Source organism: Mycobacterium sp. MOTT36Y, from assembly GCF_000262165.1.
Classification (GTDB): Bacteria; Actinomycetota; Actinomycetes; order Mycobacteriales; family Mycobacteriaceae; genus Mycobacterium; species Mycobacterium intracellulare.
On the sequence record NC_017904.1, the window covers coordinates 2,977,784 to 3,093,126 of the forward strand.

The 115,343-nt window shown below is 68.9% G+C and carries 83 protein-coding genes and 1 pseudogene (2 of these 84 running past the window's edge); 46 read left to right on the forward strand and 38 right to left on the reverse strand.

All coding sequences use genetic code 11. The annotated features are described in order from the left end of the window. Nucleotides 1-1,273: the 5' portion of an acyl-CoA desaturase gene (locus tag W7S_RS13695; RefSeq protein WP_014711737.1), read on the reverse strand. The gene continues 131 nt to the left of window position 1, outside the view; only the first 1,273 of its 1,404 coding nucleotides appear in the window; it begins with the start codon at nt 1,271-1,273; its stop codon lies beyond the left edge, outside the window. 16 nt (nt 1,274-1,289) lie between these two features. After that, nucleotides 1,290-2,387 (reverse strand): ferredoxin reductase, encoded by a 1,098-nt coding sequence (locus tag W7S_RS13700; RefSeq protein ID WP_014711738.1) that lies wholly within the window; start codon nt 2,385-2,387, stop codon nt 1,290-1,292. 149 nt (nt 2,388-2,536) lie between these two features. Here W7S_RS13700 and W7S_RS13705 point away from each other — a divergent pair, with 149 nt between their 5' ends. Beyond that, nucleotides 2,537-3,424: a DMT family transporter gene (locus tag W7S_RS13705; RefSeq protein WP_014711739.1), complete on the forward strand. Its 888-nt coding sequence runs from the start codon at nt 2,537-2,539 to the stop codon at nt 3,422-3,424. Between the two features lies 1 nt (nt 3,425). Here W7S_RS13705 and fadD1 read toward each other — a convergent pair whose 3' ends face one another. From fadD1 to W7S_RS13745, 8 genes are read right to left on the reverse strand one after another with little or no spacing between them, the layout of a single operon-like run. Then, complete coding sequence (fadD1, locus tag W7S_RS13710; RefSeq protein WP_014711740.1) at nt 3,426-5,045, reverse strand: fatty-acid--CoA ligase FadD1; 1,620 nt, start codon at nt 5,043-5,045, stop codon at nt 3,426-3,428. 21 nt (nt 5,046-5,066) lie between these two features. Continuing rightward, nucleotides 5,067-6,662 carry an NAD(P)/FAD-dependent oxidoreductase gene (locus W7S_RS13715; protein ID WP_014711741.1) on the reverse strand — a complete coding sequence of 532 codons (1,596 nt, stop codon included), beginning with the start codon at nt 6,660-6,662 and terminating at the stop codon, nt 5,067-5,069. Next, the gene (locus tag W7S_RS13720; RefSeq protein ID WP_014711742.1) at nt 6,659-7,069 is read right to left on the reverse strand and encodes a Zn-ribbon domain-containing OB-fold protein; all 411 of its coding nucleotides are present in this window, start codon (nt 7,067-7,069) and stop codon (nt 6,659-6,661) included. The genes W7S_RS13715 and W7S_RS13720 overlap by 4 nt, the downstream gene beginning before the upstream one ends. A gap of 2 nt (nt 7,070-7,071) precedes the next feature. Beyond that, nucleotides 7,072-8,274, reverse strand: coding sequence for a thiolase family protein (locus tag W7S_RS13725; protein WP_014711743.1), 1,203 nt, complete (start codon nt 8,272-8,274; stop codon nt 7,072-7,074). Beyond that, nucleotides 8,271-8,726, reverse strand: coding sequence for a MaoC/PaaZ C-terminal domain-containing protein (locus tag W7S_RS13730; protein ID WP_014711744.1), 456 nt, complete (start codon nt 8,724-8,726; stop codon nt 8,271-8,273). Before W7S_RS13730 ends, W7S_RS13725 begins: the two co-directional genes overlap by 4 nt. A 7-nt stretch (nt 8,727-8,733) precedes the next feature. Further along, on the reverse strand, nt 8,734-9,234 hold the full coding sequence (locus tag W7S_RS13735) for a MaoC family dehydratase N-terminal domain-containing protein (protein ID WP_014711745.1): 501 nt from the start codon (nt 9,232-9,234) through the stop codon (nt 8,734-8,736). After that, a complete protein-coding gene (locus W7S_RS13740; protein WP_014711746.1) occupies nt 9,227-10,360 on the reverse strand; it encodes an acyl-CoA dehydrogenase family protein in 1,134 nt (377 codons plus the stop codon). The genes W7S_RS13735 and W7S_RS13740 overlap by 8 nt, the downstream gene beginning before the upstream one ends. Before the next feature lie 21 nt (nt 10,361-10,381). Further along, nucleotides 10,382-11,560: an acyl-CoA dehydrogenase family protein gene (locus W7S_RS13745; protein WP_014711747.1), complete on the reverse strand. Its 1,179-nt coding sequence runs from the start codon at nt 11,558-11,560 to the stop codon at nt 10,382-10,384. Between the two features lie 253 nt (nt 11,561-11,813). Between W7S_RS13745 and W7S_RS27175 the strand changes: the two genes are divergently transcribed. Next, nucleotides 11,814-11,978 (forward strand): hypothetical protein, encoded by a 165-nt coding sequence (locus W7S_RS27175; RefSeq protein ID WP_008257199.1) that lies wholly within the window; start codon nt 11,814-11,816, stop codon nt 11,976-11,978. Nucleotides 11,979-11,989: 11 nt separating this feature from the next. Here the strand turns inward: W7S_RS27175 and W7S_RS13750 are convergent, their stop codons facing one another. Together W7S_RS13750 and W7S_RS13755 are read right to left on the reverse strand one after the other, a co-directional pair. Beyond that, complete coding sequence (locus W7S_RS13750) at nt 11,990-14,689, reverse strand: FHA domain-containing protein (RefSeq protein WP_168160322.1); 2,700 nt, start codon at nt 14,687-14,689, stop codon at nt 11,990-11,992. A gap of 103 nt (nt 14,690-14,792) precedes the next feature. Next, the gene (locus W7S_RS13755; protein ID WP_176476840.1) at nt 14,793-15,791 is read right to left on the reverse strand and encodes an alpha/beta hydrolase; all 999 of its coding nucleotides are present in this window, start codon (nt 15,789-15,791) and stop codon (nt 14,793-14,795) included. A 251-nt stretch (nt 15,792-16,042) separates the two neighbouring features. Here W7S_RS13755 and W7S_RS13760 point away from each other — a divergent pair, with 251 nt between their 5' ends. After that, nucleotides 16,043-16,888 (forward strand): SDR family NAD(P)-dependent oxidoreductase, encoded by an 846-nt coding sequence (locus tag W7S_RS13760; protein WP_014711750.1) that lies wholly within the window; start codon nt 16,043-16,045, stop codon nt 16,886-16,888. A gap of 26 nt (nt 16,889-16,914) precedes the next feature. On the opposite strand, the gene W7S_RS13765 is transcribed toward W7S_RS13760, so the two are convergent. Together W7S_RS13765 and W7S_RS13770 are read right to left on the reverse strand one after the other, a co-directional pair. Then, nucleotides 16,915-19,161: a molybdopterin-dependent oxidoreductase gene (locus tag W7S_RS13765; protein WP_041297858.1), complete on the reverse strand. Its 2,247-nt coding sequence runs from the start codon at nt 19,159-19,161 to the stop codon at nt 16,915-16,917. A gap of 91 nt (nt 19,162-19,252) precedes the next feature. Beyond that, a complete protein-coding gene (locus W7S_RS13770; protein ID WP_008257209.1) occupies nt 19,253-19,486 on the reverse strand; it encodes a CsbD family protein in 234 nt (77 codons plus the stop codon). Between the two features lie 271 nt (nt 19,487-19,757). Between W7S_RS13770 and W7S_RS13775 the strand changes: the two genes are divergently transcribed. The 3 genes from W7S_RS13775 (at nt 19,758) to W7S_RS13785 (ending at nt 22,748) form a co-directional block, all read left to right on the forward strand. Then, complete coding sequence (locus W7S_RS13775; protein WP_014711752.1) at nt 19,758-20,216, forward strand: nuclear transport factor 2 family protein; 459 nt, start codon at nt 19,758-19,760, stop codon at nt 20,214-20,216. 184 nt (nt 20,217-20,400) lie between these two features. Beyond that, a complete protein-coding gene (locus W7S_RS13780; protein ID WP_014711753.1) occupies nt 20,401-21,798 on the forward strand; it encodes a wax ester/triacylglycerol synthase family O-acyltransferase in 1,398 nt (465 codons plus the stop codon). Between the two features lie 53 nt (nt 21,799-21,851). Next, nucleotides 21,852-22,748 carry an alpha/beta fold hydrolase gene (locus W7S_RS13785; RefSeq protein WP_369751687.1) on the forward strand — a complete coding sequence of 299 codons (897 nt, stop codon included), beginning with the start codon at nt 21,852-21,854 and terminating at the stop codon, nt 22,746-22,748. A gap of 13 nt (nt 22,749-22,761) precedes the next feature. Here W7S_RS13785 and W7S_RS13790 read toward each other — a convergent pair whose 3' ends face one another. The 5 genes from W7S_RS13790 to W7S_RS13810 are packed head-to-tail and all read right to left on the reverse strand — an operon-like array spanning nt 22,762 to nt 27,354. Next, complete coding sequence (locus W7S_RS13790) at nt 22,762-23,271, reverse strand: nuclear transport factor 2 family protein (RefSeq protein WP_014711755.1); 510 nt, start codon at nt 23,269-23,271, stop codon at nt 22,762-22,764. 30 nt (nt 23,272-23,301) lie between these two features. Further along, nucleotides 23,302-24,093: an SDR family oxidoreductase gene (locus W7S_RS13795; RefSeq protein WP_014711756.1), complete on the reverse strand. Its 792-nt coding sequence runs from the start codon at nt 24,091-24,093 to the stop codon at nt 23,302-23,304. Between the two features lie 8 nt (nt 24,094-24,101). Beyond that, complete coding sequence (locus W7S_RS13800) at nt 24,102-24,947, reverse strand: mycofactocin-coupled SDR family oxidoreductase (RefSeq protein ID WP_014711757.1); 846 nt, start codon at nt 24,945-24,947, stop codon at nt 24,102-24,104. Beyond that, on the reverse strand, nt 24,944-25,747 hold the full coding sequence (locus tag W7S_RS13805) for a mycofactocin-coupled SDR family oxidoreductase (protein ID WP_014711758.1): 804 nt from the start codon (nt 25,745-25,747) through the stop codon (nt 24,944-24,946). Before W7S_RS13805 ends, W7S_RS13800 begins: the two co-directional genes overlap by 4 nt. Next, nucleotides 25,744-27,354 (reverse strand): NAD(P)/FAD-dependent oxidoreductase, encoded by a 1,611-nt coding sequence (locus tag W7S_RS13810; RefSeq protein WP_014711759.1) that lies wholly within the window; start codon nt 27,352-27,354, stop codon nt 25,744-25,746. The genes W7S_RS13805 and W7S_RS13810 overlap by 4 nt, the downstream gene beginning before the upstream one ends. Nucleotides 27,355-27,484: 130 nt before the next feature. Between W7S_RS13810 and W7S_RS13815 the strand changes: the two genes are divergently transcribed. The 6 genes from W7S_RS13815 (at nt 27,485) to W7S_RS13840 (ending at nt 33,360) form a co-directional block, all read left to right on the forward strand. Further along, nucleotides 27,485-27,763: a 2Fe-2S iron-sulfur cluster binding domain-containing protein gene (locus W7S_RS13815; RefSeq protein ID WP_008257233.1), complete on the forward strand. Its 279-nt coding sequence runs from the start codon at nt 27,485-27,487 to the stop codon at nt 27,761-27,763. Between the two features lie 90 nt (nt 27,764-27,853). Further along, nucleotides 27,854-29,038: an acyl-CoA dehydrogenase family protein gene (locus W7S_RS13820; RefSeq protein WP_014384844.1), complete on the forward strand. Its 1,185-nt coding sequence runs from the start codon at nt 27,854-27,856 to the stop codon at nt 29,036-29,038. Nucleotides 29,039-29,048: 10 nt separating this feature from the next. Next, entirely contained in the window at nt 29,049-29,966 is a 918-nt protein-coding gene (gene bphC / locus W7S_RS13825) for a biphenyl-2,3-diol 1,2-dioxygenase (protein WP_014711760.1), read from the forward strand. After that, nucleotides 29,930-31,429, forward strand: coding sequence for an FAD-dependent oxidoreductase (locus tag W7S_RS13830; RefSeq protein WP_050989386.1), 1,500 nt, complete (start codon nt 29,930-29,932; stop codon nt 31,427-31,429). Before bphC ends, W7S_RS13830 begins: the two co-directional genes overlap by 37 nt. Before the next feature lie 165 nt (nt 31,430-31,594). Then, a complete protein-coding gene (locus W7S_RS13835; protein WP_008257242.1) occupies nt 31,595-32,440 on the forward strand; it encodes an IclR family transcriptional regulator in 846 nt (281 codons plus the stop codon). Continuing rightward, on the forward strand, nt 32,437-33,360 hold the full coding sequence (locus W7S_RS13840; protein WP_014711762.1) for an alpha/beta hydrolase: 924 nt from the start codon (nt 32,437-32,439) through the stop codon (nt 33,358-33,360). Before W7S_RS13835 ends, W7S_RS13840 begins: the two co-directional genes overlap by 4 nt. Here the strand turns inward: W7S_RS13840 and W7S_RS13845 are convergent. Beyond that, complete coding sequence (locus W7S_RS13845) at nt 33,337-34,575, reverse strand: NADH:flavin oxidoreductase (RefSeq protein ID WP_014711763.1); 1,239 nt, start codon at nt 34,573-34,575, stop codon at nt 33,337-33,339. The genes W7S_RS13840 and W7S_RS13845 overlap by 24 nt on opposite strands. 99 nt (nt 34,576-34,674) lie before the next feature. Between W7S_RS13845 and W7S_RS13850 the strand changes: the two genes are divergently transcribed. Next, a complete protein-coding gene (locus W7S_RS13850; protein ID WP_041298236.1) occupies nt 34,675-35,022 on the forward strand; it encodes a hypothetical protein in 348 nt (115 codons plus the stop codon). Next, entirely contained in the window at nt 35,015-35,641 is a 627-nt protein-coding gene (locus W7S_RS13855) for a Dabb family protein (protein WP_014711765.1), read from the forward strand. The genes W7S_RS13850 and W7S_RS13855 overlap by 8 nt, the downstream gene beginning before the upstream one ends. Here the strand turns inward: W7S_RS13855 and W7S_RS13860 are convergent. Both W7S_RS13860 and W7S_RS13865 read right to left on the reverse strand, forming a co-directional pair. After that, entirely contained in the window at nt 35,638-36,528 is an 891-nt protein-coding gene (locus W7S_RS13860) for an SDR family oxidoreductase (protein WP_014711766.1), read from the reverse strand. The two genes, W7S_RS13855 and W7S_RS13860, sit on opposite strands and share 4 nt — an antisense overlap. After that, nucleotides 36,525-38,462 (reverse strand): NAD(P)/FAD-dependent oxidoreductase, encoded by a 1,938-nt coding sequence (locus W7S_RS13865; protein WP_014711767.1) that lies wholly within the window; start codon nt 38,460-38,462, stop codon nt 36,525-36,527. Before W7S_RS13865 ends, W7S_RS13860 begins: the two co-directional genes overlap by 4 nt. A gap of 93 nt (nt 38,463-38,555) precedes the next feature. On the opposite strand from W7S_RS13865, the gene W7S_RS13870 reads away from it, so the two are divergent. From W7S_RS13870 to W7S_RS13910, 9 genes are all read left to right on the forward strand, one after another. Further along, nucleotides 38,556-40,154 (forward strand): acyl-CoA synthetase, encoded by a 1,599-nt coding sequence (locus W7S_RS13870; protein ID WP_014711768.1) that lies wholly within the window; start codon nt 38,556-38,558, stop codon nt 40,152-40,154. Between the two features lie 98 nt (nt 40,155-40,252). Continuing rightward, nucleotides 40,253-41,398, forward strand: coding sequence for an acyl-CoA dehydrogenase family protein (locus tag W7S_RS13875; protein ID WP_036428924.1), 1,146 nt, complete (start codon nt 40,253-40,255; stop codon nt 41,396-41,398). Then, complete coding sequence (locus W7S_RS13880; protein ID WP_014711769.1) at nt 41,395-42,420, forward strand: acyl-CoA dehydrogenase family protein; 1,026 nt, start codon at nt 41,395-41,397, stop codon at nt 42,418-42,420. Before W7S_RS13875 ends, W7S_RS13880 begins: the two co-directional genes overlap by 4 nt. A gap of 70 nt (nt 42,421-42,490) precedes the next feature. After that, nucleotides 42,491-42,970 carry a nuclear transport factor 2 family protein gene (locus W7S_RS13885; protein WP_008257259.1) on the forward strand — a complete coding sequence of 160 codons (480 nt, stop codon included), beginning with the start codon at nt 42,491-42,493 and terminating at the stop codon, nt 42,968-42,970. A 2-nt stretch (nt 42,971-42,972) separates the two neighbouring features. Continuing rightward, nucleotides 42,973-43,839 carry an SDR family oxidoreductase gene (locus tag W7S_RS13890; RefSeq protein WP_008257262.1) on the forward strand — a complete coding sequence of 289 codons (867 nt, stop codon included), beginning with the start codon at nt 42,973-42,975 and terminating at the stop codon, nt 43,837-43,839. Nucleotides 43,840-43,851: 12 nt separating this feature from the next. Next, a complete protein-coding gene (locus tag W7S_RS13895) occupies nt 43,852-44,835 on the forward strand; it encodes an alpha/beta hydrolase (RefSeq protein ID WP_014711770.1) in 984 nt (327 codons plus the stop codon). A gap of 46 nt (nt 44,836-44,881) precedes the next feature. Then, complete coding sequence (locus W7S_RS13900) at nt 44,882-45,958, forward strand: hypothetical protein (protein ID WP_014711771.1); 1,077 nt, start codon at nt 44,882-44,884, stop codon at nt 45,956-45,958. A gap of 17 nt (nt 45,959-45,975) precedes the next feature. Next, entirely contained in the window at nt 45,976-46,758 is a 783-nt protein-coding gene (locus W7S_RS13905; RefSeq protein ID WP_014711772.1) for an SDR family NAD(P)-dependent oxidoreductase, read from the forward strand. 16 nt (nt 46,759-46,774) lie between these two features. After that, nucleotides 46,775-47,203: a nuclear transport factor 2 family protein gene (locus W7S_RS13910; RefSeq protein WP_014711773.1), complete on the forward strand. Its 429-nt coding sequence runs from the start codon at nt 46,775-46,777 to the stop codon at nt 47,201-47,203. Nucleotides 47,204-47,209: 6 nt separating this feature from the next. Here the strand turns inward: W7S_RS13910 and W7S_RS13915 are convergent, their stop codons facing one another. From W7S_RS13915 to W7S_RS13925, 3 genes are read right to left on the reverse strand one after another with little or no spacing between them, the layout of a single operon-like run. Next, a complete protein-coding gene (locus W7S_RS13915) occupies nt 47,210-47,998 on the reverse strand; it encodes an SDR family NAD(P)-dependent oxidoreductase (protein WP_014711774.1) in 789 nt (262 codons plus the stop codon). 33 nt (nt 47,999-48,031) lie between these two features. Beyond that, entirely contained in the window at nt 48,032-48,316 is a 285-nt protein-coding gene (locus W7S_RS13920) for a ferredoxin (RefSeq protein WP_085976501.1), read from the reverse strand. A 2-nt stretch (nt 48,317-48,318) separates the two neighbouring features. After that, nucleotides 48,319-49,440, reverse strand: a complete 1,122-nt coding sequence (locus tag W7S_RS13925; protein ID WP_014711776.1) for a Rieske 2Fe-2S domain-containing protein — start codon at nt 49,438-49,440, stop codon at nt 48,319-48,321. A 101-nt stretch (nt 49,441-49,541) separates the two neighbouring features. Between W7S_RS13925 and W7S_RS13930 the strand changes: the two genes are divergently transcribed. Beyond that, nucleotides 49,542-51,284: a 3-ketosteroid-delta-1-dehydrogenase gene (locus W7S_RS13930; protein ID WP_081490107.1), complete on the forward strand. Its 1,743-nt coding sequence runs from the start codon at nt 49,542-49,544 to the stop codon at nt 51,282-51,284. A 72-nt stretch (nt 51,285-51,356) separates the two neighbouring features. Here W7S_RS13930 and W7S_RS13935 read toward each other — a convergent pair whose 3' ends face one another. Next, nucleotides 51,357-52,742, reverse strand: coding sequence for an HNH endonuclease signature motif containing protein (locus tag W7S_RS13935; RefSeq protein WP_036428927.1), 1,386 nt, complete (start codon nt 52,740-52,742; stop codon nt 51,357-51,359). A gap of 176 nt (nt 52,743-52,918) precedes the next feature. Then, nucleotides 52,919-53,608: a PadR family transcriptional regulator gene (locus tag W7S_RS13940; RefSeq protein ID WP_008257282.1), complete on the reverse strand. Its 690-nt coding sequence runs from the start codon at nt 53,606-53,608 to the stop codon at nt 52,919-52,921. A gap of 61 nt (nt 53,609-53,669) precedes the next feature. Here W7S_RS13940 and W7S_RS13945 point away from each other — a divergent pair, with 61 nt between their 5' ends. Continuing rightward, complete coding sequence (locus tag W7S_RS13945) at nt 53,670-54,590, forward strand: TIGR03619 family F420-dependent LLM class oxidoreductase (RefSeq protein ID WP_008257284.1); 921 nt, start codon at nt 53,670-53,672, stop codon at nt 54,588-54,590. On the opposite strand, the gene W7S_RS13950 is transcribed toward W7S_RS13945, so the two are convergent. Then, on the reverse strand, nt 54,583-55,380 hold the full coding sequence (locus W7S_RS13950) for a hypothetical protein (protein ID WP_008257285.1): 798 nt from the start codon (nt 55,378-55,380) through the stop codon (nt 54,583-54,585). The genes W7S_RS13945 and W7S_RS13950 overlap by 8 nt on opposite strands. Nucleotides 55,381-55,473: 93 nt before the next feature. Here W7S_RS13950 and W7S_RS13955 point away from each other — a divergent pair, with 93 nt between their 5' ends. From W7S_RS13955 to W7S_RS13985, 8 genes and pseudogenes are all read left to right on the forward strand, one after another. Next, nucleotides 55,474-56,598, forward strand: a complete 1,125-nt coding sequence (locus W7S_RS13955; RefSeq protein WP_008257288.1) for an FAD-dependent oxidoreductase — start codon at nt 55,474-55,476, stop codon at nt 56,596-56,598. After that, nucleotides 56,595-57,875 carry an APC family permease gene (locus W7S_RS13960; RefSeq protein ID WP_008257290.1) on the forward strand — a complete coding sequence of 427 codons (1,281 nt, stop codon included), beginning with the start codon at nt 56,595-56,597 and terminating at the stop codon, nt 57,873-57,875. Before W7S_RS13955 ends, W7S_RS13960 begins: the two co-directional genes overlap by 4 nt. 461 nt (nt 57,876-58,336) lie before the next feature. Then, nucleotides 58,337-58,477, forward strand: a pseudogene (locus W7S_RS27570) (IS607 family transposase); the annotation flags it as partial. After that, nucleotides 58,477-59,856 (forward strand): IS607 family element RNA-guided endonuclease TnpB, encoded by a 1,380-nt coding sequence (gene tnpB / locus W7S_RS13965; protein ID WP_008257291.1) that lies wholly within the window; start codon nt 58,477-58,479, stop codon nt 59,854-59,856. The pseudogene W7S_RS27570 and the gene tnpB, both read left to right, overlap by 1 nt. 39 nt (nt 59,857-59,895) lie before the next feature. Then, nucleotides 59,896-60,393 (forward strand): flavin reductase family protein, encoded by a 498-nt coding sequence (locus tag W7S_RS13970; protein ID WP_014384863.1) that lies wholly within the window; start codon nt 59,896-59,898, stop codon nt 60,391-60,393. A 2-nt stretch (nt 60,394-60,395) separates the two neighbouring features. Continuing rightward, complete coding sequence (locus W7S_RS13975; RefSeq protein WP_014711779.1) at nt 60,396-61,121, forward strand: pyrimidine reductase family protein; 726 nt, start codon at nt 60,396-60,398, stop codon at nt 61,119-61,121. Nucleotides 61,122-61,230: 109 nt separating this feature from the next. Continuing rightward, a complete protein-coding gene (locus tag W7S_RS13980; RefSeq protein WP_008257297.1) occupies nt 61,231-61,572 on the forward strand; it encodes a hypothetical protein in 342 nt (113 codons plus the stop codon). Between the two features lie 177 nt (nt 61,573-61,749). Continuing rightward, nucleotides 61,750-63,531: a serine/threonine protein kinase PknE gene (locus W7S_RS13985; protein ID WP_014711780.1), complete on the forward strand. Its 1,782-nt coding sequence runs from the start codon at nt 61,750-61,752 to the stop codon at nt 63,529-63,531. Between the two features lie 33 nt (nt 63,532-63,564). On the opposite strand, the gene W7S_RS13990 is transcribed toward W7S_RS13985, so the two are convergent. From W7S_RS13990 to W7S_RS26270, 5 genes are all read right to left on the reverse strand, one after another. Beyond that, complete coding sequence (locus W7S_RS13990; protein ID WP_008257301.1) at nt 63,565-65,058, reverse strand: MFS transporter; 1,494 nt, start codon at nt 65,056-65,058, stop codon at nt 63,565-63,567. Between the two features lie 29 nt (nt 65,059-65,087). Then, complete coding sequence (gene ngg / locus W7S_RS13995; protein WP_014711781.1) at nt 65,088-66,878, reverse strand: N-acetylglutaminylglutamine synthetase; 1,791 nt, start codon at nt 66,876-66,878, stop codon at nt 65,088-65,090. Next, nucleotides 66,875-68,680: an N-acetylglutaminylglutamine amidotransferase gene (locus tag W7S_RS14000; RefSeq protein ID WP_014711782.1), complete on the reverse strand. Its 1,806-nt coding sequence runs from the start codon at nt 68,678-68,680 to the stop codon at nt 66,875-66,877. Before W7S_RS14000 ends, ngg begins: the two co-directional genes overlap by 4 nt. Nucleotides 68,681-68,775: 95 nt before the next feature. Then, nucleotides 68,776-100,038 carry a non-ribosomal peptide synthase/polyketide synthase gene (locus tag W7S_RS14005; protein ID WP_041297868.1) on the reverse strand — a complete coding sequence of 10,421 codons (31,263 nt, stop codon included), beginning with the start codon at nt 100,036-100,038 and terminating at the stop codon, nt 68,776-68,778. A 50-nt stretch (nt 100,039-100,088) separates the two neighbouring features. After that, nucleotides 100,089-100,310 carry an MbtH family protein gene (locus W7S_RS26270; RefSeq protein WP_008257310.1) on the reverse strand — a complete coding sequence of 74 codons (222 nt, stop codon included), beginning with the start codon at nt 100,308-100,310 and terminating at the stop codon, nt 100,089-100,091. 679 nt (nt 100,311-100,989) lie between these two features. Between W7S_RS26270 and W7S_RS26945 the strand changes: the two genes are divergently transcribed. Further along, nucleotides 100,990-101,175 carry a hypothetical protein gene (locus W7S_RS26945; RefSeq protein ID WP_136244581.1) on the forward strand — a complete coding sequence of 62 codons (186 nt, stop codon included), beginning with the start codon at nt 100,990-100,992 and terminating at the stop codon, nt 101,173-101,175. A 179-nt stretch (nt 101,176-101,354) separates the two neighbouring features. Continuing rightward, the gene (locus W7S_RS14010; RefSeq protein WP_014711784.1) at nt 101,355-102,146 is read left to right on the forward strand and encodes a GAP family protein; all 792 of its coding nucleotides are present in this window, start codon (nt 101,355-101,357) and stop codon (nt 102,144-102,146) included. 32 nt (nt 102,147-102,178) lie between these two features. Here W7S_RS14010 and W7S_RS14015 read toward each other — a convergent pair whose 3' ends face one another. Then, a complete protein-coding gene (locus tag W7S_RS14015; protein WP_036428932.1) occupies nt 102,179-102,925 on the reverse strand; it encodes an ANTAR domain-containing protein in 747 nt (248 codons plus the stop codon). 107 nt (nt 102,926-103,032) lie between these two features. Here W7S_RS14015 and W7S_RS14020 point away from each other — a divergent pair, with 107 nt between their 5' ends. The 4 genes from W7S_RS14020 (at nt 103,033) to W7S_RS14030 (ending at nt 105,274) form a co-directional block, all read left to right on the forward strand. Next, nucleotides 103,033-103,824 (forward strand): transglutaminase family protein, encoded by a 792-nt coding sequence (locus W7S_RS14020; protein WP_008257316.1) that lies wholly within the window; start codon nt 103,033-103,035, stop codon nt 103,822-103,824. Between the two features lie 250 nt (nt 103,825-104,074). Continuing rightward, nucleotides 104,075-104,542 carry a DUF5994 family protein gene (locus tag W7S_RS27575; protein WP_008257318.1) on the forward strand — a complete coding sequence of 156 codons (468 nt, stop codon included), beginning with the start codon at nt 104,075-104,077 and terminating at the stop codon, nt 104,540-104,542. A 232-nt stretch (nt 104,543-104,774) separates the two neighbouring features. Further along, nucleotides 104,775-104,909, forward strand: coding sequence for a hypothetical protein (locus W7S_RS27715; RefSeq protein WP_255348940.1), 135 nt, complete (start codon nt 104,775-104,777; stop codon nt 104,907-104,909). A 161-nt stretch (nt 104,910-105,070) separates the two neighbouring features. Then, the gene (locus W7S_RS14030) at nt 105,071-105,274 is read left to right on the forward strand and encodes a cold-shock protein (RefSeq protein ID WP_008257323.1); all 204 of its coding nucleotides are present in this window, start codon (nt 105,071-105,073) and stop codon (nt 105,272-105,274) included. A 149-nt stretch (nt 105,275-105,423) separates the two neighbouring features. Here W7S_RS14030 and W7S_RS14035 read toward each other — a convergent pair whose 3' ends face one another. Further along, the gene (locus tag W7S_RS14035) at nt 105,424-106,662 is read right to left on the reverse strand and encodes an acyl-CoA desaturase (protein WP_008257326.1); all 1,239 of its coding nucleotides are present in this window, start codon (nt 106,660-106,662) and stop codon (nt 105,424-105,426) included. A 426-nt stretch (nt 106,663-107,088) separates the two neighbouring features. Between W7S_RS14035 and W7S_RS14040 the strand changes: the two genes are divergently transcribed. From W7S_RS14040 to W7S_RS27720, 3 genes are all read left to right on the forward strand, one after another. Next, nucleotides 107,089-108,645 (forward strand): succinic semialdehyde dehydrogenase, encoded by a 1,557-nt coding sequence (locus W7S_RS14040; RefSeq protein ID WP_008257328.1) that lies wholly within the window; start codon nt 107,089-107,091, stop codon nt 108,643-108,645. An 86-nt stretch (nt 108,646-108,731) separates the two neighbouring features. After that, a complete protein-coding gene (locus W7S_RS14045; RefSeq protein ID WP_008257329.1) occupies nt 108,732-109,166 on the forward strand; it encodes a DUF4383 domain-containing protein in 435 nt (144 codons plus the stop codon). Between the two features lie 55 nt (nt 109,167-109,221). Continuing rightward, nucleotides 109,222-109,356, forward strand: a complete 135-nt coding sequence (locus tag W7S_RS27720) for a hypothetical protein (protein WP_008257331.1) — start codon at nt 109,222-109,224, stop codon at nt 109,354-109,356. Nucleotides 109,357-109,367: 11 nt separating this feature from the next. Here the strand turns inward: W7S_RS27720 and W7S_RS14050 are convergent, their stop codons facing one another. Next, on the reverse strand, nt 109,368-109,763 hold the full coding sequence (locus W7S_RS14050) for a hypothetical protein (protein ID WP_009954006.1): 396 nt from the start codon (nt 109,761-109,763) through the stop codon (nt 109,368-109,370). A gap of 282 nt (nt 109,764-110,045) precedes the next feature. On the opposite strand from W7S_RS14050, the gene W7S_RS14055 reads away from it, so the two are divergent. Then, the gene (locus W7S_RS14055; RefSeq protein WP_014711787.1) at nt 110,046-110,315 is read left to right on the forward strand and encodes a DUF1778 domain-containing protein; all 270 of its coding nucleotides are present in this window, start codon (nt 110,046-110,048) and stop codon (nt 110,313-110,315) included. Nucleotides 110,316-110,318: 3 nt separating this feature from the next. After that, on the forward strand, nt 110,319-110,831 hold the full coding sequence (locus tag W7S_RS14060; protein ID WP_014711788.1) for a GNAT family N-acetyltransferase: 513 nt from the start codon (nt 110,319-110,321) through the stop codon (nt 110,829-110,831). A 610-nt stretch (nt 110,832-111,441) separates the two neighbouring features. Here W7S_RS14060 and W7S_RS14065 read toward each other — a convergent pair. Both W7S_RS14065 and W7S_RS14070 read right to left on the reverse strand, forming a co-directional pair. Further along, the gene (locus tag W7S_RS14065; RefSeq protein ID WP_014711789.1) at nt 111,442-112,407 is read right to left on the reverse strand and encodes a DUF732 domain-containing protein; all 966 of its coding nucleotides are present in this window, start codon (nt 112,405-112,407) and stop codon (nt 111,442-111,444) included. Between the two features lie 351 nt (nt 112,408-112,758). Continuing rightward, nucleotides 112,759-113,592: a M56 family metallopeptidase gene (locus tag W7S_RS14070; protein ID WP_236590201.1), complete on the reverse strand. Its 834-nt coding sequence runs from the start codon at nt 113,590-113,592 to the stop codon at nt 112,759-112,761. Nucleotides 113,593-114,274: 682 nt separating this feature from the next. On the opposite strand from W7S_RS14070, the gene W7S_RS27865 reads away from it, so the two are divergent. Together W7S_RS27865 and W7S_RS14080 are read left to right on the forward strand one after the other, a co-directional pair. Then, a complete protein-coding gene (locus W7S_RS27865; protein WP_014711792.1) occupies nt 114,275-114,715 on the forward strand; it encodes a transposase in 441 nt (146 codons plus the stop codon). A gap of 279 nt (nt 114,716-114,994) precedes the next feature. After that, on the forward strand, nt 114,995-115,343 hold the 5' portion of the coding sequence (locus W7S_RS14080; protein ID WP_014711793.1) for a DUF5134 domain-containing protein. Its footprint extends 290 nt past the window's final position; 349 of the gene's 639 nt are visible here — the first part of the coding sequence; the start codon lies at nt 114,995-114,997; the stop codon falls past the right edge of the window.

A 115,343-nucleotide genomic window follows, 5' to 3' on the forward strand; every position in this document is an offset into this window, starting at 1 on the left:
GGTCGGCCGCGCTTCGGTACGGTCCGGGTTTGCGCCGCGGCTTCCCGCCGGGGAAGGCCAATCGAAAGATGGTGCGGTGCACCATCAACCACTGCTTCGAGAAGCGGCCGGAGTTGTACGGCAGTTCGTAGCGTTCGCAGATGTCTTTGACCTTCGGCGCGATCTCCGAGTAGCGGCTGCTCGGCATGTCGGGATAGAGGTGGTGTTCCACCTGGTAGCCGAGGTTGCCGCTGATGACATGGAACAGCGGGCTGCCTTCGATGTTGGCGGCGCCGACCAGTTGGCGCACATACCACCCGCCGCGCGTCTCGTTCTCGACCTCTTCGGGGGTGAAAGTGTAGGTCTGGTCGGGAAAATGGCCGCAGAAGATGATGGCGTGCGCCCACACATTGCGGATGACGTTGGCCAGCGCGTCGGCGCCCAGGGTCCGCAGATAGGTGCTTTCCACCCCCGGCAAGAGCTTGTCCAGCAGACCCGCCGCCGGGCCCAGGCGTCCGCCACCGGCCCTGCGCAGCGCCCTGCCCACGCGCGACCGCGGGGGCTGATCGAGCCTGCCGCGTGCGGCCAGCTGAACGAGCGCGAAGGCGCCGGCGCTGATCAACGGCCAGCCGAGGTAGTCCTTGATGACCTGCGCGCGCGCCTTTCCGCTGATGCCGCGCAGGTCCTTGCGCACCTCCGACCAGGGCTTCTCGCGGCGCCGAATGGCCTCGATGTCCATGTCGTGGATCGCCACGCCCCACTCGAACAGCAGCGTCAGCAACAGGTTGGAGATCGGCTGGAACAGGTACCGCGGGGCCCACTTCTGCGCGGGATCGATGCGCAGGAGTTCGTAGCCGAGGTCTTTGTCTTTGCCGAGGATGTTGGTGTAGGTGTGGTGGATGTAGTTGTGGGAATGCTTCCACGCCTCGGCGGTCGAGGCGGTGTCCCAATCCCACACGGAGGAATGGATATCGGGATCGTTCATCCAATCCCATTGGCCGTGCATCACATTGTGGCCGATCTCCATGTTCTCGAGGATCTTGGCCATTCCCAGGCAGGCGGTTCCCAGGATCCATGCGGTTTTCGAACGCGATCCCAGCAGCAGGATGCGGCCGGCCACCACGATCTGTCGCTGTACCGAAATGACCGTCTTGATGTAGCGCCGATCCCGCTCGCCCAGATCGGCGAACACCTCGTCATGGATCGCATCGAGTTCCTTGGCGAGTTTTTCGAGCTCTTGTTCGCTCAGGCGCTCAAGGGGGCTTTTCATGGTCTTTTCCGCGACGGAGGTCACCGGCCGCTCCTTTCGATCACAGTGCGAGTGTCACGTCGCCTTCGGCGGTGTTGATGCAGATTCGGACGTCCTGTTCGGTGGGCTCGATGACGTCACCCGAGCGCAGGTCACGCAGCTTGCCCGACTTCAGGGTCCCGACGCAGGTGTGGCAGATGCCGATTCGGCAGCCGTGGGCCAGGTTGAGGCCGGCCTTCTCCCCCGCCTCCAAAATCGAGGTGCCGCCGTCACATTCGACGGACTTCTCGCTGTCGAGAAAGCACACCGTGCCGCCCTCTCCGGCGTTGGCGTCGCCACCGATCTTGGGCTGGAACCGTTCGAAGTGCAGTCGTTCGCGGTCGGCGTTGCCTTCCCAGTGCTCGATCAGCGCGTCGAGCATGTCGCCGGGACCCGAGCTGAACGTCTCGCGTTCGCGCCAGTCCGGGCAGGCGTCATCCAGGTCGTCCGGCTTGAGCCTGCCGCGCTCGGAGGTCAGGCGCAGATCCAGCCGCATGCCGGGATGCCGGCGGTCGAGGTCTTCGAGGACGGACAGGAACATCACCTGCTCGCGGGTTCGCGCGGAGTGGATGACCACGACGTCACCGAACGCGTCGCGATGGTCGAGGCTGCGCAGCATGCTGATCACCGGGGTGATGCCGCTCCCGGCGCTGATGAACAGCAGCTTGGGCGGCAGCGGTTCGGGCAGGGTGAAGACGCCTTCGATCTCGCCGAGCCGGACCAAATCCCCGGGCTGGATCCGTTGCACCAGATACGGCGACACCACACCCCCGTCCACCTTCTTGGGCGTCACGCTGATCAGCCCGTCTTCGGGCACCGGATCCGACGTCAGCGAATACGCGCGCCAGTGGTAGACCCCGTCGATGACGACGCCGAGCCGCACGTACTGCCCGGGCCGGTGACCAGGCCATTCATAACCCGGCTTGATCAGGACGCTGGCAGCTTCCGAGCCCTGCGGCTCGACGCGCTCGACCTTTCCGCGCAGCTCCTTGGTGGTCCACAGCGGATTGATCATCTCCAGGTAGTCGTCGGGCTGTAGCGGGCTGAACAATCGCCGCACCGCGCGCAGGAACAGCCGACGCCCGCGTGGGACGTGGGGCCGGGCACCGCGTTCAGCCATAACAACGGAGTACACACTTGTACACCGACTCAAACCGCCAATCTGAAACTGCTTGGGACACAGGGTTACACATATGCAAAATGCGCATATCGACATCGCATATCCGTTCACCATTTCGTGTTGGGCGGGGTCGGCGCCCCGCGCGGCTAGTGTCGGTGGGTGTGTTGATCGGCTTTCTCCTCGCGTTGGGCTGCTCGCTCTGTTACGGCACCGCGACCGTGTTGCAAGCGGCGGGGACGCGATCGGTGGAAGCGGGCAGCGGCTCGGGCGTCGACGCCGTGCTGCTGCTGCGGGCCGTCCGGCAGTGGCGTTACCTGGTCGGGATCGGCCTCGACGTCGTCGGGTTTCTCCTTCAGGTGGCCGCGCTGCGGCTGGTTCCGATCTACGTCGTCGCCGCGGCGCTGGCCGCCTCGATCGCCGTCACCGGGGTCGTCGCCGCGTGGGTGTTGTCGGCCCGGCTGTCGCGGGTCGAGTGGTGCGCCGTCGGCGTGGTCTGCGCCAGCCTCGTCGCCCTCGCTGTGGCCGCCGGGCCAGGGCACTTTCGACACGCCCCGGCCGGGCTTGGCTGGGCGCTCCTGGGCGTGGTGGCCGCGGTACTGATCGCCGGTTTCGCCGCCGGGCGTCTGCCCGACCGCGCGCGAGCGCTCGCGTTGGGGCTGGGTGCCGGGACGGGCTTCGGCGTCGTCGAGGTCGGTGTGCGCCTGATCGACGTGATCGATCCGACCACGCGGTCGTTCTACACCAACCCCGCCCTGTACGCGGCGGCCGCGGGTGGCGCCGCCGGATTTCTGTTGCTCACCTCGGCTCTGCATCGCGGATCCGTGACCACGGCGGTCGCGGGCATGGTCGTCGGGGAAACCCTCGCCCCGGCGTTCGTGGGGGTGGCGTGGTTGGGTGACACGGCGCGCGACGGGCTCGGTGGGCTGGTGATCGCGGGATTCGCCGTCGCGGTGGCGGCGACGCTGGTGCTGGCGCGGATCGGGGAAGCGCCGGCGCCCAGCGAGGCCGGTGGGGCCGACGCTGTCTCGGGCCGCTGATTCAGGCGCCGGCGATGGTGGATGCCGAACGGCCGTCGGCGTTTTCGTCGGCCGCAGCGTAGGTGGTGCCGCGGGCGGGCCGCGTCCACAACACACCGCCCTGCGCGCTGGGGCCCGCGGCGATGAGCGCGCGTTTGAGGATCTTGTTGGTCGCGGTCGCGGGCAGCTGGTCGTTGATGCGCACGTAGCGCGGCCACGCCTTGGGCGACAGATCGGGTTGCGACGCCAGGAATCTCTCGAAATCGTCCGGCGTCAGTTCCGCCCCGGCGCGCGGCACGATCGCGGCCATCACCTGGTCGCCGACTTGGTCGTCGGGCACGGCGTAGACGGCGACCTGGCTGATGCCGGGCATCCGCGCCAGGATCCGCTCGATCGGTGCGGCGGCCAAGTTCTCGCCGTCCACCCGCATCCAATCGGAGGTCCGGCCGGCCAGGTAGATCCAACCGTCGGCGTCCCGGTAGGCCAGATCGCCCGACCAGTACATGCCGTGGCGCATGCGCTCGGCCGTGGCGCCCGGATCGTTGTAGTAGCCGGCGAACGGTCCCGCGCCCTGGGTGTTGACGAGTTCGCCGACGGCCTCATCGAAGTTGGTCAGCGCCCCGTGCGCGTCGAACGTCGCGACGTCACATTCGGTCAGTGTCGTCGAGTTGTAGATGCTCACCCCGGGGTAAGGCTTGCCGATGGAACCGGGCGGGGTTCCATCGTCTCGGACCACGATCACCGCGAACTCGCTGGATCCGAAGCTGTCCACCACCCGGCAACCGAAACGCCTTGCGAATTCGGCGATATCGCGATCGGTCGCCTCGTTGCCGAAGGCCACCCGCAGGGTGTTCTCGGCGTCGTCGGGACGCTCCGGGGTGGACAGGATCAACGCCAGGGGCTTGCCGACGTAGTTCAGGTAGGTCACGCGGTAGCGGCGCACGTCCTCGAGGAACCGCGACGGCGAAAACTTGGCCGGGACCATGGTGGCGCCGCAGCCGATGGCCACCGCCCACCCCGCGGCGACGCCGTTGGAATGAAACAGCGGCATCGCCAGGTAACACACGTCGGCGGCGGTGACGTCGTACTGGAAGATCAGGCTGGCGCCGCACATGATGGCCATCCCGTGCGCGAACCGGACCACCTTGGGGTCACCGCTCGTCCCCGAGGTGAAGATCATCATGAACGTGTCCGCGGCGGCGACCTCGCGGTGCGGGGTCAGCGGTGGCGCCGCGGTCACCGCCTCGGCGTAACTCGTCCCGTCCACGTCGAAAACCTGAATTCCGTTGAGATCCAGGCCCTCCAGCAGGGGCAGGTGATCGCGGTCGACCAGCAGGATCTGGCAGTCCGAGCGCCGGATGTCGGCGAGCAGCGCGGGTCCGCGGCGGGTCGTGTTGAGGCCGCACAGCACGTAGCCGCCCAGCGCGGCCGCGGCCATCGCCCGCAGCATGGCCGGTGAATTGCCCAGTGCGGCACCGACATGCAGCGGCCGGGTGGGGTCGGCGCGCGAGATCAGGGCAGCCGCTTCGGCCTCGGCTTCGGCGAGGTGCTCGCGCCAGGTCCACGTCTTCTCGCCGTGGGCGATCGCGGGGGTGTCCTCGTGCCTGCGCTGCCGCAACAGCTGCTGAACCGTCTCCGGCACCGTCTCACTTCCTCCGTGCTGTCATCGGGTCGTCATCACCAACCCGGCATAGTCGCGGGCCGCCACGTCGTCGCAGTGCCGACGGTAGGTACCGAACCCGCCGATGTAGGGCATGAAGACTCGCTTCTTGCCCTCGATGTTGGCGCCCAGGTACCACGACGATGCCGCCCGGGGAAACAGCGTCTGCTCGGCCGCTTCGGCCACCTGCTCGGTCCAGGCGACGGCGGCGTCACGGCTCGGTTCGACCTCGCTGACGCCGCGCCGCAGCGCGGCCCGCACCAGCTCGATGACCCAGTCGACCTGAACCTCGGCGTGCAGCACCATGTTCGCCAGCACCGACGGGCTGCCCGGCCCGCTGATCGTGAACAGGTTCGGCAGGCCCGGCACCATCAGGCCGAGGAAGGTGAGGGGGCCGTCGGACCAGATGTCGCGCAGCCACTCCCCCCGGGGCCCGCGCGGGTTGATCCGCGTCAACGCCCCGGTCATGGCGTCGAACCCGGTCGCGAACACCAGCACATCGCAGGGGTACGTCGCCGCGGGGGTCCGCACGGCGTCGGCGGTGATCGCCTCGATGGGCTCGCGGCGCAGGTTCACCAGCCGCACGTTGTCGCGGTTGAAGGTGGCGTAGTAGCCGTCGTCGGTGCAGATCCGTTTGGTTCCGATCGGGTGGTCGACCGGGATCAGGTCGGTTGCGACCGCGGGATCGGTGACGATTTCCCGGATCCGCTCCTCGGCGAACTTCCTGGCGACCTCGTTGGCCGACGCGTTGCGGGTCTGGTCGGGGAAGGTCTTCGCGAAAAGAACCCCGCCCTCGCGCCAGCGCTCCCACAGCGCCGCCGTCCGCTCCTCGGGGTCGGTGTCGACGGCGTTCTTGTGGTAGCTGCCGTGCGGCGTGCCCGCCGACGCGTAGGCCGAGGCGCGGCGCCGCTCGGGGTACTGCTCCTGGATCTGCCGCTGTTCGTCGGCCGACCAGGGCCGGTTGGGCATCGGGATGGTGTAGTTCGCGGATCGCTGGAATACGACCAGGTTTTCGGCCTGCGAAGCGATGATCGGCGCGACCTGGATCCCCGACGAGCCCGTGCCGATGAGCCCCACCCGCTTGCCGCGCAGCTCGGGATCCTCGCGCGGCCACGCGGCGGTGAAATACACCTCTCCCGAAAAGTCTTGCACGCCCGGGATATCGGGCCGGTTGACCGCCGACAGGCACCCGGTGGCGCACAGGAGGAACTGCGCCGCATGGCTTTGTCCTGTCGCGGTGTCGACCTGCCAACGCCCACCCTCGAAGGCCGCGCCGACGACGTCGACGCCGAACCGGTAGTGGCGGCGCAGGTCGAAGCGGTCGGCGACGTGCCGAAGGTAGGCCAGGATCTCCGGTTGGGCGGCGAAGCGTTCGCTCCACTGCCAGTCGCGCTGCAGCTCCTCGTCGAAAGAGTAGGAGTAGTCCACACTTTCGACGTCACAACGTGCGCCCGGATAGCGGTTCCAGTACCAGGTGCCGCCCACGTCGGGCGCCGCCTCGAGGGCCGTCACCGACAGCCCCGCCGAGGCGGCTCGGTGCACGGCGTACAGCCCGGCGAAGCCGGCACCGATGACGATGGCGTCGCTCATTTCGGTCATGCGGGCCGATACCTCAGCAACGTGATCCCGTCTTCGAGATCGCAGAACACCGGCTCCACCCGCATCCCGATCCGGATGTCGCCCGGATCTACGTCGACCAGCTCGGTGCTGAATTTCGGCCCGGCGTCCCACTGCATCACCGCGAGCAGCTGCGGCAGCGCGTCGGCCCACGGCGGACCGGTCGGCCGGCGGGCGATCGTGAAGGTGTACAGCGTTGCGGCGCCGTCGATCTCACGCCATTCCAGGTCGTCGGCCAGGGTCCCCGGGGCCAGCGTGCGCGGGTAGAACACGTGCCGCCGAAGAGACGGCGAGTACTGCACCAGGATCCGGTGCTGGGCCAGGCCGTCCCAGAACGGCCGGGAGACCGGCGTGGGCTCGGGGACGAGCGCATCGTCGCGGCGGGCCATCGCTAATCCCCCCGCAGGAGCAGCGCGACCTGCTCGCTCATGATGCCGCCGTTACCGGTCACGAACGCGGTGTGACAGTCGGTCACCTGCGCGTCGCCGGCGCGTCCCATGACCTGCCGCGCGCCGTCGACCACGTGGTGCATGCCGCCGGCCATTCCCGCCTGACCGAAGGACAGTTGGCCGCCGGCGGTGTTCAGCGGGAACTCCCCGCGATGGGTCAGATCGTGTTCGTTGATCCACGACATGCCTGTGCCTTTCGCGCAGAATCCGGCGTCTTCCAGGCTCATCAGCACCGTGATGGTGTAGCAATCGTAGATCGACGCGACGTCGACGTCGGACCGGGACAGCCCGGCCATCGCGAACGCCCGTTCGGCGGCGCGGGCGATGGGTGTGGACAGCAGGTCCTCGGCGTAGGTGGGGGTCTTGAAGGCGATGTGTTCGCCGAAGCCGGTGATCCATACCGGACGGTGACGGGCGCGGCGCGCGATGTCGGCGTTGGCGATCAACACCGCCGCTCCCCCGTGCACGCGCATCACCGTTTCCAGCATGTGGATGGGGTCGGCGATCATCGGGCTGTCCAGCACGTCGTTCACCGTGATGGGGGTGCCGTGGAAGACGGCGCCGGGGTGGGCGCACGCGTTGGTGCGTTGGTCGACGGCGATCTTGGCGACCGCGGCGGGGTCGTAACCGTATTCGGCCGCGTACCGCTGGGCGATCTGCGCGTAGGGCGCGTTTTGGCCCACGTTGCCGTAGGGGATCTCGAATTCGGCCTGCGGCGAGCCGTAGTTGTTCGAGGACGCCCCATACCAATTCGGCGCTGGAGCGGGCCGCCGCTCGGACCGGGGCACGGCCGCAGACCCGGGTACCACGGCCAGGGCGGCCTCGCAGACGCCGAGTTCGACGGCCGCCGCGGCCCGCCACACCATGCCGGCCGAGGTCGCCCCGCCCAAGTCGACCCGCTCACCGAAATCCAGTGCCAGGCCCAGGTATTCGCACAGGGTGGCCGGGGCGAACATGGCCGACTCGGCGATGCCGTGGGTCAGCAGGCCGTTGACACGACCCGGATCGACACCGGCGTCCTCGATCACCATCTTCGCCAGCCGGGCGTACTGGTCGAGGGTGAACATCGCGGGGCGGGTGGGGCGCCGTTCGGCCGGCAACTCGGCGATGCCGACGATCGCGGCCTCTCCCCGCAGCCCGCTCATGCCCGGGTCTCCCGCAGCGGCAGCGCGACGGTGGCGGTGCCCGGCATCAGCACCGTGTCGCCGCGCCGACCGGCGATATCCAGATCCACCAGTCCGTAGCCCCCAAACCCATTGTTGCCCAGGCGTTTGCCGGTGACCTCGCCACCGAAACTGAGCGCCTCACCGGGATAGGCGATCGCCCGGTTCTGCACCGAGAACGTCACCAGCCTGCCCCGCCCGCCGACCCAGTCCCCGAGGGCGCGGGCCAGCAGCGCCGCCTGCAGCGGACCGTGCACCAGCACGTTGTCGTATCCCTCGGTGTCGCGGGCCCACTCCTTGTCGTAGTGGATGCGGTGGCCGTTGTACGTGGCGGCCGAAAAGAAGAACATCTGGGTCTCGTCGACGGTCACCGTCAGCGTGGGGATGCGATCGCCCACGGCGATGTCGTCATAGAAGACTTGCTGGTCGGTCACGATGCTCCTAGGGGCGGGCGATCATCGACGTCGACGCTTCGGCCAGCAGGTCGCGATCCTGGTTGCGGTACACCGTGTGCCAGGTGACGAGGACGAATCTGCCGGAGCGGCCCCGCTTTTCGACGATCGAGGAGATGGTGCGGACCATGTCGATTTCGTCGCGGTGGTAGGCCGGCAGGTGAAAGGTGAAGCTCTCCCCGCCGGCCATCCGCTTGGGGGCGCGGGGAAACGCGAGGCTGCCGGAGACCGCGCCGGAGGATCCGTCGGGGCGCAGCGACTCCAGCCGCGACACCCCGAGGACCGCGTACTGCAGGTACAGCGGCGGGCAGATGATGTCGCGAAAGCCGTTGGCGCGGGCGTAGTCCGGATCGAAATACAACGGGTTGTCCTCGCCGACGGCGGCCGCCCACCGTTGCCAATCGCGCCGGTTCACCTCGCCGGTCGCCGAGGCGGCGACCGTGCCCACCCGCGACGCCGACTCGGCGTCGATCAAGCTGTCCTCACTCACCGGCGCTCCCTTCTCCCATGGTCTCCCGAAGCCACGACGCCGCGACGTCGGCGCCGCCGCCGAGCGTCGCACCGAGGCGGGCCCGCTCGCTCCACAGATGCAGGTCCGTCTCGGTGACATAGCCCATCCCGCCGTGCAGCTGATGGGCGTCGAGCGTGATCAGCCGGGCCGCGGTTGCCGCGTGCATGCGGGCGATGGCGGTCTCCCTGCTCGCGGTGCGGCCGCGCCCCAGCCAGAACACCGCCGCGTGCGCCGCCAATCGCGCGGCCGCCAGGGCGATGTGCATGTCGGCGATCAGATGCTGGGCCGCCTGAAACGAGGCGATGGGCCGGCCGAACTGGTGACGCAGCTTGGTGTAGTCGACGGTGCGGTCCAGCACGGCCTGGCCGACCCCGACCAGGTCGAGTGATCCCAGCGCCACCGCGGTGTTGGCCAGCCGGCGCAATCCCGGCACGGTGACGCCGTCGAGCACGGCGTCACCGGCCACGACCGCGTCGTCGAAGCGCACGGTGAACGCCCGGTGCCCGCCGACCATGTCGAGCGGCTCGACGGTCACACCGCCGCCGTGCGCGTCGACGAGGAAGACCAGCGGGCGTTCGGCTCCGCCCCGCGACGAGGCGGCCGATACCACGATGAGATCGGCGACATCGGCGTCGGCGACGTAATCCGCGGTTCCGTTGAGCCGCCACCGATTCGGATCGGGATCGGCGCGCAGCGCAGGGGCGACGAGCGCGGCGTCGCGGGCGTTCCAGAGGGCGGTGGTGGCGCGGACGCTGCCGCACGCGAGCGGGGGCAGCCAAGCGGCCTTGGCCTCCGGGGAGCCGAGCTGGTCGACGGCGAGGGCGGCGTGCACGGTGCTGTGCACGGTCGTCGGGCACAGGGCGCGGCCGGCTTCGGTGTAGAACACGGCCAGGTCGCCGAGTGAGCCACCGGCACCGCCGTACTCCGCGGCGACGGCCAGCCCGAAGACCCCCGCGTCGGCCACCGCCTTCCACAGCGCCGGCGTGCGCCGGTCCGCGCCGGGCTCGTCGAGGGCGCGCACCTGGCTGACCGGGTTCTCGGCGGCCAGCAGGGCGCGTAGCGCCGCGGCGAACTCACGCTGCTCGGCGGACGGGATCGTCTTCATCGGTGGTGTGCGAGGCTTCGGTCAGCGTCCATAGGAGGGCATCCCGTGCCCGCGCTGGGCGATGATGTCGCGAAGCACCTCATTGGTGCCCCCGCCGAAGCGCATCAGCGGGGCGGCCCGGTAGAGCCGCTCGAATTTGCCGGCCAGCGGGGCCTGTTCGCTGCGGTGGGCCAACAAGCCGTCCGGGCCGAGGAGATCGAGCGCCAGGGCGGCGATGCGCTGGCGCAGCTCGCTGGTGAACACCTTCTCGACGCTCACCTCGACGGTCGGAATGACGCCGCTGTCGAGGATCGAGGCCGCCTCGTAGCCCATCAGCGTGGCCACCGTGACGTCGGCTTCGGCCTGCGCCAGCCGGCGGCGAAGCGACGGGTCGTCGGCGGGCACCGTCCCGTCGCGGCGCGGACTGCGCGAAAGTTCGTGCAATTCCTCGACGGCGCGGCGCAGGTCTCCGGCGTTGGTCAGCGCGCCGCGCTCGAGGTCGAGCGCGCCGGTGATGTAGGTCCAGCCGCGGTTGACCTCGCCGACGAGGTTGGTGGCCGGCACCCGCACGTCGCGGAATGCCACCTCGTTGGTGCGGTAGCCCGACCACGCGTAGAGCGGGCGGATCTCGACGCCGGGGCTGTCGATCGGCACGATGATGACCGAGATGCCGCGGTGGCGCGCGGTCGTCGGATCGGTACGGACGCAGAGCCATTCGTGCGTGGCCCGCTGCGCGCCGCTGTTCCAGATCTTGGTCCCGTTGATCACCCATTCCTCCCCGTCGCGGGTCGCCGTGGTCCGCAGGCTCGCCAGGTCGGTCCCGGCCTCGGGCTCGGAATAGCCGACCGCGCAGATCATTTCGCCCCGGGCGATCGGGGGCAGCCACTCGCTCTTGTTCCGCTCGGTGCCGTGACGCATGATCATCGGCGCCACCGACGTGACGGTCAGGTCGGGTCCGGGCACGCCCCAGTACTCGAATTCGCTCATCAACAGGTGCAGGTGAATGGCGCCCAGGCCCAACCCCCCGTACTCGCGCGGCCAGTTCAGCCCGAACCAGCCCTTGGCGCCGATCTTGCGGCGGAACCGCGCCACCTCGCCGTCGAGAATCTCCAAGTCGTGCGCGGCCAGCTCGGCGCGCAATGCGGGGGTGACGTTCTCGTGCAGAAATTCGCGGACCTCGGCCAGCCAGGCGCGCTGCCCGGCGTCGAGTTCGAAATCCATTCCGGCGCCTATGCCTTTCTCGGAGCGTCGATGCCGTTACACCGAGCAGCGCCAGCGTAACGCCGCCGCAAGTTCGCGCGTGGCATTCTGCCGCGCATCGGTCGCGAACGGCCGGGGTCGCACTGTAAAACCGCTGTCAAACTCCCGTTAAAACCCGTCGACGCTCTGGCGGATTCGGCCGCGGGCTGCGAAGATTTTCGGATCGGTTGGTCGACGCGGACCAGGCCCTCTGCCCCAGCCCGAGGGAGAAATCATGCCCACTGTTGAGACGCGCCTCCGCGAGGACTTGCGCAACTACGCCGTCGAATTGAGACAACTGGCGTACACCCTTCCCCTGGGCGTAGGCGAGCACAATCTTCTGCAGCTGTCCGATCGGATGCGCGCCGCGGCCGACCAAGTGGTCCGCAAGGGCGCCTGACGCGCGAGCGATCAGCCGCCCTTGAGGCGGATCTTCCAGCGCACGAAACCCAGATAGACGGCGCTGATGAGCGCCAGCATGCCGACGTCGAACCACCACCTGGCCGGCGTGTGCTGCCAGTGCGAGTCCTTCGGGGTCAGCGGCCCGGGCACCAGCTTGGTCAGGTCGGCGGTGGACGCCGACGCCGCGAATCCCCACCGGGCGGGCGTTGCCCAGGCCATCTGATCCAGCCCTACCCGGCCGGTCACCGGGATCATCCCGCCGGAGAACACCAACTGTGACATCACGGCCACCACCAGCAGGGGCATGATCTGCTCGTTGGACTTGGCGACGGCCGACAGCGCGAGCCCCAGCATGGCGGAGGCCACGCACGTCAGCGCGACGTCGACGAACAACTCGAGGCCGGGCTTGCCCAACGCCACCGCGCCCTGGGTCGGCGCGCCCTTGCCGAGCACCGCGATGATGGTCACGATCGCCGACTGGACGATCGCGAAGACCGTGTACACGCACACCTTCGCCAACAGGTACGCCGACGTCGACAGGCCAACCGCCTGCTCGCGCAGGAAGATCGCGCGTTCCCCGATGAGGTCGCGGATGGTCAGCGCGGTACCCATGAACACCGCGCCGACGTTCAGCAGCACCAGGATCTGACCCGGCTCGTTGGGCGCGGCGCCCATCGGGTTCGGGATGCCGAAGCCGACATCGCCGGGCACCGACATCGACAGCGAACCCATGATGAACGGCAGCAGCGCCAGGAACACGAAATAGCCGCGATCCGAGACGATCAGCCGCATCTGGCGCCGGGCGATGGTGGAGAACTGCCGGAACAGGCTGGTGTGTGAGGGGTCGCCCAGTTCGGCGGGTTTCTCCGCCGGCGGCGGCGCCGGGGGCGGGCCCGTCCGCGCCAGGTAGCGCTCCCGGGAGCCGTCGGGATCGTTGGCGACGGTGCTGAAGATGTCGGCCCAGTTGGTGGTGCCCATGGCGGGACCGATCTGGCCGGGCGGCCCGCAGAACGCCGTCTTGCCGCCGGGGGCGAGCAGCAAAACCTGATCGCAGACGTCGAGGTAGGTCAGCGAGTGGGTGACGACGAGCACCACCCGGCCGGCGTCGGCCAGCTGCCGCAGCATGGTCATCACCTGCCGGTCCAGCGCCGGATCCAGGCCCGACGTCGGCTCGTCGAGGATCAGCAGCGACGGCCCGGTGAGCAACTCCAGCGCCACCGACGCGCGCTTGCGCTGGCCGCCGGAGAGCTTGTCGACCCGCGTGTGCAGGTGCTGGGTCATCTCGAGTTCCTCGAGTACCCGGGCCACCACCTGGGCGCGGTCGTCCTTGGTGGTGTCCGGCGGCAGGCGCAGCTCGGCGGCGTACATCAATGCCTGCTGCACGGTCAGCTGGCCGTGCACCACGTCGTCCTGCGGCACCATCCCGATGCGGCTGCGCAACGAGGCGTACTCGGCGTGGACGTTGTGGCCCTCGAACGCCACCGTGCCGGTGCTCGGGTGCGTGTACCCGGCGACCAGCCGGGCGAACGTCGATTTGCCGGCGCCGGACGGCCCGATGATCGCGGTCAGCGTCCCGGGCAGGGCGGTCAGCGAGATGTTGTCCAGCAGCGTCTTGTTGTTCTCGATCGTCCAGGTCACCCCGCGCACGTCGAGGCCGCCGGTGCGCGTCGCGGTGGCGGTCTGGTCGCGTCGGGCCAGGGTGCCGCCGGCGAAGACCAGGTCGATGTTGCCGATCGTGACGACGTCACCGTCGTGCAGCACGGCCGAATCGACGCGGGCGCCATTGACGAAGGTGCCGTTGATGCTGCGGTTGTCGTGGATCTCGGTGCCGCCCGGCGCCGGGATCAGCGTGGCGTGGTGGCGTGACGCCAGGACCTCGGGGATGACGATGTCGTTGTCGTTGGCGCGGCCGATCGTGATCGCGCCCGGCGTGGACTCCAGCCCGGCCCTGCCCGGCCGCAGGATCTTCATCATCGACGTGGCGATGTTCGACGAGTCGCCGCCGATGCGGCCCGTCTGGGACGCCGCCGGCTGCGCGGTGGTGGGCGGGGCCGCGTGCACCGCCGACGGCGCCCGGTAGATCTGCGGCGCGGGCTGGGGCGCGCTGGGCGGCGCGGCCAGGGGGCCGCTGGTCGGGAAGCGGGTCTGCGGCCCCGACGGATGGCTCGGGGTCGGGCCGCTGGGCGGCTGGCTCGCGAGGGGTCCGCTCGGTGAGTGGCTGGGCTGCGTGGCGGTGGGCGGATGCGCCGGGTGGCGGAACGAGGCAGACGCCGGCTGCTGAGGCTGGGCGGAAGGTTGCGTGCCGCTCGGGGGGTTCTGCGGCGCTCCCACGAGGGGCGCGCCGGGCGTGCTGACGATGGGTATCGACGTCGTCAGCGGCGGTCGCCCGGCCGAACCCTGGTGGCGGCCGACCTCGAAGGTCAGCACCGGGCCGTCGGGATTGCCGACGTTGACGCGCATGCCGTCCTGGATGTCGATGACCGGGACGCGGCGGTTGTTCGCGTACAGACCGTTGAGGCTGCCGTTGTCGACCGCGACCCATCGGCCCTGGTCGTACCGCACGATCAGATGGGTGCGGGAGATCAGGGGGTGGGCGACGCGGACGTCCGCGCGAAGGTCACGCCCGATCACGACGTCGTTGCCTGCCGCGAAGGTGCGCTCGGCTCCCTCGTACCGCACGGTCAGCGCAGGCGGGGCTGGTGGGCTCATCAGGACCAACTGTAACGGCAGCGCCGCGAGTTGGGCACCCGGCGCAACGGAATACGGCCGCCGGCCGTCGAATCAGCCTGCGGCACAATTACTTTCGTCGGCTTCAACCGGCCGCGGCGGCGCTGCGCAGGCGGCGCACGTTCCGGACCTTACTCCGGACCGCGTCCCCGGCGGGGGTGACGTCCTTGACGAAATCGCCGAGGTATTTGATGGCGCGCCTGCCCTCCGGCAAGATGTCGGCGGCCAACGGGAAGTCGTGGATCTGCCCGTCCCACAGGTGCAAATCGCATCGGACCCCGCTGGCTTCCAGGCGCTTCGCCATCAGTTCCGCATCGGCGAGCAACAATTCGTCCGAGCTCGCGTGAATGGTCACCGGCGGCAATGACGACAGGTCGGCATCCACGGGCGAGGCGACCGTGGACTCGCCCCGGCCCTCCACCGCCCGGGCGTCGCCGAGGTACTTAGCGAACCGCGAGAACGCGCTGCGGGTGAACATCGAGCACTTGCGGGCGTTGCGGTGCTTGAGTTTTCGTGCCGGGTCCGTGTCCGTGAACGGCGAGATGGTCGCGACCCCGGCCGGCTCCATGATGTCCTCGCCAATCGCCGACAGCGTGGTCATGAACGCCAGGTATCCGCCGGCCGAGTCGCCGGCCACGACGATCCGGTCGCCGTCGTAGCCGCGGTCCTGCAGCCATCGCAGGCCGCTGATGCCATCGTCGATGGCGTCGGTGATCTGATGTGCGGGCAACTTCCGGTAGGCGACGGCGAGCACGGCGGCGTCGGCCTCCTTGGACAGGCGGGTCACCATTGAGCGGTGCGTGTTGAGGCCGCAGGTGAGGAACGCGCCGCCGTGCAGGTACAGGATCGCCCGGTCCCCCGAGGCGCCGGGAGCGCGAACCCACTCCGCGGCGCAGTGCTCGAGACGCACCGGTTCGGTGTTCGCCGCGGAGCCCAGACGGGGAAACATCCCGGCAAAACTGTCGACGTACTCCAGCGGCCAGTGCAGGTTGGGCGTCATGGCCCAGGCGCGGACCGCGTTCTTCACGATGAGCCGGCTGGCGAGCGAGACGGCGACCGACTGGGGGCTATGCCGATGGTGCATGCGCCGCGTCGTCGCCACGCTCGGCAGTATGCGGGCCGGATCGATTGTGCTCACTGTGTCATCAACTCCTAAGTGGACACCGGGTACCCGGCATACCGGTCGATCCAGCGCTCAGCAAACGTCGCGTAGGTCACTGTTTGCCACCGGCAGAGATGGGTACCACCCGTTGATCGTCGATCGCCGCCGTCGCGCGCCCAGAATGGGTCCGGACCGGCTGTGGCCGGGGCGTCGCGTGGCCCAAGATATGAGCGATGACACACGCAGAGCATTCGGGCCCGTTGCTGGCCGACCGGGTCGCGGTCGTGACCGGCGGCGGGGGCGGCATCGGCGCGGCCACCGCACGGCTTTTCGCCCGCCACGGCGCGCACGTCGTGATCGCCGATATCGACGGCGAGCTGGGCGGCGTGACCGCCGACGCGATCACGGCGGCCGGCGGATCCGCCCGTGCGGTCGTCACCGATGTCCGGGCGCCGGACCAGGTCACCGGCCTGGCCCGGACGGTGCTCGACGAGCACGGGCGGGTCGACGTGCTGGTCAACAACGTGGGCCACTGGCTGCGCCACCCCGGAAACTTCGTCGACACCGACCCGCGGCTCTGGGATGAGCTCTACCGGATCAACCTCCACCACGTCTTCCTGCTCACCCGGGCGTTCCTGCCCGCCATGGTGGACCGGCACGCCGGTGCGATCGTGAACGTCTCGTCGGTCGAGGGGCTGCGCGGCTACCCGGAGGATCCGGTGTATGCCGCGTTCAAGGCGGGGCTGATCGCCTTCACCCGCAGCCTCGCCGTGCAGGTGGGCAACCACGGCGTGCGGGTCAACGCGATCGCCCCCGACGTCACCGAGTCCCTTCAAGTGCCCTACTCGCAATGGCTGTCGCCCGAGGAGCACACCCAATGGCCGCGGTGGGTGCCGGTCGGGCGGATGGGCCAGCCCGAGGATCAGGCCCGCGTGATCCTGTTTCTGGCCTCGGGCCTGTCGTCGTTCGTTACGGGCCACACCATCGCGACCGATGGCGGAACGGGCGCGGCCGGCGGATGGTTCCGCTCCTCACGCCGGCCGGGCCGCGAGTGGACGAATCGGCCGGTCGACCCCTGAGACTCCTTGGCAAACCGCCGGCTTCCTCAAAGCGCTTGCGCGGGACGGAATCTGGCTTGATCGTCGATGATCGTCACCGGGATGCCGTTGAGCACCCCGTTGCCGGACGGCTGGTCGACGAACGTCGGCGGGGACAGCACGTTGGTGTTCGCGCCCGGTGAGCCGTTGGCCACCGTCATGCGGGTGCCCGGCTTGCCGTGTCCCCAGCCGTGTGGCATCGAGACCACGCCCGGCTTGATGGCGTCGGTGATCTCCACGGGAACCCTGATCTCGCCGGCCTCCGATTTCACCGTCACGATGTCGTTGTCGGCGACGCCGCACCGGGCCGCATCGTCGGGGTGGATCAGCAACGTGCACCGGTCCTTTCCCTTCATCAGCGCGGGCACGTTGTGCAGCCAGGTGTTGTTCGAGCGCAGGTGCCGGCGGCTCACCAGGACCAGCGGTTCGGCGGGGCGCTCCATGCGCGCGGCCAGCCGGGGCAGGTCGTCGAGCAGGTACTGCGGTGCGAGCCGGATCTTCTTGTCGGCGGTGCCGAGGATGTCGGGCAGCTGGGGGACCATGGGCCCGAAGTCGATTCCGTTCGGGTTGGCCTTGAGCGTGTCCAGCGTGAGCCCGCCCGGATTCTTGCCGTACTGGTCGCCGAAGGGCCCGGTGCGCAGGGTGAGGTCGAGCATCCGCTCCGGCCCGCCGTGCTCGTAGAGCTTGCGGATCTCCGCGCCGTCGAGCCCGCGGGTGAAGGCCAGGTAATCGAAGAAGCCGTCGTCGATCGCCGCAACGTCGACGTCCTCGGCGGGCGTGCCGGTGCACAGTCCGGTCAGCCGGATCAGGATCTCCCATTCGTGCGGGCGATCGCCCGGATCGAACACGGGCGCCGAGTAATTCGCGATGCTGTGAATCGCGAAGAGCAGGATCAGATCGTCGTGATGCGGCTGCTCCAGCGGCGACAGTCCGGGCAGGATCACATCAGCGTGCCGTGTGGTCTCGTTGAGCCAAAGGTCAACGGAGATCATCGCCTCCAGGATCGGCAGCACTTCGTCGAGCTTGTCGCCGCCGGGGGTGGACAGCACCGGGTTGCCCGCGACCGTGATGAGCGCCTTGAGTTGGCCGTCGCCCGGGGTGGCGATCTCTTCGGCCATGCACGACACCGGCGCCTGGCCGAGAACTTCCTTGGCGCCGCGCACGCGGGTGTGCCAGCGGCCGAATTCCGGTGCGCCGCCCTCCAATCCGGGCAGGGGCTGCGTGGTGATCGACCAGGCGGCCGGCCTGGGGAACATGGCGCCGCCGGGGGTGTCGAAATGACCGGTCAGGATGTTGACCACGTCGACGAGCCAGCTGGCGAGGCTGCCGAATTCCTGGTTGCACAACCCGATTCGTCCGTAGACCACCGATTTGTCGGTGCCGGCGAGTTCGCGGGCCAGCCGGCGGATCCGGTCTTCGCCGATGCCGGTGACGGCGCCGACGCGCTCCGGTGGCCAGTCCGCGACGGCCCGCCGAAGGGTGTCCAGCCCATCGAGGTGGCCGGCGAGGTCCGGACCGGGACGGGCGAGGCCTTCGGCGAAGAGGGTGTGCGCGACCGCCAGCAACAGCGCCGCGTCGGTCCCGGGCACGATGGGAAGCCACTCGTCGGCGCGCGCGGCGGTCGGGGTGCGCACCGGGTCGATCACGATGACCTTGCCGCGCTTGCGGATCGCGTCGATCAGGCCCATCACGTTGGGCGCTGCCAGCAGTGAGCCCTGCGATGCGGCAGGATTGGCGCCCATGATGACCAGCAGGTCCGTGCGTTCGATGTCGGGCACCGGGAAGTTCCACCAGAGTCCGTACATCAGGTGCGAGGACAGGTTCTTCGGCCATTGGTCGACCGTGCCCGGCGAGTAGGTGATCGGCAGCCCGGACATGCCCATCAACACGCCCGCGTAGCGGGCGAGCGAGAACGAGTGCGCCAGCGGGTTACCGGTGTAGGCGGTCACCGCGCCGATTCCGTATTTGTCGATCACCGGCGTCAGCAACTCGGTGCAGCGCCGGAACGCCGCGTCCCAGCTGACCTCCTGCCACCGACCGTCGACCTTGATCATCGGCTCGCGGATGCGGTCCGGGTCGTCGTGCAGGGCGGCCAGCGATGTGCCCTTGGGGCACAGGTGCCCGCGGCTCCAGACGTCGTCGCGGTTGCCCCTGATGCCGGTGACACGGCCGTCATCGACCTGAATTTCCAAGCCGCACATAGCTTCACACAACGGGCAGGTGCGCAGGTGCCTACCGTCTTCGCCGGGTTTCATCCACCCACTGTATTGCGCTACCGCCCGTAGCGGAAGTGGTGACAGCGGCGGTGGCCCGGACACCACGTGACCGGGCCACCGCCGGCTGTCACTACTGTTCGGCCTTCTGGCGAGCTTCGTTGATATCGGCGGCCTTTCGGGCGCTTTCGGCCTCGGCCTCCTTCTGGGCGGCCTCGCGCTGCGCATCGGCCTTGTCCTGTTGGGCCTGGCCTTCGCGCATCAGGTCGTCGCGTCCGGCGACCGCCCCGGCGACTTCCTTCACCTTGCCCTTGACGCCCTCGACGACGCCTTCGATGGCTTCCTCGGGACCGCTCTTGTCCGACATACGTACTCCCCTCCTTGTCGTGCGTCTTGCTCAGCGTTTATTGCCCAGCCGATCGGTTCCCAAAACCTTCGACGGGAGTCGCCTTCGCCATAGCGCCGACGCGTCGGGGGGGTCGCCGCGCAAGGACCGCCGGCCGTTGTATCCAATTCCCTTGCGGTTCAGGGTGTTTGACAATACCCCGCCGACACGACGCCGGAATGTCCCGGCCGCATCGGTTACGCTGAGGCCCGATATCGCTGCACCCCGGTCAGCGGCGGGAGGAACCATAACAGTGGAAACGTGGGAACTGGTGGCCCGTGAGCAGATCCGCGACACCTTGGCGCGCTACAACTGGTCCGGCGACGCGGGCGCGCTCGACGGCCTCGCGGAGACGTTCTGTCCGGACGGCGTGCTCGAGATCCGCGGGTTCGACCCGCTGCGCGGGCGATCGGCGATCGCGGAATTCCTGGGCGGCGTCACCGGAAAGGTCGCCGTCGATGCCGATGTCACTGCCGACGTCACTGGCGGCGTCAAACCGATTGTGCGCCATAACGTCGCGAACGTGTTGTTCACCGAAGTGACACCGGACGAGGCGCGCGTCAAGTCGTACTTCACCGTCGTCACCCACATCGGGCTCGACCATTGCGGCCGCTACCGGGACGTCCTGGTGCCCGAGGGTGGCGCCTGGCTGATCAAGCACCGGCGGGTGTCCACCGACTGGGCAGCGCCCGACTCGGCGATGGCCCGCTAGCCCTCGCAGAACGCGGTCCCGATCCGCGTCCGGCGCAATGTTTGCCGGAAGCCCCGCAGTGGCTATAGAAAGACCGTCACGCAACAAATCGCGGTCGCCCCGATCGTGGATCCCCCACGAGCGTTGGGATGACCGCTGGTCATGTGACCAGCGGTCCAGAGCCGCACACAGGAGACGAGCGGGTATGCAGCGACTCAGTGGGCTAGACGCGTTCTTTCTGTACCTCGAATCACCGACACAGCCGCTGAACGTTTGCTGCGTCCTGGAGCTCGACCCCGCGACCATGCCCGGCGGCTACGATTTCGCGCGCTTTCGTGAGGCGCTCGCGGAGCGGGTGGACGCCGTCCCGGAATTCCGCCTCAAGCTGGCCGACAACCAACTGAACTTCGACCATCCGGTCTGGGTGGACGACGACCGGTTCGATCTGGGACGCCACCTGCACCGTGTCGCGCTACCCTCGCCGGGCGGGCGCGAAGAACTTGCGGAAATCTGCGGCCACGTCGCCGGCCTGGCGCTCGATCGCGATCGTCCGCTGTGGGAAATGTGGGTGATCGAAGGGCTGCGTGGCGGGGACGCGCTGTCCGTCGTCCTCAAGGCCCACCACGCGGTGGTCGACGGTGTGGGCGGAGCCAACCTGCTCGCGCAACTGTGCGGCCCCACCCCCGACGGCCCGCCGCCGCCGGAACCGGGCGCCCGCGCCGGCGCGGCGAACCCGCTGCAGATCGCAGCCGGCGGTCTGATCGGGGCGGCGTTGCGGCCGTGGCGCCTGGCCAGGGTGGTGCCTGCCACGGCACTGACGCTGGCACAAACGGTCCTGCGCGCCCGCGGCGGCGGCCACACGATGGCGGCCCCGTTCGCGGCGCCGCCCACGGCGTTCAACGGCCGCTTCACCCGACGCCGCAACATTGCCCTGGCGAGCGTGGACCTCGAGGACGTCAAAACCGTGAAACAGCGGTTCGGGGTGACCGTCAACGACGTGGTGACGACGATGTGCGCGGGGGCGCTGCGGCAGTACCTTCTGGACCGCGACGCCCTGCCGGATATTCCGATGGTCGCCAGCGTGCCGATGTCCGTCCGCGGCAAGTCATCTCGACCGGCCCGCAATCAGATGACCTGGATGCTGTGCCGGCTGGAAACCCACATCGCCGACCCCGCCGAACGCCTCACCCGCATCGCCGGCGGGAACGCCGCGGCCAAGGACCACGCCGCCGCGATGGGACCGACCCTGCTGCAGGACTGGACTCAGGTGGCCGGGCAGACCATGTTCGGCGCCGCGATGAAGCTGCTGCCCCGCATACCGCTGCCCGAGAAGCCGCCGCACAACCTGGTGATGTCGAACGTGGCCGGGCCGCGAGACCAGCTCTACTTCTTGGGTTGCCGGCTCGACGCGATGTACCCGCTCGGTCCGATCATCGCCGGCGCCGGGCTCAACATCACCGTGATGTCGCTGGGCCGCCGTCTCGGCGTCGGCATCATTTCCTGCCCCGACCTCGTGGCCGACCTCTGGGACCTGGCCGACGCATTCCCCGTCGCCCTCAAAGAGCTGATGAATGCGAGCGCGCCGGTCCGCGGCCGAACCTGACCGCCGCCCGTTCAGCGGAACCCCATCTCCCCTCGGCGCCGCGGCATGGCAGGGTGACACCCGTGGCAGACACTTCTCGACAGCCTCTCGCAGAGCAAGACCTGCGTGAAATCGGCACGGAAAAGGGCGCTTTGCGCTACTACGACACTGGGGACAGCGGGGCCCCCGATTCCGCACCGGTGCTGCTGTTCCTGCACGGGTCCGGGCCCGGGGTCACCGGGTGGCGCAACTTCCGCGGGGTGCTGCCGGCCTTCGCCGAGCGATTCCGCTGCCTGATCCTCGAATTCCCCGGGTTCGGGGTCAGCGACGACTTCGGCGGACACCCGATGGTCACCGCGTTCGGCACCGTCGCGCCCTTGCTGGACGCGCTCGGCGTCGCCAAGGTGCACATCGTGGGCAACTCGATGGGCGGCGGTGTGGGCATCAACTTCGCCACCCACAATCCCGAGCGCGTCGGTCGGCTGGTGACCATCGGCGGGATCGGCACCAACATCTTCAGCCCCAGCCCCAGCGAGGGCATCCGGCTGCTGCAGGAATTCGTCGAGGACCCGACGCGCCAGCGCCTGGTCGACTGGCTCAAGTCGATGGTCTACGACCAGGGGCTGGTCACCGAGCAGCTGATCGAGGAGCGCTGGCAGCTGGCCACCGACCCCGACACCCTGGCCGCGGCGCGGCGCATGTACGGCAAGGCGGCGTTCGCCGGGATGAACGCCGCGCTGGCCGCCTCCGACCGGCCGCTGCCGTGGGCGACCATGCACAAGCTCACCGCGCCCACCCTGCTGACCTGGGGACGCGACGACCGGGTGAGCCCGCCCGACATGGCCCTGATCCCGATGCGCACCATTCCCAACGCGGAGCTGCACATCTTCCCGAACTCGGGGCATTGGGCGATGATCGAGGCCAAGGAGGCCTTCGAAAGCACTGTGCTGGCGTTCCTTTCGCGCGGCTAGCGCGGGACCGTCCTCAATCCACGTCTCCCCCGGCGCCCAATGTCGGTGCCGGTGCACCCGCCAGGCCCGCGGTGAGCAAGGCGTGGGCCCCGGGATTGCCATCGAGGACGCGGCTCGTACGCTTGGTGATCCGCCAACGGTTCTCGATGCGCCGCAACTCGAAATGGTTTGCCGTGCAGCGCCATACGCGATAACTCTCGCCGTCACGCACGAGAACCAGCGATTCGCTGACCGCCACCGCCGAATCCCCCGCGACCGTCACGACCGCCGGTCCGACGAAGTGGCAGCAACCACCACCCACCAGCTTCTGATGGGAGGCCGAGCTGACCATGTCGCGCACGTCGGCCCGGCTGTGCATCTGCCAACCCTCGACGTCGTAGCCGCCATCGGTCGCCCAGAGCCGCGCCGCGGCGTCGGCGTCCCCCGCGTCCACCGCCGGACCGTAGGACGCGATCAATCGGGCGATATCGCGTTCGTCCTCGAGTCGGCACAGCCGCGTCAACAGTTCGTCGGCGTCGATCACCGCTGATCTCCTTCCAGTTCACCGAGCGCATCATTTCCGGCCCAGGAGTTCCTGCACGGCTCTGTGCGCGCCCAACACGATCGCGGCGCGGTCCGGCCCGCTACCCCGGTGCACCGCGGCCGCGTTGCCGCCCGCGATGAACACCGGGCCGTTGGCCAGGTTCTCCAACCCCTCGCGGGCCACGTCGGCCGGTTCGGACACCGACAGCCCCGGCACGTCGAAGTTCAGGCCGACCCGGGCCATCGCCGGCGTGCGGGTCACGCCCAGCACCAGTTCCAGCACGTCGACGCCGTGCTCGCGCAGCTCCAGCCACAGGCTCTCGGCGAAGAGGCGGCTGAAGGCCTTCACGCCGGTGTAGACCGATTGGCGCATCGAACCGTGGGTCGCCGCCATCGAGCCGACCACCAAAATGCCGCCCCGGCCGCGGGACCGCATCGGCCGCGCAAAGTGCTGCACGAGTTGCAGCATCCGCGTCACGTTGAGGTCGATCACCCGGCCGAAGTCGCTGAGCTCGGCGTCCAAAAACGGCTCGCTGCAGGTGTTGGCGCCGGCGTTGTAAATCAACAGGCCGACCTCGATGTCCGCGGTCTGCGCGGTGATTCGCGCGACCGCGTCGGGGTCCAGCAGGTCTATGGCCAACGTGCGCACCTGTGCGCCGATCTCGCGGCACTGCCGCGCCGTGTCCTCCAGCGGTCCCGGCTTGCGAGCGATCAGCACCAGATCGAACCCGTCACCGGCCAATTGCTGTGCGAACTCGGCGCCCACCCCTTCCGAGCCGCCGGCGATCACCGCCCACGGCCCGTACTTCGCGATGTCGGTCACGGATCCTCCTATCTCTGGGTGGCGCCCGCGTCGACGGGCAAGGTGATCGCGGTGATGTAGCGCGCCTCATCGGAGGCGAGGAACAGCGCGGCGTTGGCGACGTCGACGGGGTCGATCCACGGCACCGCGAGCATGTTCATCGAACGCGCGGCGTCGGCGAATTCGGCACGCGTGGGCGGGCGGTCCAGGTCCGGGCGAAAGGCGCTGCTGACGACGTCGTTCTGGATCATTGGTGTGTCGACGTTGGTCGGGTTGACGCAGTTGACCCGGACATGGTGCGGCGCAAGCTCGTTCGCCAACGAGCGCATCAAGCCGACCACGCCGTGTTTGGCGGCCGTGTAGTGCGCGACCCCGACCAGGCCGCGCAGCCCGGCGATCGAGCTCGTCAGGATCACCGACCCGGCGCCGCGCGCGATGAGGTGGGGCGCGCCGGCGCTGCAGGTGTGCCAGACCCCGGTGAGGTTGACGTCCAGCATGGTGCGCCACGCGTTTTCGTCCAGCTCGACCGCCATGCCGCGCGACGTGATTCCCGCGGTCGCGCACACCACGTCCAATCCGCCGAACCGTGCGGCGCCGCGGTCGGTGGCGGCCTGCATGCCGGCGAGGTCGCGCACGTCGACGATCTCGGTGTGCACCCGGCCGCCGGCCTCGCGGACCAGCGATGCGGTGGTGTCGAGGTCGTCTGGCGTGCTGTGCGGCACGAGCACCGTGTCGATCGGGCCGCACACGTCCAACGCCACGACGTCGGCGCCCTCCTGGGCGAAGCGCACCGCCTGCGCGCGACCGATCCCCCGCGCGGCGCCGGTGATCAGGGCGACCTTGCCTTCGAGTCGCCCGCCGCGCGCCGCCCTCATGTCGTCTTCTGGGTCAGACCGGCGTCGACGACGAGCTGGGTGCCGGTGATGTAGCGGGCCTCATCCGAGGCCAGGAACAGCACGGCGTTGGCGATGTCGACGGGCTCGACCCACGGCACCGGAAGCAGGTTGCGGGCCCGCAGCACCTCGGCGGCGTCGGCCTCCGTCGGGTTTTCCAGGTCCGGTCGCAGCCGCCGAAAAGTGGCCTCGTTGAGCACCATTGGGGTCGCGACGGGGCCTGGGTGCACGGTGTTGACCCGAATGCCGCGGGGCCCGAGCTCGTTGGCCAGCGTGCGGGCCAACCCCACCACCGCGTGCTTGCTGGCCGTGTAGTGGGCGGTGTTGGGCAGACCGCGAAGGCCGCTGGTGGAGCTGATGATGACGACGGAGCCGCCGTCACTACCGATATGCGGCACCCCGGCCCTGACGGTGTGCCAGACGCCGGTGAGGTTGATGTCCAGTGTGCGCTGCCACACCAGCGGATCCAGTTCCCACGACGGCGCGCCCGGCAGGTGGACGCCGGCGTTGGCGACGATGGTGTCGAGGCGGCCCAGCTCGGCGATGCCGGCATCGATGGCGGCGGTGACGGCCCCGAGGTCGGTGACGTCGGCCAGCCCGGTCACGCAGCGCCGACCGCGATCCGCGACTTTCTCTGCGGTTTCGGCCAACTCGTCCGCCACGGCCGGGGCGTCGAGCGCGATCACGTCGGCGCCCTCGTCGGCGAACCGCTGGCAATGCACCCGGCCGGTTCCCTTGGCGGCGCCGGTGACGACGACGACCGTGTCCCGTAGACCCGTCATCGTTCGATGAGATCGAAGCCGCGGTAGCCGGCGTCGGCGACCTCGGCGCAGATGTCGTTATAGGTCGCGAAGCCCCCGACGAACAGCATGAAACCCCGGGGCTTTCCCGGCACGTTCGCGCCCATGTACCACGAGTTCGCCTTGGTGAACAGCGTCGTCTCGGCCCGACGGGCGCATTCGGCGCCCCAGCCGTCCACGCTGTCGACGCCTGCTTCGATCGCGGCGTAGCCGTGCTCGTCGAGGAACGCGATGGCGTCGGCGATCCAGTTCACCTGGGCTTCGGCGTGCAGCACCATGTTCGCCAGCACGGCGGGCGCTCCTGGGCCCGAGATCAGGAACAGGTTGGGGAAGCCGTCGACGCCCAGCCCCAAGTAGGTGCGGGGTCCGTGCGCCCAGTCGTCGCGCAGGGCGGTGCCGCGGCGCCCGACGATATCGATCCGGCCCAGCGCCCCGGTCATCGCGTCGAAACCCGTTGCCAGCACGATCATGTCGACGTCGTAGTGGGTCCCGGTCGTGTTGATGCCGGTGGTGTCGACGGATTCGATGGGCGTGGCGCGGACGCTGATCAGCGACACGTTCGGGCGGTTGAAGGTCTGAAAATAATTGCTGTCGGTGCAGATTCGCTTGGTGCCGATGGGATGGTCGTTGGGGATCAGGAGGTCGGCGACGGCCGGATCGTCGATGACGGCCCGGACCTTCTCCTCGTAGAATCGGCGGGCCTCTTCGTTGGCCTCCAGATCGGTCATCTGGTCCGGGAAGGTCTTCGAGAACAGCACACCGCCGAGCTGCCAACGCTTTTCGAAGGCCGCTCGGCGCTCCTCGGGCGTGAACTGCATCGTGGGCTTCGGCGCGGTGATGTGGGGTGAGCCGCCGCCGCTGCGCCACGACAGCGCGCGTCGCTGGGCATATTCCGCCTTGATTTCGTCGAGCTCTTCGGCCGACAGCGGCCTGTTGCCCGCCGGCACGCTGTAGTTGGGTGTGCGCTGAAAGACGTAGAGGTGTGCGGCCCGCTCGGCGATGATCGGAATCGATTGAATGCCGGAGGATCCGGTGCCGATCACGGCCACCCGCTTGGCCGTGAAGTCGACGGGGTCCTGCGGCCATTGCGCGGTGTGGTAGATCTCGCCGGCGAAGGTGTCCAGGCCGTCGAAGTCCGGGGTCAGCGCGGCCGACAACGGACCGGTAGCCATGAGACAGAACCGCGCCGAGATCGTCTGGCCGGCATCGGTGGTGATCGTCCAGCGCAGCGTCGTCTCGTCGAGCGTCGCGGAGACCACGCGGGTGCGCAGCGCGATGTCGCGGCGCAGGTCGAGTTTGTCGGCGACCCAGTTCAGGTACGCCAGGATCTCGGCCTGTGTGGCGTAGCGTTCGGTCCAGTTCCATTCCTGCTGCAGTTCGTCGGAGAACGAGTAGCAGTAGTCGACGCTCTCGACGTCGCAGCGCGCGCCGGGATACCGGTTGTAGTACCAGGTCCCGCCGATCTCGGGCGCGGCTTCCAGGACTCGCACCGAAAGCCCCTGGCCGCGCAGCTTGTGCAGGGCGTACAGGCCGGCGAACCCCGCGCCGACCACGACCACATCGAGAGCCTGTTCGCCGGGATCGTTCACAACCAGTCACGGTAAGGCCTGCGGGATCGCGCACCGCTCCCCCTCCCGGTCACCGGACGCCGGGGGCGCATCTTCCCGGCCACCGGGCAGCTGGGTTCGCCCTGCCGTCTGGATCGCTCACGATCGGCGGATGCCGCAAGTCGCGCGCGTCGACGTCGAGCTGGACGGTCGACGCCATCATTTGTGCTGGCCCCACGGGCAGACGCTGGTCGAGACATTGCTCGAGGCGGGCATCGCCGTGCCCCACTCGTGCCGGGAGGGCCGCTGCGGCTCGTGCGTGGCGACCGTGGTCGCGGGCGAGGTCGACATGGTTCCGTGCGACGTGTTGGACGCCGACGATCTCGAGGAGGGCCTGATTCTGGCCTGCCAGGCGCGGCCCGCGGGCACCGATGTTCATGTCGAATTTTGACCGCGTTGTGTCCGCTCATCGGGATTTACTTTGGGACGGGTCGGGACTGCGGTAGACCATTACTAAGCACCCACACGTAAGGACAACGATATGAGCGACCGGGTACTGGACCGGGTAGTGGCCATGGCCGATCAGCTGCGCGAACAGGCCGCGGAGGCCGAGCAACTCGGCCGGCTCACCGACGACACCGTCAAGCTGATGAAGGGCGCCGGGCTGATCCGGCTGCTGCAGACCAAGCAGTATCAGGGCTTCGAGGTCCACCCCCGCGAGTTCGCCGAGACGACGATGGCCACCGCGGCGCTCGATCCCGCGGCGGGCTGGATCGTCGGCGTGGTGGGCGTGCACCCCTACCAGCTCGCCTACGCCGACCCGAAGGTGGCCGCCGAGATCTGGGCCGACGACGTCGACACCTGGATGGCGTCGCCCTACGCGCCGCAGGGCGTGGCCAAACCGGTCGACGGCGGCTACCTGTTCAACGGGCGCTGGCAGTTCAGTTCGGGCACCGACCATTGCGACTGGATCATCCTGGGCGCCATGCTCGGCGACGAGAAGGGCATCCCGTTGATGCCGCCGCAAATGCTGCACATGATCCTGCCGCGCAAGGACTACGAGATCGTCGAGGACTCGTGGAATGTGGTGGGGCTGCGCGGAACCGGCTCCAAGGACGTCATCGTCAAAGACGCGTTCGTCCCGACCTACCGGACCATGGACGCGGCGAAGGTGATGGACGGCACCGCCCAGCGCGAGGCCGGCATGACCGAGCCGCTGTACCTGATGCCGTGGTCGACGATGTTCCCGCTCGGCATTTCGGCGGCCACCATCGGCATCGCCGAGGGGGCGCTGGCCGCGCACCTCGATTACCAGCGCGGCCGGGTGGGCGCCACCGGGACCGCGATCAAGGACGACCCCTACGTGATGCACGCGATCGGCGAGGCTGCCGCCGACATCAACGCCGCCCGCCAGGAGCTGCTGGCCAACGCCGACCGCATCTACGACATGGTCGCCGCGGGCAAGGAGGTGTCGTTCGCCGACCGCGCGGCCGGGCGCCGCACGCAGGTTCGCGCGGTGTGGCGCGCGGTCTCCGCCGTCGACGAGATCTTCGCCCGCTCCGGCGGCAACGCGGCCCGGATGGACAAACCGCTGCAACGGTATTGGCGTGACGTGCACGTCGGCCAGATGCACGCCATCCATGTGCCGGGCACCACGTACCACGCGGCGGCGCTGAGTTCGATCGGCATCGACCCGCCCGAAGGCCCGCTGCGGGCCTTGATCTGAGGGGTTTTCAATGTCTGACCTGAAAAGCCTTGGCTACATCACGGTTTCGACCTCAGACATCGAGCGTTGGCGCCATTTCGCGTTCGGTGTGCTGGGATTCGCCGAAGGGAAAGGACCCCAAAACGGCGATGCGTCCGCGCTGTACTTGCGGATGGACGAACGCGCGGCCCGGATCATCGTCGTCCCCGGCGAGGTTGACCGGGTGATCACGGTCGGCTGGGAAGTGCGTGACCACCAGGCGCTGCAACGGGTCAAGGCCGCCCTGGACGGCGCCGGTGTCGGTTTCAAGGAACTGTCCGTCCAGGAGGCCGACGCCCGCCGCGTCGAAGAGGTGATCACCTTCGAGGATCCGGCCGGCACCACGCTGGAGGTGTTCCACAGCGCGGTGCTCGACCACAGCCCGGTGATCACCCCGTTCGGCGCGAAGTTCGTGACGGGCGACCAGGGTCTGGGCCACGTCGTCGTGCCGGCGACCGATTTCAACGGCGTCGTCGACTTCTACACCGAGGTGCTCGGTTTCCGGTCTCGTGGCGCGTTCCGGGTGCCGCTGCCCGCCGAGTTCGGACCGATCCGGGTGCGGTTCCTCGGCATCAACGCGCGCCATCACAGCCTGGCGATCTGCCCCGCCGCCCAGCAGCGCGACCCCGGGCTGGTGCACGTCATGGTGGAGGTGGACACCCTCGACGCCGTCGGCCAGGCGCTCGACCGCGTCAACGCCGATGGCTTCACCGTCGCGTCCACGCTGGGCCGGCACACCAACGACAAGATGGTGTCCTTCTACGTCCGCGCGCCCGGCGACTGGGACATCGAATTCGGCACCGACGGGATGCGGGTCGACGAAACGTATTACACCGCAGAGGAAATCACCGCCGACAGCTATTGGGGCCACGAGTGGATTCCGGAACCACCCGCGGCCATGCGCATGTGATCGCCGAATCTGACGTGACGCCGGTGGCGGCGTCGTCGATCACGTCGTGGGACGCCGAGGCCGACGTCGTCATCGCCGGCTATGGGATCGCGGGCGCCGCGGCGGCGGTGGAAGCCGCCCGATCCGGCGCCGACGTCCTGGTGCTCGAGCGCACCGGATCCTGGGGCGGCGCGGCATCGATGGCGGGCGGATTCATCTACCTCGGGGGCGGCACGCCGCTGCAAAAGGCTTGCGGCTTCAGCGATTCGGTCGACAACATGGCGGCGTTCCTCAACGTCGCGATGGGCCCCGGCGCCGACGAGGCCAGGATCGCCGACTATTGCGCCGGCAGCGTCGCCCACTTCGACTGGCTGGTGGGCTGCGGCGTCCCGTTCAAGGCGGAGTTCTTCTCCGAGCCGGGCTGGGAGCCCATGGGCGACCAGGGGTTGATGTACAGCGGCGGCGAAAACTCCTATCCGTTCAACACGATCGCCTCCCCCGCCCCGCGCGGGCACGTCCCGCAGATGCAGAACAAGAAGCAGGGCGAAGCGAGTGCGGGCTACATGCTGATGAAGCCCCTCGTCGAAACGGCCACCGCCGCCGGGGCGCGGGCCCTCTACGACGTGCGGGTGCAGCGGCTGATCACCGAATCCGACGGCCGGGTGGTGGGCATCTGCGCCCGCCAGTACGGCAACGACATGACGATCCGGGCGCGCCGCGGGGTCGTGCTGGCCACCGGCAGTTTCGCCTACAACGACGCGATGGTGGCGCGCTACGCGCCGCGCATCGCGGGGCGGCCGGCCGCGTCGATCGAGCAGCACGACGGGCAGGCGATCCGGATGGCGCAGGCGCTGGGCGCCGACCTGGCGCACATGGACGCCACCGAGGTCGCGATCTTCGTCGACCCCCAGCAGCTGGTGCGCGGCATCCTGGTCAACGGGCGCGGTCAGCGCTACGTCGCCGAGGACACCTATCCGGGCCGGATCGGCCAGCTCACGCTGTACCAGCAGGACAACGTCGCGTACCTGATCATCGACGGTGACGCACAGGAGGAGGCGGAGGCCTCGTGGTCGCCGAAGCTGATGCTTCGCCCGGCGACCTGGGTGGCCGACACCGTCGCGGACCTCGAGCGCGACATGGGCCTGCCGCCCGGTTCGCTGCAGGCCACCGTGGCGGCCTACAACGCGGGCGCCGCGCGCGGCGAGGATCCGCTGCTGCACAAGAAATCCGAGTGGATCAAGCCGATCGGATCGCCGGTCGGCGCGATCGACCTGCGGGAAAGCACCGGCGGCTTCACCCTGGGCGGGCTGGCGACCACGCTGGCCGCCGAGGTGCTGCACGTCAGCGGCGCGCCCATACCCGGGCTGTTCGCCGCCGGCCGGTGCACCGCCGGCCTGGCCGCGTGGGGCTACGCCAGCGGCGTCTCGCTCGGTGACGGCAGTTTCTACGGCCGCCGCGCCGGGCGCTCGGCCGCCAAGGCCTGAATTACTCCCGCGAGCAGACACAAAAGCACCCGCACGCCCGGCGTGTCGGGGGCTTTTGCGTCTGTTCGGCGAGATTCGCGACACGTGCCCTGAGCGTTGTGACAGCGACCACAAGGGTATGGTAGAACTATATTCCTAATAGGAATATGCCAGCCAGGAGGACATATGGCCGCGCCCGTCGAAACCCCCACCGCGGTGATCGACCGCATCTCGCTGGTCCTCGATGCGTTCGACGGCCCGGGGCGGCTGACGCTGGCGCAGATTGTGCGGCGCACCGGCTTGCCGCGCTCGTCGGCGCACCGGATGCTCGAGCGATTGGTTCAGCTCCGGTGGCTGCGCCGCAGCGGCCGTGACTACGAGCTCGGCATGCGGCTCGTTGAGCTCGGCTCGCTGGCCGTGCACCAGGATCGTCTGGTGCGCGCGGCAACCCCGCTGTTGGCGGAATTGCACCGGGCCACCGGGCTCGTCGTTCACCTGGCGGTGCTGGACGGCTCCGACGTCGTCTACCTCGACAAGGTCGGCGACCGCATGATCGGCGCAATCCCCACCCGGGTCGGAGGCCGTCAACCGGCCCACTGCACCGCCGTCGGCAAGGCGATCTTGGCCTATCGCGACGAGCAGACCGACATCGATCTGGGGACTCGCCTGACTCGATACTCGATTTCCCGCCCTTCGCAACTGGCAGCGGAACTGGCCAAGGTCAGGGCGCACGGCGTCGCCTTCGAACGCGAGGAATCCCTGCTCGGGTTCGGTTGTGTCGCAGCCCCTATCGGCGGACCCGGTGAGGCCCAGGACGTCATGGCCGCCGTGTCGGTGTGCGGTCCGTTGAATCGCGTGACGCTCGACCAGCGGCTTGCCGCTCCGGTGCGAATGACCGCGATGGGCATCTGGCGCAACGTGGAGGGCGGCCCGCAGCGGGTTGCTCCGACGCTGCAACCACTGCGGCCGTTGCTGCCCATGCGGCCGCAGCATCCGGTGCCCACGCAGCGACCCGCCCTGCAATACGCGTGAGTCTCGACCCCCAGATCGCTGCGATCATCGAGCAATTGGATAGTGGGTTTCCACCCGTTCACGAGATGAGCGGCGCCGAGGCCCGAGCGCTCATCCGGTCCAGGGTGGTGCCGGCGGCGCAACCCGAACCCGTCGCCGAGGTCGCCGATCGCCTCATCGAGGGTCAGGGCGGCCCGATCCCCGTCCGGGTCTACCGGCCCGAAGCGGACGGACCACTCCCCCTCGTCGTGTATGCCCACGGCGGCGGGTTCGTGTTCTGCGACCTGGACAGTCACGACGGCCTGTGCCGCAGTCTCGCCAACCTTGTTCCCGCCGTTGTTGTTTCGGTCGACTATCGGTTGGCGCCGGAGAACTCCTGGCCGGCGGCCGCCGAAGACGTGTACACCGCGACGTGCTGGGCCCACGACAATGCCGCCTCGCTCGGGGCCGACCCCGGACGCCTGGTCGTGGGCGGCGACAGCGCCGGCGGCAATCTGGCCGCGGTGACCGCGATCATGTCTCGCGACCGTGGCGGCCCGGCTCCGGCAGCGCAGCTGCTGCTGTACCCGGTGATCGCGGCTGATTTCGGCGCGGAGTCCTACCGGCTGTTCGGCCGGGGCTACTACAACCCCGAGCCGGCGCTGCGGTGGTACTGGGACTGTTATGTGCCATCGTGCGACGACCGTGCGCACCCTTATGCCACGCCGCTGAACGCCGACCTGCGTGGGCTGCCGCCCGCCGTGGTGGTGATTGCCGGCCACGATCCGCTGCGCGACGAGGGATTGGCCTTCGCCGCCGCGCTCGAAACGGCCGGCGTGCCCACGGTGGGATTGCGTTACGAGGGCGGGATCCATGGGTTTATGACGATGCCGATGCTCGACATCGCGCACCGGGCGCGCACCGAGGCGACCGCCGCCCTAACCGATCTGTTGCGCCGGTAGTTCGTTGGCGGGCAACGCCTCCGCCGCACCGTAGCGTTGCCGCGGATCGAGCACGCAATGGGTCCGCCCGAACACGGTGACCATGCACTTGTTGTTGTGAGTGCACCGGCTGCGTGTGGCCGGATCGGCGATCATGGCGGAGACCAGGCCGGGTTCGCGGAGCAGCGCCCGCCCCATCGCCACGAAATCGAAGCCTTCGCGCATCCCGGTCTCGACGTGCTCGCGATTGGTGATGCCCCCCAGCAGGATCAGCTTGGTGTTGCGCATGACCGGGACGAACTGGCGGGCATTCTCCAGCATGTAGAGGTCGCGGTAGGGGTAGTCGCCCATCGCCCATTTTCCGATGAAGCGGATCCCGGTGCGCATCGGCTGCGGCATGACCCGGGCGAATTCCCTGACCGGGACGTCGCCGCGAAATAGGTACATGGGCTTGAAAACCGAAGAGCCCTGGGTCAATTCGATCGCATCCAGCACGGCGTCGGCATCGAGCAGCGCCGCGGTGCGCAACGCTTCGTCGACCCAGATGCTGCCGGGTACGCCGTCGTCCATGTCAAGCTTGGCCGTCACGGCGATGCGGTCACCGATCTCGTCGCGCACCCGCCGGGCGATCTGGCGGCAGAACCGTGACCGGTTGTCGATGTCGCCGCCGTATTCATCCTTGCGCCGGTTGATCAACGGACTCAAAAACGAGCTCGGCAGGTACAGATGGCCGAAATGCAGTTCCACGGCGTCGAAACCCGCGTCGGCCGCCACCCGGGCGGCGGCGCCGAACTGGTCGATCACCCGCGCGATTTCCGCGCGGGTGATCTCGCGGCAATAACCCATCGACGCGGGGTTGATGAACCTGCTCGGCGCCATGGGCGTGACGCCGGTCAGCTTCTTCTGCGCCACCACACCGGCATGACCCAGCTGGGCCGAGATCGCGGCCCCGTCGTGGTGGACCGCGTCGGTCAGCTTCCGCAGACCCGGGAGGGCAGCCGCGCTCATCACGATCTGTCCGGGTGCGCTGGCACCCTCGGGGGCCACACAGCAATACGCGGCGGTCGTCATGCCGACGCCGCCGCGCGCGAAGGCGCGGTGGAAGTCGATCAGATCATCGGTAACCAGGCCCCGCGGCGATCGGCCTTCGGACGTCGCAGCCTTGATCACCCTGTTGCGCAGCGTCACCGGCCCGAGGACGGCGGGGGCGAAGGGGTCGGGCTGCGCGGCGTTCATCCGGCCACCCTTACCTCGCACCCGGAGACGGTCAACGGGAGCTTCCCGGTGGTCGGGAGCCCGCCACGCCGCCGCGCGCCGATGCCCTACGGTCGGCTGATGGCCGACGGTGAAGTCTTCGTGATCGACCGCGTGGTGACCCGGCCCGGATGTGCGCGGCAATTCATCGACACCTACCTGAACGAATACGCGCCCGGTGCGCGCGAACGGGGCATGACGTTGCGCGACATCCTGGTGAGCCCACCCATCTGGCTCGCCGACGACGCCAACGTCATCACCGCGACCTGGACGCTACCCAGCGCGCGGGCGTGGTGGGAAATGACCTGGAAAGGCCGACCGGATCCGACGCTGGGCGAATGGTGGTCGCGGATCGGCGAATTGGTGTCGGAGCGGTCCCGGTCCTTCGCCGCGACCGCCGACGACGTCGACGGGCTCTGCGATGTATAGCGTCACCCGGCTGATCGATGTCGCCGAGCCCGACCGCGACCGGATTCTCGACGAGTTGCGCGGGGCTATCGGTGCCGAGGCGCCACTGCGCTCGGTCGTGCAACCGACGCTGCCCGGATCGCGCAACGGGGGCGACGTCCTGGTGCATCTGAGGTTCGCCACCCAGGACCAATGTGACCGCGCGACAAATGATCTCGCCGCCATACTGGCTGACCCCTCGGTCGGCCGGGTCAACGGCGCCGGCTACGCGGGCACGCCCGTTCGCTGCGGCGAGAAGCCCGGCACGGTCTACCGGACGCTGCTGCTGCGCGTGCAGCCGGACACACCCGAAGCCACCATCGCCCGGTTCGAGCGCGAACTGTCGTCGATGCCGCGGTATCTACCGACGATCCGTGCCTGGCAGCTCAGCCGGGTGACCGCGGCGGTCGGAACCTCCTCGTGGACACACGTATTCGAGCAGGAGTTCGCCGATGTCGAGGCGCTGATGGGGCCCTACCTGATGCACCCGATCCACTGGGCGGTGGTGGACCGCTGGTTCGACCCGGAGACCACCGACGTGATCATCCGTGATCGCGTCTGCCACAGCTTTTGCGCCATCGCCGACCCGGTTCTGATCTAGACACCCGCGGGCAGAATATTCGGGTTGGCGGTCGTCGGCGGCTCTAACGGGGGCAGCACTTCGGTGCCGTCCAGGCTGTGCACCGGCAGTTGCTGCGACCACGGGTAATGCAGGCTGAATGCGACCAGCCCCGTGCGCTCCGCGGCGGGCAAATGACACATGGCCAGCACGGTCTCGGCCAAATACTCCACCGGTTCGGTCGGGAAGGAATCCGGAATCAGTTGCGCGGCACCGGGTGTGCGGACCGCCGTCGACGGGCCGACGCAATTCACGGCGATGTTGGCGTCGAGCAGCTCGGCGGCCACGCCCTGGGTGAACCGGTGCAGAGCGGCTTTCAGGGATGCGTAGATCACGTCGCCGGAGGTCTTGTTGTATTCCCGGTACGGCCGGACCGGGGCCAGGCCCGTGACGGAGCCGATGTTGACGATCCAGCCGGACCCCTGGTGACGCATGTGCGGCACAGCCGCTTTCGTCAGCACGAACGGAACGCGAAGGTAGTGTTCCACCGTACGGTCGAACGTTTCCACACTCATGTCCTCGACCAACGCGTAGTCGGCGAAACCGGCATTGTTGACCAGGATGTCGATGCGGCCCGTGCGGTCGAGGACGGCCTCGACCAAACCGTCGCGCTGCGCGGCGTCCTCCAGCTCGCACGCGACGCCGAACGCCGAGCCGCCGGCGGCCTCGATCGCCTTCACCGTCTCCCCGATGGTGCCGGGCAGGGCGGTGGTCGTTCCGGCTCGCGTCGACACCGAAGACGTGTGCGATCGCGCGGTCACCACCACGGTGGCGCCCTCGGCGGCCAGTCGCTGCGCGATGGCACGGCCGATGCCGCGGCTGCTACCGGTGACCAAAGCCGTTTTGCCGGAAAGCAGACCGTCGCTCATCGAAGCTCGAGGTCCTCTTCGACCGGCGCGCGGTGATCGCGCCAGAAGTCGACGAGGCGGTACGGGAAGGCGATCACAATGCGGCCCCCCGAGCGGTAGTAGGTGTGGGCCGACGGTGTGTGCCGCCACACGGTGCCGGCCATGGTCGCATCGATGCGGTCGACGTATTCTTCATACGCGCGCTGCGTCACCTCCAGGGAGGAGGCGTCGCGCAGCGCCATCAGCTGCAGGCATTCCATCACGTAGTGCACCATCACCTCGACACCGAAGTTGTGCCCGGCGCCGTGTCCCGGGCTGTAGTTGGGGGCCGAGGAAATGAACAGGTTCGGGAATCCCGGCACCATCCCGCCACGGTAGGCCCGGGGCGCGTCGCCCCACTCGTCGGTCAGCTTTTTGCCGTCACGGCCCCGAATATCCACCGTGGAAAGGAAATCCAGGTAGTAGCCGGTTGCGTAGACGATGACGTCGAGGTCGATTTGCCTGCCGTCGGCAGTCACGATTCCCGCCTCGTTGACCCGCGCCGGCTCACTGGCCTCGACGTCGACGTGCTCGCGGGCCAGCGCCGCGTAGTAGCCGCCGGGATCGCGGATGATCCGCTTGCCGTAGGGGGCGAAGTCGGGCGTGACCTTGCGGGCGAGCTCGCTGCCCGCACCGAATACGCGGTCGATGTAATCGAGGCACATCTGCAACAACACGTCGTTGGCCGGCGAGATCGACAGATGCTCGGCCGCCCACTCCTCGTCGTGCAGGATCACCGGATAGTTGTTGTCCGATGTCCCCCAATACGATTTGAGCCGAATCCAGTTGGCGTAGTACGGCAGTCGAGTGCCCAGCCACCGCCGGTAGGCGGGAACATCGTCGGATGCTCGCCGTCGCGGCGCGACCCAGTGCGGCTGGCGTTGGAATACCGTCATGTGTGCGACCTGGTCGACACAGGCGTCGACGATCTGGACCGCGGTGCAGCCGGCGCCGATGATCGCGACCCTCTTTCCCGTGAGATCCAGCTCGGGGTCCCATTGGGCGGAGTGGATGGAGATTCCCGAGAACGTTTCGCGGCCAGGCAGATCCGGCCACCGCGGCCGGTTGAGATACCCGGCGGCCGGGATCACCACATTCGCGTAACTGACGTCGCGGGTTCCATCCGGGCCGACCGAATGGATCTGCCACTGCTGGCGCCGCTCCTCCCACCACAACGCTTCGACCGTCGTACCGAACCGGGTGCGCGTGCGGAGGTCGTTCTTGTTGGCCACCGACACCAGGTAGGCCTGATATTCGGCACCCTGCGGGTAGTAGCTCGACCAGTCGCCGTTGATGTCGCGCGACAGCGAGTAGTACGCCGAGGGCGTGTCTACCCCGATTCCGGGATAGGTGGTGGTGTACCAGGTGCCGCCGACCTCGTCGTTGCGCTCGATGATCTGATAATCGATACCGGCGTCCGCGCACGCGAGAGCGGCGGTGATGCCGGCGATGCCCGCGCCGATGATGACAACCCGGAAGCCCGCGGGAAGCTTTGCGGTGCGCGGCAGCACCGGTTGTGACGGCTGAAACCCGCCCTGCTCGAGGAGCAGCCCGAGGTACTCGGGGGCGATCTCTGCCCCGAGAGCGATGGGGGCGATGCGGGCGAAGAGGTCGAGGTCGTCCGCGGGGAGCGCGTCCGCGCGGCGCGGCTCCCGCAGTGCCGTGACGATCTCGTCGATGAGCGCGGCGGCCGTCTCCGGGTCGGTGACGCCGGCCTGCTCGGGCGGGTCGGGCACATGGGTGATTTTCGGTGCGAATCGTTCGGCGACGGTGGGATCCCCGGTCAGCTGCGCCAGCACGGCGACGAGGACCCCGGGATCCGCCTGACGCAGGTTGGCCCGCAGTTCGTCGACGTCGTCGGGACCCGGGCCCGCCCACCCGGCGCTTTCGGTCGTGAAAGGGACACCAGTGCTCATGCCGATGAGTATCGGCGTGGTCCACTGCGCTTGGCGGACCCCTGCCTACTCAGCGGGACACGGACGGCCCGCCCGCGGGCGTCGGCGCTTACCGTGACCGGCATGCAGTCCGATGACCTCGACGCCATGATCGAACGGGCACGTAGCCATGGACTCGGCGACATCCCCCGGCGTTCGGCCCGCCGGCACCCACACAAGGTCGCGATCATCGACGGTGACGTCGTACTGACATTTGCCGAATTCGACCACCTGGTGGACCGGACCGCGGCAGCCTTGCACGACAGCGGGTTTGGGCCCGGCAGCCGATTAGGGCTCTTGTCACGCAACTGCTGGCAGTACGCCGTGCTGGCATTCGCGACGGCGCGTGCGGGAGTGGTCCTGGTCCCGATCAACTTCATGCTGACCGCCGAGGAGATCGCCTACATCCTCGGCCACAGTCAGGTCGGTGGCCTGGTCGTCGAAGCGGATCTGACACCGACCGCCGAGGAGGCGATTCGGCTCGGTGGGGCGGTCAGGGCCAAGGTCGCCCTGGTGCCGAGGGGACACCAGGGCGTGCCCGGTTGGGCGGATTTCAGCCGGTGGCTGGCCACCGAGACAGCGGCCCCGAGCCCGCACATCGACGACGACCAACCCGTGCGGCTGATGTACACCAGCGGAACCGAATCCCGGCCCAAGGCCGCCATTCACACCAGCCGCAGCCTGATGTGGCAGTACGTCAGCACGATCGTCGCGGGCGAGATGTCGCACGACGACGTCGAGATCCACTCGCTGCCGCTGTACCACTGCGCGCAGCTGGACAACTTTTTGGCCACCGACGTCTACCTCGGCGCCACCAGCATCATCCTGCCGCGGCCCGAGCCCGACGCGGTGTTGCGCACCATCGAGCGCTACCGCGTCACCAACTATTTCGCTCCCCCGACGGTGTGGATCTCGCTGCTGCGCTCACCGGTGTTCGACGAGGTCGACCTGTCCAGCCTGCGCAAGGGCTATTACGGGGCCTCGGCCATGCCGGCGGAAATCCTGCGCGAGATCCGCGAGCGGCTGCCCAACCTACGACTGTGGAACTTCTACGGCCAGACCGAGATGGCGCCGCTGGCCTGCGCCCTGGGACCCGACGAGCAGGACGCGCACGCCGGCTCGGCCGGCCGGCCGGTGCTCAACGTGGACACCGCCATCCTCGGCGACGACGACAACCCGGTCGCCGCCGGCGTGGTCGGCGAGATCGCCCACCGCAGCCCACATTTGACTCCCGGCTACCTCAACGACCCGGAACGCACCGCGGCGGCATTCAAGGGCGGCTGGTTCCACTCCGGCGACCTCGGCTACTTCGACGAACACGGACTGCTGCACGTCGTCGACCGCAAGAAGGACATGATCAAGACCGGTGGCGAAAACGTGGCCAGCCGGGAGGTCGAGGAAATCCTCTACCGGCACCACGGTGTTCAAGAAGTCGCCGTGTTCGGCCTGCCCCACCCGGTGTGGGTGGAGGCGGTGGTGGCCGCCATCGTCCCCCGCGACGGCGCCGTTCTCACCGAGGAAGACCTGTTCTCTCACTGCCGGACGCACCTGGCCGGGTTCAAGACGCCCAAACGGGTCTTCTTTGTGGACGCGCTGCCGAAGAACCCCAGCGGAAAAGTGCTCAAACGCGTGCTGCGCGACCGCTTCAGCCTCGAGCAGCTCGCCCTCAGTTGATCGCGAATCGCCCTCTGCCCGAACAGTGTTCGGCACCGCGAACGCGGCCGCGCCGGTGCCGTCGAGTCGCTGCCGGCCGAGTCACTACAGTTGCCCACATGAGCTCACCTCCGCCCCGTTTGGTGCCGCCCGCCACGGTCGACGCCGCGGCGACCGAGGAGTTGCGCAACGAGGTCCGCGATTTCCTCGCCGACGAACTGGCCGCGGGCGCGTTCACCCCGTCGGTCGACGCCTGGCTGACGGGCTGGGACGAAACTTTCACCGCCGCCCTCGCGGCCCGCGGGTGGCTGGGCATGACCGTGCCGACCGAATACGGCGGGCACGGGCGCTCATTCCTGGAACGGTTCGTCGTCACCGAGGAACTCCTGGCCGCCGGCGCACCCGTGGCCGCGCACTGGATCGCCGATCGCCAGATCGTGCCCTCGCTACTCAAATACGGTACAGAGCACCAGAAGTCGGAGTTCCTGCCCCGGATCGTGCGCGGCGAATGCTTTTTCGGCATCGGGATGAGCGAGCCGGACTCCGGTTCCGATCTGGCCAGCGTGCACACCCGCGCCGCCCGCGTCGACGGCGGCTGGTCGCTCACCGGCACCAAAGTGTGGACGTCGGGCGCCCACCTCGCGCACGCGTTCATCGCGCTCGCACGCACCGCACCGGTGGACCCGGCGAACCGGCACGCCGGGCTGAGCCAGTTCATCGTCGACCTGCGGGGCCCCGGCGTCGAGATCCGGCCGATCGTGTCGATGAACGGCGCCCACCATTTCAACGAGGTGATCCTGGAATCGGCCTTCGTCCCCGACACCATGGTCTTCGGTGAGATCGGCAACGGCTGGCAACAGGTGACCTCCGAGCTCGCCTTCGAACGCAGCGGGCCCGAGCGGTTCCTGTCGACGTTCGTGTTGTTGGAGTCCTGCGCCGACCGCATGGCGTCAAACGCCATCCCGCGCGACCCCGATCTGGGGCGCCTGGTGGCGCGCATCGCCGGCCTACATCAGATGTCCACCGCGGTGGCGGGCGCACTGGAACGGCACGAACCCGCGGACCTGCCCGCCGCGGTCGTCAAGCTGCTGGGCACCACCACCGAAGGCGACATCGCGGAATTCGCCGATCTGCAGGAGGCCCCCGACTCGGCCTTCTCGGACCTGGTGCGCGCGGCCGTCGATCAGCGGCCCGGCTTCACACTGCGCGGCGGCACCAACGAGGTGTTGCGCGGTGTGCTCGCGCGCGGGTTGGGCATCCGATGAGCGCCGGGCCCCCCGTTGACGGCGCCCTCGTCGAGATGATGGACGCGGTGTTCTCCGATTACCGCGACAAGCACCCGCCCGCGGCGACGGTCGAGCGCGACCCCGCCCTGTGGCGGCACCTCGACGAGCTCGGTCTGGTGCGCTTGACGGGTCCGGAAGAGCGCGGCGGCAGCGGGGCAAGCTGGTATGAAGCGGCCGAACTCCTGGCCGGAGCGGCTCGTCACGGGGTCCGAATCCCGTTGGCCGAACACGATTTATTGGCGTGCTGGCTCCTGGAAACGAGCGAAATGCCCTCGGACGACGCGGTTCGGACCGTGTGCGTGCTCGACAAACAGGGAACCGCAACGGCGGTGCCCTGGGCCACTTCCGCCGACCGGATCGTGGTCGTGTGGCGCGCCGAGGGCGGACACCGGATCGCCGACGTCGCCGCCGAGCAGCTCACGATCACCCCGGGCGCCAACCTGATCGGCGAGCCACGCGACACGGTGACCGTCGAGCCGGCGGGCGTGCAGGGCGTCCCGGTCACCGCGGCTCTGCTCACCCAGCTGCGACTGAAAGCCGCACTGGTGCGATCCATCCAAGTCAGCGCCGCCCTGGATCGGATCCTGCGGTTGTGCGTCGACCACGCGGCCGCGCGGGTCCAGTTCGGTCGCCCCCTGGCCAAGTTCCAGGCCGTACAGAACCTGATCGCCGATATCGCCGCCGAGGCCGCGCTCGCCCGCGCGGCGACCGAGGCCGCGCTGCACGCCGGGGTCATCGGTCAATGGTCGGCGCCTGATCTGGAATTCCTTGTGGCCGTAGCGCGTTCGTGCTCCGGGCACGCCGCCTCAGTGGTGGTGCGCAACGCCCACCAGGTGCACGGTGCCATCGGCACGACCCGCGAGCACCGGTTGCACGAGTTCACCCGCGCGGCGCTCGCGTGGCGCTCGGAGTTCGGCTCGGTGCGGTATTGGGACGAGCGGGTCACCGACGCGGCGATGCACGCGAGCGCTGGAGCCCTGTGGGAGCTGATCACCGGCTGAATTCCAGGCCGTGTTCCACTGACCGGGCATCGTCGGTGTCGCCCGGGCCACCGCGGGGTTGACTGGCGCCATGAGCGACGACATCACGCTGCCGGAACTGCAGGAGTTCATCGGCTCCTTCTGGTACCACTACGACGAGGCCCATTACGACGAGCTGGCCGCCAGCTACGCCGAGGACGTGCGCTACCTGACCCGAAGCGATTCGGGCGCAAGCCCTTTCGAAGAGTTGATGTCACCGGACCTCCACAGCCGCGACGCGGTGATGGAATGGCTGTCCGAGCATCGCAAGCAAAGTCCGTACCCGTTGCGCCACCACGCCACCAACGTGCACCGCACCGGTGTAGACGGGGACGTCACCCGCGCCCGCTTCTACATCTTCGTCAACCAGATCGCCAACTTCGTACCGTTCGCGGTGTCCAGCGGGGTGGTCAACGTCGGCGTCCGGCGCGGCACCAACGGGCTGGAATTCACCGAGATGGACGTGATCCTCGATGCCACCAACTCGGTTCTGCTCTCGGAACTGCACGCCGAAAGTGGCGCCGGCGCATAGTCATGGACGCTCGGGAAGCCTTCGGGGGCGGAGTCGCGGTCATCACCGGCGCCGGGTCCGGTATCGGCGCCGGGCTGGCCCGGCATGCCAGCCGGTTGGGCATGACGGTCGTGCTGGCCGACGTGAACGGGGGCGCCGTGGCGGCGCTGCGCGACAAGCTGTCGGCGGCCGGCGGCGTGGCACACGATGTCGTCTGCGACGTGCGAGACCCCGATGACGTGCAGGACCTCGCCGACCGTGCCTACCGCGACGTCGGGCCGGTGCGCCTGCTGCTGAACAACGCCGGCATCGAACAGTTCGGGTACCTGTGGGACACACCGGTGGCCAACTGGCAACGCATCATGGACATCAACGTCAGCGGCGTTTTCTACGGCGTGCGGGCTTTTCTGCCGAAAATGATGGCCACCGATGCGCAGGCATGGGTGTGGAACATCGCATCGGTGGGCGCGGTGGTGGCGATGCCGTTGCAGGCGCCCTACATCGTGAGCAAGCACGCGGTGCTGTCGCTGACCGAATGTCTGCACCTCGAAGTGCAGGCCACCGGGCACGACGATCACATTCACGTCCAGGCCGTGCTGCCCGGGCCGGTGCGCTCCAACATCTTCGAGACTGCGGGCGGTGTGGACGCGTCCGGCGACGCCGCCGCCGCCGAAACCCACCGCTCGACCATGCTCGGCATCAAGGCAGCGTCCATGGATCCGCTGGAAGCCGCCGAGATGATCTTCCGGCAGTGCGCCGAGGGGCACTTCTACCTGCACACCCATCCCGAGAGCGTCGGCGCGGCGATGACCGAGCGGGCCAATGTGCTTGCCGCGCAACAGCCCCCACGGCTGCGAACCGAGACCCGGTTCGAATCCGCACCGCACTGAGGTGACGCCGACATGACCTCGCACGCACTGGACCCCGACGCGGCCGCCCGGATCGCCTCATTCGGTGAGGTCGCACCGATGCGGCAACGGGGCTTGGCGGCGGTGCGCGCGGGACTCGAATCCGCACCGCTGCCGCCGGACATGCCCGAGATGGCCAGCATCACCGAAGCGCTCGTTCCCGGTGCCGCCGGCGACGTGCCGGTCCGGATTTATTGTCCGATAACGGCTTCCGACGGCCCGGTGTTGGTCTATTTTCACGGCGGCGGACTGGTGATGGGCTCCAACCGCTCGTTCGAGCCACTGGCGCGTGAGCTCGCCGCGGCATCGGCGGCCGCCGTCGTGGCCGTGGACTATCGGCTGGCGCCGGAGTCACCGCCGCCCGCGCAGTTCGACGACGCCTATGCCGCCACTGAATGGGTGTATCGAAACGCCGCCGAGCTCGGCGTCGACGCCGAGCGCCTCGCGGTCATCGGCGACAGTGCCGGTGGCTCGCTCGCGGCGGCGGTCGCGCTGGCCGCGCGCGACCGCCGCGGACCGGCTATCTGCGCCCAGGTGCTGCTGTATCCGGGCTTGGACCGCGACATGTCCGTTCCCTCCATCGCGACGATGCCCGACGCACCGCTGCTCGCCCGCGACGACATCGAGTACATGCACGCGCTGGCCGACGGCGACGCCGGGGCGCCCACGGACCCCTATCTGGTCCCGGCGTACGCGACCGACCTGTCGGGCCTACCGCCGGCGATCGTGGTCACCGGGGGTTGCGACCCGATCCGCGACTGGGGTGAGCGCTACGCGGCCCGGCTGCGCGACGCCGACGTGCAGACCACGGTCACCCGCTATCCCGGGATGTACCACGGCTTTCTGATGCGCTCCGACGCCACCGCGCGGGGCCGGCTGGCCCTCGCGGAGGTCGGGGCGCTGCTGCGGGCCAAGTTCGCCCATCCGCTTCGGTTTGACGTCCCGATCACCGGACAGCCGTCGACCGCATCGCGGTGATGCTGCGCACAATCAACCAACCTTGAACCGACAAAGGAGACCGCTGATGCTCACCGACGAGCGCCGGATGGAGCTTTCCGACGTGTTGCGGCCGGCCGCGCCGCCCCGCGAGATCGACAACGTCTACACCGACGACCAGCGCGAGCGCCTTCTCGACGTGGTGCGCACGGAAGGGCCGTGGAAGCTGATCATCGCGCAGCACTTCGCGTCCGCCGACGAGTTGATGGCGACGATGAGCGGCATGTTCCCCGAGGGGTTCAGTCCGTCGCTGGATTTGTTTTTGACCCCGACGTTCCGCGGCTACCTCGCCAACTACGGCGCCGTGCTCTACCCGCAACTACACGACTGTTTCTATAACGAGCGCTTCCTGCAGATGGCCAAGGAATACTGGAACGCCGAATACGCCAAGCCCCAGTTGATGCTGTTCAACATCAACGGACCCTGCGCCAATCGCGACCCCGGCCACTTGGATTCGCCGAGCTTCCGCGGTGTGCGGCACGAAAACGCCCCGACCTGGTTGACCAGCGTCATGGGCAAATCCGGCCTGTTCCGCGACTATCTGATCAAGATGGCGCAGGTCATCACCTGGTTCTCACTGGATGCCGGCAGCGGCTTCACCTACTGGCCGCACGGACCGCTCAAGGCGCCCCAACGCATCCTGCCCCCGATCAACAACCGCGGCGTGGTGGTGCAAAACGAGATGATGGTGCACCGCGGTGAGGCGAATGGCCCACTGGATCAACAGATTCCGCCTGGACTGGCATTCGACACCGTGTTCGCCGGCGACCCGACGAGCCGCGAGCATTGGCTGCTGAAAAACGGCGAGGACGTGATAGCCCGCCACCACACCGACGAGCTGCGGTTTCTGGTGCACTGGTCGGCCGAAGTGTTCTCCGACTTCGACGAGCTGAAAAAGAACATGGACGGCTCCGACGACCTGACCGTCGACAAGGCCATCGACATCATGGTCGACGACCTCAAGGGCAAGGGCATCGACCTCGACATCCCGGCCGAACCGCTGCACGACCCGGCGTTCATCAGCGCGCTCAACGCCGCCTATGACCTGGGCGGCCCGGCCACCTATCCGGAGGAAGCCCCGATCAGCGCCTTCCAACTGACGTGACCGAAAGGCCTTGCAACATGGATCGTTTCGCCGATCGGCGGGTTATCGTCACCGGTGCCGGCTCCGGCATCGGACAGGCCACCGTGGCCCGCCTGCTCGACGAGGGGGCCACCGTCGTGGCCTACGACGTCTCGGCGGACGGGTTGGCGCGCACGGCGACCGCCGCCGACGAGGCCGGCACCGCCAAGCGACTGACCACCGCGGTGCTCGATATCTCCGTCGAGGACGAGGTCATTGCCGCCGTCGATGCCGCGGTGGCCGACCTGGGCGGCCTCGAGGTGCTCGTCAATGTCGCTGCCGTGCAGACCTGTTCGCACACTCACGAGACCACGCTGGCCGATTGGAACCGGACGCTGGCGGTCAATCTGACCGGCACCTTCCTGATGACGCGCCAGGCGCTGCCGGCGCTGCTCGAATCCGGCCGCGGTGTCGTCGTCAACTTCACCTCGACCGCCGCGTCGTTCGCCCACCCCTACATGGCCGCGTATGCCGCCAGCAAGGGCGGCATCTTGAGTTTCACCCATTCGCTGGCGCTGGAGTACTCCAAGCAGGGGCTGCGCGCGGTGAACATCCAGCCCGGCGGGATCTCAACGGCGCTGGCCAACAGCACGCTCGAGAAGATGCCCGATGGCTATGACCTGGGTCTGTGGGCCAAGCAAACTCCGCTGCTGCACGGTGCGGACAGCGAAATCCTCGGCGACGCAAGCGCGGTCGCCGCGGTGATCGCCATGGTCGCTTCAGACGACGGCGCGTTCGTCACGGGAACGGAGATTCGCGTCGACGGCGGCGCGCACGCCTGACATGGTTACTGATCGATTGCAGGAGCTGTGCGACGAGCGTGACGTGCAACGCGCGCTGAACCTGTTCGCCCGCGCCATGGACGAGCGCGATTGGGCGGCGATGGCCGAGATCCTCGACGAGGACGCGGAGGGCGATCTGGGGACGGGGCGGCGGCAGGGAAGGACGGCGATCATCGACGTGATTCGCGAGTTCCTCGACAAATGCGGTCCCACCCAACACTTCTTGGGCAACGTCATCATCGACGTCACCGGAGATACCGCAGTGAGCCGCGCCTACATCCGTGATGTCCACCTGAACGCAACGGCCGACCCGTCGACCCGGTTCTACACCATCGGCGACTATCACGACACGTGGCGGCGCCGCCGCGACGGATCCTGGTGCTTGACGGAGCGGGTCAAGGCCAACCGCGCGTACGTCGGAGCACTCGATGTCTTCGGTGCGTGACGATCGCTAGCGCACCACCACGGTGCTCGGCATCCGGGGCGAGCCGAGCATGTCCCGGTGCGACGGTGGGCGGCGGCCGCCCTCGTCGGTGATGCCGTAGCCCTGCGCGAGTTCCGCCCCGATCAGCGCCTGCCCGCTCAGCTCCGCCAGTCGCGGATCACCGAACAGCGCATCGAGCACATACCCGGTGAACTCCGGGGTTTCGGCATGCTCGGCCATCGCGGCGAGCCCGGCCGGATCCGAATTGAATGCGGCGCGCATCTTCTCGGTCAGCAGGATGCCCATCCAGATCGACACAGTGGCAACCCCGGTGCCCTGGAAATCCACCGCCATGTCCGCGACCATCTTGTCGACCCCGGCCTTCTGCGCGCCGTAGGCGGGGCCGTGCATGTAGCAAACCGACCCGGGTGACGACGTGAAGGCGATCAGGCCGCGCCCGGCCGCGACCAGCAGTGGCGCGGCGCACCATGACGCCACGTACGACGATCGCAACCCCACATCGAGCACATCGGCCAGGCCGAGCGGCTTCTCCCAGAAGGGTTTTGCGCCGACCAGATCATCGGAGATCGTCGCGGCGTTGTTGACCAGGAGGTCCAGCCGCCCGCTCTCGCGTCGGACGCGGTCGAACAAGCCCTTGACGGCGTCGTCGTCTCCATGATCGATACGGACGGCCACGACACCGGGCGGAGCGTCGCCGATGCTGCGGCTTGTCGCATAGACGCACCAGCCGCGGTTGGCCAGTGCGGCCGCGATGCCGCGACCGGCGCCGCGGCTGGCGCCGGTCACCACCGCCACCCGTCCTTCACCACTCACGGTGGTCAGACTACGTCAGATTAGGCTGTCGACGATCGCCAATTCTCCTGTCGCGACGGCGCGCTGGATCGAGTCCCGCAGTGCGCTACACGCCAGGAACGGCCCGCGGTGATGGCCGGCCAGGCGTTCGGCCTCGCCGCGCTCGATGCAGCGCTTGGCGGCATTGGCGTTCCACTGCACACTCGTCTGGTTCCAGCTGCTCTTGCGCGCCAGCACCCGGGCACCGCATTCGCGGCACGTGATCGGGGCCATCGGCATCTCGTCGAGCCGATTATCCTCGCGCACAGACGCTTTCATCATCATCAGGCATTGGCCGCCAAGTTGGCCTCGACCTCTATCATCCACGCCTCGTAGGGCCGGGTGGTGTCGAGCTCGAATTCGAAGCGGTCCACCATGTCCGGTTGCACGTCGGCGGCGTCGACGTAGAACTGCTGATACCAGCGGCGCAGCTGATAGACCGGCCCGTCCTCCTCGACCAGGAGCGGGTTGTCGATGCGCGCCTTGTGCCGCCAGATCTCGACGTCCTGCTCGAAACCGAGCTTGACGTAGTCGCCGAGGGTGATCGCGGTCTCCATCGCCTGGTCGTCGGGCATCACCTCCGACTTTTTCACGATGATGCCGTATTGCAGCACAAAGGAATTCGCGTCGATCGGATAGTGGCAATTGATGAGGATCGTGTTGGCGTCGCCGTGCTCGTAGTGATACGTCAGGTCGTCGATCATGAACGAGGGGCCGTAGTAGGACGCCACCGACGTGGTCCCGAGCATCTGCGACCCGGTGCCACCCATGTCCGGCCGGCTGCCGCCGTTCATGTACTGCGTGGCGACATGCCCCTCGAAGATGTTCTTGAAGTACGTGGGCAACGAGCCGTGAATGTAGAAGAAGTGCGCCATATCCACGACGTTGTCGATGATTTCGCGGCAGTTGCTTCCCACGACCGTGGTGTACCAATGCCAGTCGGTCCACTGGTCGCTGGTCGCGCCTTCGATGCGCGGGATCGTCACGTCCGGTGGCGGCGGTTTGCGCTCGGGGTCGTTCCAGACGAACAGCATGCCGTCCTGCTGCAGCGTCGTCCAGGCTTGTGTGCGGGCCAGTTTGGGGGTGCGGCGGCTGTAGGGCACCTGCTTGCAGCGGCCGTCGCCGCCCCAGCGCCAGTCGTGGAACGGGCAGGCGATCTCGTCGCCCTTCACCTCGCCCTGGGACAGGTCGCCGCCCATGTGTCGGCAATAGCTGTCGAGGACGTTGATGTTGCCGTCACCGCTGCGGAACACGACGAGCTTCTGTCCGAAGGCGTTGATCGCGTGGGGTTTGCCGTCGGCGAAGTCCCGGATCAGTCCCAGGCAGTGCCAGCCGCGGGCGAACCGCGTCGGCGCCGCCTGGGCTTCTATCAACCGAACCTCGTCGGCCTCAGTCTGCGACGTCATGGGCGCGATTCAACTCTCCCCGGCCGGCGTGTGGGCCGCGTTGTTCCACTCATCAGGACGGCTCTTCCGGTATCGCGCCGGCGCGGCCTACCGTTTCGGGCGTGACGACGCGCAGCACGACGATCCCCGCCGGGCTTCCCGTGGCCGACACCGCCGTCGATCTGCTCGTCGTCGGCTCCGGCACCGGCATGGCCGCGGCGTTGGCCGCCCACGAAGCCGGGTTGTCGGCGTTGATCGTGGAGAAATCGTCGTACGTGGGCGGCTCGACCGCCCGGTCCGGCGGCGCGCTGTGGCTGCCGGCCAGCCCGGTGCTGGCCGAGGCCGGCGCCGGTGACACCGCCGAAAGCGCCGGCGCCTACCTGGACTCGGTGGTCGCCGGGTCGGCGCCCGCGCAGCGATCGGCCGGGTTCCTCGCGCACGTGTCGGCGACGGTGGACATGCTGCGCCGCACGACGCCGCTGCGGCTGTTCTGGGCCCGCGACTATTCCGACTACCACCCCGAGGCGCCCGGCGGCAGCGCGGCCGGCCGCACCTGCGAATGCCTCCCGTTCGACACCTCGCTGCTCGGCGAGTACCGCACCCGGCTGGAGCCCGGCCTGATGGAGGTCAGTGTTCCGATGCCGACGACGGGCGCCGACTACCGCTGGATGAATCTGGTCGCCCGGATGCCGCGCAAGGGCATTCCCACGTACGGCAAGCGATTGGCGCAGGGCGTGGCGGGCCGCATGCTGGGCCGCCGCTACGCGGCGGGCGGTCAGGGCCTGGCGGCCGGGCTGTTCACCGGTGTGCTGCGCGCCGGGATCCCCGTGTGGACCGACACCGCGCTGGTGCGCCTCGTCCGCGACGGTGAACGCGTGACGGGCGCCGTCGTCGAACACCGCGGTCGCGAAGTGACGATCACCGCACGGCGCGGCGTGGTGCTGGCGACCGGCGGTTTCGACCACAACATGGACATGCGGTGGAAGTTTCAATCGGAGTCGTTGGGCGCCGATCTCAGCCTCGGTGCCGCGGCCAACACCGGCGACGGCATCCGGGCGGGCCAGGAACTCGGCGCCGGCATCGACCTGATGGATCAGGCGTGGTGGTTCCCCGCCATCGCGCCGTTGCCCGGCAAGGCGCCCGCGGTGATGTTGGCCGAGCGGTCGCTTCCGGGCTGCCTCATCGTGGACCAGCACGGGCGCCGGTTCGCCAACGAGGCGACCGATTACATGTCGTTCGGGCAGCGGGTGCTCGAGCTGGAGCGATCCGGCAGCCCGGTCGAGGCGATGTGGATCATCTTCGACCAGCAGTACCGCAACAGTTATGTCTTTGGCGCCGAACTGTTCCCGCGCATGCGCGTCCCGCAGGCCTGGTACGACGCCGGCATCGCGGCCCGGGCCGATAATCTCACCGATCTGGGCGCGCGAATCGGCGTGCCGGTGTCGGCGTTCTTCGAGACGATGACGCGGTTCAACCAGAACGCCGCCGCAGGCGAGGATCCCGACTTCGGCCGCGGCCGCAGCGCGTACGACCGCTATTACGGCGACCCGACGGTCAAGCCGAACCCGAATCTGCGTCCGTTGGTCAAAGGCCCCTTCTACGCCGTGAAGGTGGTGCTGTCCGATCTGGGCACCTGCGGTGGGCTCAGGACCGACGAGCGGGCGCGGGTGCTGCGTGAGGATGGCGGGGTGATCGCCGGGTTGTACGCGATCGGCAACACCGCCGCGAACGCGTTCGGCACGACGTATCCGGGTGCGGGCGCGACGATCGCGCAGGGCCTGGTGTACGGCTACATCGCGGCCCAGGACGCGGCGATCGCGAGCGCGGCGCAGCCGGGCGAAGCGGGTCGGCGCCATCGGATCTAGCGGCGATCGCGAGCGCGGCGCAGCCGGGCGAAGCGGGTCGGCGCCATCGGACCTAGCGGCGATCGCGAAGTGTTATGCCGCCCCCGGATTGTCGGCTTCTTCATCCTCGTCGCCGTCGCGGAGCAGTTTTTCGGGGCGGTGGTAGGTGTTGGTGCGGGGTTGTCCACGGTCGAAGTGTGGTGGTGGTATCCATTCGGTGTCGCCCTTGGCGTCCTTGCGGGTCAGCCAGCCGCCGGGTTGGAGCATGCGGTGGTGTGGGCCGCAGGCGAAGGTGAGGTCGTTGATGTCGGTGGTGTGGCAGGTGGCGTAGTCGGTGACGTGATGCACCTCGCAGTAGTAGCCCGAGACGGTGCAGCCCGGGGCGGTGCAGCCGCGGTCCTTGGCGTACAACACGATTCGTTGCCCTGGGGAGGCCAGCCGCTTGGTGTGATACAACGCCAGCGCTTTGCCCTTATCGAAGATGGCCAGGTAGTGATGCGCGTGGCGGGCCAGGCGGATCACCTCACTCATGGGCAGGATGGTGCCCCCGCCGGTCAGGGCGCGCCCGGCGGCGGCCTCCAACTCTTGCAGTGTGGTGGTGACGATGATGGAGGCCGGTAGCCCGTTGTGCTGACCCAACTCCCCGGAAGCCAACAGCCCGCGCAGCGCGGCCAGCAGGGCGTCGTGGGTGCGTTGGGCGGCCGAGCGCGAGTCCGCGTCGATGGCGGCTTGGCTGGGCGCACCGTCCACACACGACGTCTCGTCGAGTGGGTTGCACATGCCCGGCGCGCCGAGTTTGGCTTCCACGGCTTCGAGGGTGGCGCGCAGCTCGGGGGTGATCAGTCCCGTCAGCGCTGACATGCCATCGGCTTGTTGGTTGCCCAGGGTGACCCCGCGTTTGCGGGCGCGGTCGTCGTCGGTGAAGGTGCCATCGGGGTTGAGCGCGTTGGTCATCGTGCGGGCCAACTCGCGCAGGTGCTCAGGAGGAAATTGGGTGCCCAGTTCGGCCAGGCGGGCCTCGGCCTGCTCGCGAGTGGCACCATCGACCCATCCGGGCAGTTGGTGGTAGAAGCTGCGGATCACCGCCACCTGACCGGCCCCCAGCCTGCCGTCGCGTTGGGCGGCCGCGGTCGCGGCCAGCACAGGGGGGATCGGTTCACCGGTCAGCCCGTGGCGCGGTCCCAGGTCATGGGCTTCTTTGATGCGCCGGGAGGCTTCGGCGTGGCGGATCAGCAGGCGGTCAGACAATGCCCGGGGCAGCGCGGCACCGAGTTCTTGGGTAGGGGCCTGGCGGAACAGCGAATTGATCACCGGATGCTCGATCACCGGCAGCCGCCGGCGCAACCGTTCGCAGCGCTCCAACACCGCCAGCTGCTGCTGAATGCTCAACGCCTCCAACGACAACGCGCAGGCACGGTCCAAATCGGCATCGAGCGCGGCGAACACCGCGTCGACCTCAGCCTGACTACTTGGACTCACACCGCCAAACTATCGGGCACCACCGACAAGAATCCCCGCTTTGAGACCCCTGAAACCACAGTGACACAAGGGATTTCAATATACGTTTCCGTTATCCGAAAAGCATTTGCGGGAGGCGGGAGGGCCGGCCGTACCGGCGAAACCGGTGACTGCCGACGGAAATGGTCTCCGAACGACTAGTCGGCGTCGCGCTTCGCCTGGACCTGCTTCTCGATTTCGCGCCAATACCCCGGCGTGGGGCGCGGCTTGCCGAACCCGCCCTTCTCGGCCTTCTTCAGGACGGCGTCGGCCTCGTCGATGTCCTTCATGAGCTCGAGCGCGAACTCACGCTCGGCGGCGTAATACTTGGCCGCCCAGCGCAACGCGATCACCGAATACGCCCATGCGGGTTCGCCCTCGGCGCCGTCGGCATCCTCCACCGCCTTGCGGTGGCGGGCGTCGGCGAACGCCACGTGTTCTTGGAGCAGTTCCTTGAGCCGGGCCGGATTGGTGAGGTGACCGAACGTAACCCGAAGCAGCACACTGTGTTTGAGCACCGGCGGGTCCACCGGCGCGTCGTTGACCCACTCGATTGCGGCCGCCATGCCGGCTTCGGTGATCTTGTAGAGCCGGCGGGTGCGGGTGCCCTCGTCCCGCTCGACGCGCGACGTGACCAGCCCCAAGCCCTCCAGCTTCTTCAGCTCCGTATAGATCTGGCTGTAGGACGGGCTCCAGTAGTACAGATCGACGCTCCAGTCGATCCACTTCTTGAGGTCGTAGCCGGAGATCTCCTCCTCGTAGGACATCATGCACAGCAACGCGCGACTGGTCGCGGCCAATGCCGCGTTCGTCGGCTTTTTGCTGGCAGGGTCCGTTTCGGAGTCCACGTGGCCAGGTTAACAACACGCACCCTAGATTGGGGGACATGGACCGCTGGCTGGGACGCCCGTGAAATTCTCCTTCCCCGTTCCGCACATGCTGCGCCTCAAGGCGATTTCGCAACCCTGGGAAGCGACCGTCACGGGCCCCGAACAGCGGCGCATGATGCGCTGCGCCGACCAGTGGGGCTACGACATGATCGCGGTGCCCGAACATCTCATCATCCCCACCGACCACGTCGAGTTGTCCGGGCCGCACTACCTGCATTCGACGGTGGCCCAGGCCTTCATCGCCGGCGCCACCGAACGGGTCGCCGTCAATTCCTGCATCACCATCCTGCCGCTGCAGCATCCGATCGTGCTGGCCAAAGCGCTTGCCACCGCCGACTGGATGAGCGGCGGCCGGATGATGGTCACGTTCGGCGTCGGATGGCTGGCACGGGAGTTCGAGCTCGTGGGCGTGCCGTTCGCGGAACGCGGGCGGATCGCCGACGAGTACCTGGCGGCCATCGTCGAACTGTGGACCAGTGACGCGCCGACATTCGAAGGACGCTACGTGTCGTTCGCCGACATCGCCTTCGAGCCGAAACCCGTTCAAAAACCTCATCTCCCGATCTGGATCGGCGGCGACGCCGACGCCGCGTTGCGCAGGGCCGCCACCTTTGGTTCGGGCTGGTGGCCGTTCCTAACCAAGCCCGAGCAGATCGCCGAAAAGCTGGACTACATCAAGTCCCAACCCTCCTATGACGGGCGGCCTTTCGAGGTGATGCACGGGCTGGGCACCAACCGGGTCGGCGAAGGACACGTCGCGCGCCGCGACGCAAGCGATCGGCCGGGCATGAGCGCGGCGCAGATCGTCGACCGGTTGGGCTGGCTCGCCGAGCAGGGCGTGACGATGACCGCGGTCCCCGTTCCGGCCGTCGGCGGCGTCGACGAATACCTCGACTACGCGCAGTGGGTCATCGAAGAGATCAAGCCGCAGCTCACCTGACCTGCAGCCCGCGCCGGCGCACCCATCCGAGCGCGGCGACGCTGCACGCGACCCACACGGTGACCGCGATGGCAACGTGGACAAGGCTCTTGGTGTCGCGCCCGAACACCGGCCAGATCAGGGCGGGCACCTGCTGCCACAGCACCCGGTGCTCCACACCGTTCATCGGGTCGGCCACGTAGTACAGCGCGTACGGCAGCGCGAGCGCCAGCAGCCAGCTGCGCGTGCGGCGCAGATCGCCGCGCTGGCGCCAGCGCCGGACCAGCGGCTCGACGCTGACCGGGTGCAGCACCGAGATGAGGTTTCCCACGCCCAGCCACGACACGATGGGAACCGCCACGGTGGGGATCGTAATGCCCAGGCGCGCAGGCGTTTCGAGCCACAGCGTCAACACCGTCGCGGCGGCCAGGGTGGGCAACCCGACGATCGCGAGCAGGGCGAGGTTCTTGATCAACAGGATTCGCCCGAACGGCACCCCCGCGGACAGGCCCCGAACGATGCGGTAATGATCCGCGCCCAGGAAGTTGGTGGTGGTCACGTCGGCGAGGACCCACGACGAGAAGTAGGTGCCCACCAGGATCACCCAATCGTGGTGACGTCCCACCGGGGTCAGCGGCTGCACCAGCAGCCAGGCGGCGGCGACGATCACGTTGGCCACCACCCCCATCAGCCAGGTGCGCGGCGGCGTGAACGCCCACCGGATCTCGGCGACAACCGCCGGGAACAAACCCTTCTCGAAGTCCTTGGCGGCGCGCTGTGCCGCGGCGGGACGAGGCGCCGAGGCCCGCACGAGGGCGCGCAGAAGAGCGTCCAACTGATGTGGCCTCCCCCGCTATCGGCTCGTCGGCGTTCGTCCACACCGCACGCAGGGCAGGATAGCGCCATGAACCGAAAGCGCGTCGTCGTCGCGGGACTCGGGGACGCGGGCGTCCTCGCGGCGATCCGGCTGTCGCGGCACGCCGACGTCGTCGGGATCTCGACCAAACCCGCGCTGGTCAGCGGCCAGGAACTCGGCGTCCGGCTGTCCCGCCCGCACGATTGGGCCCGCGATTACTGGATCCCGTTCGACCGGTTTCGCCGCCTGGATCGCGTCCGCACGGTGCAGGCGACGCTGACCGGGGTGGACCTGCGCGCCCGCATCGTCTTCGGCCGGGGCCAAGACGGCGCGACGATCGCCGAACCCTACGACGCGCTGGTCATCTCGACCGGGGTCAGCAACGGGTTCTGGCGCCAGCCGACGTTGCAGTCCGCCGCCGAGATCGGCGCGGGGCTGCGCGCCGCGCACGACCGGCTGGCCGCCGCCGAGTCGGTGATCGTGGTGGGCGGCGGCGCGGCGGCCGTCAGCAGCGCCCTCAACATGGCGACCACCTGGCCGGACAAGCGAATCGACCTGTACTTCCCCCGCGAGTCCGCCCTTCAGGAGTATCACCCGCGGACTTGGCAGCGGATCCGCGCCCGGCTGAGCGAGCTGGGCGTCGGCGTGCACCCCGGCCACCGCGCGGTGATCGGCGAAGGCTTCGCCGGCGACGAACTCACCGACGAACCGGTGCGCTGGAGCACCGGACAACCCCCGGCGGACGCCGACGCCGTGCTCTGGGCGGTCGGGCGGGTGCGGCCCAACACCGGTTGGCTGCCACCGGAATTGCTCGACGAGCGCGGGTTTGTGTGCGTCACGCCGGACCTGCGGGTGCCCGGTCAGCGGGGCGTCTTCGCGCTCGGCGACGTCGCCGCCACCGACCCCCTGCGCAGCTCCGCCCGCAATCGCGGCGACGCCCTGGTGGCGCGAAACGTCCTCGCCCAGTTCGCGGGCCGCCCGCTGCGCACCTATCGCGCGCCGACGCGGCGCTGGGGCTCGTTGGTCGGCATCCAGCCCAACGGCCTGGAGGTCTTCCTGCCCACCGGGCACGCCTTCCGCTTCCCGTCCTGGTCGGTCGAACGCGTGGTGATGCCGTGGTTCGTGCGCTGGGGCATGTATCGCGGAGTGCGCCAGAACAACCCACTCGGATGAGCGCGCCATCCGGCGGGGGCGAGCTTCGCCGAAGCCTGGGAGTCTTCGACGCGGTGGTGATCGGGCTGGGTTCGATGATCGGCGCGGGGATTTTCGCCGCGCTGGGCCCGGCGGCCCGCGCCGCCGGTTCGGGACTGCTGCTGGGCCTGGCGCTCGCGGCGGTGGTGGCCTACTGCAACGCCACGTCCTCCGCGCGGCTGGCCGCGCGCTATCCCGCCTCGGGCGGCACCTACGTCTACGGCCAACAGCGGCTGGGCGAGTTCTGGGGCTACCTGGCGGGGTGGGGCTTCGTCGTCGGCAAGACCGCCTCGTGCGCGGCGATGGCCCTGACCGTCGGCGCCTACGTCTGGCCCGCGCAGGCACACGCGGTGGCCGTGGCGGTGGTGGTCGCGCTGACCGCGGTGAACTATGCGGGAGTGCAGAAGTCGGCCTGGCTGACCCGCATCATCGTCGCGCTGGTGCTGGCCGTGCTGGCCGCGGTGATCGTCGCCGCGCTCGGATCGGGACGGCCCGGCTTCGATCCGTTCCGCCTGCAGGGCGCGACCGCCGGCGGTGTGGTGCAGGCCGCCGGACTGTTGTTTTTCGCCTTCGCCGGATACGCGCGCATCGCGACCCTGGGCGAGGAGGTGCGCGACCCGGCCCGCACCATTCCGCGGGCGATACCGCTGGCACTGACCATCGCCCTGGCCGTCTATGCCCTGGTGGCGATCGCGGCCCTGTCCGTGCTGGGGCCGACCCGGCTGGCCCGGAGCGCCGCGCCGCTGGCCGAAACGGCCGGCGCGGCGGGCGCGGGCCCGCTGGTTCCCCTGGTTCAGGCGGCCGCGGCGGTCGCGGCGGTGGGCTCGCTGCTGGCATTGATTCTCGGCGTCTCGCGCACCACCTTGGCCATGGCGCGCGACCGCCATCTGCCCCACCCGCTGGCCGCCGTGCACCCGCGAACCCGGGTGCCCCACCGCGCCGAACTGCTGATCGGCGTCGTGGTCGCGGTCCTGGCCGCCACCACCGACCTGCGCGACGCCATCGGGTTTTCCTCGTTCGCCGTGCTGATCTACTACGCCGTCGCCAATGCCTCGGCGTTCACCCTCGGGCGCGACGAGGGCCGACCGCCCCGGGTCGTCCCGGTGGTCGGATTGCTCGGATGCGTGGTGCTGGCTTTCGCGATGCCGCGGTGGTCGGTGCTGTCCGGGGTGGCGGTGCTGGGCGTCGGCGTCGCCGCCTACGCGATCCGGCGGCTCACTAGTCGAATTGCCTTGCGGCGCAACAGCGATTCCTCATGAACCGGTCTCGGAGCGCCATGGCCGCGCGGGCCCGCTCGTCGTCCAAATCGCAGGAACACGATTCCCCGGCGCTCCGACGGGGACATGCTCCGTTATGCGGTTGATTCACAGCATGTTTCGACGAACTGCGACCGTTGCGAGCGTTCCCCGGTGACCGCCCCGGGGAGAACGACGGGCGGCGCCAAGCAAACCCCGCCGGCGCACAAAGCGCGTAGCGCGATTCCGCCGGTTATGTGACGGGGCTAGTAGCTGATTGCGGTGTCAGTGGCCGGTAGTTGTCGGTGGTGTGTTGTAGGAACAGAGGTATGAGTCTCGCGGCGTGGGCTGAGCGCAACCGTGTTGTCTCGGTGACCGTGTATCGCTGCTTTCGCCCCTGCCTGCCCCTGCCTGCGCGGTGGGGTGGGTGGGCTGATCTCGTCGACGGCACACGGGGGTGTTGGCCTGCGCTGTCGTACCGCTGTGTATGCGCGGACTCAGCCGAGTCTGGTGACGATCTGGTGGCCGATATGACGGAGATCCTGACGTCGATGTGTGCTCGCTCGTATGGCGAGCGGGCGGCTAAGCGGGCAATTGCCGCTGCCGATGACCGTGAGGCGGCGTGATGGCAAAATTCGAGGTTCCTCACGGTTGGACAGTGCAGGGATTCCGGTTCACCCTGGACCCTAGCGGGGATCAAGCCAGGTCGTTGAACAGGCACTTCGGTGCCCGCCGTAAGGCTTACAACTGGACGGTCGCGGCCCTGAAAGCTGATATCGAAGCCTGGCACGCGTGCGGCATCGAGACGGAGAAACCTTCGCTGCGAGTGCTGCGGAAACGCTGGAACACCGTCAAGGACGAGGTCTGCATCAACGCCGAAACCGGGGCGGTGTGGTGGCCGGAATGCTCGAAGGAAGCCTACGCCGACGGAATCCGCGGTGCGGTCGATGCGTACTGGAATTGGCAGATCTCCCGCGCTGGTAACCGCGCCGGGAAACGAGTCGGGTTCCCGCACTTTAAGAAGAAGGGCCGCGACGCTGACCGGGTGTGCTTCACCACCGGCGCGATGCGCGTCGAACCCGACCGACGGCACCTCACCCTGCCGGTGATCGGCACGGTTCGCACCCATGAGAACACCCGCCGGATTGAACGGCTGATTCGCGCCGGCCGAGCGCGGGTGTTGGCGATCTCAGTGCGCCGCAACGGCACCCGGCTGGACGCCACGGTGCGGGTGCTGGTGCAACGCCCCCAACAGCCCGGCGTTGCGCTACCCGATTCGCGGGTGGGTGTCGATGTCGGGGTCCGGCGCCTAGCAACGGTCGCCACCGGTGACGGCACGGTGATCGAACAGGTGCAAAACCCGCGCCCGCTCGATGCTGCACTGAAACGGTTGCGGCAGGTCTGTCGGGCACGGTCGCGTTGCGCGAAAGGCTCGCGGCAATACCGTAAGCGCACCACCGAGATCTCCCGGCTGCATCGCCGGGTCAACGATGTTCGCACGCATCACCTGCACGTCTTCACCACAAGACTGGCCCAAACCCACGGCCAGATCGTTATTGAAGGTTTGGACGTGGCGGGAATGTTGCGGCAGAAGGGCCTTTCGGGCGCCCGCGCCAGACGGCGTGGACTGTCGGACGCGGCCCTGGGCGCCGCGCGTCGCCTCCTGTCTTACAAGAGCGGCTGGTACGGGTCGCAGCTGGCGGTCGCTGACCGCTGGTTTCCGTCGTCGAAAACCTGCCATGCCTGTGGGCATGTGCAAGACATCGGCTGGGATGAATACTGGACATGTGATGCCTGTTCGCTCACGCACCAACGTGATGACAACGCAGCGATCAACCTCGCACGCTACGAGGACACCATTAGCGTCGTCGGCCCAGTTGGGGCCGCCGTCAAGCGTGGAGCCGACCGTAAGACCTGGCCTGGGCGGGCTGGTGGCCGTGAAGCGCGGAAGGGAACCGGCCACCAGGCCGGGGAACAACCCCGAGACGGGGTGCAAGTCGCGTGACCACTGAATGTCACTCACTTGCAACGGAAGACTGACCGGATGGCCGACCCCGAAACCGAAGCATTCGACAAGCTGGTAGCGGTGCTGAACTATCCGATGTTCGTCGTCACCACGCACGCCAACGGCACCCCGGCCGGCTGCCTGGTGGGTTTCGCCAGCCAGGCCAGCATTCACCCGCCCCGATTCCTGGTCGGCCTGTCGCAGCGCAACCACACGTTCCGCACGGCCCGCGACGCCACCCACCTGGCGGTGCACGTGTTCGACCACGACCACCTCGACGTCGTGGAGCTCTTCGGCGGCCAGACCAGCGACAAGATCGACAAGTTCGCCCGCTGTTCCTGGCATTCGGGCCCCGACGGGATGCCCATCCTCGACGACGCGGCCGCCTGGTTCGTCGGCGAGATCCTCGAGCGCTTCCCGCTGGGCGACCACGTCGGGCACCTGCTGGCCCCGGTCGGCGGCAGCCCGCCACGGGAGCTGGAAAGCTGGGTGTCGTTCGGCGACGTCCGCCAACTCGAACCCGGCCACGAGGCGTGAGGGTGGACCAGTCTCCCCGGGTCAGCACCGTCCCCAGCATCGTCGAACTCGCGCCGTTCTATGCCGATCCCCCGGATAGCCTGCGCGCCAACATGATCTTCAGCGCCGACGGCGCCGCCGCGTTCGGCGGGCGCGCCGGGCCCCTGTCGTGTCCCACCGATCAGCGGCTGTTGCGGATCCTGCGCGGGCTGGCCGACGTCGTCCTGGTCGGGGCGGGCACCGCCCGCGCCGAAAATTACGGCCCGGTGAAGCTCAGCGACGCGGCGCGGGCCAGGCGGCACCACGAGGGGCGATTCGCGCCCCCGCCGATCGCGGTCGTCAGCCGCAGCGGCGACCTGCCCGCGCGGCTGTTCAGCGATCCCGAACAACCACCGATCCTGGTGACCTGCGCGCGAACCGCGGCGCGCCTCGACAGTGACGACCGGCCGGACAACCGGCTGCGCCTCCTGATCGCCGGCGAGGACACCGTGGACGTGGCCCTGGCCGTCGCGATGCTGCGCGAGCAGGGCATGCGCCGCATCCTGTGCGAGGGCGGGCCGACCCTGCTCGACGAGCTGGTCGAGGCCGACGCCGTCACCGAACTGTGCGTCACCCTCGCCCCCAGGCTCGCCGCGAGCCAGCCGGTGGGTTACCGCGTGCACCCGGCACGGCTGACCGCGCCGGTCACGATGCGCCTGGCGCACGCGCTGGTCTGCGACGACTACCTGTTTCTGAAGTACAGCCGCTGACACCGGTGCGCAGAAGCGCTCGACATGCAGCAAGCGGCCACCCTTCCTATGATGAAAACGCCCGGCTTGTCGCCTCCCGCGCTGCACACAGAAAAGGATCACCGGCCAGGTGAGCAGTTCAGACCACGACCGTGACTATCGGAATCTGGCGGTGAACCGATTGCGCCCCAGCGAAATTCAGTGGGCGCTCAATCACGATGCCGTACACGGGATCGCGTATGCGTTCCGGAATCCCGTCGCGGTCGCCGAGTCACTCGAGGACCCCGACGACGACCGCAGGACGTATCTGGTCCGGGTCAAGCGCGACGACCTGGCCAACGCGCTGGAAAAGATCAACGAGTGGATCTTCGACAATCCCGGCCCGGCCGGGATGCAGGCCTACGGATTCGTCCGGGCGCTGTCGCGCGAAGGCCTCACCGACCGCGCCGCCGGGGATGACGACGTCCGTTAAGCGCGTCCCGTCGAATTAGCTGGCTTTCGCTATTCGGTGTGCCCCGCGGTCGCCGAAACCTTAGCCTTATGCCTGCATGCCACCGCATCGGCGGATCCGGCGCCGCCATCGGCCGGGCCCGCGCGAGCGCCACGAATCGGTTTGCGGTGCATGGGGCTGGCGGATGAGGAGTCGCCGATGGATGACACGACCGCGGATACGCGGGCGGGTTCGCAGTTCGGGCCGTACCTGCTGCGGCGGCTGGTCGGTCGCGGCGGCATGGGCGACGTCTACGAGGCCGAGGACACGGTCCGCGAGCGCGTGGTGGCCCTAAAACTGATGTCGCCTACGCTGTCCAACGACCCGGTCTTCCGCTCGCGGATGCAGCGCGAGGCGCGCACCGCCGGGCGGCTGCACGAACCCCACGTCGTGCCCATCCACGATTTCGGCGAGATCGACGGCCAGCTCTATGTCGACATGCGCCTCGTCGACGGCAAAGACCTGGCCGGCATGCTGAAGCGGTACGGGCCATTGTCGCCGCCGCGGGCGGTGGCAATCGTCCGTCAGATCGGGTCGGCGCTCGACGCCGCCCACGCGGCCGGCATCCTGCACCGAGACGTCAAGCCGGAGAACATCCTGGTGAGCGCCGACGACTTCGCCTACCTCGTCGATTTCGGCATCGCCAGCGCGACGTCGGACGAAAAGCTGACGCAAATCGGCACCACCGTGGGCACCGCCAAATACATGGCCCCGGAACGGTTCGGCGACTCCCAGGTGACGCATCGCGCCGATATCTACGCGCTGGCCTGCGTGCTGTACGAGTGCTTGACCGGCTCCCCTCCCTACACGGGCGACCAGCTCAGCGTGATCGGCGCGCACGTGCACCAACCGATCCCACGGCCCAGCGCGGCGCGGCCCAGCATCCCGGCCGGCTTCGACGAGGTGATCGCCCGCGGCATGGCCAAGAACCCCGACGACCGCTACCTCACCTGTGGTGACCTGTCATCCGCCGCGTACGCGGCGCTGGCCGCACCCGACCAGGATCGGGCCACCGACATCCTGGCGCGCACCCAGATGGCAACGCCGCCTTCGGCATTCGCCGCCCAGGCACCCGGGGGCATCGCGCCGGCACCGCCCGCGGCGACGGCGTGGCCCACCCCTGCGGGCGCCGGCCAGCCATTTGCTCCCGGCGGGCCGGTGCCCCAACCGACCGGCTGGGGCGGTGCTGGGGGCTGGAGCAACGCCGGTGGCCCGCCGCCGTGGGCGCCACCGCCGCAAGCCGGCCGCAGGCCCTGGCTGTGGGTCGGCGTCGCCGCCACCGTCGCCGTGGCGCTCGTCGGGGCGCTGCTCGCCGTGGTCCGGCCGTGGGAATCTGAGTCCCCGCCGGAGCCGCCTTCGCCGCCGCCACCACCGGACGCCGTCGCGCTGCGGGTGCTCGATGACGGTGTGTACGTGGGCAGTTCGGCCGCACGGGCGACGATCGACATCTTCAACGAACCCATCTGCCCGCCGTGCGGCACCTTCATCCGATCGAACGGCGCCGACATCGACGCGGCGGTGAACAACAAGAAGCTCGCGGTGCGCTATCACCTGCTCAACTTCCTCGACGACCGCTCGCACAGCCGGACCTATTCGACCCGCGCGGTCGCGGCCACCTACTGCGTCGCCGCGCAGAACGACGCCAAGCTCTACAGCGACTTCTATTCGGGCTTGTTCGCCAGCAACTTTCAGCCGCAGGAGGGCGGCGCCGAAGACCGCACCGACGGCGAATTCGCGCAACTGGCCAAGACGGTCGGCGCCGGCGCCGCCGTGATCACCTGCATCAAGTCCGGCGACGACCTCGGCACGGCCAAGACGAAAGCGGCCAACGGCTATTCGACGCTGTCCGGCGTCAACGCCAACTCCACCCCCTTCGTGTGGGACGGCGTCACGTCCGTGAACTATCAGGATCCCGCCTGGCTGACCAGGCTCACCGGGTAGCCGAGCGGTGACGCGCGCGAGCGGGCAGGCCCGTCAGTCCGGGAGCGGCGCCGAATCCCCTTGGCGTTCGGCCTCTTCGGCGTCTTCCACGGTCAGCGGCAACGCCAGCTCTTCCAGCGGGCGCCGCTCGGCGGCGACCCCCAGCCACAGTTCGACCAGCCCGGCCGCGGCCATCACCACCGCGCCGATCAAAAACGACCAGACGACCTCGCTGCGGTGGCCCGAGTTGATCAGCTGACCGAACAGCAGCGGGCCGGTGATGCCGCCGATCGCCGTCCCCATCGCGTAGAAGAATGCGATCGCCAGCGCCCGCGTCTCCATCGGGAAGATCTCGCTGACGGTCAGGTACGCCGCGCTGGCACCCGCCGACGCCAAAAAGAACGCCACGATGAGCACGCCGATGAAGGCCCAGACGCCGCCGGCCTGGGTGACGAACACCAGCGCCAGCACCACCACCGCGAGACCCGAGCCGATGTAGGTCAGCGTGATCATCGGTTTGCGGCCGACGGTGTCGAACAGATGCCCGAGCACCAGCGGGCCGGCGAAGTTGCTCAGGGCCCACAGCACGAAGAAGACCGGCACCATGCCCGACGGCACGGCGTAGAACTGGCTGAGCAGCGTGCCGAGGTTGAACGTGACGCCGTTGTAGAGGAACGCCTGCCCGATGAACAGCGCCAGCCCGAGCACCGCGCGCCGCGGGTATAGCTTGAAGGCAACGCCGGCGATCTCTCGGAACGAGATCGACTTGCGCTGGCGGATCCGCAGCGGCTTGCCCTGCGGCTCGGGCAGGGGCTCGCCCGTCGCCCGCTCGACCTCCTGCTCGATCTCGCCGACGATGTGCTCGGCCTCCTCCTCGCGCCCGTGAATGAACAGCCAGCGCGGGCTCTCCGGGACGTTGCGCCGCACCAGCAGCACGAAGATGCCGAGGATCGCGCCGATGCCGAAGGCGAGCCGCCACCCGATGTCGGGCGGAAAGTTGGCGGTGTTCAACAGGATCAGCGCGCCGCCGGCGCCGGCGGCCGAACCCAGCCAATAGGTTCCGTTGATCACCAGGTCGACCCGGCCGCGCACCCGCGCCGGGATCAGCTCGTCGATGGCCGAGTTGATGGCGGCGTATTCGCCGCCGATGCCGGAGCCGGTGAAGAAGCGGGTCAGGAAGAAATACCAGGGGGCGAACGCGAACGCGGTCGCCACGGTGGCGACCAGATAGATCGCGAGGGTGAGGATGAACAGGTTTCGTCGTCCGAACCGGTCCGTCAGGTGACCGAAGAACAGCGCCCCCGAACACGCCCCGGCGATGTAGATCGCCGCCGCCATACCGATCTGCGCGGGGTCCAGCGCGATGCCGCTGCCCGGTTCCATGAGCCGAGCCGAGACGTTGCCCACCATGGTGACCTCGAGCCCGTCGAGCACCCACACTCCGCCCAGGCCGACGACGACGCGCCAATGGAACCGGGACCACGGCAGCCGGTCCAGCCGTGCGGGTACCTGCGTCGTGATGGCGTTGGTTTGCGCGCTCGCACTCACGGGCGTCTCCGTTCTGGTTTCGACCGGCGTCAGCCGCGATCGGAGCGGGACTCCTCGGGCGTCCAGGCCTGCGGCTGCCCGGGGTGGCCGGGGAAGAGGAAATCGATGAAAGCCGCCGCCGTGGGCTGAGGTTCGTGGTTGGCCAGCCCCGGTCGCTCGTTGGCTTCGATGAACGCGTAGTCGGCGCCCGTGACGTCGGGCACCAGCAGGTCGATGCCGGTCACCGGGATGCCGATCGCCTCGGCCGCGGTCACCGCGACCCGGCACAGCTCGCTGTTCACCTGCGCGGTGACGTCGTGGATGGTGCCGCCCTGATGCAGGTTCGCCGTGCGACGCACCCGGAGCCGGGTGCCCTGGGGCAGCACATCGTCGAGCGCCCAACCGGCTTCGGCGACGGTCGATTCCGTGAGGTCGTCCAGCGGGATGCGGGACTCGCCGCCGGTGGCCGCCGACCGCCGCCGGCTTTCGGCCGCGATCAGGTCCCGCACGCTGTGCTCCCCCGTGCCGATGATCTCCGGGGGCATGCGCAGGGCGGCGGCGACGACGCGGCCGTCGATCACGACGAGGCGAAGGTCGTCGCCGGCCACCCGCTGCTCGATGAGCACGTCCGGGTATTGCTTGCGGGCGCGCGCGAGGGCGGCGGACAGGTCGTCGGGCCCGTTGTCGGGAACGACCCCGACCGTGATGCCCTTGCCCTGCTCGCCCCGCGTCGGTTTGACGACGACCTCGCCCACCTCCTTGAGGAAGGCGAAGTCGCTCTCGTCGAAGGTGGCCAGCCGCGCGCGCGGCACGGTGATGCCGGCCTCGGAGACCAGGCGCCGGGTCAACCGCTTGTCGTCGCAGCGGCACATGGCCACCGCCGAGGTGTATTCGGACAGCGACTCGCGGGTGATGACGCTGCGCCCGCCGTGGGTGAGCCGCATCTCGCCGGTCTCGGCGTCGAGCACCTCGACCCAAATCCCGCGGCGCAACGCCTCGTCGGCGATGATCCGGGCGTAGGGGTTGAGGTCGTCGACCGTCTCGGGCGGCGGGCTGAACAGCGGCTCGTTGATCGCGTTCTTGCGCTTGATCGCCAGCACCGGGACGCGGCGGAAACCCAGCTTCTCGTACAGGCCGATGGCGGCGGCGTTGTCGTGGGCCACCGACAGATCCATGTAGGCGCGGCCCGCGTCGCGGAAGTGCTCGGCCAGTGCCCGGGTGAGGGCCGCGCCGACCCCCGGGAGCCCGGCGGCCGGATCGACGGCCAGCGTCCACAGGCTCGACCCCTCCTCCGGATCGTTGAACAACAACTCGTGGTCGACGCCGGTGACGGTACCGACCACGGCGCCGTCCTCGTCGCGCACCGCGAGCAGATACTTCACCGCCGGCACATGCCGATGGTTGTCCCAGATCACGTCGACCCCGGCGGGGACCATCCCGCAGCGCACGTACACCCGGTTCATGGCGTCGGCGTCGATCGGATCGTTGAGCGTGCGCACCCTCACGCCCAGCGGCGGCGGCGGCGAGGCCTTCTTCTTGCCCGTGAAGCGCAGCCGGTAGGTGTGGCTGGGGTCGATGAACAGCTCGGTGGGCGCCTCGGCGACCACGACGTGGGATTCGCGGGCGTAGATGCAGATGTCGCGCCGGCCGGGACCCTCGCGGCGCAGCGCCTCGACCAGTTGCTGGGAGTCGGCGAAGGTCTGTCCGAAAATCAGTCGGCCCCAACCCAATTCGAGCTCGACGTCTTTCGCCATCGCATCGACCAGCTCCGGCGGCGAAGCGTCGTGCAGACCGAGCGTGATCGCCTCGGTGTGGTCGCCGGACGGATCGACCACGGTCATGCAACCGGCCCCGTGATGCCGTGACGCTGCAACCACAGCTCGAGCAGGGCGATCTGCCACAGCTCGTTGCCGCGCAGCGGGGTCAGCTTGCCGTTGGGATTCTCCAGCAGGCCCTCGACCGCTTCCGCACGAAACAGGCCGCGCTCCTTGGCAACCGGCGCGTAGAGGGCGTCGCGGACCATGTCGAGGTAGGGCCCTTCGAGGTGGGTCAGCGCCGGAACCGGGAAATAGCCCTTGGGCCGGTCGATGACCTCCGATGGAATCACCCGCCGCGCAGCCTGTTTGAGGACGCCCTTGCCCTCGTGCGCGATCTTTAGTTCCGGCGGGCAGGTGGCGGCCAGTTCCACCAGCTCGTGGTCGAGGAACGGAACCCGGCCCTCCAGCCCCCACGCCATCGTCATGTTGTCGACCCGCTTCACCGGGTCGTCGATGAGCATCACGGTGGTGTCGAGCCGCAACGCGCGGTCGACGCCCGTCTCGGCGCCGGCCCGCGCGAAGTGCTCGGCGACAAAGCGGCCACTGGGGTCGCCGGGCGCCATGATGCCCGGTCCCAGCAGCCCGGCCAGCTCGGCCGAATCACGGTCGAAGAAGGCACCGCGGTACTCGGCGACCGCACCCTGCAGCGACGCGGCGGCCGGTGAGCCCATCGGCGGGTACCAGTGATAGCCGGCGAACACCTCGTCGGCGCCCTGGCCGGACTGCACGACCTTCACGTGGCGCGCCACTTCCTGACTGAGCAGGTAGAAGGCGACGCAGTCGTGGCTGACCATCGGCTCGCTCATCGCGCCGATGGCCCCGTCGAGGGCGGGCAGCATCCGTTCGGTCTCGATGCGGATCTGGTGGTGGTCGGTCTCGAAGCGCTTGGCCACGATGTCGGAGTACTGGAACTCGTCGCCCTTGACGCCGCCGGCCGACTCGAAGCCGATCGAGAAGGTGGACAGCCCGTGCTGGCCGGCCTCGGCGAGCAGGCCCACGATCAGGCTGGAGTCGACCCCGCCGGACAGCAGGCAGCCGACCGGCACGTCGGCGACCAGGCGGCGCTGGACCGCCAGGCGCAGCGTGGACAGCACGGCGTCTTCCCAGTCGCGCTCCGACCAGTCCGCGCGGTCGGCGTGCCGGGTGAAATCGGGCGCCCAGTACGTGGTGACGGTGCGCCTGCCGTCGGGCTCGATCGCGACGAGCGAGGCGGGCGGCACCTTGCGCACCCCGCGCAGGATGGTGGCCGGGGCGGGCACCACCGAGTGGAAGGTCATGTAGTGGTGCAGGGCGACGGGGTCGATGCGGGTGTCCACGCCGCCGCCGGCCAGCAGGGCTGGCAGGGTCGAGGCGAAGCGGACCCGGTGGTTGTCCTCGGTCAGGTACAGGGGTTTGATGCCGAGCCGGTCGCGCCCGAGCAGCACCCGCCCGCTGTCGCGCTCGACGATGGCGAAGGCGAACATGCCGAACAGGTGGCTGACGAAGTCGTCGCCCCACCGGTGGTAGGCCTTGATCAGAACCTCGGTGTCGCTGTGCGAGAAGAAGCGGTAGCCGTATCCGCTGAGTTCGCTGCGCAGTTCCTTGTAGTTGTAGATGCAGCCGTTCCAGGCGATCGACAGGCCCAGTTCGGAGTCGACCATCGGCTGCGAGCCGGCCTCGGTCAGGTCGATGATCTTGAGGCGACGATGGCCGAGGGCAACCCGGCCCTGCGACCAGGCGCCGCCACTGTCCGGGCCCCTCGGCGTCAGCACGGCGGCCATCGCTGAGACCGCCGCTACCTCGGGCGCCCGCCCGTCGAGTCGTACCTCCCCGGTGACTCCGCACACCTCTTCGACCCTACCGGGGCCCGATTCGGCGCGCGCGTGACGTCCGCCAAAAGCGCTGCAACGGCCCATCAACGCCCATGATCAACGCGCGGTGATCACTGCGATCGCCGCGAGTGTGAGGTGGCTCGCATCGTCGCGCGCAGAAGTTCGCGCAGTTGCTCGCCGTACCTCGCGACACTTTCGGCGGTCAGCATGTCGTGGTGCGTGCAGTCGATCGCGTGCACCGCGATGTCGCCGGACGCGTAGGGCGCCCACGATCGGGACAGCCGCGCGCCGCGATCGCCGTCGTCGCGGGCCGCGGAAAACACGGTGATCTCCCCCTCGAAGCGCCCCGGCTCGTGGCGGCGATAGAGCTCGATGTTGTCGTTGAGGTTGCTCAGCAGTTGCGCGACGAGTGGTTTGCTGCGCGGCCGGCGTTCGTCGGCGTGTCCGTCTTGTTCGCCGGGGCCGATGTTGTTGGCCCGCAACACTTCTTCGAGCACCCGCTGCTCGCCCTGGGCGTGCTCGCCCACGGCCACGCCGCCGTCGAGGCCGGGTTGGGCGTCGAGGAGGATCAGGCGCCCGATCTCGCACCCGCGCCGCTGCAGCTCGATGGCGACCTCGTGGGCCACGACCCCACCGAACGACCAGCCCAGCAGGTTGTAGGGCCCGTCGGGATAGGCGTGCTGGATCCGGTCGGCATAGGTCTGCGCCATCGCCCGGATGGACCGCGGGCCGCCGTCGCCGTTGCGCGGGACCTGCTGGATCCCGATGATCGGGCAGTCGAGGTGGTTTCCGAGCACCTGATACGGCCAGCTCACCCCGCCGGCGGGATGCACGCAGAACAGCGGGACACCGCCGGCCCCCTGCTTGAGGGTCTGCACCGGAACCACCTCGTGCGCGTCCGTCGTGGGCGTGCGCAGTCGCTGACCCAACCCGGCGACCGTGGGCGCGTCGAACAACGTGCGCACCGGGAGATCGGCGCCCAGGCCGGTGTTGATCGCCGCGATGAGGCGCATCGCGGAAATGCTGTCGCCGCCCAGGTCGAAGAACGAGTCGTCGACCCCGACCCGCTCGACGCCGAGCACGCGCGCGAAGGCCGCGGCCAGCGCCTCCTCGAGCGCGTTCGACGGGGCCCGGTACCCGCTGCCGGTGTACTGCACCGCCGGCAGCGCGCGGGTGTCGAGTTTGCCGTTGGGCGTCAGCGGCAGCGCGTCGAGCCCGACCACGGCCGCCGGCACCATGTAGCCCGGCAGCCGTTGGGCCAGCGCGGTGCGCGCCTCGCCCGGGTCGGCGGTTCCGGTGATGTACCCCACCAGGCGTAAGGCGGCGGGGCGGTCCTCGCGGGCGATCACCACCGCCTGGTCGACGTCATCCAGCGCGGCCAGCGCGGTCTGGACTTCGCCGAGCTCGATGCGGTAGCCGCGGATCTTGACCTGCTCGTCGGCGCGGCCCAGGTATTGCAGCTGGCCGTCCGTTGTCCAGCACACCAGGTCCCCGGTGCGATACATGCGCGACCCGGGCGCCCCGAACGGGCACGCCACGAACCGCGACGCGGTCAGCCCGGACCGGCCGACGTAACCCGCGGCCACCCCGTCGCCGGCCACGTACAGCTCCCCCACGACGCCCGCGGCGACGGGACGCAACCACCCGTCGAGCACGAACAGCGCCGCGCCGTCCACCGGCGAACCGATCGGCGGCGTCCCGGATCCCGCCGTCAGTGGCGCGCTGATCGCCACGCACATCGTCGTCTCGGTCGGGCCGTAGGCGTTGACCATCACCCGGCCCGGCGCCCAACGGTCCACCACCTCGGGCGGGCAGGCCTCCCCGGCCATCACCAGCGACACCGATTCCAGCCCTTCGTGGGACAGCATCGCCACCGCGGACGGCGTCTGGGTCAGCACGCTGACCCGCTCGGCGGCCAGCAGGTCGTGGAAGTCCCGCGGCGAGCGCGCCACCGACTCGGGCACCACCACCAGCCGCCCGCCGCGCAGCAGCGCGCCAAAGATCTCCCACACCGAGACGTCGAACGCGTACGAGTGGCTTTGCGTCCACACGCCGGCTCGCGGCAGGCCCGCATCCAACGGCTCCAGCAGCTGCGTCACGTTGCGATGAGTGACCGCAACGCCTTTCGGAACGCCGGTGGTGCCCGACGTGTAGATGATGTAGGCGACGCCGTCGGGCGGGGGCGCCGGCAACGGCGTGCCCGCCGCGGTGTCGGTCGGTGCGTCCTCGATGTCGATGACGGTGACGTCGCACCCGTCCAGCCGCGAGCGCAGGCCCGTGGTGGTGACGGCCGCGACCGGCGCGGAATCCTCGAGCATGAATCTGATCCGGGTGGCGGGCGCCGCCGGGTCGATCGGCAGGTAGGCCGCGCCGGTCTTGAGCACCGCCAGGATCGCGACGATCGCCTGCGGCGAGCGCGAAAACAGCAGGGCCACAGCCTGTCCCGGGCCCGCGCCGTGGCCGGTCAGCAGGTGCGCCAGCCGGTTGGCGGCGTCGTCGAGTTCGCGGTACGTCATCGACAGGTCGCCCCAGCTGACCGCCACCGCGTCCGGCGTCCCGGCGACGTGCGCGTCGAACAACGCCGGAATCGACGGGAATTCGAGCGGCGCGCGGGCCAAGACCGCCCGGTTGCCGACCTCGTCGAGGCGCGCGTGTTCGGACGCGTCGAGCAGGTCCACCGACGAGAGCGGCCGGCCCGGGTCGGCGGTCATCGCGACCAGCACCCGCTCGAACCGCTCGCCTAGCGCGCCGATGGTGTGCGCGTCGAAGACGGCGGCGTCGTATTCAACCCGAAGGCCCAGTTGTTCGCCGGACAGCGCGGCCTGCATCGTCAACGGGTAGTGGTTGCGCTCGAACATGTTGACGTCGGTGATGCCCAGCTCGTGGTCGACGGCCATCGCCGAGGTGTCGAGCGGGTAGTTCTCGTAGGCGAACAGGGTGTCGAACAGCTTGTCCTGACCGGTGATTCGGTGGATCTCGCTCAGCGCCAGGTGCTGGTGGTCGAGGGTCTCGGTGTGCGCGCCTTGCAGCTGGGCCAGCAGGTCGGCCGCGGTGGTCGCCGCCGTGATGCGCGCGCGCACCGGGATGGTGTTGATCATCAGGCCCACCATCGCGTCGGCGCCGGGGACGTCGGCGGGCCGGCCCGAGACGGTGGTGCCGAAGGCGACGTCGTGCTGGCCGGTCAGCCACGCCAGTAGCTGCGCCCACGCAGCGTGCAGCACGGTGCTGACGGTGGTGTGGCTGGAGCGGGCCAGCTCGCCGAGCGCGGCCGTGATCCCCGCGGGGAGCGCGAACGACTGGACGCCCCGGGCGCCCGGCTCCGGCTGGTGCGGCGGGCCGACCAGCGTCGGGGTGTCGAAGCCGTCGAACACCCCGGCCCAGGCCGCGCGTGCGGCGTCGAGGTCGCGTTCGGCCAGCCAGGCCACGAACCTGCGGTAGGGCGGGGGCGCGGGGAGGCGCTGGCCGGTGTAGCAGGCGAACGTCTCGTTCAACAGGATCGGGACCGACCAACCGTCGAGCACGATGTGATGAATGGTGAGCACCAGCCGATGCCGGTCCTGCCCGGTGCGGATCAGCACCGCCCGCACGGCGGGCTCGTCGGCCAGGTCGTAGACGGCTTCGCGTTCGGCCGCGCACAGGCGTTGGATCTGCTCCTCGGGTTCGGACCCGTTGGCCGCGACCTCGAGGTAGCGCCAGGCCATCGCCGGGTCGGCGGGGATGATCTGCACCGGCTCGTCGAACCGGTCGCTGAACCGGGCGACGAGGTGCGGGTGCCGGGTGATCACCGCGTGCATCGCGTCGCGCAGCCGGTCGCGGTCGATCGGACCGGCGAGGCTGAGGTCCAGCTGGACCACGTAGAGGTGGTCGTCGGAGCCCCGCGTGGTGGTGGCGTGGAACAGCAGCCCCTCCTGCAACGGGGTCAGCGGCAGGACGTCGGCGACCCGGTGGGTCCGCTCGAGCTGGTCGATCTGCGGCTGGTTCAGCCGGGCCGGCGCGATGTCCGACGGGGTCAGTCCGCCGCCGCCGTCGCGCACGTGCGCGCAGATGCCGGCCAGCGCCTGGAACCACAGCGTGCTCAGCCGGGCCACCTGCTCGCGGTCGAGCGCCGAGGGCGCCCACGTCCAGGTCGCGTGCAGCTGGGGGCCGTCCTCGGTGTCCATGGTGCCGGCGTTGAGGTCCACGGTGTGCATCAGCGGCATGGGCACCGCGGTGCTGGCGGCGGTGGCCGCCGAGCCGTCCCGGCTGATCCGCCACAGCTCATCGGAAAGTTCGGCGGCCGCCCCGCCCAGCCGGCCGAGGTAGTTGAACCCGATCGTCGGGTCGGGGCCGTCCAGGTCGACCTCGTCGTTCAGGTAGCGCAGCAACCCGTAGGTCAGCGGGTCGGGCAGGGCGCGCAGCTGCTCCTTGGCGTCTTTGAGCAGCGCGCCCAGGATCGGCGCGCCGGCCACGACGTCCGCCCAGGACAGGCCGCCGACGTTGAGGGCCACCGGGTATTTGGTAGTGAACCAGCCCACGGTGCGGGACAGGTCCACGCCGGCGGCCAGCTCCTCGTCGCGGCCGTGGCCCTCGACGTCGATGCCGATCGGGGCGCCCGCGTTGCCCAGGAATTCCGCCCAGGCCAGGGCGAACCCGACCAGCAGGATGTCGTTGATCCCGGCGTGGAAGGCGGCGGGCGCCTCGCCGAGCAGCGTGCGGGTGGTCTCGACGTCCAGCCGCACCGATAGGTTCTCGGCGGTCTCGTAGGTGTCCAGGCCGGGACGCACGGCCGGCAGCGCGGGCGGGGTCGCCGCGACCCGACGCCAGGCGTCGGCCCGCTCGGTCACCGCGGGCGCGTGCGCCTGCTCGGCCAGCAATGACGCCCAGCGGGCGAACGACGTCCCGCCGGTGGGCAGCGCCACGGGCTGCCCGTGGTGGTGCTGGCCCCAGGCGATGTTGAGGTCTTCCAGCAGGACCCGCCAGGACACCCCGTCGACGGCCAGGTGGTGAACGATCAGCACCAGCTGGCCGGTGGGTGCGACCCACAGCGCGCTGAGCATCACCCCGGCGGCCGGGTTCAACCGGGACCGCGCCTCGACGACCGCCACGTCGGTCAGTTCGTCCACCGAGAGCACGCGGTGCGCGGCGTCCACCGAGCCCGGCTCGGGCACCTGCAGCGACCACTCGCCGGCGTCGTCGTCCGAATGGCGGTCCACCCGCAGGCGCAGCATGGCGTGCCGGTCCAGCAGGGCCTGCAACACGGTCACCACGTCGGCCTCGGTGACCCCGGCGGGGGCCTGCAGCACCATCGTCTGGTTGAACTGGTCGACCGGACCGCCCGCACTTTCCACCCCGCGCAGCCAGCGGATGATCGGGGTGGCGGTGATCGCCCCGGTGCCCTCGTCGACCACGCCGTCCTCGCCGTCGGCCGCGACGGCCACCCGGGCCAGCCGGGCCACGGTTTGCTCGGTGAAGATGTCGCGGGTCCGCACCGCCAGGCCCGCGGCCCGGGCCCGGGTCACCACCTGCATCGAGGAAATGCTGTCCCCGCCCAGGTCGAAGAACGAATCGTCGGCCCCGACCCGCTCGACGCCCAGGACCTGGGCATAGATGCCGGCCAGGGTCTCCTCGACCGGGGTCTGAGGGGCGCGATAGCGATCGGCGTCGGTGTATTCCGGTGACGGCAGGGCCCGCGCGTCGAGCTTGCCGTTGGGGGTCAGCGGCAGCGCGTCGAGCGCCACGACCGCCGCCGGGACCATGTAGGCCGGGAGGCGATCGCCCAGCCGGGCGCGCAGCTCGGCCGGGTCCGCTGCGCCGGTGACGTAGCCGACCAAACGCTTATCGCCGGGACGGTCCTCGCGCGCGATGACGACGGCCTGGTCCACCCCGTCGAGGGCGGCCAGCGCCGAACGCACCTCGCCGAGTTCGATGCGGTAGCCGCGGACCTTGACCTGGTCGTCGGCGCGGCCCAGGTACTGCAGCTGCCCGTCGGAGCCCCAGCACACCAGGTCACCGGTCCGGTACATGCGCGATCCGGGCGCCCCGAACGGGCACGCCACGAACCGCGACGCGGTCAGGCCGGACCGCTTCCAGTAGCCGCACGCCACGCCGGCGCCGGCCACATACAGTTCGCCGACGACGCCTTGCGGCACCGGCCGCAGCGACTCGTCCAGCACGAACAGCCCCGCGCCGGGCACCGGCGATCCGATGGGCACGACGCTCGATCCGGCCTTGAGTGGCGCGCTGACCGCCGCGTACACCGTCGCCTCGGTGGGGCCGTAGGCGTTGATCATCGCCCGTCCCGGCGCCCAGGCGTCCACCAGCTCCGTCGGGCAGGCCTCCCCCGCGACCACCAGGGTGGCCGATTCGAGCCCCTCGGGCGACAGCACACCCGCCGCCGACGGGGTCTGACTGATCACGCTGACCCGTTCGTCGACCAGCAGCGCGTGGAAGTCCCGCGGGGATCGCACCGTCGAGTCGGGGATGACCACCAGCCGCCCGCCGTGCAGCAGCGCGCCGAAGATCTCCCAGACCGAGACGTCGAAGGCCAGCGAGTGCCACTGCGACCACACGCCCTCGCGCGGCAGGCCCGAGTCCTGGGCTGCCAGCAGCTGGGCGACGTTACGGTGGCTCACCGCAACGCCTTTGGGCACCCCGGTGGTGCCCGAGGTGTAGATCAGGTAGGCGATGTCGTCCGCGTCCGGCGCCGGCAGCGCCGTGGCCGGCTGGGCGTCGATCGCGGGGTCGTTCACGTCGAGGACGACGACGTGATGCCCGCGCAGCCGCGCGGCGAGCTCGCCGGTGCTGAGCGCGGCCATCGGGGCGGCGTCGGAGAGCATGAACCCGATCCGCTCGGCCGGCAGCCCCGGGTCGATCGGCAGGTACGCGGCGCCGGACTTGAGCACCGCGAGGATCGCGACGATCGCGTCGGCCGACCGGCCGAACAGCAGGGCCACCCGCTCGCCGGGCCCCACGCCGAAGCCGGCGAGCCGGTGCGCGAGGCGGTTGGCGGCCTCGTCGAGCTCGCGGTAGGTCCACGAGCGGCCCTCGAAGCTCAGGGCCACCGCGTCGGGGGTACGCGCCGCCTGCGTGGCGAACAGCGCCGGGATCGAGGCGGCATCGGTCGCCGGTGCGGTGAGCGCCGCGCGGTTGCCCAGGGCGTCCAGCCGGGCGTGCTCGGCCGCGTCGAGCAGGTCCACCGACGACATCGGGCGGGTGGGGTCGGCGGTCATCGCCGTCAGGACGCGCTCCAGCCGCCGGATCAGCGCCCGGATGCTGTCCGCGTCGAACACGTCGGTGCGGAACTCGACCCGCCCGCCGATCCCGGCGGGCTCGTCGCCGTCGGTCCAGCGTTCGGCCAGCGAGAACACCAGGTCCATGCGGGCCACCTGGGTGTCCAGCGGGATCGAGGTGACCCGCACGTCGCCCAGGGCCAGCCCGGCCCCGGGGTCGCGGTCCTGGCCGGCGAAGTTCTGCCAGGCCAGCATCACCTGCACGAGCGGGTGATGGCTCAGGCTCCGCGCCGGGTTGACCCGCTCGACCAGCACCTCGAAGGGCACGTCTTGGTGCTCGAACGCCTCGAGGCTGCGGGCGCGCACCCGGGCGAGCAGGTCGGTGAAGGAGGGATCGCCGGCCAGGTCGACCCGCAGCACCAGGGTGTTGACGAAGAAGCCGACCAGCTCGTCGAGGGCGGGGTCGCGCCGCCCGGCGATCGGGAAGCCCACCGCCACGTCGGTGCTGGCGCTGATCTTCGACAGCAGCACCGCCAGGGCGGCCTGCACCACCATGAAGCTGGTCGAGTTGTACTCGCGGGCCAGCCCGGCGACCTGCTGCTGCAGGTCCGCCGGCCAGTCGACCTCGACGGCCGCGCCGCGCTGATCGGCGATCTGCGGGTAGGGCCGGTCGGTGGGCAGCTGAAGCCGCTCGGGCATGCCGGCCAACGCCTCCTGCCAGTAGGCGAGCTGCTCGGCGATGCGGCTGCCGCTGTCGGCCAGCTCGCCGAACTGGTCGCGCTGCCACAGGGTGTAGTCGACGTATTGCACCGGCAGCGGCTCCCAGTCGGGGGCCCGCCCGGCGGACCGGCTGGCGTACGCCATGCCCAGGTCGCGCACCAGCGGTCGCAGCGACCAGCCGTCCGCGGCGATGTGGTGGACCACGGCGACCAGCACGTGTTCGTCCTCGGCGACGCGGAAAAGCGAAGCGCGCAGCGGGATTTGGGTCGCCAGGTCGAAGGTTTCGGCGGCGGCGATGTCGATGGCCTCGCGCAGCCGGCCGGCCGACCACCCGCGGGCGTCGACCATCCGCCAGCTCAGCTCGGCCCGCTCGGCGGGGAGCACCACCTGCTGGGGTGTTCCCTGCGGCGCGGCGAACACCGTCCGCAGGCTCTCGTGGCGGGCCACCACGTCGGCCAGCGCGGCGCCGAGCGCGTGCGCGTCGAGCCGCCCGTGCATCCGCAGCGCCGCGGCCATGTTGTAGACGGGGGACGGTCCCTGCAGCTGGTCGAGGAACCACAGCCGGCTCTGGGCGAACGACAGCGGGATCACCGCCGGCCGGGCGCCCGCCACCAGCGGGTCCAGCCGGCCCGTGTCCTCCCCGATGCGTGGCGCCAACTCGGCGACGGTAGGCGCCTCGAAGATGACGCGCACCGGAACGCCGGTGTCCATGGCGCTGTTGATCGCCGCGATGACGCGCATCGCCGAGATGCTGTCGCCGCCGAGGTCGAAGAAGGAGTCGTCGACCCCGACCCGCTCGACGCCGAGCACGTGGGCGTAGATGCCGGCCAGGATCTCCTCGGTGGGGGTGGTCGGCGAGCGATACCCGGCGGCGGAGTATTCGGGCGCCGGCAGGGCGCGGGTGTCGAGCTTGCCGTTGACGGTCATGGGCAGCGCGTCGAGCGCCACCACCGCCACCGGAACCATGTAGGCCGGCAACCGCTCGGCCAGCTCGGCGCGGGCGCCGGCCGGGTCGGCGGGTCCGGTGATGTAGCCGACGAGGCGCTTGTCACCGGGGCGGTCCTCGCGGGCGACGACGACGGCCTGGTCCACCCCGTCGAGCGCGGCCAGCGCCGAGCGCACCTCGCCGACCTCGATGCGGTAGCCGCGGATCTTGACCTGCTCGTCGGCGCGGCCCAGGTACTGCAGTTGGCCGTCCGTGCCCCAGCGCACCAGGTCACCGGTCCGGTACATGCGGGAACCCGGCTCGCCGAACGGGCACGCTACGAACCGCGACGCGGTCAGCCCGGACCGCTTCCAGTAGCCGTAGCCCACGCCGCGCCCGGCCACGTACAGCTCGCCGACCACGCCGGCCGGTACCTGGCGCAGCCACCCGTCGAGCACGAACAACCCGGCCCCGGGGACCGGCGAGCCGATCGGGGGCGCACCCGAACCCGCGCTCAACGGCGTGCTCGTCGAGGAGAAGATCGTGGCCTCGGTCGGGCCGTAGACGTTGACCATCACCCGCCCGGGCGCCCAGCGGTCCACCAGTTCCGGCGGGCAGGGCTCCGCGCCGATCACCAGCGCCGCGGCATCCAGTCCCTGCGGCGAGAGCATCCGCACCGCCGACGGGGTTTGGCTCAAGACGGTGACCTTCTCGGCGACCAGCAGGGCGTGGAAGTCCATCGGCGAGCGGGCCACCGAATCGGGGACCACGACGAGGCGCCCGCCGTGCAGCAGCGCACCCCAGATCTCCCACACCGAGAAGTCGAAGGCATACGAATGGAACTGCGTCCACACCTGGTCGGCCGACAACTCGACGCCGACGGCCTGCGCGTCGAACAGCCGGGTCACGTTGTGGTGGCTCACCGCAACGCCTTTGGGCACGCCGGTGGTGCCGGAGGTGTAGATGATGTGGGCGACGTGTTCGGGTGCCGGCGCCGGCAGCGCCGTGGCGGGCTGGCGGGCCACGGCGCAGTCGTGGATGTCGATGACCATCAGGTGGTGGGCGTCGAGCTTGTCGGCGAGCGCGGCGACGGTGAGTGCGGCCATGGGCGCGGTGTCGCCGAGCATGAACTCGATGCGGGCCGCCGGCAGGGCCGGGTCGATCGGCAGGTAGGCCGCGCCGGTCTTCAGCACCGCCAGGATGGCCACGATCGCGTCGGCCGACTTTCCGAACAGCAGCGCCACGGACTCGCCGGGGCCCACCCCGCGGTCAATCAGCAAGTGCGCCAACCGGTTCGAGCCCTCGTCGAGCTCGCGGTAGGTCATGGACCGGCCCTCGTAGGTCACCGCCGGCGCGTGCGGGGTGCGCGCCGCCTGGGCGGTGAACAACTCCGGGATGGACGCCGGCGTGCCGGGCTGGGTCAGGATGGCCCGGTCGCCCCACGCGTCCAGCCGGTCGTGTTCGGCGGGCTCGAGCAGGTCGATCGACGACAGCCGCCGCGCGGGGTCGGCGGTCATGACGGCCAGCACCCGCCGCAATCGTTCGATCAGCGTCGCGATCCGTGCCGCGTCGAAAACGTCTGTGTCGTATTCGACTTGGAGGCGCATCTCGCGACCGGGCTGGGCCTGCACCGTCAGCGGGTAGTGGGTGGATTCGCGGCTGCTGATGTCCGTGACGGCGAGTTCGTGGTTGCCCGACAGCGCGCTGGCGTCGATCGGGTAGTTCTCGTAGGCGAACAGGGTGTCGAACAGCGCGTCCTGCCCGGTAATGCGGTGAATCTCGTTGAGCGCCAGGTGCTGGTGGTCGAGCGTGTGGTTGTACGCGCCCTGCAGCTGGTCGAGCAGGTCGGCGGTGGTGGTGGCGGCGGTGATGTTCGCCCGCACCGGCACGGTGTTGATCAGCAGGCCCACCATGGTGTCCGCGCCGGCGATTTCGGCGGGACGGCCCGACACCGTGGTGCCGAACACGACATCGCGTTGGCCGGTCAGCCCGCACAGCAGTTGCGCGTAGGCGGCCTGCAGCACGGTGTTGACGGTGGTGTGGCACGAACGCGCCAGGTCGGCGACGGCCTGGGTGAGGTCGGCGGGCAGCGCGAATGATTCGACGCTTTGCCGGCCGAGCTCCGTCCGGTCCTGGGGCCCGACCAGGGTGGGAGTGTCGAAGCCGGCGAACACCTCGCCCCAGGCCGCCCGGGCGGCGTCGAGGTCGCGGTCGGCCAGCCAGCTGACGAAGCTTCGGTAGGGCGCCGCCGCCGGCAGCCGCTGCCCGTAGTAGGCGGCGAAGATCTCGCCGAGCAGGATCGGCATCGACCAGCCGTCGAGCACGATGTGGTGGTTGGTCAGCACCAGCCGGTAGCGCTCGGATGCGGTGCGTACCAACGCCACCCGGAACCCGGGCTGCTCGGCGAGGTCGCCGCAGACGGCCGCGCGTTCGGCGGCGCACAGGCGCTCGATCGCGTCGGTGTCGGTGCCATCCAGCTCGAGGTACCGCCAGGCCGGCGCGGGGTCGGCCGGGATGATCTGGACCGGCTCGTCGTACCGGTCGCAGAAGCGGGCCACCAGGTTCGGATGCCGGCTCACGACAGTGTGCACGGCGTCGCGCAGGCGGTTCGGGTCGAGCGGGCCGGCGATGCTGATGTTCAGCTGTCCCGCGTACAGGTCGTCGGTCGCCGGCGCGGTGTTGGCGTGGAATAGCAGACCCTGCTGAACCGGGGTCAACGCCAGCACGTCGGCGATACGGTGTTGGCGCGCAAGCTGATCGAGCTGCTGCTGGCTCAGCCGCGCGGGCGCGATGTCCGACGGCGTCAATCCGCCGCCGCCGGAGCGCACGTGGGCGCAGATGCCGGCGAGCGCCGCGAACCACAACCGGCCCAGCCGGGCGACCTGTTCGTCGTCGAGCGCCGACGGCGCCCAGGTCCAGTTGGCGTGCAGGCGTGGGCCGTCCGCGGAGTCGACGGTGGCCGCGTTGAGTTCGAGGGTGTGCATCAATGGCATGGCTGTCGACGCGGCGGCGCGGGTGACCGACCAGCCGTCCGGCACGGGCCGCCACATGTCGGCGGTGAGCTCACCCGCACCGCCCTGGCGCCCCAGGTAGTTGAACCCGATCGGCGGTTCGGGGCCGTCGAGGTCGATCTCGGGGTTGAGGTAGCGCAGCAGCCCGTAGGTCAGCGGGTCAGGCAGCGCCCGGAGCTGTTCCTTGGCGTCTTTGAGCGCCGCGCCCAGCGCTGTCCCGCCGGTGACGACCTGCCCCCAGGAGACACCGCGCACGCTCAGCGCCGTCGGGTATTTGGTGGTGAACCACCCCACGGTCTGGGACAGGTCGATGTCGCGGCCCAGTTCCTCGTGCCGGCCGTGCCCCTCGACCTCGATGCCGATGGGCGCGCGGCCGCCGCTGAACTCCGCGCACGCCAACGCGAACGCGATCAGCAGGATGTCCTGCACGCCGGCGTGGAACGCCGACGGCACCTCGCCGAGCAGCGCGCCGGTGGTCTCGGGGTCCAGCTCCATGAAGAGGTGTCCGGCCGTGGCGAAGGTGTCCACGTCGGGGCGGACCGCGGGCAGGGCCGGCGGTGTCGCCGCCACCTCGGTCCAGCGCTCCGCCTGATCGACGACGTCGGGGCGGTGCGCATGCTGGGCGAGCCGCGACGACCACCGGGCGAACGAGGTGCCCGCGGCGGGCAACTCGACCGGCCGCCCGCTGTGATGCTGGGCCCAGGCGATGTTCAAGTCCTGCAACAGGATTCGCCACGACACGCCGTCGACGGCGAGGTGATGCACGATCACCACGAGCTGCGCGGTGGCGCCGGCCCACAGCGCGCTGAGCATCACGCCGGCGGCCGGGTTCAGCCGCGACCGCGCCTCGGTGACCGCCGCGTCGGACAGCTCGTCCACCACGTGCAGGCAGTCGGCCGCATCGACCGAGCCCGCCTCGGGCACCGTCAGCGACCAGTCGCCGGACCCCTGGACGCCCGAGCCGTCGACGCGCAGCCGCAGCATGGGGTGGCGATCCAGCAGCGCCTGCAGCATGGTCACCACGTCGGCCTCGGTCACCCCGGCAGGCGCCTGCACCAGCGTGGCCTGGTTGAACTGATCGACCTGTCCGCCAACGCTTTCCACGTCTTGCAGCCAGCGGATGATCGGGGTCGCGGCCACGGGTCCGACGCCCTCGTCGAGGACGGCGGCGTCGGCCTCGACCACCTCGGCCACGCGGGCCAGCCGCGCCACGGTCTGCTCGACGAAGATGTCGCGGGTCTTGCACACCAGGCCGGCGGCGCGCGCCCGCGTCACCACCTGCATCGACGAAATGCTGTCCCCGCCAAGGTCGAAGAACGAGTCGTCGACGCCGACCCGCTCGAGCCCGAGCACCTGGGCGTAGATGCCGGCCAGGATCTCTTCGACGGCGTTGTCGGGGGCGCGGTATTGGTCGGCGTCGGAGTATTCCGGCGCGGGCAGCGCGCGGGTGTCCAGCTTGCCGTTGGGGGTCAGCGGCAGCGCCTGCATGACGACCACGGCGGCCGGAATCATGTAGCCCGGCAGCCTTTCGGCCAGCGCGGCGCGGACCGCGGCCGGGTCGGCGGTGCCGGTGACGTAACCGACGAGGCGCTTGTCCCCCGGCCGGTCCTCGCGGGCGACGACGACCGCCTGCTCGACGCCGGCCACCCAGGACAGCGCCGCCCGCACGTCGCCGAGCTCGATGCGGTAGCCGCGGATCTTGACCTGCTCGTCGGCGCGGCCGAGGTAGTCCAGTTGCCCGTCCGCGCGCCAGCGCACCAGGTCGCCGGTGCGGTACATGCGCGATCCGGGCGCGCCGAAGGGGCACGCCACGAACCGCGACGCGGTCAGGGCGGCGCGCTTCCAGTAGCCGCAGGCCACGCCGGCGCCGGCGACATACAGCTCTCCGACGACGCCGGGCGGCACGGGTCGCAGCCATTCGTCGAGCACGAACGACGCCCCGTTGGGCACCGGGGAGCCGATCGGCACTGGCCCTACAGCGCCCGTTCCGCCCTGCAGCGGCGCACTGATCGCGGCGTAGACCGTGGCTTCGGTCGGCCCGTAGGCGTTGATCATCACCCGGCCGGGCGCCCAGCGGTCCACGAGTTCGGCCGGGCAGGCCTCACCCGCGACCACCAGCGCGACCGACTCCAGGCCCGCGGGCGAGAGCGCGCCCGCCGCCGACGGGGTCTGGCTGAGCACGCTGACCCGCTCGGCCACCAGCAGCGCGTGCAGGTCTTCCGGTGAGCGCGCGACGGATTCGGGCACCACGACCAGTCGGCCGCCGTGCAACAGGGCACCGAAGATCTCCCAGACCGACACGTCGAAGGCCAGCGAATGCCATTGCGACCACACGCCGGTGCGCGGCAACCCGGAGTCTTTCGAGGCCAGCAGCTGGGTGACGTTGCGGTGCGTGACCGCAACGCCTTTGGGAACGCCTGTGGTGCCCGAGGTGTAGATCAGGTAGGCGAGGTGGTCGGGCCCCGGCGCCGGCAACGCGGTCGCGGGCCGGTCTTCGAGCTCGGGATCGTCGACGGCGATGACCGTGACGTCGTGGCCCTCGAGCCGGTCGGCGAGCCCGGGACTGGTGAGCGTGGCGATCGGGGCGGCGTCGGAGAGCATGAAGCCGATCCGCTCGGCCGGCAGCGCCGGATCGATCGGCAGGTAGGCCGCCCCGGTCTTCAGCACGGCAAGGATGGCGACGATCGCCTCGGCCGAGCGCGAAAACAGCAGCGCCACAGCCTGTCCCGGGCCCGCACCGCGGGCGGCGAGCAGGTGCGCGAGCCGGTTCGACGCCTCGTCGAGCTCGCGGTAGGTCATCGAGTGGCCGTCGCATACCACCGCGGCGGTGTCCGGGGTGCGCGCCGCCTGGGCGGCGAACAGCGCCGGGATCGACTCGGTCTCGGCGGCCGGTCCGGTCAGCGCCGCGCGGTTGCCGAGGGAGTCCAGTCGGGCGTGTTCGGCGTCGTCGAGCAGGTCCACCGCCGACAACGCCTGCGCGGGGTCGGCGGTCATCGCGAGCAGCACGCGCTGCAACCGGCCGATGAGTGCCGCGATGCTGTCCGCGTCGAAGACGTCGGTGCGGAATTCCACGGTGCCGCCGATTCCGGCGGGTTCACCCGCATCGCTCCAGCGCTCGCCCATCGAGAACGTCAAATCCATTCGGGCGGTGTGGGTGTCGACCGGGATGGGCGTGACGTCGACATCGCCGAGGGCCAGCCCCGCGGCGGGCCCGCCCTCCTGCCCGGCGAAGTTCTGCCAGGCCAGCATCACCTGCACCAGCGGGTGATGGCTCAGGCTGCGGGCGGGATTGAGCCGCTCGACCAGCACCTCGAAGGGCACGTCCTGGTGCTCGTAGGCGGCCAGGCTGCGGTGGCGCACCTGGGACAGCAGCTCGGCGAAGGTGGGATCGCCGCCCAGATTTTCCAGATCGACCCGCAATACGAGTGTGTTGACGAAGAACCCGACCAGCTCGTCGAGCGCGGGGTCGCGGCGGCCGGCGATCGGGAAACCCACCGCCACATCGGAACTCGCGCTGATCTTCGACAGCAGCACCATCAGGGCGGTCTGGACCACCATGAAGCTGGTGGCGTTGTGTCGGCGCGCCACGTCGGCGACCCGCTGTTGCAGCTCGGCCGACCAGTCGATCTCCACCGTGGCGCCGCGCTGGTCGGCCACCAGCGGGTAGGGCCGGTCGGTGGGCAGCGGCAGCCGCTCCGGCATTCCGGCCAGGGCCTCTTCCCAGTACGCCAGTTGGGCGGCGATGCGGCTGTCGCCGTCGTCGAGATCGCCGAACTGCGCACGCTGCCACAGCGTGTAGTCGACGTATTGCACCGACAGCGGCGACCAGTCGGGGCCGCGCCCGTCGCACCTGGCGGCATACGCCACGCCCAGGTCACGCACCAGCGGGGCGAGGGACATGCCGTCGGCGGCGATGTGGTGCACGACGGCGACCAGCACGTGCCGGTCGTTGCGGATGCGGAAAAGCTCTGCCCGCAAGGGGATTTGGGCCGACAGGTCGAAGGTGTAGCGGGCGGTGGCGCCGATCGCCTCGTCCAGCTGGTCCGCCGACCAGGTGCCGGCGTCGACGACCTCCCACCCGAAGTCTGCCTTGTCGGCGGGGATCACCACCTGCTGCGGTAGTCCCTCGGGCGCGACGAACACCGTGCGCAGGCTCTCGTGACGGACCACCACGTCGCCCAGTGCCGCACCCAGGGCGTCCGCATCGAGCGGCCCGTCCAGCCGCAGCGCCGCCGCCATGTTGTACACCGGTGAGGGCCCTTGCAATTGGTCCAGGAACCACAATCGGTTCTGCGCGAACGACAACGGGATGACCGCCGGCCGCTCGGCGGCCGTCAACGGCTCCAGCCCGCTGCCGCCCTCACCGATCCGGGGGGCCAGCTGGGCGATGGTGGGCGCCTCGAACACGGCGCGCACCGGGAGGCCGGTGTCGAGGCTGGCGTTGATCGCGGCGACCAGGCGCATCGCGGAGATGCTGTCGCCGCCCAGGTCGAAGAAGGAGTCGTCGACCCCGACCCGCTCGACGCCGAGGACTCCGGCGTAGACGCCGGCCAGGATTTCCTCGGTGGGCGTTTCAGGCGCGCGGTACCGACCGGCCGTGTATTCCGGTGCGGGCAGGGCGCGCGCGTCGAGTTTGCCGTTGGGGGTCAACGGAATCGCGTCGAGCGTCACCACCGCGGCGGGCACCATGAAGGCGGGCAGCCGTACGGCCAGCGCGGCGCGCAGCTGGGTGGGGTCGGCGCTGCCGGTGACGTAGCCGACGAGGCGCTTGTCACCGGGACGGTCTTCGCGCGCGACGACGACTGCCTGTGCGACGCCGTCGAATCCGGCCAGGGCGGACTGGATTTCGCCGAGCTCGATGCGGTAGCCGCGGATCTTGACCTGTTCGTCGGCGCGGCCGAGGCAGAGCAGTTGGCCCACACCGGATCCCGAGCGCTCCCAGCGGACCAGGTCGCCGGTCCGGTACATGCGGGTTCCGGCCCCACCGAAGGGGCAGGCGACGAACCGCGACGCGGTCAGGCCGGGCCGGCCGACATACCCTGCGGCGACACCGGATCCGGCGACGTACAGCTCGCCGACGACGCCGGGCGGCACCGGGCGCAACGCGTCGTCGAGCACGAACAGCGCCGCCCCGGGGACCGGCGAGCCGATGGGAACCGGCCCCGTCCCGGCCGCCAGCGGCGCGCTGATGGTCACGCACATCGTGGTCTCGGTCGGGCCGTAGGCGTTGACCATCACCCGCCCGGGCGCCCACTGGTCGACGACCTCGGCCGGGCAGGCCTCCCCGGCCATCACCAGCGACACGGAGTCCAGCCCCTCCGGGGAGAGCATGGCCACCGCCGACGGGGTCTGGGTCAACACGCTGACCTGCTGGGCGACCAGGACGTCATGCAGGTCGTGCGGGGACGCCGCCACCGCCTCGGGGACGACCACCAGTCGCCCGCCGCGCAGCAGCGCGCCGAAGATCTCCCACACCGAGACGTCGAACGCCAGCGAGTGACATTGCGACCAGACCCCCGCGGCCGGCAGCCCGGCGTCCAGGGATCCCAGCAGCTGGGTGACGTTGCGGTGAGTGATGGCAACGCCTTTGGGCACACCGGTGGTGCCCGAGGTGTAGATCAGGTAGGCGAGGTGGTCCGGCCCCGGCGCCGGCAGCGCCGTGTCGGGCAGGGTGTCGACGCGGGGATCGTTGACGTCGATGATCGTCACGCCGCGACCGTCGAGCCGCTCGGCCAGGTCGGCGGTGGTGACCGCGGCGACCGGTTTCGCGTCGCCGAGCATGAACTCGATGCGCGCGTCCGGCGAGGAGGGGTCGATCGGCAGGTAGGCCGCTCCCGTTTTGAGCACGGCCAGGATCGACGCGACGGCCTCGGCCGACCGCGAAAACAGCATCGCCACAACCCGTCCCGGGCCCGCGCCCGCGGACGCCAGTCGGTGCGCCAACCGGTTGGACGCCTCGTCGAGTTCCCGGTAGGTCACCGACAGGTCGCCGCACACCAGCGCCACGGATTCCGGTGCCCGCGCGGCCTGCGCGGCGAACAGCTCTGGAATCGACGGCGGCGCGTCACCGGCCGGCCGAGTCAAAACCGCGTGGTTGCCAAGCTCTTTCAGGCGGGCATGCTCGGCCTCGTCGAGCAGATCCACCGACGACAGCGGGTGGGCGGGGTCGGCAGTCATCGCGGTCAGGACCCGCTGCAGGCGGCCGATCAGCGCCTCGATGGTCGCGGCGTCGAACACGTCGGTGCGGAATTCCACCCGTCCGCCGATGCCGGCGGCCTCCCCGCGCTCGGTCCACCGTTCGGCCAGGGAGAACACCAGGTCCATCCGGGCCGACTGGTCCTCGACGGGGACGGAGGTCACCTCGAGGTCACCCAGCGCCAGGCCGGCGGCGGGGTCGTCGTGGCCGGCGAAATTCTGCCAGGCCAGCATCACCTGCACCAGCGGGTGATGGGTCAGGCTCCGGGTGGGGTTGACCCGCTCGACCAGCACCTCGAACGGCACGTCCTGATGTTCGAACGCGGCCAGGCTCTGGGCCTGGACCCGTTCCAGCAGTTCGGCGAAGCTGGGATCGCCGGCCAGGTCGACGCGGAGCACCAGGGTGTTGACGAAGAAGCCCACGAGTTGATCGAGCGCGGGGTCGCGCCGCCCGGCGATCGGGAAGCCCACCGCCACATCGGAACTCGCGGCGACCTTCGATAGCAGCACGGCCAGGGCGGCCTGCACCACCATGAAGCTGGTCGCGTTGTGCTCGCGGGCCACCCGCCGCGCCTGCTGCTGCAGCTCGGCCGGCCAGTCGACCACCACGCTGTCGCCGCGCTGATCGGCCACCGCCGGGTAGGGGCGATCGGTGGGCAGCTCGAGCCGCTCGGGCATGCCGGCCAGGGCGCGCTCCCAGTACGCCAGTTGAGCGCCGATGCGGCTGTCGCCGTCGTCGAGGTCGCCGAGTTGGGCGCGCTGCCACAGCGTGTAGTCGATGTACTGCACCGGCAGGTCGGCCCAGTCGGGTGCCCGCCCGGCGGACCGGCTGGTGTAGGCCAGGCTCAGGTCGGCGCCCAGCGGCGTCAGCGACATGCCGTCCGCGGCGATGTGGTGTACCGCGATCACGAGCAGGTGCTCGTCCTCGGTGATGGTGAAAAGCCTGGCCCGAATCGGGATTTCGGCCGCCAGATCGAAGGCGTGGCGCGTTACCGCCTTGACGGCGTCGTCCAGCCGGCTCGCCGGCCACGCGGTGGCATCGACGACCTCCCAGCCGAATTCGGCGCGCTCGGCGGGCACGACCTCCTGCCGGGGCGTGCCTTCGTGCGACGGGAACAGGGTGCGCAGGCTCTCATGACGGCTCACCACGTCGGCCAGCGCGGCGCCGAGCGCGTGCGCGTCGAGCCGCCCGCGCAGCCGCAGGGCCGCCGCCATGTTGTACAGCGGTGAGGGGCCCTGGAATTGGTCGATGAACCACAGCCGGTTCTGCGCGAAGGACAACGGGATGATCGCCGGCCGCTCCCCCGCCACCAGCGGTTCCAGCCGGCCCGAGCTCTCGGCGATGCGGGGCGCGAGCTGGGCGACGGTGGGCGCCTCGAAGACGACGCGCACCGGCAGCTCGGTCTCCAGCGTGGTGTTGATCGCGGTGATCAGGCGCATGGTGGACAGCGAGTCGCCGCCGAGGTCGAAGAACGAGTCGTCGACGCCGACCCGTTCGACGCCGAGGACTCCGGCATAGATGCCGGCCAGGATCTCCTCGATGGCGGTGCTCGGGGCGCGGTATCCGTTGCCGCCCTGGTAGTCCGGGGCGGGCAGGGCGCGGGCGTCGAGCTTGCCGTTGACCGTCATCGGCAGCGCGTCGAGCACCACCACCGCCGCGGGGACCATGTAGGCCGGGAGGCGCTCCGCCACCGCGGCGCGTGCGCGGGCGGGTTCCGCGGTCCCGGTGATGTAACCCATCAGGCGTTTGTCGCCGGGCCGGTCCTCGCGGGCGACGACGACCGCCTGCTCGACCCCGTCGAGCGCGGACAGCGCGGCCTGGATCTCGCCGAGTTCGATGCGGTAGCCGCGGACCTTGACCTGTTCGTCGGCGCGGCCCAGGTAGCGCAGTTGCCCCTCCCCGGATCCGGAGCGGCCCCAGCAGACCAGGTCGCCGGTGCGGTACATGCGGGTGCCGGGTTCGCCGAAGGGGCAGGCCATGAATCGGGACGCGGTCAGCCCGGGGCGCCGCCAATAGCCCACGCCCACACCTTCGCCGGCCAGATACAGCTCCCCGACCACCCCGGCGGGCACCGGGCGCAACCACTTGTCGAGCACGAAGAACGCCGCCCGCGTCACCGGTGAGCCGATCGGCGGGAATCCCGACCCCGCCATCAAGGGCGCGCTCTTGCACGCCCACATCGTGGTCTCGGTCGGGCCGTACACGTTGACCATCACCCGACCCGGCGCCCACCGGTCCACCAGCTCCGGCGGGCAGGGCTCGGCGCCGATCACCAACGCCGTGCCGTCCAGGCCGTCGGTGGGCAGCAACCCCACCGCCGAGGGGGTCTGGGTCAGCACCGTGACGCCCTCGCGCACCAGCAGCGCGTGGAACTCCTCGGGGGAGCGGGCCACGGCGCCGGGCACGACGACGAGGCGCCCGCCGTGCAGCAGCGCGCCCCAGATCTCCCAGACCGAGAAGTCGAACGCATAGGAGTGGAACTGGGTCCACACCTGCTCGGCCGACAAGGCGAAACCGAGCCGCAGGTCGTCGAACAACTGCGCGACGTTGTGTTGAGTCACCGCAACACCTTTGGGTACACCGGTGGTGCCCGAGGTGTAGATGACGTGGGCCAGATCGGTGGGCGCCGGCGCGGGCGGCGGGGTGCTCGGCTGGGCCGCCAGCGCGGGGTCGGCCACGTCGACGACGATCAGGTCGAAGCCGTCGAACCTGTCGGCCAGGTCGGCGGTGGTGACCGCGGCCATCGGGGCGGCGTCGGTGAGCATGAACTCCACCCGCGCGGCCGGCAGCGCGGGATCGATCGGCAGATACGCCGCCCCGGACTTGAGCACCCCCAGGATCGCCACGATCGCCTCGGCCGACCGCGAAAACAGCAGCGCCACAAACGCACCCGGGCCGGCGCCGCGGTCGACCAGCAGGTGCGCCAACCGGTTGGCGGCCTCATCGAGCTCGCGGTAGGTCATGGACCCGTCTTCGAACGTCAACGCCACCGCGTCCGGCGTGCGCGCCGCCTGCGCGGCGAACAAGCCCGCAACGGTCACCGGCTCCATCCGCTCGGACAGCACCGCCTGGTTGCCCCACTGCGCCAGCCGGGCGTGCTCGGCGGTGTCGAGCAGGTCCACCGACGACAGGCGCCGCTGGGGGTCGGCGGTCACCGCGGCCAGCAGCCGCTGCAGCCGGTCGATCATCGCCTCGACGGTGTCCGCGTTGTAGACGTCGGTGCGGTATTCGGCAGTCACGGCGATCCCGGCGCGCTGGCCGGACTCGGTGAAGCGTTCGGCCAGTGAGAACGTCAGGTCCATGCGAGCGGTGTTGGTGTGCAACGGCATTGGTGTGACCCGCAGGTCTCCCAGCGCCAGCCCGGCGGCGGGGGCGGTGACCTCCCCCGGGAAGTTCTCCCAGCCCAGCAGCACCTGAACGAGCGGGTGATGGGCCATGCTGCGGGTGGGGTTGAGCCGCTCCACCAGCAGTTCGAACGGCACGTCCTGGTGCTCGAACGCGGCCAGGCTGCGCCGGCGCACCTGGGCCAGCAGCTCGGCGAAGGTCGGGTCCCCGCCCAGTTCTCCGAGGTCGACCCGCAGCACCAGGGTGTTGACGAAGAAGCCGATCAGGTCGTCGAGGGCGGGTTCGGGACGCCCGGCGATCGGGAAGCCCACGGCCACATCGGTACTGGCGCTGATCTTGGCGAGCAGCGCGGCGAAGGCGGCCTGGATCACCATGAAGCTGGTGGCGTTGTGCTCGCGCGCGACCCGGCGGACCTGTTGCTGTAGCTCGGCCGGCCAGTCCACCGCCAGCCGGGCCCCGCGGTGGTCGGCGACCTGCGGGTAGGGCCGATCGGTGGGCAGCTGCAGGCGTTCGGGCAGCCCGGCCAGCTCGTCCGCCCAGTAATCCAGCTGGGCGGCGATGCGGCTGTCGCGGTCGTCCACGTCCCCGAGATGTGCACGCTGCCAGAGCGTGTAGTCGACGTATTGCACCGCCAGGGGCGCCCAGTCGGGGGCCTGCCCCGCGCAGCGGCTCGCGTAGGCGATTCCGAGGTCGCGCGCGAACGGGGTGATCGACCACCCGTCGGCGGCGATGTGGTGCACCGCGACCACCAGCATGTGTTCGTCGTCGCTGACCGTGAAAAGCTCGGTGTGCAGGGGGCTTTCGTTCGACAGGTCGAAGGTGTACCGGGCGGCCGTCTCCATGCTCCGCCGCAGCCGGTCCTGCGGCCACCCGCGCGCGTCGATGACGTCGCAGGCGAACCCGATGCGCTCGGCGGGAACCACCACCTGCTGCGGGATTCCGTCGGCCGAGGCGAACACCGTGCGCAGGGTTTCGTGGCGGCCCACGACGTCGGCCAGTGCCGCGGCCAGCGCGTCGACGTCGAGGTGTCCGCGCAGCCGCAGCGCCACGGTGATGTTGTACATCGGCGAGGCGCCCTGGAACTGGTCGATGAACCACAGCCGGGTCTGCGCGAAGGACAGCGGGATCACCGCCGGGCGCTCCCCCGCGACCAGCGGGTCGGGACGGTCGGCGTCCCCGCTGCTGAGAAGGGCCAACTCGGCGACGGTGGGCGCCTCGAACACGGCCCGCACCCCGAGGTCGGAATTGAAACTGGTGTTGACCGCCGCGATCAGGCGCATCGCCGACAGCGAATCCCCACCCAGGTCGAAGAACGAGTCGTCGACACCCACCCGTTCCAGGCCGAGCACCTGGGCGTAGATGCCGACCAGGATCTCCTCGACGGCGGTGGCCGGGGCGCGGTACCGATCGGCGTCCTGGTAGTCCGGGGCGGGCAGGGCCTTGCGGTCGAGCTTGCCCGAGCTCGTCATCGGGAATTCTTCCAGCGCCACAATGTGTGTCGGCACCATGTAGTCGGGCAGCCAGGCACTCAACCGCTCGCGCACCTCGCCGACCTTGGTGTTGGTCCGGGGGTCGTTGGCGTGGATGGTGCGCCGCCGGGCCCCGTCGGGCGCCAGGTAGAGATCCGTCAGCGCCGGGACGGCCCGGTCGCCAGAGGCGATGAAAACCGCACTGAGAGTACCGGGTTGGGCGCCCCAGGTGACGGCGACGCCATATCCGGCGCGCTCACCGAGGCGGTGCAACTCTTCGGCGACGGTGGCGTCGGGACCGGGGTCGGCCTGGGCCAGCGCGTCGGGCAGGGGCAATCCCTGCGCCAGCGCGGCCTCGACACCGACGTCGGTGATCAGTCCGGCGCGCGGGATGTCGGTGATGCGGACGGCGGCGGGACGCTGCGACGTCAGGGTCTCGCGCAGCCCGCGCAGCCCGTCGCACTGCGCCCACGTCAGCGTCGGCTCGTCGGCCACCGAGCGTACGGCCGCGGGAGCCTTGTGGATGGCGACGTCGTAGCGGTGCCGGTTGAGTTCGTTGTCGGCCATTCCACGTTTGACGCGGATGTCGACCCCGACGGCTTCCGGGCGCGAGCGCGCCCAGGAGGTGAAAAACTCCGGCGCCAAAAGCAATTCGGTCTCGCCGAGCATGGCGTGGCGGACACGCTGGCGGATCTCGGCCGCGTCGGCGGCGTCGCCGCGGGCCAGCGCGATCGCGGTCTGGAACGCGCCCTGCAGGGTGTGGTTGCGGATGTCACCGATGAAGACCGCTCCGCCGGGCGCCAACAGCTCCATGGCCTTGTCGATGACCTCGACCAGATATCCCGCGTTGGGGAAGTACTGGACGACCGAGTTGAGAATGATGGTGTCGAAGTGGCCCTGCGGCAGCCCGTCGGTGACGTGGGCGGGTTGGGTCAGCAGCTCGACGCGGTCGCGCCACGGCAGCTGCAGCCGCTCCATCGCGCGCGCCAGGTTGTCGATCGCGACGGCCGAGAAGTCGGTGGCGACATAGTGGTCGCAGTGCGGGGCGATCTGTGAGAGCAGCAACCCCGAGCCCGCGCCGATCTCCAGCACCCGCCGGGGCCGCAGGGACATGATGCGATCGACTGTGGCGGAACGCCATTCGGCCATCTCTTCGAGCGGGATCGGTTCGCCGGTGTAGCTGCTGTTCCACCCGCGGAAATCCTCGCCGAAGTTTGCCGCGAGGTCGGCGCCGTACAGGTCGTCGTAGAGGTGCTGCCACTCCTGGACGTCTTCGGCGTCCTGCTGCAGATCCCGGTCGGTGGTGGCGTTGTGATCGAGCGTCACGTAGGCGACCAGGTGCGAGCCGGTCGCGGTGTCCGCGACGGTGACGGCGGCCTGGGTCACCTGCGGGCAGGCCAGCAGGGTGTTTTCGATTTCGCCCAGTTCGATGCGCTGTCCGCGCAGTTTGATCTGGTTGTCAGCACGGCCCAGGTAATCCAGGGTCCCGTCGGACATCCAGCGCACCAGGTCGCCGGTGCGATACATCCTTGTTCCCGGCGCGCCAAAGGGGTTGGCGACGAACCGTTCTGCGGTCAACTCCACCCGGCCCAGATAGCCGTGCCCCAGGGCCGGCCCGCTCAGGTACAGCTCGCCCACCACGCCTACCGGGACGGGGTTCAGCCACGCATCGAGCACGCGCGCGCACACGCCGGAGATCGGGGCGCCGATGCGAACGGGTTCGCCCGCCGACAGCCGCGCGCAGGTGACCCAGATGGTGGTCTCGCTCGGGCCGTAACCGTTGAACATCTGGCGGCCCGGCGCCCAGGCGTCCACCAGTTCGGGCAGGCAGGCCTCCCCGACGGCGACCAGCGTGTCCAGGCGATCCAGCCGGGCGCGGTCCAGCGTCGAGATCACGGTGGGCGTCAGGATGGCCGCGCTGACCCGCTGGTCGTGCAGCAAGGCGGTCAGCGCCTCACCGGCATACACCTGCGGCGGCGCCACCACCAGGGCGGCGCCAGATCCCGCCGCCAGCAACAGTTCTCCGACCGAGGCGTCGAAGGTCGGCGAGGCGACCATCAGCACCCGCGCGTCCGGGCCCAGACCGAACAGCTCGCGCTGGGCGGCGGCCCAGCCCAGCATGCCGCTGTGGCCCACCGCGACGCCCTTGGGGACGCCGGTCGAACCCGACGTGAAGATCAGGTAGGCGGTGTCGCCCGCCCGCAGGGGCGAGAGCCGGTCGGCGTCGGTGATCTCCTGCGCCGAGCACGCGGACAGGTCGAGACCGTCGAGACGCACGATCGGGCGCGTCCCGGCGCCCGCGACGTCGTCGGTGCCGCACGTCAACACGCACACCGCGTCGACGGCGTCGAGCACCGAGGCGATGCGCTCGACCGGATGGTCCAGATCCACCGGCGCATAGATGCCACCGGCCTTGACGACCGCCCACCACGCCACCACCAGCTCCGCGCACCGGCCGATCGCCACACCGACGGCGCGCTCCGGGCCGACGCCCGCGTCGATCAGCTTGCGCGCCAACCGCGTTGACCACTCGTCGAGTTCGCGATACGACAACGCCCGCGCACCATCGACCACCGCGGGCGCGTCCGGGCCCGCCGCCACCGCCGCGGCCAGCAGCTCCGGCGCCACGCCCACCGGCGCCCCCACGCCGGCGCCGGACATCCTCGACAGCACCAGGTCGCGCTCGTCGCGGTCCAGCAGGTCGATCGATGACAGCCGCCGGGCGGGGTCGGCCGTCATCGCGACCAACACCCGCTGCAGGCGCCCGACGAGCGACGCGATGCCGGCGGCGTCGAACACGTCGGCGTCGAATTCGATGTGCAGGCCGAGTTCGCGGCCGGGCAGGGCCTCCACCGTCAGCGGATAGTGGTTGTACTCGCGGTTGGTGAACGCGGCGATGGCCAGGCCGTCGTCTCCCAGCGTCATGCCGCTGTCGATCGGGTAGTTCTCGTAGACGAACAGCGTGTCGAAAAGCTGGTCGTGGCCGGTGACGCGGTGGATCTCGCTGAGCGCCAGGTGCTGGTGCTCGAGCGCGTCGTTGTGACTGTTCTGCAACTGCGCCAGCAGATCGGCGGTGGTGGTCGTCGCGGTGATGTTGGCGCGCACCGGCACCGTGTTGATCAGCAGCCCGACCATCGACTCCGCGTCGTCGACCTCGAGCTGGCCGACCCTCGATCGCGGGGTGCCGAAGACGACGTCGTGCTGACCGGTGAGCGAGGTCAGCACCAACGCCCACGCGGCCTGCAGCACGGTGCTCAGCGTGGTGTGGTGCGAGCGCGCCAGCTCGCCGAGGGCCCGGGTGGTCTGCGCGGACACGCGAGACTTCTCAAAGCCGCGGCGCCCCTGCCCCAATCGGTCTTCGGGCGCGACCAGGGTAGGAGTTTCGAAGCCGGACAACAGCTCCTCCCAGGCCTCGCGGGAGGCGTCGAGGTCGCGATCGGCCAGCCAGGTGAGGAAGGCCCGGTAGGAGCCGGCGGCGGGGAGGCGCTGCCCGTAGTAGCTGGCGAAGATTTCGCGCAGCAGGATGGGGAGCGACCAGCCGTCGAGCAGGATGTGGTGATTGGTCAGCACGAACCGGAATCGCCGGTCCGCGGTGCGGATCAACGCGGCCCGGAACGCCGCCTGCCCGGCGAGGTCGCACACCGCGGCGCGTTCGGCCGCGCACAGGCGCTCGATTCGCGCGTCGCTGTCGGCCTCCCCGGCGCCGCCGCCGTCGAGCTCGAGGTACCGCCACTCGACCACGGGATCGGCGGGGATGATCTGCACCGGCTCGTCGAACTGTTCGCAGAACAGGGCCGCCAGGTGGGGGTGCCGGTTGACAACGGTGTGCACCGCGTCGCGCAGCCGGTCGGGGTCGAGCGGCCCGGTCAGCGTGAAATCGAGTTGGACCGCGTACATGTCGTCGCCGCCCTGCGCGGTGCTGGAGTGGAACAGCAGACCCTGCTGCAGCGGCGTCAGCGGCAAGATGTCGGCGATGTGGTGCCGGCGCGCCAGCTCGTCGATCTGCTGTTGGCTCAGGCGGGCCGGGGCGATGTCCGACGGGGTCAGCCCCCCGCCGCCGTTGCGGACGTGTGCGCAGACCCCGGACAGCGCCTCGAACCACAGCCGGCTCAACCGGGTGATCTGTGTGGCGTCGAGAACCGATGGCGCCCAGGTCCATTCGGCGTGCAGGTGCGGTCCGGCGCCGGTGTCGATGGTGCCGGCATTGAGTTCGACGGTGTGCATCAGCGGCATGGGCACCGCCGCGGCGGCGCCGATCAACGACAGACCATCCTGGCTGATGCTCCAGCCCTCCCCCGCCGAATCGGGCGCTGCGCCTTGGCGTCCCAGGTAATTGAAGGCGATGGAGGGGTCGGCCCCGGCGAGATCGACGTCGGTGTTGAGGTAGCGCAGCAGCCCGTAGGTCAGCGGGTCGGGCAGCGCGCGCAGCTGCTCCTTGGCGTCTTTGATGATGGGCCCCAGCGCCGTGTCGCCGGAAACCACCTGCGCCCAGCGCAATCCGGCCACCGGCCCCGCCATTTTCAAAGACACCGGGTACTTGGTGGTGAACCATCCGACGGTGCGGGACAGATCGATGTCGGCGCCGAGTTCCTCGTGGCGTCCGTGGGCCTCGACGTCGATGCCGATCGGGGCGCCGGTGTCACCCAGGAATTCCGCCCACGCCAGCCCGAAGGCGATCAACAGGACGTCCTGGATCCCGGCGTGGAACGCGGTCGGCACCTCACCGAGCAGCATCGCGGTCGTCTCGGCGTCCAGCTCGACCGACAAGCGCCCGGCGCTGGCGTAGGTGTCCACGTCGGGGCGCGCCGCGGGCAGCGCGGCGGGCGCCCCCGTCACCCGCTTCCACGCGTTCAACTGGCCGACGACATCGCGGTGGCGTGCGTGCTCGTTCAGCATTGTCGCCCAGCGGGCAAACGAGGTCCCCGCCGGCGGCAGCTCCACCGGCTGTCCGGCGCTGTGCAGCGCCCACGCAATGTTGAGGTCCTCCAACAGGATCCACCACGACACCGCGTCGACGGCCAGGTGGTGGATGATCACCGCCAGCCGGCCGGTGGACTCGACCCACAACGCGCTCAGCATCGCCCCGGTGAACGGGTTCAACCGCGAGCGGGCGTCAAGCAGCGCGTCGTCGGTCAGCGCGTCCACCGCCTGCAGGCAGTCCTGCGCCCACACCGACCCGGGTTCGGGAATGTGGAACGACCAGCCGCCGGCGCCGTCGCGCTCGACCCGCAGCCGAAGCATGGCGTGCCGATCCACCAAGGCCTGCAACACCATTGAGACGTCGGCCGCGGTCACCCCCGCGGGGGCCTGCACCATCACGGTCTGGTTGAACTGATCGACCGGGCCGGCCTGCTCCGCGCCCTCTAGCCACCGCATGATCGGGGTGGGCGGCACCGGCCCGACGCCCTCGTCGACCACCTGCGCCGCTCCGTCGCTCACCCCGGCCACCCGGGCGAGCCGGGCGACGGTCTGCTCGACGAACACGTCTCGGGGCCGGCAGGTCAGGCCCGCCGCGCGGGCCCGCGCCACGACTTGCAGCGACAAGATGCTGTCGCCGCCCAGCTCGAAGAAGGACTCGTCGACGCCGACGCGCTGCACGCCGAGCACCTCGGCGTAGATGCCGGCCAGGATCTCCTCGACCGAGTTGCCCGGGGCGCGGTACTCGCCCGTCGTGTATTCGGGCGTCGGCAGAGCGCGGGTGTCGAGTTTGCCGTTGGGCGTCAGCGGCAGGGCGTCGAGGACGACCACCGCGGCCGGCACCATGTAGCCCGGGAGCCGCTCGGCCAGTGCGGCGCGCGCCTCGACGGGGTCGGCGATGCCGGTGACGTAACCGACCAGGCGCTTGTCCCCGGGGCGGTCCTCGCGGGCGATCACCACGGCCTGGTCGACGCCGTCAAGCGCGGCGAGCGCGGCCTGGATTTCGCCGAGCTCGATGCGGTAGCCGCGGATTTTGACCTGTTCGTCGGCGCGGCCGAGGTACTGCAGTTGACCGTCATCGCCCCAGCACGCCAGGTCCCCGGTGCGGTACATGCGCGCGCCCGCCCCACCGAACGGGCAGGCCACGAACCGTGACGCGGTCAGCCCGGTCCGGCCGACGTAGCCGCTGGTCACCCCGTCACCGGCGACATACAACTCGCCGACGACGCCCGGCGGCACCGGGCGCAGCCAGCCGTCGAGCACGAACAACGCCGCCCCGGGCACCGGGGAACCGATCGGCGGGATCCCGGATCCCTTCGTCAGCGGCTCGCTGATCGCCACGCACATCGTCGTCTCGGTCGGGCCGTAGGCGTTGACCATCACCCGGCCCGGCGCCCACCGGTCCACCACCTCGGCCGGGCAGGCCTCGCCCACCACCACCAGCGACGCCGCCGAAAGCCGCTCGGGCGAGAGCATCGCCACGGCCGACGGGGTCTGGGTCAACACGCTGACGTCCTCGCCGGCCAGCACGTCGTGCAGTTCGTCGGGTGAGCGCGTGACGTCCTCGGGGACCACGACCAGCCGGCCGCCGCGCAGCAGCGCGCCGAAGATCTCCCACACCGAGACGTCGAACGCGTACGAGTGGCACTGCGACCACACGCCCGACGGCGGCAGGCCGGCGTCCAGGGATCCCAACAGCTGCGTCACGTTGCGGTGCGTGACCGCGACGCCTTTGGGGACACCGGTGGTGCCCGAGGTGTAGATCAGGTAAGCGACGTGGTCCGGACCGGGCGCCGGCAAGGCGTCGGCGCGCTGGGCGTCGATCCGGGAATCGTTGACATCGATGACCGGCACGTCGTGACCGTCGAGGCGGTCGGCCAGATCGACGGTGCTCAGCGCGGCAACGGGTTTGGCGTCGTCGAGCATGAACCCGATCCGCGACTCGGGCGAGGACGGATCGATCGGCAGGTAGGCCGCACCGGTCTTGAGTACCGCCAGGATCGACGCGACGGCTTCGGGCGACCGCGAAAACATCAGCGCCACAGTCCGTCCCGGGCCCGCGCCCAGCCCGGTCAACAGATGCGCCAGCCGGTTGGACGCCTCATCGAGTTCCCGGTAGGTCACCGACCGGCCCTCACACACCAGCGCCACGGCCTCGGGCGTGCGCGACACCTGGGTGGCGAACAGTTCCGGCACCGACACGGGCGCGCTCGCCGACAGGTTCAGAACCTCTTTATTACCAAGCCCTTCCAGGCGTGCGCGCTCCGCGGGCCGCAGCACATCCAGCGACGACAGGCGCCGGCTCGGATCGGCGACCATGGTCGCCAGCACACGCTGCAGCCGTTCGGCCAGGTCCGCGACGTCGAAATTCGAAAACGGTTGCCCGGTACCGACAGTGCTCAGGAATTGCTGGTCGCCGAATCCGAGGAAGAACAGTCCGAAGTGGCCAACCGGCCCGAAGCTGGTGTAGGTCGCGGTCGCCGGGGTGCCGTTGAGGCTGAGGGTGAGGCGGGCCGGGACGAAGTTGACGACCACCCGGTTGGGCGCCTGCCGCGGGCCGTTGAAGCCGCCTTCGCCGTCCAGCGTCCGCGTCGGGAACTGCTGATGCCGCAACGCCTCTCGAGACCGCTGGTCAACATGCCGGCAAAAGTCGGCGAACGAGGTGTCCGGCGCGGCCTTCAGCACCAGGGGCACCACGCCGGCGAGCATGCCGGGGTGCGTCTTCGACTCCGGGTCGACGCGCCGGCTGACCGGAAAGTCGAGCACGACTTCGTCGGAACCGTCGGCGCACCAACCCCGCACCAGAAGCGCGCAGGCCGCGGTGAGTACCGATGACCGACGGATGCCCAACGTCTTGGACAACTCTTTGACCCTGCCGACCACGGACTGATCCAGTTGCACTGGCGGAGACGGTGAATACGGGTCTCGCCCGTCATTCCGCGCCGGTGCCGGATAGTCCGCCCCGCTGCCCGCGGGGCGGTGCGCGACCCAATACTCTTGATCTTCACGGAATTTGGCGGATGCCTCGTATTCCAGCTCGCCGCTGACGAGGTCATGCAGGGAGCCGAAGAAGGCGGGGGGAACTGGCTTGCCGGCGGCCAGCGCGGAGTAGACGGCGGCGATCCGTCGTCCGGTCAGCGCGATGCCCATGCCGTCGATGGCGATGTGATGGCAGACGGTGAACCAGTAGTACTCGTCGGGACCCGTACGGAACAAAGCGAATTTGATCATCGGGCCGGTGAGCGGCATCGGCGTTCGCTGGATCGATGCCGCGGTCTCCCGGACTTCCCGCTCCGGATCCTGCGATTCCGTCAGGTCGTAGAAGACCAAGTCGACGTCGTCGTAGTCGACGGCCTTCTGGAAGACCTGGCCGTCGGCCTCGAAGAACGAGGCCCGCAGGCTCTCGGCCTCGTTGACCACGTGTCGCATAGCTTGGTGCAGCAGACGGGGGTCGATCGCCCCGTCGATACGGACCAGCACGCCCAGCTGCCACGCCGCGTCGAAGTGGCCGGTCTGTTGTGCTAACCAGATATCGAGCTGGCCTCGCGTTACCGGGAGTGCCCGGTCACCACCACGCTCCACTGAACCCCCCAAGCTCTACCGAAGTCCTTCATATGACATCGGTGTAAACATCACAAACCGGCGCGGGTCGGCGTGTCGCGGAGGCTTTTCGCCCGGATATCGGGCCAGTGTTCTTCGATGTAGTGCAGGCATGCGGCGCGGTCGGCTTGCCCAAAAACTACTCTCCAACCGGCGGGAACGGTAGTGAAAGTTGGCCAAAGACTGTGTTGTTCTTCGTTATTGACCAGGACGAAAAAACTGCCGCCGTCGTCGTCGAACGGATTGAGCTGCATTGATGGACCCCCTAACACCGAAACGAAAACTCCAAAGCGCTGCGCACCACACGAAGTACCGTGCGGCACTTAAGGATTGAGCCGTTAGGCTCGATCAGCATCTCGACCGGCAGATGCGGTCGAAAATGGCGCCCGTGAGTTTGGACGCGGTGGCAACTGAGCCATGACGGCCATGGCAGACCCCCTACCCGGGTAGGTCCCACGAACGTCAATGTCGCCATTCACGCTCGCGGTGTACCCCGACCGCTCGTTCCGAAACATTTGAATTACGTTCTCATGTAAGACATTAACAGCGGCCGTTGTTGCACTCGTGTCTCGCTGTCCAGCAAAACAACTTTGACGCTCGGCACCGTTTGATATCGCCACGACACGGGTGCCATACCGTTCTTTTCGCAAGCGACCTAGGGAAATAATGAATTTGCCGGCCCGGCATTCCGGACGTCGCTTACGTGAACGAAAAATATTTGCCTCTGGCCCGTCCGGCGGCTCGGCGCGCGGCGCCGTGGCCGCGGCGTAACCGATAATCCTGCCGCAGGTGCGGTCCGAATCATGGCTTCAACAGTCTATTCGCGGCGCCACGATTCGGAGTAGCCAATTGATACCCGGCGACACAGTCCGTTTGCCGCACCGTGCAAAAACGTACGGACGCTTGCTAAACCGCGATTAGCACCCCGCCATCATGATCGACACATCGAGCTTCGCCGTAGCTGTGGCGAGTCGGATTGCCGCGGCGGCGTTCGGCCAAGTGGTGCGTTTGCTTTCGGGCGTGACGCTGCGCACATACGGCTGGCTACGTCTGGCGCACGATTCTTCCGGCCGTTTTGGCCGGCGGGACCGGCCAACCGGCAACCCCGGGGCCTTGTGATTGATCTCACGGACGCGCTTGCGTGCCGCTCGTCGGCTTCGCCCGAATCCGTTGACCAAGATCAAGATTCGGCGCACAGCGGGCTCATAGCTTTGGGCGGGCCGCGCTTCGCGGCGGCGCCGATCCGGTCGCGACCCGTCGGCGTTTAAGCGTCGACAGGTGCGGGTAGAGCTGCGGCCATGTGGGGGTCAGTGCTGGGCTTGGGAATTCTGGCTGCGCTCAACCCGGTTCGTCTCGGGCTTGCCCTGCTGATGATCTCGCGGCCACGGCCGGGACCGAGTCTGCTCGCCTACTGGATCGGCGGGCTGACGGTATGCGTACCCGAGCTCTTGCTCCCCCTGATGCTGCTGAACTTCACCCCCATGTTCGGGCACATCGCGCACGGTTCGTCTTCCCCTTCTACGGGCGCGACCCTCGGAAAGGTTCAAATCGGCCTCGGCGTGATCGGGCTGTCGATCGCGGCGGCGATGACGGTGCGCTTCGTGACGCGCCAGCGGGTGGCGCAACCCTCGCCCGACGCCCGATCGCCGGCACCGTCGTCAGCCTCCGCGGCGCCCATCGCCATGCCGCGGCTGCTGACCCGGGTCCAAGATGTCTCGAGCGACGACGGCTCCCCCGTCCGGCGCCTGCTCGGCCGCATCCACGACGCATGGGAGGGCGGGTCGTCGTGGGTCGCGTGGGTGATCGGGCTGATCTCGGTGCCGGTCGACGGCGTCCTCTTCATCGTCGCGATCATCATGGCGTCGGGCGCGTCGCTCACCGCACAGTTCGGCGCCGCCATCGCGTTCATCGTCCTGATGTACGCCGTCGTCGAGGTGATCCTCGTCGGGTACGTGGCCACGCCGGCCAAGACCCAATCCCTACTCCGGGTGTTGCACGACTGGGTGCGGACCTACCACCGGCAGATTTTGGTCATCCTGTTCACGGTGGTTGGGGTGTCGCAGCTGGCGCAGGGTCTGCACATCGTATGAGCCCCGATCGCGGTCCGCGCCGTGCCGGCGGCTCAGGCCGAGCGCGGAGGGCGCTTCGTCTCGACCAGCGTGCGGGCGATCTGCTCGACCCGGGTGTTCGTCTGCTGCGAGAGCCGGGTCAACAGGCCGAACGCCCCACCGGCGTCGATGTTGAATCGTTCCATCAGGACGCCCTTGGCCTGCCCGATCACGTCTCGGGTCTCGATGGCGCGCATCAGTTGCTTGTTCTCGAGGGCCAGCGACTCCTGGCGCTGGGCGTGAAGGCCGGCTTCCACGGCGCTGACGGCCTCGAACGTGTGCAGCAGCTCGGCCGGATCCCAGGCGTCCCCGTGTTCGACGTCGCGCGCCACCTCGGCAAGCAGCTGCCTGCTTTCGGAGACTTCCTTGACGCAGTGCACCACTCCCACCAGCTCGCCGTGGTCGAGCAGCGGGGAGTTAGTGGGCCTCCACACCTTGGGCAGGAATTCCTCGGGCGCCGCGGGATCGGGAATGTCGTAGCGCTGCAGCCGCATCTTGTGCGTGTGGCCGCTGCTCATCGCGACCTCGAGGGACGACGCGAGCTTCGACGTCCCGTCGGATTGCGGGTCCTTCGGGTTGTCCGGGAAGGCCTCGAACAGATACTGGCCCGGCAGCTCGTTGTGTTCCCGCAGCGTGGCCTGCTCGTAGGCCCGGCTTGCCGCCCGGATCCGCAGGTCGCGATCAAGCAGCACGCAACAGACGCCCGAGACCCCTTGGACCATCTCTCGGGCTATCGCGTCGAACTGCCCCTGGTTACGCATCGTTTATGCCACTACCCGTTTGTAAAAACGCTCAACCACCCACGATCGCCGGCGCGCGGCTGGCGATCTGGGCCCCTCCGGCGCACTATCTCGCTATGAGACGAGAAGTGGGCGCCGAGATTGAAGTCGAAATCACTGCGGCCACGACGCTGGAGTTCCAGATTGCAGTTGCGCCGCACCCGCATGCTGAGGTCTTCGAGTCGCTGCGCTTCGTCTTGAACGGAGAGCGAATCCAGCCCTTGGAGGTCAGCGGACTGCACGGCAACCGCATCCACAAGTTCGACGCGGAGGTCGGCACGCTGCGCGTGGACTACGCAGCGACGATCGTGGGGCACACTGATCCGGCTCCGGTGACCGAATACGACCAGTCGATGTACCTGCGGCCGAGCCGTTACGCCGAGGCCGACAAGTTCTATGGTTTCGCCGCCACAGAATTCGGCAATGACCGCGATCCGACGGCGTTGCTGGAGCACGTCAGTTCCTGGGTGGGCACCAGACTCAACTACGTACCCGGCTCGAGCGATCCGATTGACGGGGCGGTGGACACCCTGCTCGCCGGCGAAGGTGTGTGCCGTGACTACGCGCATCTGGTCGTGGCACTTCTGCGAGCGGTCAGCGTGCCGGCCCGCTTGGTATCCGTCTACGCGCCCGGGGTAAATCCGATGGACTTCCACGCGGTCGCCGAAGCTTTCGTCGAGGGGCAATGGCGGGTGGTCGACGCGACGCTGCTGGCGCCGCGACAGACGCTGGTGCGCATAGCCACCGGTCGCGACGCGGCCGACACGGCCTTCCTCGATAATCACAAGGGCGCGATCACGCTGGATCGGCTGGTGGTCAGCGCCCTGGTGAACGGCGAATTGCCCCGGGACTCGATCGACCAACTGGTTTCGATCCGCTGACGTCAGCCGCAAACCCGAACACCGTGCCATCGTATGTTCGATGAAATCCGCTGCGCCGCGGCGTGTTTGCGCCACGGCGACGGCAAGAGCCGCGTCGCAAGCCGGTGGCAATCATGATTCGCGCTCGCGTTCGGACACGACCGGAGTAGTGTGAGACCATCGGCGATACCTCGAACGTGACGAATCAAAGCCATGTCATCGTCGATTCGAATGATTTGGCCCACTTCGCGGCCAAGACGGGAGCGTCAATATGGCGCCGCATGACGACCACACCACTGCCGGGGGCCGGCACGCCCCGCCGCTACACACACCGCGCCTGCGCCTGAAACCGAAGTCGCCCCGCAGCGGGTATGTCGATGGAGCGTGGTGGCCGCACAGTGACGACCTGACGGCGGAGCTGCCAGATCTGCTGGCAGTGCTATCGGTTCGGCTTGGTCCGGTGGGTCGTGTCATCTACAACCTCACCGAATGGGCAACGGCGCCAGCGAAATTGGCGTTCGGCTCACAGACGGTGCGGCTCGACGGGTACCGCCGCCAGCCGGTTCACACCGTCGAGGTGCTCGGGCTCAACCGCCAGAGAATCACCCTCCTGGTGGTTTCACCGCACACCGACGAACACGATGCGCACACCGTCATGATGACCGCGGCCGGCCCGAACAACGCCTTGACGGTCGCGAGCCTCATGATCAGCGGGCAAAAAGTGGACGCCCACGAGTAGACCATGTCGGACACATCACGCATCAGCGCCGGATTCGACTGACCCTGTTTTAACCTGACTTCACGGTGCATTTTCTCCGGTCATGCGCGTTGCAGGCGGCCCGAATTATTTTGATTTGGAATTTTAGGTCGGTTTAGTTGGTGGCCGCTTTGATAGCGGGGCCGGGGTGCGCAGGAGGGGTGTATGCTCGCTAAATCGGGACCTGCCAGGTCCCCAAGTCAAAAAGGCCGCGATGTCTGATAAATCTCCCCGACAAACCATGGGTAAGAAATCGGGTAAATCCCTGAAAGAAAAACGAGCGGCGAAGCGCGGCAAGGCCGCCGAGGTCTCGCAGACGGAAGCCCTGCTGGTCACCAAGAAGCGCTGAGGCGACGATCTTCCTCGATAGCGCCCGTTTATCCGTGATCGGATGCCGTAGGTCCCCAGCGTGCTTGCGGCAATTAACGCCCGCGACTTTTTCGCTGGATTGTGTTACGGTTGACCCGGATGTAGCTAATTTCATCCGCTCCGAAAGAAAGCGAAATTCGTATGACACAGGGAACCGTGAAATGGTTCAACAGCGACAAGGGCTTCGGATTCATCGCCCCTGACGGCGGCGAAAAGGATGTATTCGTCCACCATTCTGAGATCCAGGAAAGCGGCTTTCGCAGCCTCGAGGAGAATCAGCGCGTCCAGTTCGAGATCAGCCAGGGGCCTAAAGGCCCCCAAGCGGTGGGAGTGACCACCCTCTAGCGGTGGAGCACGAAAACCCCTGGGGCTGAACGCATTCCACACGGCCCAAGGGCCGGGCGATGCCCTTGTCTCGGCCGCTGGGCTCGTGCGCCCGTCGAGATACGCGGGGCGCCAATCCAAAAGCCGCCTTATTGCGTCCGCACTGCGCGCTAGGCGGTGCGGCCCCCCGGCTGGCCTCGTCGACCGCGGGTGAGCATCGCCGTCGCCAACCCGCGTCGCCTCACGTCAGTGTCCGCGATTGCTACTTGCGGCCGGCCCGCGGCGTCCCGAAATCTATGCTCGGACGCTGTCTCTGGCGCGTCGTCGGCGGTCGCGGACAAAAATCGGTCGGGCAGCGCCAATTTGCAGATCGTGCGGACGGTGAGCAGGTACTGCCGGAGCAGCGGACCGGTGGTGTAGGGCAAGTCGTATCTGACGCACAGCGCGCGAACCCGTTGAGCGATCTCGGGGTAACGATTGCTCGGCAGATCGGGAAACAGATGGTGTTCGATTTGATAGCAGAGGTTTCCGCTCATGAACGCCAACGCCGGACCGGCTCGGAAGTTGGCGGTCCCGAGCATCTGCCGGAGATACCATTCGGGTTTCGTCTCGTTCTCCAAGACCGACGGGGTGAACTTTTCCGCTCCGTCCGCGAAGTGACCGCAGACGATGACCGCGTACGCCCACACGTTGCGTAACCCGTTGGCGACCACGTTCGCGCCGAGCGTGCGGCGCCATCGCCGTCGGCCCAGCGCAGGAAAGAAGACGTAATCCTTAGCGGCCTGGCGAGCCATCTTGCGGATCATCACCCGTTTGTGGGCAGATCTACCGGCCTCTGTTGTCTCGCGATCCCGCACCGCGTACAGGCCATGCAGCGCGACGCCCCATTCGAATGCCAGCGCCAGCAACACCGCGCGCAACGGTTGCGCCAGGGCGCTCGGCACCCACTCCTGATCGCGCGTGACCCGCAGGACTCCGAATCCGAGGTCGTCGTCCATGCCCACGACGTTGGTGTACACGTGGTGCAGGTGGTTGTGAGAGGACTGCCAGTGCTTCGAGGGACCGACCATGTCCCATTCCCAGGTACTGGAATGGATTTCCGGATCGTTCATCCAATCCCACTGACCGTGGCTGATGTTGTGGCTGAGTTCCATGTTCTCGATACACTTGGCCGCAGCCAGCGCTGCGGTTCCGAGAGCCCATCCGGCCTTCGATTTGCTGCCGATGAGGGTCAGTCTGGCCGCGACCTCCAGGCATCGCTGAAAGGCGATGGCCCGCCGGATGTAGTCACGGTCCTTGGTGCCGCGCGAACCTTCGACGTCGCAACGGATCGTGTCCAGTGCGGCCGCGAGGTTCTCGACGTCTTCATCGCTGAGGTGGGCGTATTCAGGTACTTCGGTAATCGCCATGGAATCAGTGAGATTCGGGCTGAGCGGAGACATGCGGACAGGGCGGGTTTACGAACCGCGGCAAAAGGGGTCACGTCCGATCTTGTGGGTGGTTACGCGCGAGTGGCGAGGATCGACGCGAGGTCAGATAAGCGGCGAACTTCTCGATCTAGAAAACCGGCCCGCGGGTTGGGGCGGCACGGCGACGCGTCCGGGACCTACCGGTCCGGTGGACGGCCGTATCATCTGTGTGAGAGCACCTGCCTGATCGGCTCGTGGGTTGGTCGATACCTGAGGCTACATGACTTCTCAGACCCTTCGGACTCATCAGCGTCTTCCACTCGGTGATAGCCGCTCAAAGCAAGCCCACGGGCACCGGAGGCCCCCGGCATCGCAGAGCCAATAGTCTGGTGTTTTGGACGCCTGCGCTTTTTGAGAGGTCACGATATGCCCGCACCGTCAGCCGAGGTCTTCGACCGCTTGCGCCAGTTGGCCGCGATCAAGGACGCCACCGCACGCCAGACCAAGACGATCGACGAGGTCTTCACCGGCAAGCCGCTGACCACCATCCCCGTCGGCACGGCCGAAGACGTCGAAGCCGCCTTCGCCGAGGCGCGCGCGGCGCAGGCCGACTGGGCGAACCGTCCGGTCAGCGAGCGCGTCGATGTCATCAGCCGGTATCGCGACCTGGTCGTCGAGAACCGCGAGTTCCTGATGGATCTCCTGCAGGCCGAGGCGGGCAAGGCCCGATGGGCCGCACAGGAGGAGATCGTCGACCTGGTCGCCAACGCGAATTACTATGCGCGGGTCTCCGCGGACCTGCTGAAGCCGCGCACGGTGCAGTCGCTGCTCCCGGGCATCGGCAAGACCACGGTGGGTTACCAGCCCAAGGGCGTGGTCGGGGTGATTTCGCCGTGGAACTATCCGATGACCCTGACGGCCTCGGACTCGGTGCCCGCGCTGCTGGCCGGTAACGCGGTGGTGCTGAAGCCGGACAGCCAGACCCCGTATTGCGCGCTCGCGTGCGCCGAGCGTTTGTATCGCGCCGGCCTGCCGCGAGCGCTCTACGCGGTGGTGCCCGGGCCGGGCTCGGTGGTCGGCACCGCGATCATCGACAACTGCGACTACTTGATGTTCACCGGCTCGACCGCCACCGGCAGGCAGCTCGCGGAGCACGCCGGCCGGCGGCTGATCGGTTTCTCCGCCGAGCTCGGCGGCAAGAACGCGATGATCGTCACGCGCGGCGCCAACCTCGACAAGGCGGCCAAGGCGGCCACCCGCGCATGCTTCTCCAACGCGGGCCAGCTGTGCATCTCCATCGAGCGGATCTACGTCGAGAAAGACATCGCCGACGATTTCATCGGCAAGTTCGGCGCCGCGGTGCGCAACATGAAGCTGGGCTCCGCGTATGACTTCTCGATCGACATGGGAAGCCTGATCTCCGCCGGCCAGCTGGACACCGTGACCGACCATGTGGACGACGCGAAAGCCAAGGGCGCCAAGGTGATTGCCGGCGGCAAGGCTCGCCCCGACATCGGGCCGCTGTTCTACGAGCCCACGGTGCTGACCGACGTGACGCCGGAGATGGAGTGCGCGGCCAACGAGACGTTCGGCCCGGTCGTCTCGATCTATCCGGTGGCCGACGTCGACGAAGCCGTCGAGAAGGCCAACGCCACCGAGTACGGGCTCAACGCCAGCGTGTTCGCGGGTTCCTCCGCCGAGGGCCAGCAGATCGCCGCCCGGCTGCGCTCGGGGACGGTGAACGTCAACGAGGGTTACGCGTTCGCGTGGGGCAGCCTCGGCGCACCGATGGGCGGGATGGGTCAGTCCGGCGTCGGGCGCCGCCACGGTCCCGAGGGCCTGTTGAAGTACACCGAATCGCAGACGATCGCGACCGCACGCGTGTTCAATCTTGATCCGCCGCTTGGCATTCCGTCGACCCTGTGGCAGAAGTCGCTGTTGCCCATCGTGCGGACCGTGATGAAGATTCCCGGGCGGAACTGACCTTCAGCCGCTTGGTGCGGCCCATTGCCAGGAGCTACTACAACGCGTAGTATTCGGGCATCTTGCCGCGCACAAGGGGGTGCCATGTGAGGTGGAGTTTCGCCCAGGTCGGGCTGCTGATCATTTGTGTTTTCCACGTCATTCAGGCGGTGGTCGGCTTCATCATGAATCCCAGTTTCGCGATCGGGCCCACCGCGCCGACCGTCCAGCTGTTCGGAATGGACTACAACGGGTGGCACGCGGTCGCCGGCCTTGCGTTGTTCGCTCCAGGCCTGGTCTTCGCGATGCGCAAGTCGTGGTCGGTGTTGTATCTGCTGCTCGCCGCGATCGCCGGTGCGCTGCCGGGCATTTGGGCGTTCTTCTCGCATCGGGTCGCGTTCGTGTTCACCTTTCCCAACAACGTCACCGACGCGGTCGTGCACCTGGTGACCGCCGCGATCATGGTGGCGGTGGCCGCCGTGCAGATCCGGATGGACGGCGGGCTCAAGCAATCGCTCGCCGACCTCCGGAAGGCGCGGTAGGAGTCTTCAGATCGCGCCGTTGCGGGTAGTCCTCCGGTCGACGAAGGAGGTTGCGATGGGCAAGCACTCGGAAAAGGATGACGACGAGCCCAAGGGCGGCCGTCCCGGCCCCGCGGATCACGGCCACGAAGGTGGCATGGCGACTCGCGAGAACGCGCCGGAACTCACCGAGCCGGACCGTGAGGACTGACGGGGCAGAACCTACTTGGAGGGGTTGCGGGCTTCCTCGTAGCGGATGGACGCCACCAAAGCCACGGCGAGCAGGAACAGCAACGGCACGAACACCATCGGGTACGCGGCGACAGCGGCCATGGCGATGAGCGAGCCGGGCACCCCCAACGTCAACGCGGCCGTCGGGTGCTTCTCGCCCATGCTGACGATCCTGGCGGGCGCCGCAAACGCGATCGCGGCCTGCTGATACCGATCCGCCCACTCGCCGTAGTACGAGCGGCGGGTCTGTCGGCCGCAGGCCACGCAGTTGCGCCCGTAGGAGTAGCGGGTTTTGAGCCCGCAGCCCATGCAGGTGTGGGTTGTCATCGGGCCCATGCTCTCATCACGGTGAGCGGCCGCCGCGGGCGAGGCGTTCGCCGCCGCCATTCGTAGGCTTGGTCGGGCTGACAGGATTTGAACCTGCGACCACTTGACCCCCAGGAAGTGGGGGTAGCACGTTTTCCGAGGTCGCTGGCGGTTTCCGCCGCCATCGCATCGAGCTTCAAGTTAATGGACGTGCAGGCCGTTCGGCATCGCGCATCGCGTGTGGTCCTCGGTTGGTCCCCAGCGCCGATCGCAGCCTTGCCTAGCCCTGTACGTACATTCACCGTACAATAAAGTGATCGGCAATTGCGAGCAGAGATGACTAAAGGAAGAAGGAGTGTTGTCGTGGCAGTCAAAACGAAGCGCATCGAGCTTCGCGCTGAGGAAGCGACCTTGGACCGCATCCAGCGCGCCGCCAACCTTGTCCATGAGCAGAACTCGGAGTTCGTGCGGAAAGCTGCGATGCAACGGGCCGAAGACATCCTGCGCCAAGAGCTGGTAACGGCAATGGAGCCCGAACAGTTTGACAAACTGATGTCCTCACTCGAGGCTGCTGACGACGCGCCGCGGCTGGCGGCAGCCGCACGCAAACCAGCGGTCTTCACAAGGCGTTGAACAGTGTTCGAGTCCGCGCGACTCACTGACGCCCACACGCTGGAAGGGTTCGACTGCGGTAAGGAGTCGCTGAATACCTGGCTCATCGCCCATGCCCGTCGCGCGGACAGCAGCGGGGTCGCGCACGTCTACGTGTGGACCCCGCTCGGCGAACCGAAAGTCAGTGCCTATTTCGCCATCCGCCCCACCGAAGTAGTACGCAACGACGACGGCATCTCGGGATCCATGGCCGGTGGCTATTCCCGCATACCCGGATACTTGATTGCCCGCCTGGCGATCGACACATCGCTGCGGGGTCAGGGATATGGCGAGCAGCTGCTTCTGGACGCACTAGGCAAAGCCGTCGCCGCATCGGAAATCGGCGGCGGCCGGCTCATCGTCGTTGATGCCATAGACGACGAGGCGCAATCCTTCTACGAGCACTACCACTTCGTCCCCGTCACGAACCGCGAGCGTCGTCTGGTCATGAAGGTGTCTACAGCGGCGAAAGCGCTCGGGGAGCGCTGGCGGGAGTAGACCCTTCCGCCGAAGAGTGTGCTGCACAAAGGAGTTGGCCGTTGGCGGTGTCGAGAGTTTCCCCGGTGAGTTAGACACGCTGCGTGCCGACAACGCGCGTTTGCGTCATCTCCTGCAATTGAGTGAGGAACAGGCACGCGCGGCCTCCAGTGACCAGGCGACGCTGACGGGGGCGCGGGCCTCACCGGTGACAATGGGCTCCAGCTCCGCTCATAAGGTGCGGTTCTTCTTCGATTTGTTCCGTTGTCGCACCGATGTTTACGCGTTGCGCTGGGAAAATCGTCGAGATGGCCGTTCAGGTTGGATGCCGGCGATCAAAGGATCTTGGCGCAAGGGTATGAACCGGGCCGACGCGCCTTACCTACCACTGACCCTGAGGTCGTTGATGCCCACCTGCGAGGCGAAACACATATCGGCCTGTACCCACTCAGCGATGACGACACCTGCTGGTAGATCGCGGCCGATTTCGATAAGGAAGCCGCGATGGCTCACGCCAAATCGATAACTGCCCTAAGGCTGCTTCGTCTGAAGGCGAAACACGAGACCATGACTACACCTAACGACGCGACCATCGGAAGGCTTTGACGGCGGTGACGGGGCCATTGCTGTCTCATGGTGCGAGCCTGACAAAGCCCGGCGGCATGTGGGGCGCCGGCGCCGACTGCACCGGACCGCCACCGCCGTTGCCACCACTGCCACCCCCGCCGGTGCCTCCACCGCCGTCGCCGGCATCGCCCCCAGGTTGAGGAGCCGCAGCAGGAGGCTCCGCCTGTTGCGGTGGTGGCGGGGGCTCTTGCGGCGGGGGCGGTTGTTTTGGTGGCGGCGGTGCCGCGTTTGGCCGGGGTGGTATCAGGTTGTGCGCCGTGGGCGGCGGTGGTGGCGGAATCTGCGGCGGGTTCTGTAAGTCGGAATCTCCCTCGGGAACCGCTCCGGTGAGCGAGGTGAGCATTGTGCCCGGCGCACCACGGTCCGACCGGTCGTTCCCGTAGCGGCCCGCCACGAAGGTGGCGCCGTCCAGCACGTATGTCAGCCGGACCACGCCGGTGCCCATCGGTTCCTGCCGCGCCGCCGGAGTGTCGATCATGTAAAAGCGCGGCTCGCGCGGACCGCTTGCTGAGTTGACCGTGTCGTGCGTGGACGCGGCGACCCGGTGCGTCGGTTCATTCGATCCAGGCGCGGAACTAGCCATAGCCGTGATGGAATCAATCTTTTGTTGGTTGTACGGGCAGTAGACCTCCACCGCTGCAGTGATGAATCGGGTGAGGGTGCGCGTGATGCGCTCGGGGGGGTATTGGCGCTCGGGAGGGTCCACGTTGAACGCAGTGTTCCTCATCAAGTCCACTACCGCGTCCACCGGCATGCCGCCATCGAGTTTGCGACACACCTTATGGGCAGTGGCGATGAGGCTCGGCACGTTCCGGCGGGCGGGAATCTTTTTTTCAACGAGCAGCGCCAGAAACTGGTCGTCCTGGTTGGGGTCGGCCGCTACTGTGCCGGAGCCCACAATTGCGGTGCCGGCTAGCACCACAGTGGCGGTAACCAGGGCGCCGGCGTGGCAAGTGATGCCGGCGAACATGGCAGTGCTTCCATTCTTTTGGCCATCCCATCGCTCCCCATGGCGAGGTCTTGGCTCCTCCCAGCGGAGCGGATATATACTGTCTACTATAGTACTTAGTAGGTGGGTAAATTAGCAAGTGTGGCGGATTGCGGATTGGAACACAGATGGTGAAAACTGATCACTCTGCCCCGCAAATGGTTTGGCTCTGAGCGCCGTGGCTTGTCGGGATTCAGTTTTCCGTAATGGCGCCGTAAAGGCGGACCCTGTCGCGCGAGGGCCTCGGCAGGCGGCGTTCCGACAGGCGCGGTTGTCCCGAGCTGGTGTCACAACTCGGTATTAGGTAGATACGCGCTCGGCCGACGTTCGCCTTTAGATGGCGATCGGGTAGCACCACATGGCGCCGGCTGCAGTAAGACCGGCGAGAATCAGCGGCCCCCCGGTGATGAGAAGGGTTGCGGCGGTAAGCAACATCCGGCTGCTCCATCGATTTCGAGCGGCGGCCGGTGCGGCCAGACGTTCGGCGCGGGCCAGCACTTCCGTTCCGGTGGCCCCGAAGGCCCCTTGCGGCGCCTTGGCATCCATGGACAATGCCAGCAGCGCGTCCAACAGTGTCAGCGAACCGCATCTGCGGGCCGCGGCGTCATCGGCGGCCATCTCCAGCAACAGAGAGATCTCTCGATCGGCCGTGCTGAACAGGGGCACCCTGGGAATGGCAACCGCTAGGGCGCGCACGAAGGCCAGAACATGGTGGTGGCGCCCGGCCAGGTGGGCTCGTTCGTGTGCCAGCACAGCCTGCAGATTGCGATCGGTGAGTGAGTCCAGCGCTGCGCTGGTCACAACGACGGTGTCAGGGTGGCCGGCCACGCAGTACGCGGCCCGTTCGGCAGCGTCCACCACGACGGCATCCACTCCATCGATGCGGCGGCCGATCACCCGAGCTCTTGCGGCGTGCCCGTGGCTCTGCGCGCGCGCCCGCCGCAGAGACCTGCCCGAGCGCCACCCCAGCGTGCTCAGTGTGCTGACCGCGGTAGCGGCCAGCACAAGCAAGGCCACCTGCAACGCTACCGCGGCGCCGCCGTCGACCAGCCGCCGCAGCGACTCGAAACATGCGGTGGCGAGTCGACCTGGCTCATGCCAATAACGCACGAGAGACACGATGAGGAATGCGGTTGCGGCCAGCCACGAAGCGACAACGCTGATCATCACCACCAACCACGCAACCACCCCTAACCGCGGGGCGGTACCCGCATGGGTCAAGCGAGGCAGCACCCACGGTGAGAGCGTCGCGACCGCGAAGCTGTACAGCAGCAAGCAGACTGAGACACTCATCGTGCCGTCGGGCTCTCGTCGGAGCTCGTCAGGCGCACCGCAGTGGCGCCCACGCTGACCGAAGGCAATCCCATTGCCGCGCCCGTGAGGATCGGGTTGAGGAAGCTAGCCGAGGCCAAGTCGGGGCCCGCAGGTGAGTTCGTGGATTCCGTCATACCGTCAGCAATCGCGCACTTGCAAGCAGCACACGAGATTTCGAGTACCGAAACAACCGTTGTGCCCACCGCCATTACCTCCCGATCCGTGGCACACCACCCAGTGTTATCCTTCCAGCGCACTGGAAGGTCAAGGAGGTGCGGTACGAAGATAGCGAGCTGGCCGATCTCATCCTCCACGCCAGTGGCCGTGGATCGATCTCCGCGAATCGCGGGATTGCAAAATGGCTCGAAATCGGTATTGCCAGTTGTGCAGTCCTATATCTACTATCTGCGTACATAGATAGTAGCCTCGGGTAGTTGTCTGGGTCTTAGCAGCACGCTCGAGGCATGTCATGGGACTGCAAAGAAGCGTCGGGGACCGGCGATGACAGGACTTGGGCTCTTTGAAGGATGGCGCGATGCGACGAACTCGGCGATCGTTTACTCCTGAGTACAGGTTTACGGCCGCACATCGTGTCATCGATGGAAAGGAGCGGGTCGTCGATGTCGCCCGGGAGCTCAACTTGAATGACAGCGTGCTGCACACATGGGTGCGCGATGAACGGTGGCGGATGTCTGCAGACAGCGCTGGCGGGTTGCTACATGATCCCAGTGGCGGTGAACCGCTTTTACCCAAGGAGCGAGCGGAATTGGTGCGGCTCCGCAGGCAGGTGGCTGAACAGGCAGAAACTATCGCCTTCCTAACCAATGCCTCGGCGTATTGCGCGGCGCAACTGAACAGTCCCGAGTTTCGTGCGCACTTTCTTGCTTGGGAAGGATGGCGCGATGCCCAGCAAGTACGACGACAGCCTCAGGGCCAAGGCGGGTTTGACGGTGACACCTATGACCGATGGCTATGACCTGTATGGACGACGATGCGCGCGATCTTAGCCTGCAGCCCCCGCGTAGCGGGCAAGGTATACGGCGCGGTAGCACGGCTCGGAGTACATCGTCTAAAAGTACTGGACAGCACGCCAATTGGCGACTGGCCGTACGATCGCAATGCTCTACGCGGTGGCGCCAGGTCGAGAGTGATGAGCCTGGCGCGTGCTCGTGCCACGCGCGTGACTGGCAAGCGCGGACGACACAAATGACCACTGGCGTCCTCTCTGACATCGATGGGAGCGGCTCGGTATCGCATGATTCATGACTCGGCACTTCGTTGGGTCGTCACCGGATTGTTCGTCCTGACCGCCACCGAATGCGTGCTGGCGATCGTCGGCAAACGCCGACCGTGGGCCTGGGTCGTCAGTCACGGGCTGCATTTCGTCATGGCAGTGGCAATGGTGATGATGGCCTGGCCGCCGTCGGGCGCACATCTGCCTTCGACGGGACCTACAGTGTTTTTTCTGCTAGCGGCCATGACGTTCGTGACGATGGCCTTCGCTGTGGCCCGAACAACCGCCTTGCGCGTTAGGTACGGGTATCACACTCTGATGATGCTGGCGACGGGCTGGATGTACGCCATGATGAACGCTCGGTGGTATC

Coding starts and splice junctions, on each gene's coding strand:
- W7S_RS13700 (WP_014711738.1), bottom strand. CDS start 2,387: ATGGCTGAACGCGGTGCCCGGCCCCACGTCCCACGCGGGCGTCGGCTG.
- W7S_RS13715 (WP_014711741.1), bottom strand. CDS start 6,662: ATGACCGAAATGAGCGACGCCATCGTCATCGGTGCCGGCTTCGCCGGG.
- W7S_RS13720 (WP_014711742.1), bottom strand. CDS start 7,069: ATGGCCCGCCGCGACGATGCGCTCGTCCCCGAGCCCACGCCGGTCTCC.
- W7S_RS13725 (WP_014711743.1), bottom strand. CDS start 8,274: ATGAGCGGGCTGCGGGGAGAGGCCGCGATCGTCGGCATCGCCGAGTTG.
- W7S_RS13740 (WP_014711746.1), bottom strand. CDS start 10,360: ATGAAGACGATCCCGTCCGCCGAGCAGCGTGAGTTCGCCGCGGCGCTA.
- W7S_RS13745 (WP_014711747.1), bottom strand. CDS start 11,560: ATGGATTTCGAACTCGACGCCGGGCAGCGCGCCTGGCTGGCCGAGGTC.
- W7S_RS27175 (WP_008257199.1), top strand. CDS start 11,814: ATGCCCACTGTTGAGACGCGCCTCCGCGAGGACTTGCGCAACTACGCC.
- W7S_RS13750 (WP_168160322.1), bottom strand. CDS start 14,689: ATGAGCCCACCAGCCCCGCCTGCGCTGACCGTGCGGTACGAGGGAGCC.
- W7S_RS13755 (WP_176476840.1), bottom strand. CDS start 15,791: ATGCACCATCGGCATAGCCCCCAGTCGGTCGCCGTCTCGCTCGCCAGC.
- W7S_RS13760 (WP_014711750.1), top strand. CDS start 16,043: ATGACACACGCAGAGCATTCGGGCCCGTTGCTGGCCGACCGGGTCGCG.
- W7S_RS13765 (WP_041297858.1), bottom strand. CDS start 19,161: ATGAAACCCGGCGAAGACGGTAGGCACCTGCGCACCTGCCCGTTGTGT.
- W7S_RS13770 (WP_008257209.1), bottom strand. CDS start 19,486: ATGTCGGACAAGAGCGGTCCCGAGGAAGCCATCGAAGGCGTCGTCGAG.
- W7S_RS13780 (WP_014711753.1), top strand. CDS start 20,401: ATGCAGCGACTCAGTGGGCTAGACGCGTTCTTTCTGTACCTCGAATCA.
- W7S_RS13800 (WP_014711757.1), bottom strand. CDS start 24,947: ATGAGGGCGGCGCGCGGCGGGCGACTCGAAGGCAAGGTCGCCCTGATC.
- W7S_RS13805 (WP_014711758.1), bottom strand. CDS start 25,747: ATGACGGGTCTACGGGACACGGTCGTCGTCGTCACCGGCGCCGCCAAG.
- W7S_RS13815 (WP_008257233.1), top strand. CDS start 27,485: ATGCCGCAAGTCGCGCGCGTCGACGTCGAGCTGGACGGTCGACGCCAT.
- W7S_RS13820 (WP_014384844.1), top strand. CDS start 27,854: ATGAGCGACCGGGTACTGGACCGGGTAGTGGCCATGGCCGATCAGCTG.
- bphC (WP_014711760.1), top strand. CDS start 29,049: ATGTCTGACCTGAAAAGCCTTGGCTACATCACGGTTTCGACCTCAGAC.
- W7S_RS13835 (WP_008257242.1), top strand. CDS start 31,595: ATGGCCGCGCCCGTCGAAACCCCCACCGCGGTGATCGACCGCATCTCG.
- W7S_RS13845 (WP_014711763.1), bottom strand. CDS start 34,575: ATGAACGCCGCGCAGCCCGACCCCTTCGCCCCCGCCGTCCTCGGGCCG.
- W7S_RS13850 (WP_041298236.1), top strand. CDS start 34,675: ATGGCCGACGGTGAAGTCTTCGTGATCGACCGCGTGGTGACCCGGCCC.
- W7S_RS13855 (WP_014711765.1), top strand. CDS start 35,015: ATGTATAGCGTCACCCGGCTGATCGATGTCGCCGAGCCCGACCGCGAC.
- W7S_RS13860 (WP_014711766.1), bottom strand. CDS start 36,528: ATGAGCGACGGTCTGCTTTCCGGCAAAACGGCTTTGGTCACCGGTAGC.
- W7S_RS13865 (WP_014711767.1), bottom strand. CDS start 38,462: ATGAGCACTGGTGTCCCTTTCACGACCGAAAGCGCCGGGTGGGCGGGC.
- W7S_RS13875 (WP_036428924.1), top strand. CDS start 40,253: ATGAGCTCACCTCCGCCCCGTTTGGTGCCGCCCGCCACGGTCGACGCC.
- W7S_RS13880 (WP_014711769.1), top strand. CDS start 41,395: ATGAGCGCCGGGCCCCCCGTTGACGGCGCCCTCGTCGAGATGATGGAC.
- W7S_RS13885 (WP_008257259.1), top strand. CDS start 42,491: ATGAGCGACGACATCACGCTGCCGGAACTGCAGGAGTTCATCGGCTCC.
- W7S_RS13890 (WP_008257262.1), top strand. CDS start 42,973: ATGGACGCTCGGGAAGCCTTCGGGGGCGGAGTCGCGGTCATCACCGGC.
- W7S_RS13895 (WP_014711770.1), top strand. CDS start 43,852: ATGACCTCGCACGCACTGGACCCCGACGCGGCCGCCCGGATCGCCTCA.
- W7S_RS13900 (WP_014711771.1), top strand. CDS start 44,882: ATGCTCACCGACGAGCGCCGGATGGAGCTTTCCGACGTGTTGCGGCCG.
- W7S_RS13905 (WP_014711772.1), top strand. CDS start 45,976: ATGGATCGTTTCGCCGATCGGCGGGTTATCGTCACCGGTGCCGGCTCC.
- W7S_RS13920 (WP_085976501.1), bottom strand. CDS start 48,316: ATGATGAAAGCGTCTGTGCGCGAGGATAATCGGCTCGACGAGATGCCG.
- W7S_RS13925 (WP_014711776.1), bottom strand. CDS start 49,440: ATGACGTCGCAGACTGAGGCCGACGAGGTTCGGTTGATAGAAGCCCAG.
- W7S_RS13955 (WP_008257288.1), top strand. CDS start 55,474: ATGAACCGAAAGCGCGTCGTCGTCGCGGGACTCGGGGACGCGGGCGTC.
- W7S_RS13960 (WP_008257290.1), top strand. CDS start 56,595: ATGAGCGCGCCATCCGGCGGGGGCGAGCTTCGCCGAAGCCTGGGAGTC.
- tnpB (WP_008257291.1), top strand. CDS start 58,477: ATGGCAAAATTCGAGGTTCCTCACGGTTGGACAGTGCAGGGATTCCGG.
- W7S_RS13970 (WP_014384863.1), top strand. CDS start 59,896: ATGGCCGACCCCGAAACCGAAGCATTCGACAAGCTGGTAGCGGTGCTG.
- W7S_RS13985 (WP_014711780.1), top strand. CDS start 61,750: ATGGATGACACGACCGCGGATACGCGGGCGGGTTCGCAGTTCGGGCCG.
- ngg (WP_014711781.1), bottom strand. CDS start 66,878: ATGACCGTGGTCGATCCGTCCGGCGACCACACCGAGGCGATCACGCTC.
- W7S_RS26270 (WP_008257310.1), bottom strand. CDS start 100,310: ATGCAGCTCAATCCGTTCGACGACGACGGCGGCAGTTTTTTCGTCCTG.
- W7S_RS26945 (WP_136244581.1), top strand. CDS start 100,990: ATGATCGACACATCGAGCTTCGCCGTAGCTGTGGCGAGTCGGATTGCC.
- W7S_RS14010 (WP_014711784.1), top strand. CDS start 101,355: ATGTGGGGGTCAGTGCTGGGCTTGGGAATTCTGGCTGCGCTCAACCCG.
- W7S_RS14015 (WP_036428932.1), bottom strand. CDS start 102,925: ATGCGTAACCAGGGGCAGTTCGACGCGATAGCCCGAGAGATGGTCCAA.
- W7S_RS27575 (WP_008257318.1), top strand. CDS start 104,075: ATGGCGCCGCATGACGACCACACCACTGCCGGGGGCCGGCACGCCCCG.
- W7S_RS27715 (WP_255348940.1), top strand. CDS start 104,775: ATGTCTGATAAATCTCCCCGACAAACCATGGGTAAGAAATCGGGTAAA.
- W7S_RS14030 (WP_008257323.1), top strand. CDS start 105,071: ATGACACAGGGAACCGTGAAATGGTTCAACAGCGACAAGGGCTTCGGA.
- W7S_RS14035 (WP_008257326.1), bottom strand. CDS start 106,662: ATGGCGATTACCGAAGTACCTGAATACGCCCACCTCAGCGATGAAGAC.
- W7S_RS14040 (WP_008257328.1), top strand. CDS start 107,089: ATGCCCGCACCGTCAGCCGAGGTCTTCGACCGCTTGCGCCAGTTGGCC.
- W7S_RS27720 (WP_008257331.1), top strand. CDS start 109,222: ATGGGCAAGCACTCGGAAAAGGATGACGACGAGCCCAAGGGCGGCCGT.
- W7S_RS14050 (WP_009954006.1), bottom strand. CDS start 109,763: ATGGCGGCGGCGAACGCCTCGCCCGCGGCGGCCGCTCACCGTGATGAG.
- W7S_RS14065 (WP_014711789.1), bottom strand. CDS start 112,407: ATGTTCGCCGGCATCACTTGCCACGCCGGCGCCCTGGTTACCGCCACT.
- W7S_RS14070 (WP_236590201.1), bottom strand. CDS start 113,592: ATGATCAGCGTTGTCGCTTCGTGGCTGGCCGCAACCGCATTCCTCATC.
- W7S_RS27865 (WP_014711792.1), top strand. CDS start 114,275: ATGCGACGAACTCGGCGATCGTTTACTCCTGAGTACAGGTTTACGGCC.